This is a genomic window from Chryseobacterium viscerum (assembly GCF_002899945.2).
Taxonomy (GTDB): domain Bacteria; phylum Bacteroidota; class Bacteroidia; order Flavobacteriales; family Weeksellaceae; genus Chryseobacterium; species Chryseobacterium viscerum.
Genome location: NZ_PPEG02000001.1, coordinates 173,015 through 288,357, shown reverse-complemented (window position 1 = coordinate 288,357; position 115,343 = coordinate 173,015). Strand labels below are relative to the sequence as shown.

At 35.7% G+C, this 115,343-nt stretch carries 97 protein-coding genes and 1 riboswitch (2 of these 98 running past the window's edge); of the genes, 31 read left to right on the top strand and 66 right to left on the bottom strand.

The features are described from left to right. From C1634_RS01340 to C1634_RS01325, 4 genes are all read right to left on the bottom strand, one after another. Positions 1-368, bottom strand: the 5' portion of a protein-coding gene (locus C1634_RS01340) for a nucleotidyltransferase family protein (protein WP_109737798.1). Its footprint begins 346 nt before the window's first position; 368 of the gene's 714 nt are visible here — the first part of the coding sequence; it begins with the start codon at positions 366-368; the stop codon falls past the left edge of the window. Between the two features lie 93 nt (positions 369-461). After that, positions 462-869: a RapZ C-terminal domain-containing protein gene (locus tag C1634_RS01335; RefSeq protein WP_109737797.1), complete on the bottom strand. Its 408-nt coding sequence runs from the start codon at positions 867-869 to the stop codon at positions 462-464. A gap of 76 nt (positions 870-945) precedes the next feature. Beyond that, entirely contained in the window at positions 946-1,350 is a 405-nt protein-coding gene (locus tag C1634_RS01330; RefSeq protein WP_103231993.1) for a GxxExxY protein, read from the bottom strand. A gap of 32 nt (positions 1,351-1,382) precedes the next feature. Next, on the bottom strand, positions 1,383-2,408 hold the full coding sequence (locus C1634_RS01325; RefSeq protein ID WP_103231994.1) for an aminoglycoside phosphotransferase family protein: 1,026 nt from the start codon (positions 2,406-2,408) through the stop codon (positions 1,383-1,385). A gap of 240 nt (positions 2,409-2,648) precedes the next feature. On the opposite strand from C1634_RS01325, the gene xrtF reads away from it, so the two are divergent. Together xrtF and C1634_RS01315 are read left to right on the top strand one after the other, a co-directional pair. Further along, positions 2,649-3,179 carry an exosortase family protein XrtF gene (gene xrtF, locus C1634_RS01320; protein WP_103231995.1) on the top strand — a complete coding sequence of 177 codons (531 nt, stop codon included), beginning with the start codon at positions 2,649-2,651 and terminating at the stop codon, positions 3,177-3,179. Further along, positions 3,166-3,603, top strand: coding sequence for an exosortase F system-associated membrane protein (locus C1634_RS01315; RefSeq protein WP_103231996.1), 438 nt, complete (start codon positions 3,166-3,168; stop codon positions 3,601-3,603). The genes xrtF and C1634_RS01315 overlap by 14 nt, the downstream gene beginning before the upstream one ends. An 18-nt stretch (positions 3,604-3,621) precedes the next feature. Here C1634_RS01315 and C1634_RS01310 read toward each other — a convergent pair whose 3' ends face one another. The 20 genes from C1634_RS01310 to C1634_RS01215 form a co-directional block, all read right to left on the bottom strand. Next, positions 3,622-4,620 (bottom strand): cation diffusion facilitator family transporter, encoded by a 999-nt coding sequence (locus C1634_RS01310; RefSeq protein ID WP_103231997.1) that lies wholly within the window; start codon positions 4,618-4,620, stop codon positions 3,622-3,624. 57 nt (positions 4,621-4,677) lie between these two features. Continuing rightward, complete coding sequence (locus tag C1634_RS01305) at positions 4,678-5,670, bottom strand: aspartate-semialdehyde dehydrogenase (RefSeq protein ID WP_103231998.1); 993 nt, start codon at positions 5,668-5,670, stop codon at positions 4,678-4,680. Positions 5,671-5,737: 67 nt separating this feature from the next. After that, positions 5,738-6,178 (bottom strand): hypothetical protein, encoded by a 441-nt coding sequence (locus C1634_RS01300; protein WP_109737796.1) that lies wholly within the window; start codon positions 6,176-6,178, stop codon positions 5,738-5,740. A gap of 86 nt (positions 6,179-6,264) precedes the next feature. Next, on the bottom strand, positions 6,265-8,856 hold the full coding sequence (locus C1634_RS01295; protein ID WP_109737795.1) for a TonB-dependent receptor: 2,592 nt from the start codon (positions 8,854-8,856) through the stop codon (positions 6,265-6,267). A 208-nt stretch (positions 8,857-9,064) separates the two neighbouring features. After that, positions 9,065-9,925: a carboxylating nicotinate-nucleotide diphosphorylase gene (gene nadC / locus C1634_RS01290; protein ID WP_103232022.1), complete on the bottom strand. Its 861-nt coding sequence runs from the start codon at positions 9,923-9,925 to the stop codon at positions 9,065-9,067. A gap of 10 nt (positions 9,926-9,935) precedes the next feature. Then, entirely contained in the window at positions 9,936-10,568 is a 633-nt protein-coding gene (locus C1634_RS01285; protein ID WP_103232001.1) for a hypothetical protein, read from the bottom strand. Positions 10,569-10,582: 14 nt separating this feature from the next. Next, on the bottom strand, positions 10,583-12,154 hold the full coding sequence (nadB, locus tag C1634_RS01280) for an L-aspartate oxidase (RefSeq protein ID WP_103232002.1): 1,572 nt from the start codon (positions 12,152-12,154) through the stop codon (positions 10,583-10,585). Positions 12,155-12,185: 31 nt separating this feature from the next. Then, entirely contained in the window at positions 12,186-12,812 is a 627-nt protein-coding gene (locus tag C1634_RS01275) for an NAD(P)H-dependent oxidoreductase (protein ID WP_103232003.1), read from the bottom strand. Between the two features lie 121 nt (positions 12,813-12,933). Beyond that, entirely contained in the window at positions 12,934-15,192 is a 2,259-nt protein-coding gene (locus C1634_RS01270; RefSeq protein WP_103232004.1) for a T9SS type B sorting domain-containing protein, read from the bottom strand. A gap of 160 nt (positions 15,193-15,352) precedes the next feature. Beyond that, a complete protein-coding gene (locus C1634_RS01265) occupies positions 15,353-17,611 on the bottom strand; it encodes a T9SS type B sorting domain-containing protein (RefSeq protein WP_103232005.1) in 2,259 nt (752 codons plus the stop codon). Positions 17,612-17,775: 164 nt separating this feature from the next. After that, positions 17,776-18,252, bottom strand: a complete 477-nt coding sequence (rnhA, locus tag C1634_RS01260) for a ribonuclease HI (RefSeq protein WP_103232006.1) — start codon at positions 18,250-18,252, stop codon at positions 17,776-17,778. Between the two features lie 66 nt (positions 18,253-18,318). Then, complete coding sequence (gene dnaB / locus C1634_RS01255) at positions 18,319-19,908, bottom strand: replicative DNA helicase (RefSeq protein WP_103232007.1); 1,590 nt, start codon at positions 19,906-19,908, stop codon at positions 18,319-18,321. A 155-nt stretch (positions 19,909-20,063) separates the two neighbouring features. Further along, complete coding sequence (locus C1634_RS01250; RefSeq protein ID WP_103232009.1) at positions 20,064-22,211, bottom strand: T9SS type B sorting domain-containing protein; 2,148 nt, start codon at positions 22,209-22,211, stop codon at positions 20,064-20,066. A gap of 103 nt (positions 22,212-22,314) precedes the next feature. Then, complete coding sequence (locus tag C1634_RS01245; protein ID WP_103232011.1) at positions 22,315-24,384, bottom strand: T9SS type B sorting domain-containing protein; 2,070 nt, start codon at positions 24,382-24,384, stop codon at positions 22,315-22,317. Between the two features lie 103 nt (positions 24,385-24,487). Beyond that, positions 24,488-25,090 carry a hypothetical protein gene (locus tag C1634_RS01240; protein ID WP_123921346.1) on the bottom strand — a complete coding sequence of 201 codons (603 nt, stop codon included), beginning with the start codon at positions 25,088-25,090 and terminating at the stop codon, positions 24,488-24,490. Between the two features lie 301 nt (positions 25,091-25,391). Beyond that, positions 25,392-26,627: an MFS transporter gene (locus C1634_RS01235; RefSeq protein WP_103232015.1), complete on the bottom strand. Its 1,236-nt coding sequence runs from the start codon at positions 26,625-26,627 to the stop codon at positions 25,392-25,394. A gap of 92 nt (positions 26,628-26,719) precedes the next feature. Next, positions 26,720-27,082: a hypothetical protein gene (locus tag C1634_RS01230; RefSeq protein ID WP_103232018.1), complete on the bottom strand. Its 363-nt coding sequence runs from the start codon at positions 27,080-27,082 to the stop codon at positions 26,720-26,722. Between the two features lie 69 nt (positions 27,083-27,151). Next, positions 27,152-28,651 (bottom strand): GH3 auxin-responsive promoter family protein, encoded by a 1,500-nt coding sequence (locus C1634_RS01225; protein ID WP_109737794.1) that lies wholly within the window; start codon positions 28,649-28,651, stop codon positions 27,152-27,154. 137 nt (positions 28,652-28,788) lie between these two features. Next, positions 28,789-29,082: a hypothetical protein gene (locus C1634_RS01220; protein ID WP_103234181.1), complete on the bottom strand. Its 294-nt coding sequence runs from the start codon at positions 29,080-29,082 to the stop codon at positions 28,789-28,791. A 182-nt stretch (positions 29,083-29,264) separates the two neighbouring features. Beyond that, positions 29,265-29,660, bottom strand: coding sequence for a hypothetical protein (locus C1634_RS01215; protein ID WP_109737793.1), 396 nt, complete (start codon positions 29,658-29,660; stop codon positions 29,265-29,267). A 245-nt stretch (positions 29,661-29,905) separates the two neighbouring features. On the opposite strand from C1634_RS01215, the gene mfd reads away from it, so the two are divergent. The 7 genes from mfd to pth all read left to right on the top strand — a co-directional run bounded on the left by mfd (position 29,906) and on the right by pth (position 38,749). After that, positions 29,906-33,274 carry a transcription-repair coupling factor gene (gene mfd / locus C1634_RS01210; RefSeq protein WP_109737792.1) on the top strand — a complete coding sequence of 1,123 codons (3,369 nt, stop codon included), beginning with the start codon at positions 29,906-29,908 and terminating at the stop codon, positions 33,272-33,274. Between the two features lie 375 nt (positions 33,275-33,649). Then, on the top strand, positions 33,650-34,471 hold the full coding sequence (locus C1634_RS01205) for a hypothetical protein (protein WP_103234184.1): 822 nt from the start codon (positions 33,650-33,652) through the stop codon (positions 34,469-34,471). Positions 34,472-34,473: 2 nt separating this feature from the next. Next, positions 34,474-35,292, top strand: coding sequence for a hypothetical protein (locus C1634_RS01200; protein WP_228409906.1), 819 nt, complete (start codon positions 34,474-34,476; stop codon positions 35,290-35,292). An 8-nt stretch (positions 35,293-35,300) separates the two neighbouring features. After that, the gene (locus tag C1634_RS01195; protein ID WP_103234186.1) at positions 35,301-36,038 is read left to right on the top strand and encodes a hypothetical protein; all 738 of its coding nucleotides are present in this window, start codon (positions 35,301-35,303) and stop codon (positions 36,036-36,038) included. A 152-nt stretch (positions 36,039-36,190) separates the two neighbouring features. Continuing rightward, positions 36,191-37,066 (top strand): hypothetical protein, encoded by an 876-nt coding sequence (locus tag C1634_RS01190; protein WP_103234187.1) that lies wholly within the window; start codon positions 36,191-36,193, stop codon positions 37,064-37,066. Between the two features lie 99 nt (positions 37,067-37,165). Further along, complete coding sequence (locus C1634_RS01185; protein ID WP_103234188.1) at positions 37,166-38,098, top strand: hypothetical protein; 933 nt, start codon at positions 37,166-37,168, stop codon at positions 38,096-38,098. An 87-nt stretch (positions 38,099-38,185) separates the two neighbouring features. Then, on the top strand, positions 38,186-38,749 hold the full coding sequence (pth, locus tag C1634_RS01180) for an aminoacyl-tRNA hydrolase (RefSeq protein WP_103234189.1): 564 nt from the start codon (positions 38,186-38,188) through the stop codon (positions 38,747-38,749). Between the two features lie 95 nt (positions 38,750-38,844). Here pth and C1634_RS01175 read toward each other — a convergent pair whose 3' ends face one another. The 5 genes from C1634_RS01175 to C1634_RS01155 all read right to left on the bottom strand — a co-directional run bounded on the left by C1634_RS01175 (position 38,845) and on the right by C1634_RS01155 (position 43,437). Further along, entirely contained in the window at positions 38,845-39,771 is a 927-nt protein-coding gene (locus C1634_RS01175; protein WP_109737791.1) for a hypothetical protein, read from the bottom strand. Between the two features lie 251 nt (positions 39,772-40,022). Further along, positions 40,023-40,658: a carbonic anhydrase gene (locus C1634_RS01170; protein ID WP_103234061.1), complete on the bottom strand. Its 636-nt coding sequence runs from the start codon at positions 40,656-40,658 to the stop codon at positions 40,023-40,025. A 50-nt stretch (positions 40,659-40,708) separates the two neighbouring features. Continuing rightward, positions 40,709-42,301: a SulP family inorganic anion transporter gene (locus C1634_RS01165; protein ID WP_103234060.1), complete on the bottom strand. Its 1,593-nt coding sequence runs from the start codon at positions 42,299-42,301 to the stop codon at positions 40,709-40,711. Positions 42,302-42,447: 146 nt separating this feature from the next. Then, positions 42,448-42,747 carry a hypothetical protein gene (locus C1634_RS01160; RefSeq protein WP_103234059.1) on the bottom strand — a complete coding sequence of 100 codons (300 nt, stop codon included), beginning with the start codon at positions 42,745-42,747 and terminating at the stop codon, positions 42,448-42,450. Between the two features lie 21 nt (positions 42,748-42,768). After that, entirely contained in the window at positions 42,769-43,437 is a 669-nt protein-coding gene (locus C1634_RS01155; RefSeq protein WP_103234058.1) for a carbonic anhydrase, read from the bottom strand. Positions 43,438-43,820: 383 nt separating this feature from the next. Between C1634_RS01155 and C1634_RS01150 the strand changes: the two genes are divergently transcribed. Together C1634_RS01150 and C1634_RS01145 are read left to right on the top strand one after the other, a co-directional pair. After that, positions 43,821-44,954, top strand: coding sequence for an AraC family transcriptional regulator (locus tag C1634_RS01150; protein ID WP_103234057.1), 1,134 nt, complete (start codon positions 43,821-43,823; stop codon positions 44,952-44,954). Between the two features lie 122 nt (positions 44,955-45,076). Beyond that, positions 45,077-45,688: a DUF2306 domain-containing protein gene (locus C1634_RS01145; RefSeq protein WP_103234056.1), complete on the top strand. Its 612-nt coding sequence runs from the start codon at positions 45,077-45,079 to the stop codon at positions 45,686-45,688. A gap of 7 nt (positions 45,689-45,695) precedes the next feature. Here the strand turns inward: C1634_RS01145 and C1634_RS01140 are convergent, their stop codons facing one another. The 4 genes from C1634_RS01140 to C1634_RS01125 all read right to left on the bottom strand — a co-directional run bounded on the left by C1634_RS01140 (position 45,696) and on the right by C1634_RS01125 (position 50,044). Next, positions 45,696-47,189 (bottom strand): phosphoethanolamine transferase, encoded by a 1,494-nt coding sequence (locus C1634_RS01140; RefSeq protein ID WP_103234055.1) that lies wholly within the window; start codon positions 47,187-47,189, stop codon positions 45,696-45,698. Positions 47,190-47,722: 533 nt separating this feature from the next. Continuing rightward, entirely contained in the window at positions 47,723-48,277 is a 555-nt protein-coding gene (locus C1634_RS01135) for a serine O-acetyltransferase (protein WP_103234054.1), read from the bottom strand. Between the two features lie 11 nt (positions 48,278-48,288). Beyond that, positions 48,289-49,437, bottom strand: coding sequence for a glycosyltransferase (locus C1634_RS01130; RefSeq protein WP_109737790.1), 1,149 nt, complete (start codon positions 49,435-49,437; stop codon positions 48,289-48,291). 37 nt (positions 49,438-49,474) lie between these two features. Continuing rightward, positions 49,475-50,044 (bottom strand): acyltransferase, encoded by a 570-nt coding sequence (locus C1634_RS01125; RefSeq protein WP_103235654.1) that lies wholly within the window; start codon positions 50,042-50,044, stop codon positions 49,475-49,477. A 53-nt stretch (positions 50,045-50,097) separates the two neighbouring features. On the opposite strand from C1634_RS01125, the gene C1634_RS01120 reads away from it, so the two are divergent. The 3 genes from C1634_RS01120 to C1634_RS01110 are packed head-to-tail and all read left to right on the top strand — an operon-like array spanning position 50,098 to position 52,088. Further along, entirely contained in the window at positions 50,098-51,069 is a 972-nt protein-coding gene (locus C1634_RS01120; RefSeq protein WP_109737789.1) for a 3-oxoacyl-ACP synthase III family protein, read from the top strand. A 27-nt stretch (positions 51,070-51,096) separates the two neighbouring features. Next, positions 51,097-51,330 carry a phosphopantetheine-binding protein gene (locus C1634_RS01115; RefSeq protein ID WP_047380387.1) on the top strand — a complete coding sequence of 78 codons (234 nt, stop codon included), beginning with the start codon at positions 51,097-51,099 and terminating at the stop codon, positions 51,328-51,330. After that, entirely contained in the window at positions 51,330-52,088 is a 759-nt protein-coding gene (locus C1634_RS01110; protein ID WP_103233968.1) for an SDR family NAD(P)-dependent oxidoreductase, read from the top strand. The genes C1634_RS01115 and C1634_RS01110 overlap by 1 nt, the downstream gene beginning before the upstream one ends. 1 nt (position 52,089) lies before the next feature. Here the strand turns inward: C1634_RS01110 and C1634_RS01105 are convergent, their stop codons facing one another. Genes C1634_RS01105 through C1634_RS01095 form a run of 3 tightly spaced genes read right to left on the bottom strand, consistent with a single transcriptional unit; the run spans position 52,090 to position 54,625 of the window. Beyond that, the gene (locus C1634_RS01105; RefSeq protein ID WP_103233969.1) at positions 52,090-53,244 is read right to left on the bottom strand and encodes a glycosyltransferase; all 1,155 of its coding nucleotides are present in this window, start codon (positions 53,242-53,244) and stop codon (positions 52,090-52,092) included. Next, positions 53,244-54,083 (bottom strand): glycosyltransferase family 2 protein, encoded by an 840-nt coding sequence (locus C1634_RS01100; protein WP_109737788.1) that lies wholly within the window; start codon positions 54,081-54,083, stop codon positions 53,244-53,246. The genes C1634_RS01105 and C1634_RS01100 overlap by 1 nt, the downstream gene beginning before the upstream one ends. Further along, positions 54,080-54,625: an acyltransferase gene (locus C1634_RS01095; RefSeq protein ID WP_103233971.1), complete on the bottom strand. Its 546-nt coding sequence runs from the start codon at positions 54,623-54,625 to the stop codon at positions 54,080-54,082. Before C1634_RS01095 ends, C1634_RS01100 begins: the two co-directional genes overlap by 4 nt. 167 nt (positions 54,626-54,792) lie before the next feature. On the opposite strand from C1634_RS01095, the gene C1634_RS01090 reads away from it, so the two are divergent. Further along, positions 54,793-55,827: an acyltransferase family protein gene (locus tag C1634_RS01090; protein WP_123921344.1), complete on the top strand. Its 1,035-nt coding sequence runs from the start codon at positions 54,793-54,795 to the stop codon at positions 55,825-55,827. A gap of 48 nt (positions 55,828-55,875) precedes the next feature. Here C1634_RS01090 and C1634_RS01085 read toward each other — a convergent pair whose 3' ends face one another. The 23 genes from C1634_RS01085 to C1634_RS00975 all read right to left on the bottom strand — a co-directional run bounded on the left by C1634_RS01085 (position 55,876) and on the right by C1634_RS00975 (position 78,267). Beyond that, positions 55,876-56,814: a glycosyltransferase family 2 protein gene (locus C1634_RS01085; protein ID WP_103233972.1), complete on the bottom strand. Its 939-nt coding sequence runs from the start codon at positions 56,812-56,814 to the stop codon at positions 55,876-55,878. Positions 56,815-56,853: 39 nt separating this feature from the next. Continuing rightward, complete coding sequence (locus tag C1634_RS01080) at positions 56,854-57,531, bottom strand: DUF1796 family putative cysteine peptidase (RefSeq protein WP_165835246.1); 678 nt, start codon at positions 57,529-57,531, stop codon at positions 56,854-56,856. A gap of 309 nt (positions 57,532-57,840) precedes the next feature. Beyond that, positions 57,841-58,839 (bottom strand): acyltransferase family protein, encoded by a 999-nt coding sequence (locus C1634_RS01075; RefSeq protein ID WP_103233974.1) that lies wholly within the window; start codon positions 58,837-58,839, stop codon positions 57,841-57,843. Positions 58,840-58,868: 29 nt separating this feature from the next. Further along, entirely contained in the window at positions 58,869-59,693 is an 825-nt protein-coding gene (locus tag C1634_RS01070) for a glycosyltransferase family 2 protein (protein ID WP_123921342.1), read from the bottom strand. Between the two features lie 88 nt (positions 59,694-59,781). Next, positions 59,782-60,855, bottom strand: a complete 1,074-nt coding sequence (gmd, locus tag C1634_RS01065; RefSeq protein WP_103233978.1) for a GDP-mannose 4,6-dehydratase — start codon at positions 60,853-60,855, stop codon at positions 59,782-59,784. Next, entirely contained in the window at positions 60,855-61,781 is a 927-nt protein-coding gene (locus tag C1634_RS01060; protein ID WP_103233976.1) for a GDP-L-fucose synthase family protein, read from the bottom strand. The genes gmd and C1634_RS01060 overlap by 1 nt, the downstream gene beginning before the upstream one ends. Further along, positions 61,765-62,796 (bottom strand): hypothetical protein, encoded by a 1,032-nt coding sequence (locus tag C1634_RS01055; RefSeq protein ID WP_109737787.1) that lies wholly within the window; start codon positions 62,794-62,796, stop codon positions 61,765-61,767. The genes C1634_RS01060 and C1634_RS01055 overlap by 17 nt, the downstream gene beginning before the upstream one ends. A gap of 238 nt (positions 62,797-63,034) precedes the next feature. After that, on the bottom strand, positions 63,035-63,943 hold the full coding sequence (locus C1634_RS01050) for a glycosyltransferase family 2 protein (protein ID WP_165835245.1): 909 nt from the start codon (positions 63,941-63,943) through the stop codon (positions 63,035-63,037). Positions 63,944-64,118: 175 nt separating this feature from the next. Then, positions 64,119-64,787 carry an NAD-dependent epimerase/dehydratase family protein gene (locus C1634_RS01045; RefSeq protein ID WP_103231857.1) on the bottom strand — a complete coding sequence of 223 codons (669 nt, stop codon included), beginning with the start codon at positions 64,785-64,787 and terminating at the stop codon, positions 64,119-64,121. A gap of 66 nt (positions 64,788-64,853) precedes the next feature. After that, positions 64,854-65,699, bottom strand: a complete 846-nt coding sequence (locus tag C1634_RS01040; RefSeq protein ID WP_103231858.1) for a glycosyltransferase family 2 protein — start codon at positions 65,697-65,699, stop codon at positions 64,854-64,856. Beyond that, on the bottom strand, positions 65,692-66,816 hold the full coding sequence (locus C1634_RS01035; protein WP_109737786.1) for a glycosyltransferase WbsX family protein: 1,125 nt from the start codon (positions 66,814-66,816) through the stop codon (positions 65,692-65,694). Before C1634_RS01035 ends, C1634_RS01040 begins: the two co-directional genes overlap by 8 nt. 19 nt (positions 66,817-66,835) lie before the next feature. Further along, positions 66,836-67,756: a glycosyltransferase gene (locus C1634_RS01030; protein ID WP_103231860.1), complete on the bottom strand. Its 921-nt coding sequence runs from the start codon at positions 67,754-67,756 to the stop codon at positions 66,836-66,838. 49 nt (positions 67,757-67,805) lie between these two features. After that, entirely contained in the window at positions 67,806-68,906 is a 1,101-nt protein-coding gene (locus tag C1634_RS01025; RefSeq protein ID WP_109737785.1) for a DegT/DnrJ/EryC1/StrS family aminotransferase, read from the bottom strand. A 6-nt stretch (positions 68,907-68,912) separates the two neighbouring features. Continuing rightward, positions 68,913-69,620: a class I SAM-dependent methyltransferase gene (locus C1634_RS01020; RefSeq protein WP_103231862.1), complete on the bottom strand. Its 708-nt coding sequence runs from the start codon at positions 69,618-69,620 to the stop codon at positions 68,913-68,915. Between the two features lie 8 nt (positions 69,621-69,628). Beyond that, positions 69,629-70,237, bottom strand: a complete 609-nt coding sequence (locus C1634_RS01015; RefSeq protein ID WP_109737784.1) for an HAD family hydrolase — start codon at positions 70,235-70,237, stop codon at positions 69,629-69,631. Between the two features lies 1 nt (position 70,238). Beyond that, on the bottom strand, positions 70,239-71,126 hold the full coding sequence (locus C1634_RS01010) for an NAD-dependent epimerase/dehydratase family protein (RefSeq protein ID WP_109737783.1): 888 nt from the start codon (positions 71,124-71,126) through the stop codon (positions 70,239-70,241). Continuing rightward, complete coding sequence (locus C1634_RS01005) at positions 71,127-72,194, bottom strand: ATP-grasp domain-containing protein (RefSeq protein ID WP_103231865.1); 1,068 nt, start codon at positions 72,192-72,194, stop codon at positions 71,127-71,129. Next, positions 72,191-72,592 carry a sugar 3,4-ketoisomerase gene (locus C1634_RS01000; protein ID WP_103231866.1) on the bottom strand — a complete coding sequence of 134 codons (402 nt, stop codon included), beginning with the start codon at positions 72,590-72,592 and terminating at the stop codon, positions 72,191-72,193. The genes C1634_RS01005 and C1634_RS01000 overlap by 4 nt, the downstream gene beginning before the upstream one ends. 9 nt (positions 72,593-72,601) lie before the next feature. After that, complete coding sequence (locus C1634_RS00995) at positions 72,602-73,855, bottom strand: ABC transporter ATP-binding protein (RefSeq protein WP_103231867.1); 1,254 nt, start codon at positions 73,853-73,855, stop codon at positions 72,602-72,604. A gap of 33 nt (positions 73,856-73,888) precedes the next feature. Next, positions 73,889-74,737, bottom strand: coding sequence for an ABC transporter permease (locus C1634_RS00990; RefSeq protein ID WP_103231868.1), 849 nt, complete (start codon positions 74,735-74,737; stop codon positions 73,889-73,891). 174 nt (positions 74,738-74,911) lie between these two features. Continuing rightward, positions 74,912-75,775 carry a glucose-1-phosphate thymidylyltransferase RfbA gene (rfbA, locus tag C1634_RS00985; protein WP_103231869.1) on the bottom strand — a complete coding sequence of 288 codons (864 nt, stop codon included), beginning with the start codon at positions 75,773-75,775 and terminating at the stop codon, positions 74,912-74,914. Between the two features lie 94 nt (positions 75,776-75,869). Continuing rightward, on the bottom strand, positions 75,870-76,949 hold the full coding sequence (gene rfbB, locus C1634_RS00980) for a dTDP-glucose 4,6-dehydratase (protein ID WP_109737782.1): 1,080 nt from the start codon (positions 76,947-76,949) through the stop codon (positions 75,870-75,872). A 4-nt stretch (positions 76,950-76,953) separates the two neighbouring features. Further along, positions 76,954-78,267, bottom strand: a complete 1,314-nt coding sequence (locus C1634_RS00975) for a UDP-glucose dehydrogenase family protein (RefSeq protein ID WP_103231871.1) — start codon at positions 78,265-78,267, stop codon at positions 76,954-76,956. Between the two features lie 215 nt (positions 78,268-78,482). Here C1634_RS00975 and rimP point away from each other — a divergent pair, with 215 nt between their 5' ends. The 12 genes from rimP to pckA all read left to right on the top strand — a co-directional run bounded on the left by rimP (position 78,483) and on the right by pckA (position 98,103). Beyond that, positions 78,483-78,950, top strand: coding sequence for a ribosome assembly cofactor RimP (gene rimP / locus C1634_RS00970; protein WP_103231878.1), 468 nt, complete (start codon positions 78,483-78,485; stop codon positions 78,948-78,950). 15 nt (positions 78,951-78,965) lie between these two features. Then, a complete protein-coding gene (nusA, locus tag C1634_RS00965; protein ID WP_103231872.1) occupies positions 78,966-80,201 on the top strand; it encodes a transcription termination factor NusA in 1,236 nt (411 codons plus the stop codon). Positions 80,202-80,277: 76 nt separating this feature from the next. Further along, positions 80,278-83,247 (top strand): translation initiation factor IF-2, encoded by a 2,970-nt coding sequence (gene infB / locus C1634_RS00960; protein ID WP_103231873.1) that lies wholly within the window; start codon positions 80,278-80,280, stop codon positions 83,245-83,247. A 305-nt stretch (positions 83,248-83,552) separates the two neighbouring features. Further along, positions 83,553-86,444 carry a SusC/RagA family TonB-linked outer membrane protein gene (locus C1634_RS00955; protein WP_103231874.1) on the top strand — a complete coding sequence of 964 codons (2,892 nt, stop codon included), beginning with the start codon at positions 83,553-83,555 and terminating at the stop codon, positions 86,442-86,444. Between the two features lie 12 nt (positions 86,445-86,456). Further along, positions 86,457-88,016, top strand: a complete 1,560-nt coding sequence (locus tag C1634_RS00950; RefSeq protein ID WP_103231875.1) for a RagB/SusD family nutrient uptake outer membrane protein — start codon at positions 86,457-86,459, stop codon at positions 88,014-88,016. Positions 88,017-88,058: 42 nt separating this feature from the next. Continuing rightward, entirely contained in the window at positions 88,059-88,862 is an 804-nt protein-coding gene (locus C1634_RS00945) for a DUF4843 domain-containing protein (RefSeq protein WP_161990723.1), read from the top strand. A gap of 93 nt (positions 88,863-88,955) precedes the next feature. Continuing rightward, a complete protein-coding gene (locus C1634_RS00940; protein WP_103231877.1) occupies positions 88,956-90,893 on the top strand; it encodes a putative porin in 1,938 nt (645 codons plus the stop codon). 12 nt (positions 90,894-90,905) lie between these two features. Continuing rightward, positions 90,906-92,492, top strand: coding sequence for a bacillithiol biosynthesis cysteine-adding enzyme BshC (gene bshC, locus C1634_RS00935; RefSeq protein ID WP_109737781.1), 1,587 nt, complete (start codon positions 90,906-90,908; stop codon positions 92,490-92,492). Positions 92,493-92,530: 38 nt separating this feature from the next. Continuing rightward, a complete protein-coding gene (locus tag C1634_RS00930; protein ID WP_228409904.1) occupies positions 92,531-94,498 on the top strand; it encodes a LysM peptidoglycan-binding domain-containing protein in 1,968 nt (655 codons plus the stop codon). Between the two features lie 70 nt (positions 94,499-94,568). After that, on the top strand, positions 94,569-95,444 hold the full coding sequence (fabD, locus tag C1634_RS00925) for an ACP S-malonyltransferase (protein WP_103234814.1): 876 nt from the start codon (positions 94,569-94,571) through the stop codon (positions 95,442-95,444). Positions 95,445-95,453: 9 nt separating this feature from the next. Next, complete coding sequence (locus tag C1634_RS00920) at positions 95,454-96,359, top strand: GYDIA family GHMP kinase (protein ID WP_109737780.1); 906 nt, start codon at positions 95,454-95,456, stop codon at positions 96,357-96,359. A 127-nt stretch (positions 96,360-96,486) separates the two neighbouring features. Further along, on the top strand, positions 96,487-98,103 hold the full coding sequence (pckA, locus tag C1634_RS00915; RefSeq protein ID WP_103234813.1) for a phosphoenolpyruvate carboxykinase (ATP): 1,617 nt from the start codon (positions 96,487-96,489) through the stop codon (positions 98,101-98,103). A 48-nt stretch (positions 98,104-98,151) separates the two neighbouring features. Here the strand turns inward: pckA and C1634_RS00910 are convergent, their stop codons facing one another. Further along, the gene (locus tag C1634_RS00910) at positions 98,152-98,589 is read right to left on the bottom strand and encodes a hypothetical protein (RefSeq protein WP_103234812.1); all 438 of its coding nucleotides are present in this window, start codon (positions 98,587-98,589) and stop codon (positions 98,152-98,154) included. A gap of 72 nt (positions 98,590-98,661) precedes the next feature. Beyond that, the gene (locus C1634_RS00905; protein WP_109737779.1) at positions 98,662-99,069 is read right to left on the bottom strand and encodes a type II 3-dehydroquinate dehydratase; all 408 of its coding nucleotides are present in this window, start codon (positions 99,067-99,069) and stop codon (positions 98,662-98,664) included. Positions 99,070-99,312: 243 nt separating this feature from the next. Next, positions 99,313-99,412: riboswitch (SAM riboswitch) on the top strand. Positions 99,413-99,495: 83 nt separating this feature from the next. Here C1634_RS00905 and C1634_RS00900 point away from each other — a divergent pair. Together C1634_RS00900 and C1634_RS00895 are read left to right on the top strand one after the other, a co-directional pair. Beyond that, positions 99,496-102,429 (top strand): SusC/RagA family TonB-linked outer membrane protein, encoded by a 2,934-nt coding sequence (locus C1634_RS00900; protein WP_103235156.1) that lies wholly within the window; start codon positions 99,496-99,498, stop codon positions 102,427-102,429. An 18-nt stretch (positions 102,430-102,447) separates the two neighbouring features. Next, entirely contained in the window at positions 102,448-103,941 is a 1,494-nt protein-coding gene (locus tag C1634_RS00895; RefSeq protein WP_109737778.1) for a RagB/SusD family nutrient uptake outer membrane protein, read from the top strand. A gap of 122 nt (positions 103,942-104,063) precedes the next feature. Here the strand turns inward: C1634_RS00895 and C1634_RS00890 are convergent, their stop codons facing one another. The 5 genes from C1634_RS00890 to C1634_RS26240 form a co-directional block, all read right to left on the bottom strand. After that, complete coding sequence (locus C1634_RS00890) at positions 104,064-104,531, bottom strand: hypothetical protein (protein ID WP_123921340.1); 468 nt, start codon at positions 104,529-104,531, stop codon at positions 104,064-104,066. 87 nt (positions 104,532-104,618) lie between these two features. Beyond that, positions 104,619-105,044: a hypothetical protein gene (locus tag C1634_RS00885; RefSeq protein WP_109737777.1), complete on the bottom strand. Its 426-nt coding sequence runs from the start codon at positions 105,042-105,044 to the stop codon at positions 104,619-104,621. A 2-nt stretch (positions 105,045-105,046) separates the two neighbouring features. Next, a complete protein-coding gene (locus C1634_RS00880) occupies positions 105,047-111,688 on the bottom strand; it encodes an RHS repeat-associated core domain-containing protein (RefSeq protein WP_109737776.1) in 6,642 nt (2,213 codons plus the stop codon). Between the two features lie 5 nt (positions 111,689-111,693). Then, positions 111,694-112,158, bottom strand: coding sequence for a hypothetical protein (locus tag C1634_RS00875; RefSeq protein ID WP_165835244.1), 465 nt, complete (start codon positions 112,156-112,158; stop codon positions 111,694-111,696). A 6-nt stretch (positions 112,159-112,164) separates the two neighbouring features. Continuing rightward, positions 112,165-113,235: a coiled-coil domain-containing protein gene (locus C1634_RS26240; RefSeq protein WP_185145108.1), complete on the bottom strand. Its 1,071-nt coding sequence runs from the start codon at positions 113,233-113,235 to the stop codon at positions 112,165-112,167. A gap of 364 nt (positions 113,236-113,599) precedes the next feature. Between C1634_RS26240 and C1634_RS00865 the strand changes: the two genes are divergently transcribed. Together C1634_RS00865 and C1634_RS00860 are read left to right on the top strand one after the other, a co-directional pair. Continuing rightward, the gene (locus C1634_RS00865) at positions 113,600-113,923 is read left to right on the top strand and encodes a DUF6660 family protein (protein WP_103233868.1); all 324 of its coding nucleotides are present in this window, start codon (positions 113,600-113,602) and stop codon (positions 113,921-113,923) included. Between the two features lie 147 nt (positions 113,924-114,070). Beyond that, positions 114,071-115,343, top strand: partial view of a CusA/CzcA family heavy metal efflux RND transporter gene (locus tag C1634_RS00860; RefSeq protein WP_109737775.1) — the 5' portion only. 3,089 nt of this gene lie beyond the right edge of the window; only the first 1,273 of its 4,362 coding nucleotides appear in the window; the start codon lies at positions 114,071-114,073; its stop codon lies off the right edge, out of view.

Below are 115,343 nucleotides of genomic sequence, written 5' to 3'. Positions count from 1 at the left end.
TGGTATTCTACCAATGCATTGATGTTCAGCTCGGTTAGAATATCAGAATTCATGATTAAAAAATCTTCTCCATGATCAAGAAATTTTCTTGCAAAAATCAAGCCGCCGCCTGTTTCAAGAAGTTCATTGGTTTCATCAGAAATCTCAATCTTACATCCGAAATTATTGTTTTTATTTAAGAAATCAACAATCTGGTTCCCAAAATGATGAATGTTGATCACAAAATCTGTGATTCCAAAACTTTTCAGGTAATTGATATTTCTTTCAAGAAGTGGAATACCATTCACCTTTGCTAATGCTTTCGGATGATGATCTGTAAACGGTTTAAGCCTGGTACCTTTCCCTGCTGCGAAAATTAGAGCTTTCATTTTTTATAATTGATAAATGGTAATTGATGAATGATAATATTTTGTATCATAAATAAATGATAATTAAATCATTTATCAATGATCACTTATCATTTATTTATTCAGTTGTGGTTGTTCATCATGATGAAGGGTGATCTCAGTTCCTTCAGGATATTTTTCTCTGATAAATTCTGCGATTTTTATTGCTGAATATACCGATCTGTGCTGTCCTCCTGTGCATCCGAAATTGATCTGCAGGTGTTCAAAGCCTCTTTCAAGATAATCGTCAATATTAATAGAAACAAGAGATTTTACCAATTCTAAAAACGTTGGCATTTGCGTTTTTGTTTCCAGATATTCCTGAACTCCTATATCGTTTCCGGTCTGGATTTTATATTCTTCAATTCTTCCGGGATTTAAAATTCCACGGCAGTCAAAAGCGAAGCCTCCGCCGTTTCCTGAATTGTCTTTAGGAATTCCTCCTTTCTTGTATGAAAAACTGTGTATCTCGATGTTTAGCATTTCTATATTTTTTTATTTTAAACCATTAAGGTTCATTTAGTTTTTAAGGTAAGTTAAGATTTTGATAAATCAAAATTTAGTCAGGAAGTTCCTTGAAAAATTCATTGATAAAAGGCTTCATTGACTTTGTAATATTATCCGTGAAAAAGTTAATAAGAAGGCCTTGCGGCTTTTTAAGAACTTTCATGTAAGTGAGTAATTGTGCTTCATGAATTGGTAGTACTTTTTCCACAGCTTTTAACTCTATAATAATTGCATCATTGACAAGGATGTCTACGACAAGCTTTGTTTCAATCTCTATCCCTTCATAATTGATGGGAATATATAATTGTTGTTTAACATCATAACCATTTTTAACAAGTTCGATTTTTAAGCATTCTTCATAAACACTTTCCAGTAGACCAGGACCAAGAGCCTTATGGACTTTAATAGCAAAGCCTGTAATTTCATATGACAGTTGAGTAATTTCTTTTTTGGTCATAACCTTAATATTCTTAATAACTTAAAGCTTTCTTAATGGTTTAAATTTATTATCTCCTCAATTTTTTGTTTAGTCCTCTCTGATGTCAACTGTTGGATTACTTTTTTCAGCTCTGGATAGTTGTTCATCTGCTCCCAGGAGTCGGCAAACTGTGTTATATTTTGAATTCCTTTCTCCAGACTGGTCATGAAGTGTTGTTTCCTCTGAATCAGTCCTCTGAACCCATAAGCTCCTAAAACCTGTAAAAATCTCATCATTTGAATAGGCATAACGGCATTTCTCAACTGGATTCTCGTTTCAGGGTTTTCAAACTGCTGAATATAAAAATCCAGCATTTCCTGTTTAAAATCTTCCGGGAAATTGGCTTTGGCCTGAAAAAGGAAAGAGATGACATCATATAGTAATGGTCCTTTCATTGCAGACTGATAATCGATGAAAGAAACTTCATTTTTTTCATCTACCATGATATTTCTTGCCTGAAAATCACGGATCATAATTCCTTTAGGTTCAATGTTTTCAATGAGTATTACAATCTTTTTGAATTCTTTCAGAAGAGTAGACTTGTTGTATTCGAGCTCAAGGACATCGGCTACAAAGTTTTTAAAATAATAAAGATCATGAATCACGGGAAGTTCATCATAGCTTTCATATTCAAACGTTCTGGAAAAATCAATTTTCCCCTGAGTTTGTATCTGCATCCGGAAAAGCTTTTCTAATGTCTGCTTTACCAAAGATCTTACGATGGGAGATAATTGTTCCTTGGCGATCACCTCTGAAAGGGTATCTTGGCCCAAAAACTCCTGGATATACATTTTTCTGTCTTCAGAAACAGCAAGAATGGTAGGAGTATTAAGGCTCAGTTCTGAGAATATTTTGGAATAGTAAAGAAAGCTTTCATTTTCCGGAATATTTTCATTGTAAGTAATGATATATTTTTCAGAAGTGACAGTGGCGAGGAAGTTTACCCTCGCAGAACCGCTTTGAGCTAATGTGACGAATTCGGAAGATTTTTTACCCAAATGGTTTTCAAAAAATCGTTTTGCGTTTTCAGAAGTCATAATATGGAAACAAATATACTAAATTAACATGAGTTGGAAATTATAGTTTAAAGAAGTGGAATATATGAAGAAAAGAATGTTATCATCATGATATAAAATGAATTGTTGAATATTAGTTTTACTGCCTGTTTTTAAGAAAATTTTCAACTGTATATCCCGTAATAATGGTATATCATCCTTGGTTTTTAACTTTCTTGATTCAAATTCAGGATATTACAGTCTAATTTTTATCTTTGTACTATGCTGAAAGACTTTAAACCTGTTTTAGGTATTTTACTGCGTTTTATTATTATTTATCTGGTGCTGCTTTTTGCTTATCAGTTCTATCTGAATAGTGGTAAAGATTCCGGGCTGGATTCTTTTTCAAGACTCATTGCCAATCAGGTGGTTGTTCTGCAGAATGCCATAGGGTATCCTACGGAACTTTATGATGATGTAAAGAATGAACAGGTTTGGTTTTATGTTAACCAACGCTATGAGACGAGAATGGTAGAGGGCTGCAATGCTGTTTCTGTCATCATTCTATTTGTCTCTTTTGTTTTTGCTTTTTATAAAGGAATGAAGACTTTTGTCTTTGTTGGGGTAGGATTGGTTATTCTGTATATAATGAATCTTCTGAGAATCATCGGATTGAATATCGTAATGTCAGATTATAAAGAGTATGGTAAAATGTTTCATGATTTTATTTTCCCTGCCATCATTTATGGGAGTGTTGTTGTACTTTGGCTGATCTGGATTAAACTTTTTGCTTTAAAACATGAAAATTCTTAACTGGCTTCTGATTATTGCAGGAATCTGCGGATTGATAAGTATAAGAGTTCTGGAGGACCGTCTTTTTTATGATCCTTTCCTTCCTTACTTTCATGAAGCGAATAAAAATATTGAATTCCCTGCATTTGAATGGGGAAAACTGATTCTTGGACATGTCTTCAGGTTTGTTTTAAATCTCCTGTTTTCATGCCTGATTATCTATGGCTTATTTAAAAACAAACAATGGACGGTACAGGGAGCCGTGATGATGCTAATAGTCTTTGCAATTGCTCTGCCGATTTATCTGTATTGTATTCATAATCAATTTGAAATAGGGTATCTTTTTTCTTTTTATATGAGAAGATTTGTGATCCAGCCCTTGATTATCCTATTGATTGTTCCCATGTTTTATTACAGAAAGCAGATGATTGGTAAAAGCAGCTGAGAATGTGAATTGCGTGACCTATTCTACAGTGTGTTTATCGACGCTGGTGATATTTTCCGGTGTCCATTGTACGCGTTTTACAAAATCTTTTTCACGGACAGGACATTCTTTGATCTGGCAGACCGGGCATGAAATCGGTTTACAATCGTCCATATGAAAATTGAACTCAATACTGCGCTTCATGTTTTTAGCCAGAAGGATAATTACTTTTTCCATTTCTCCATGAGCATCACGAAGGTCATAATACCACGGAAGGGTAATATGAGCATCAATATGAAGAGAAGAACCAAACTGCTGGATTTTCATATTGTGGACATCAATCCATTCTACATGTCTGTTTTCTTCAAGAATTCTGATTACCTGGTTTAATATTTCAGGATCCTGTTCATCCATAATACCACTTAGTGATTTTCGGACGATTTTATAGCCTACAAAGATGATATAAAGCCCAAAAGTTAATGCTACTGCAGAGTCGAGCCAATAGATTTTGGTGAAATAAACAATCACTAAGCTGGCTACCACCCCAAGGGTTGTAATGGTATCAGACTGCAGATGCTTTCCCGATGAAATTAAAACCAGAGAATTTTCTCTTTCTCCCTTTTTTATAGAAATATATCCCAGAAGATAATTAATAACGGCAGTGGCAGCAATGATCCATATACCCAGGTCTATTTTGCTGAGCGTTTTTCCTACGATAAGACTGTGAATCCCTTCATAAATAATCATAATGCCGGCAATAGCAATAAGGGCGCCTTCAATCCCGGAGGTGACGAATTCTACTTTTCCGTGGCCGTACGGATGGTCTTCATCTTTGGGTTTGGCAGCAAGATGAAGGGAGTATAGTCCCATGAATGCACTGATGACATTGACGATACTTTCCATAGCATCGGAAAATACAGCATCAGAATTGGTGAGCTTCCAGGCAATAATCTTTCCTACGAAAAGGATGATTCCAAATGCTGCGATCAGCTTTTGAAATCCTATTTTCTCTTTGTGGGTATTTTTCTGGGTATTCATAAAGTGTTTGATAAAAAAAAGAATCTCAATTCTGAGACTCTTTTTTATTTTGTTAGTTTATACTAAGTTATTTGCTACAAGGTATTCTGCGATTTGTACAGCGTTTGTTGCTGCTCCTTTCCTCAGATTGTCTGCTACGATCCAGAGGTTGAGCGTTTTGGGCTGTGACAGGTCTCTTCTTATTCTTCCTACAAAAACTTCATCTTTCCCTTCTGAGTAGAGCGGCATCGGGTAATGGTTGTTTTTCACATCGTCCATTACAATTACACCGGGGGTTTCAGCTAAGATCTTTCTTACTTCATCCAGTTCAAATTCATTTTCGAATTCAATATTCACACTTTCAGAATGTCCTCCCTGTACCGGAACTCTTACAGCAGTTGCTGTTAAGTTGAAGGTATCGTCTCCTAAAATTTTCTTAGGTTCTTTCATCAGTTTGATCTCTTCTTTTGTGTAATCATCATCAGAAAATACATCACAGTGTGGCAATGCATTTTTGAAGATCTGATAAGGATATACTTTTTCGATAGAATCATTTCCGCTGATCTCACCATTTAACTGGTCTACAGCAGCTTTACCTGTTCCTGTTACAGACTGGTAAGTAGAAACAACGACTCTTTTTAAATCATATTTCTTGTTCAAAGGTCCAAGAACCATTACCAACTGAATGGTAGAACAATTCGGATTTGCGATGATTTTATCTTCTTTAGTCAAAACATCAGCATTGATCTCAGGAACGACTAATTTTTTATCAGGGTCCATTCTCCATGCAGAAGAATTATCAATTACTGTTGTTCCTGCTTCTGCAAATAAAGGAGCGAATTCAAGAGAAGTAGAACCACCCGCAGAGAAGATTGCAATATCCGGTTTGGCAGCTATAGCGTCCTTCATGCTTACGATGGTAAATTCCTTCTGTTTATACTTCACCTTCTTGCCTACAGATCTTTCGGATGCTACCGGGATTAATTCTGTTACAGGGAAGTTTCTCTCCTCCAAAACTTTAAGCATAACTTGTCCAACCATTCCTGTTGAACCTACTACAGCTACTTTCATTGATTTAATTAAAAATTTAAGATTAAACTATTTATAAATTATAACACATATAATTTCTTTATCTATTTTAAGCTCCAAAGACTCTTACCCAAGGGAACGCAAATGCAAATAAACCTGCTGCGATCAATCCCATAATAACGATTCCCAGAGAGATCGTGTCGTTGGATTTTACTTTTTTGTTGATAATGGTCATCAACACTGCTGCGATTAACATAGAGAAAGGGTGCTCAACAAATGTTTGTCTGCTGTAAGGGTCTTTCATTAATGTTCCTGCATCTAAAGCAGCTTTGAAACCTGGAGAAAATATGAATAACAAGCATATTCCTAATAAAAACTGAACGTGGAAGAAAATCATTGTGAAGAGCGTTGTCTTCTTTAGAAATTTGTTCACTTTTCCACTGAAGCCAAACATGGTAGCTAAAAGTGCAATGATAAATAATGCAACCAAAAGAAGTTCTAAATATCCAAATCCTTTGTGTGCACTAAGAAAAATCTTGTAAAAATCCATAATCCTATTTTTTTGTACACAAAGATAACAAAAATCCCGGCTCGAAGCCGGGATTGATATTTATAAAATCTAATATTATGATATTATTAGAAGTTGAATGATAGGGTTGCTGCCCAAGTGGTTCCGAAACCGAAATAAGCACGGTTACCAGTTGCAATACCATTGTACATTCTACCAGCCTCTTCATAAGTTTTCCCTTTGTCAGGATCATTGTTTGCTGTAATTTTATCAGTTCCGAAGATACTTGTAGCAGAGTCAGAGATGTAAATTTTATCAAATAGGTTGTAAACGTTAGCTCCAATAGTGAAATACTGAGCTTCGTTTTGTAATCTGATTTTGTAAGAGAAACCTACATCGAACAAGTTGAAATCAGGTAATTTCAATACTCCTTTGTCCTGAGCAGCAACATTGGTGAATGTTCCGGCATCAATAGTAGAATAAAGTTTACCTACATATCTCCATGTTCCGAAGATATTAAGATCTTTTACTGGTTTTACAGTAAGACCTAATGATGCTGTCATCTGCGGAATACTGTTGTTGCTTGATCCTCCTACTTTTACTTTATCTAAGTATAATGTGTTTCCTGAAGAATTCGCTAAAGTAATTGGATTGTTATTATCGTCGAATGAAGCTACGCTAGCATTTCCTTTATAATAGTAATCACCCCAAGAGAACATCCCCTGAACTTCTAAGAAACGGTTCGGTTTGTATACTCCATCAAATTCTACCCCTTGGTGAACTTCTGTAATCCCATTGATTTCAGAATAACCTGTAGTTGTTGTGTTATCAGGTAATGTGAATGTCTGGCTAGTTTTTCTCAACCATCTGTCTTTCCACTGTGTTCTGTACACGTTAACATTAGCAGTGAATTTTGCAGACCTGAACCCATAACCTACTTCTGCTGAAGCAATCTTCTCGTTAGTTAGAGTTGGGTTTACCAGCTGTTGGTTACTTGGATAAACTGTGTTAAGGAATGGTTGCTTGCTATAATAACCTAAGTTAGCAAAAACGTTATGCTGCTCGTTAATATTATAGTTAGCTCCCCCTTTAACATTATACCCGAAAATATTTTTAAATCCTGTTTTCGTGTTGATGGTTTGACCTCTTAATGTGCTTCCGTCTACTACGTAGTTATCAATTCTCTGGTAACCTTGATTAGATACGGAACCTTGTAAGAATGCAGATAATTTATCTTTGGTATATTCTACCTGGGCAAATCCACTGTACCAAATAACTTCACCATCGTTGCTATATCCTACCTGATCTTCAGCTGGTGCTAATTTACCTCCAAAAGGATTCCAAGAAAGTTTTTTGTAATCGTAAAGGGCATTTACGATTCTTGGTGCTGCTATATTTTTGTTAGCATTATCTTTATATCCTTTAGCTCCGTAAAGATCTGTAAGAACCTGATAGTGGTAACCATAGTAATATCTGTCATCTGTACCGATTGAGAAATTCCAGTTATCATTAACTTTATGTTGGAAGTTTGCTAAGATACCATACCAGTTATGTGAATTGATACTTGATCTACGAACAATAGTACTTCCAGCTCCGGCAGTATTTAAATTAACTGCAGCGTTTGCTGCAAAAAGAGCATCATAGTTGATGTGTCCTGCCGCATCAGTAAAACTTGCATCATTGATACTTTTAGTTCCTAGTCGACCTAAGTCACCAGTTCCACCACCTCTACCGTTTGACATATATAAAACTGTACTTAACTTAGACTTTTCGCTCATTGTCCAGTCCCAGTTTACCATCATTACCGGCTTAGAATAGTAGTTGGCTCTGTTGGCTAAAGCTACTTTATTTCCAGAAGCATCAGTGTAGTATCCAAAATCTGAATTATATCTTCTGTAAGGTGATCCATCGCGATCAGGATTATAATTGATGTAATTTTGAATGGTTGGAGCAAAAGTTCTTTGATCGTGCCACTGAGGTGCAGAAGTAATTGAGAACTGTAAGTTATGTTTTTTGTTGATTTCATAACCTAATGCAAAGAAATATGCATAAGATTCATAATCAGTATTTTCAATATAAGTACCTCCCGCTTGTCTGCTCATTAGGAATGATGCAGAAACACCATCCTTAGATTTTCCAGTGTTGTAAGCAAAAGATGTTTTTAAATAGTCATTGTTACCAACTCCTAATCTAATAACCCCTCCTCTTTTCATATCTGCAGACTTGGTGATGAAGTTCATAGTACCTCCTACAGAAGCAATCGCTAATTTAGAAGAACCTAAACCTCTTTGAACCTGTAATGTACTTGTTACGTCAGATAATCCAGTCCAGTTTGAGAAATAAACAGTACCGCCCTCCATATCGTTTACAGGCATACCGTTTACCATTACTGCAATGTTTCTAGACTCAAATCCACGCATAACAATTTGAGAGTCTCCGAAACCACCACCACCTTTTGTAGCATATACGGAAGGTGTTGTGTTTAGTATTTCGACAAGTTCTTGGTTTCCTTGTCTTTCTAAAATCTGTGCAGCTTTAATAGTAGATACTGCAACAGGTGTTTTTCTATCTTTAGCGATATCCGTAACACCTCTTAAGATTACCTCGTCAATATCCTTGGACTTAGTTTGTACCGTGTCCTGAACTTGTTGAGCGTAATAAACACTAGCTGTAGATAAAGTAATAACCGCAGTTAGTATCGATTTGTTGATTAATTTCATAATCGTTAGTAATAGTTAGATTTAATTTTCTGCAAAATTCGCAAAATAAAATTTAACTATTATTAACTTAATGTTAATTTTTACTCAATCTTAATAAGGTTAAGATGTTGATTTACAATGTTATGAATATAAATTGGATTTTAATATGAAAAAAGTCATGTTATTGTATTTTTAATAAAGTGCGTGTGTTTTTGTTAAAAATTCAACGCTATTTCACTGCTTTGAGACTCAAATCTATATTCTCAGCTGAGTGTGTAAGGGCTCCTACAGAGATATATGTTACCCCAGTGGATGCAATTTCTTTAAGCATATCACGGGTAATTCCTCCTGAAGCTTCAGACTCACATGAACCGTTGATCATTTTTACGGCTTGCTCCATTGTTTTCACATCCATATTATCAAGCATGATTCTGTCAACCTTTGCTTTGATAGCTTCCTGAACTTCTTCAAGGTTTCTTGTTTCAACCTCTATTTTTAACTTTTTCTTATTCTTTTTAACATAATCCTTTGCCATTGCCACAGCATTGGTGATGCTTCCATTATAATCAATGTGGTTGTCTTTCAGCATGATCATGTCATAAAGACCATATCTGTGATTGGTTCCACCTCCTATTGCAACTGCCCATTTTTCACACATTCTGAAGTTTGGCGTCGTTTTTCTTGTATCTAAAAGTTTAGTTTTTGTACCTACCAATCTTGAATCCCAGTCATGGGTAAGGGTTGCAATACCGCTCATTCTCTGCATGCAATTAAGAACGAATCTCTCTGTGGAAAGGATCGATCTTGCGCTTCCTGTTACAATAAGTGCGACATCTCCGAATTTACATGGAGTTCCGTCTTTAATAAAAACTTCAACTTTCAGATTTTTATCAAAAGTATTGAAAATGATTTCTGCGAGCTCAACACCTGCAAGAATACAATCCTGTTTTACTAAAAGCTTTGCACTTTGTACAAGATCCTGAGGAATGGTAGAAAGAGTAGAGTGATCGCCATCCTGGATGTCTTCTTCAAGCGCATTTTTTATGAATGTCTTTAATGCTTTATCGGTTACGTAGCTTGGTCTTTTCATATTTTTGATTTTAGTAATAAAAGGAAGATCTTTTTCCGAACAATATATCATGAATGATGAAGAGCAAAAGGACTTCATTTTCCTTCGCATCTATTTTTTCAAAATCTATAATGTCTTTTATTTTTATATTATTTTGATTAATGCCTTGAAACTCTAATACTTGTTTTTCTTTTCGTCCTTGCGGTATCAATTTATAGCTCCATTTAAAATTATCCCAATTATACTCTTGAGTGTAGTAAATGATTTTTTCTTTATTGAATGTTAAAATTGGATATTGAGGATTGTTGACATAATAAAGAGTTAAGCGTAGCTTATTATCTTTAATTATATTATTTAAATCAAATTTTAAACTTCCAGAATAATCTGGTTTTCCTAAACCTTTCATATTGCATAAAAGATTTAAGACTAAAGGATATTTGGATCTGGGAACAATAATTTTTTTTAATAAAGTTACTCCATATAATCCCAAAATCAGTCCTAAAAATAGTATTCCTGCAAGGATGACTATATTTGGAAAATCATCATTTTTTCCATTTTTCACCCAAAAATTCAATAATACAAAACCACAAATCAATGAAAGTATCATTCTTGAATAGAATAAAATATTGACTGTTGTAAGGATATTTAAATTCAGGGTTTTCACTAGTTTAATTAAAATTAAACTAAATCTTTATTATAAAACGCTCCCTTATTTTCTGTCATTTCCATGGACTGGTTAATGATGAGATGGGCAACGGTTGTTAAGTTTCTTAATTCTGACAGTTGAGGAGAAAGAATAGAGTAGTGATAGATCTCATCCACGGCAGCAGCAATTTCCTGATGCTTTTGTAAAGCCATATTCAGACGTCTGTTGCTTCTTACGATACCTACCAGGTCACTCATCATTTCCTGAAGCTGTTTTCTAAGGTAGCTGACGATGACCATTTCATCCATGATTTTCATTCCCTCTTCATTCCATTCCGGAACGGCTTTCAGATCATCAAAGTTGAAGCTGTTTTCATTCAGGAGTGCCACTGTTTTCATGGCAGCATTGTGTCCAAAAACCAAGCCTTCAAGCAATGAGTTGGAAGCAAGTCTGTTGGCACCATGAAGTCCTGAGTTGGTGCATTCTCCTACAGCAAAAAGATTTCTGATGGAAGACTGTCCGTCTCTGTCTACTTCAATACCACCCATTAAGTAATGGCAGGCAGGTACGACAGGAATCAATTGAGTGAACGGATCAATTCCTTCATCTCTGCACTTTTTGTAAATATTTGGAAAATGTTCTAAGAATTTTTCATGATTCATTTCCTTACAATCTAAGCCGACAAATTCGTCTCCGGTAATTTTCATTTCGGCATCGATAGCTCTTGCAACAATATCTCTAGATGCTAATTCTTCACGCTCATCATATTTATGCATGAATTTTTCTCCTCTTTTTGTTCTTAATTTGGCTCCGTCTCCACGTACTGCTTCTGAAATTAAAAACAACATCCCATCCATTTTGCTGTACAAAGCTGTTGGGTGGAACTGATAATACTGCATATTGGAAACCTTTCCTTTGGCACGGGCTACGAAAGCAATTCCGTCTCCTGTAGCAATGGTAGGATTGGTTGTGTTTTTATAAACGTGCCCTGCTCCTCCTGTAGCAACCAGTGTTATTTTAGAAGTGATTTTTTTGATCGTTTTGGATTTTTCATCCAGAATGTAGGCACCGTAGCAGTGAATGTCTCCCTCATTAAGTTCTTTTCCGGGAACATGGTGCTGGGTAATGATATCAATTACATAATGATGGTCGAGAATTTCAATATTCGGGCTGCTTTTGGCTGTTTCCAATAAAGCTCTTTCAATCTCAAAACCTGTAATATCTTTATGGTGGACGATTCTGTTTTCAGTGTGGCCTCCTTCTCTTCCTAAAGCGAATTTGCCGTTCTTCATATCGAACTGAGCACCCCATTCTACAATTTCGTTGAACCTTGCAGGAGCTTCTCTTACCACCATTTCTACAACATCGCGTTTATTTTCTCCGTCACCGGCGCGCATGGTATCATCAATATGTTTTTGAAAATTGTCATTCTGAAAATCTGTAACGACAGCCAGACCACCTTGTGCATACTTGGTGTTGCTTTCGTCTTCGTCAGATTTGGTTACAATAATGATTTTGGCATCAGGGAGCTGTTCAGAAACTTTAATGGCATAGGAAAGTCCGGAAATACCGGAACCGATTACTAATACATCCGCTTTTATCATATGCTTACTTTAGGTACAATCGTTTAAAATATTAAATAAATTTAAACAATTTTTCGTTTGGTTTTCTTACTTTTTTCATGTGCTGGAAGTGGTCTTCTTCAGAACGGTAACCTAAAGCCAGGGTAACAGTTACTTTCTCTGTTTCGGGATCAATATTCAGAATTTCTTCTATAAGATCCTGACGGAAGCCTTCCATAGGACAGGAGTCTATACTTTCAATAGCGGCGGCATACATAAGATTAGCCAATACGATATAAGACTGTTTTTCTGCCCAGTTGAAAATTTCATCCTGTGTTTTTTGGATAATATGCTGATTAATGCTATTTCTGAAAGGATCCAGTTTTTCTACGGGAGTATCCCTTACTTCAGAAATATGATTAAAATAGCCTCGGATATAATTCTCTTCAATGATTTTCTTTGAAATAATGACAACAAGATGAGAACAGGTGGAAATCTGAGATGGATTATAGAAAGCGGGAATCAATTTCTGCTTCATTTCCTCACTCTCAACAATGACAATTTTATAGGGCTGAAGTCCCAGCGAACTGGCAGACAGCTTTCCTGACTCAAGAATGTTGTGAAGAGTTTCCTGAGGAATAATCTGATGATTGAATTTTTTTACAGAATATCTTCTGCTTAAAGCTTCCAAATAATTCATATGACAAATTTAAGAATTGAATATGAATAAAGAGCCGTTAAAATGAAATATCTCCCGCTTGTTAATACAAAAAATCACCCCGACTGGCGGAGTGATTCTTTTGATGTGATGGAAAGTGTAATTATTCTCTGTTTTTTACAATAATCCAGCCTGAGAATTTTATCGGAGTACTGTTCTTATTATTTTCATTCCATGAAACAGAATACCAGTAATTTCCTGTAGGAACTTTTTTACTTCCATTGGTAGTACCTGCCCATTTGTAGCCATTTGTTTTATCTGCCTGGAACATTTTATAACCATATCTGTCGAAGATGGCTATTTCCAGATTCTGTTTATTGGCAAGAGCAGAATAATCCACAAAATCATTCATACCATCGTCATTTGGAGTGATCACATTGATCAGATTAGGTACTGTGATGTTGATTTCAACAGGAATGCAATTATAACCGTCTCTTACATATATTTTTGCTTCTCCTCTTGCAATATTGGTGAAGACATTAGAATCCTGCCAGCTGATATTATCCATAGAATACTGGTAAGGAGGGGTTCCTCCATTGGCATATACAGTAACAGTGCTTCCTGAAATATCAATACTTGTAACCACAGGATTGTCGGAAGGATATACGGTTACTTTTTGTGTAGCAATACAATCTCCTGTTTTAAGTTTTACCCAGTAAGTACCTACTCCCACATTTTTAATTGATTGTGTAGTTGCCCCTGTGCTCCATTCATAGCTTTTGAAACCGGCTCCTGCATCTAATGTGGTTGTATTTTCTATACAAATAGTTTTGTCAAGTAAGGTTCTGGAGTAAACAGGAGCTATTACAGTTAATGTAACTTTAGCGATGGAATAACATCCGTTTGCGCTGAATACTTTAATATATGCAACTCCGTTAGGGGCAATATATGCAGTCGGAGTAGCGATTGCATTAGTTCCACTGATAGCATCGGTCAATGATGGGTAATACTCTTTTGTAAGTCCGCCCTGAGAAACTACAGCTGCTACAAGATTGAAAGAAGCCATAGAGGGGTTGCTTTCAATAAAGCAGGATTTTATTTCGACATCATTGACAACAACAACGGGGTAGATGTTCAGGGTAACTTTAGCTGTGCTTACACAACCTTGAGGAGTCGTTACCTTTACATATATTACCGCTGCTGCAGAAGCATAGGCAGAAGGGTTTGTAATTTTGTTGGTGTCATTATTAAGATCGTATAATGTAGGATAGAATTCCTTGGTTACGCCGGCAACAGTTGTTACAGCGGCTGTATTAAGATCAAAGGTTGCTGTTCCTGCATTGTTATTATTGCATCCGGTAAGGCTGGCATCCGTTGCTGCAAATGGAGTAGGGTTAAGTTGAATAACTCCGTCACCATTATCACAAAGAGTAGAAGTAGGGTCTTTTACAACCACCTTAATCGTTGTATTTCCTGAATACTGAAAACTCGTAGGATTGGCGATAGGAGTAGAACTTCCCAATACATAATACGTGAAAATATAATTTCCTGGATTATTTACAAATTGAGAATTATAAGAAGTAAGGTCTACAGTACCATTTCCGGTAGCCGGATTTGTGCACACGAATGGAGTGAGCGTATTGCTTAAGATAGGGACTTTATCTACGAATACTTTAACATCTTTAATAGAATGTCTCGCGCTGGCCCCTCCGGTTGCTGCAGAGAAACCAAAATATCCTTGTGACATTCCTACTGCACCTCCTGAAGGAGCAAAAGACTGATCGGCGATAAGTACACCGTTTATTCTTACTTTGATGATCCAGTTTGTCGGGTTGGTAAGGTCTGTTTCTCCATTTACTTCAACATGTCTGTAGGTATCTCCTACAAAAGGCTGAGTAGCGATAAGGTCTGGAGAGTGGAATGTACTTCCTGGAGTAGTATTGTATTCGATATTGTTACCTGCTGTATTATTGGTGCCATACAGAATATGAACTTTACTCATCTGGCCTTCGGTGGTGTTGTTGAAGATATCAAAACCTACCATCAGTCCGGAAGCATTGGCAGGAATACCCAGTCCTCCTCCTGAAACGAATCCTGTAGGAGGGTTGGCCAGATACCAGAAGGTAAAACCGTCACCTTTTCCAAATTGTGTAGTTCCATTTCCGTCAATTCTGAAATCAAATTCCACTTTCCATTTATCACAATAGCTTAGGGTGATAGGAGTGGATAGTTTTACGGCCCCGTATCTGCTGGTCTGATCGGTGGTAAGCCTTACAAAATCTCCGCTTACGATAGCATCAGAGACAAGATCCCAGCCCGTTATATTTACAGGATTTCCGGTAAGTTGATATGTTTGAGAGAGTGTTTTTCCCGGCAAGCATAATAAGATAGCCAGCAATAAAATGAGTATATCTTTTTTCATAGTGGATGGATTGTGATGTTATTTGTTCTTAGATATAAAATTGTTTTTTTAATATTTAAAAGGGTCTTAAAAGGCAAAGCAAGGTGTCAATCTCTGACTGAGCATAGCCTTTTTTAATACCGAAACTACCCCAAATGAGGTAGTTTCTGATGGTAAAAGTTTATTCTCTGTTTTTAACCAATACCCAGCCTGAGTATTTGGTTTCAGTATTGTCTTTATTATTTTCGTTCCATGAGATAGAGTACCAGTAAGTCCCTGTAAGAACTTTTTTCCCGGAAGCTGTTCCGTCCCATGTGAAGTTTCTCATTTTTCCAGCCTCATACAATTTATTTCCGTACCTGTCATAAACGATGAATACCAGATTTTTCTTGTAGGCGAGTGCTGAATAGTCAATGAAATCATTTACATTATCCCCGTTTGGAGTGATCGCATTGATCAGATTGGGTACAGTGATCTGAACTTCAACAGGAGTACAGTTATAAAAGTCTTTCACATATACTCTTACTTCTCCTCTTGCAAGTCCGGAGAATATATTGCTGGTCTGCCAGTGCGCTCCATCCAGAGAAAACTGGTACGGAGGAGTTCCTCCTGATACATTGACCGTAATCTTGTTATTATCAATATCAATACTGGAAATCACTGGATTGGCAGATGCTTTTACATTGACAACCTGTGTAGTGATACAGTTTCCGGTTTTAAGTTTTACCCAATAAGTACCTACTCCTACATCTTTAATGGAGGACGTTGTGGCTCCAGTGCTCCATTCATAACCGTTGAATCCGGGACCTGCATCCAGATCTGTTTTCTCACCGATACAAATGATTTTATCTTTCAGTACAGAAGATTTTACAGGAGGCAATACAATAAGATTGATTTTAGCAATATTGAAACATCCGTTGGCATCCGTTACTTTTGCGTATACGGCAGTGCTTGTTGACAAATACTGAAGAGGGTTCATGATCTCATTAGTTCCGTCCAGAGCATTCGCTATCGATGTGTAATACTTTTTGGCAGCACCGGTAGTTAACGTAGTCACATCTGCTGTGGTTAAATTAAAAATAGCACTGGAAATATTGTTTTCAATGAAACATGATCTTAACGTTGCTTCTTTCACGGGAGTGTCCGCGTAGAACGCCAATGTAATTTTTGCTGAACCAGTACATCCCTGCGGCGTTGTCACTTTCACATACACAACTCCAGGAGCAGATAAATAATTGTCAGGGTTTTGAATTTCATTCGTATCTGCATTGAGGTCTGCTAATGTTTTAAAATATTTTTTAGTAACTCCCGGAACACTTGTAACAGGTGCTGTATTCAGATTGAAAGCGGCAGTGCCAGCCTTGTTATTATTACATACCGTAATGGTTTTATCTTCTGCTTTAAAAGGAGCAAGAACCAATAAAATCTTACCATCGGGGTTATCACAAAGCAGTCCCGCATTATCTTTAATAACAACGGTAACGGTTGCGTTCGCATTGAATTGATAATTGGTAGGAGTGGCAATAGGTGTTGAACTTCCGAATGGATAATAAGTAAATGTATAATTAGAAGGATTACTGACAAATTGCGAATTGAAAGAAGTCAGGTTTACAGATCCATATCCAGTAGTAGGATTGGGACAGAAAGACTGAGTTGCTGAATTCTGTAGAATAGGAACTTTATCAGTATAAATCTTTACGTTTTTAATAGAATGTCTTGATCTTGCACCTCCTGTGGAAGCCGAAAATCCGAAATACCCTACAGTCATTGCAGCAGCCGTTCCGGAAGGAGCAAAAGACTGATTACAGATTACGTTACCGTCTATAGTTATTTTTAAGACCCAGCTAGTAGGAGCGGCCGGATCTACCTGTGCCGTTACTTCAACATGCTTGAATGTTGTTCCCTGGAAAGGTTGGGTTGTATTCAGATCCGGAGAATGGAATGAGCTTCCCGGAACATTGAAGAATTCAACGTTATTGGTGTCAGAGGTATTTTGGACCTGCCCATAAGCAACGTGTACTTTACTCATCGTAGCAGTCGTCGTGTTGTTGTAGGTATCAAGTCCTACGACAAGACCCACTGCATTTTGGGATACTCCAAGACCTGATCCCAATACACTTGCAACAGGCGGATTGGCCAGATACCAGAAGGCGATACCATCTCCGTTGGAGGTTTGGTTGGAATCCATTCTGAAATCAAATTCCACTCTCCATTTGTCACAATATTTTAAGTTAATAGGGTCGTTCAGCCTGATAGAACCGGATTGGTTGTTGGTGTCCGGAGTGAGCTGAATAAAATCTGTGTTTACTTGCGTGGGGGAAACCATCGTCCAGCCAGTAGTAGTCACTGGGTTTCCGATAAGCTGATAAGTCTGGGCAAAGGACTTCCCGGCTATACAGAGTAAAAAAACAGATAAATACAATAATAGATTTTTATTCATTTAGATGGGACTTAGATTAATATGTAAAGATATTAAATCCCGATCAAATAATATGTATTTAACGTTAATTCTGTTAAAAGTTTTAATTATATTTTAATAAATATAGTTTCTTATGATGAAATAATAAATATTACGTAGTGGCTTTGTATTTGTTTTAATTAAAATTAAAAGAGTGAATTGGTGTCAAGGCCTTCAAAATAGGCGTCAATTTCTAGATCTGAAGAGGCCGCAGCCGCTACGGCTAATTTGTCGCAAAGCTCATTTTCAAAGTGCCCGGCATGACCTTTTATCCAGTGCATTTTAGGCGTATGTTTATTGTATAGCTCAACGAATTTTTTCCAGAGGTCAGGGTTTTTTACATTTTTCCAGCCTCTTTTGATCCATCCGGCAATCCAGTTTTGGTTGATCGCATCAGAGACGTACTTGCTGTCTGTATACACATGAATATCATTTTCTGTTGATTTCAGTTTTTCCAATGCCGTGATGACAGCCAGAAGTTCCATTCTGTTGTTGGTTGTTTTTCGAAAACCTTTGGAAAATGTTTTCTGGTAATTTTTTTCAGGAACACGCATGAGAATTCCATATCCGCCTTTTCCCGGATTTCCGCTGCAAGCCCCATCGGTATAAATTTCGATTCTCAAATCTGCTTTTTAATTGAATTGCTGGTTGTGAAACTAAACTGAATTGTCTGAAACTTCAGTCTTTATTTAAAATGGAAAATCATCATCATCATCAAAGTCATTCATTGAAGAACCGGAAAGTTTTGAGCTGTCCGGAAGGTCAAATGCTGCCCCTGGCTGAATGGTTGTCTTGATTTTGTCAAAGCCGCTCGGTTCACCAAAGTTGGAAGGGTATCCACCTCCGGAACCTCCATCAAATGCTGCTTCGATATCAGCAAATTTCGCAAAATGTTTTAAGAAAGATAATCTGACATCTGCGGTAGCACCATTTCTGTGTTTTGCAATAATCAGCTCGGCTTGGTTTTCAGTAGAAGTTTCCTGTCCTTCATCATCATTATCCCAAACAGTAATTTTATAATATTCGGGTCTGAAGATGAAAGATACGATATCTGCATCCTGCTCGATCGCTCCGGATTCCCTTAGATCTGAAAGCTGAGGTCTTTTTCCCGGACGCGCTTCCACACTTCTTGAAAGCTGAGAAAGGGCAATTACCGGAACGTTAAGTTCTTTTGCAATCGCTTTTAATGAACGTGAAATCATGGAGATCTCCTGTTCACGGTTTCCGACTCCTTTTCCGCCGCTGCTACCTGCTGTCATCAGCTGAAGGTAGTCGACCATGATAATTCTTACTCCATGCTGCATTACAAGTCTTCGGCATTTTGCACGGAAGTCGAATATAGAAAGGGAAGGAGTCTCGTCAATATATAAAGGAGCATTTTCCAACTCAGATACATTGGAGAATAGTCTCTGCCATTCTTCATCATCCAATGTTCCTTTTCTTAATTTCTCAGAAGAAATCCTTGTTTCGGAAGCGATCATTCTGGTGATCAGCTGTACAGATGCCATCTCGAGAGAAAACAGAGCCATAGGTACTTTGTGTCCTACTGCAATATTTCTTGCCATGGAAAGTAGGAATGCGGTTTTACCCATCGCCGGACGTGCGGCAATAATGATAAGGTCAGAATTCTGCCATCCACCGGTTTCTTTATCTACATCTCGGAATCCTGAAGGAACCCCTGAAAGTCCCTCCTTGTCTTTTAAAGATTTAATCGTATCAATAGCCTGTTTTACCAATGAATTGGCAGTATCGAATCCTTTTTTAATCGTTCCGTTGGTGATTTCGAAGAAAGACTGTTCAGCTTTATCCAAAAGTTCAAAAACATCAGTTGACTCTTTATAGGAAGAATCAATAACGTTGGCAGAAACATTAATAAGGCTTCTTAAAATATATTTTTCAAGAATAACACGTACATGATATTCAATATGGGCAGATGAGCTTACTCCCATCGTCAGATCGATGATATAGTGGTCACCGCCTGCCTGGCTAAGCTTGTCTTCTTTTTTTAATTCCTGAATGATAGTCATTAAGTCTACCGGATGGTTGCCTTCATAAAGCTTTAAGATGGCTGAAAAGATGACCTGATGTCTGGGATCGTAAAATACTTCTGAGGTAAGAAGATCAATGGAATGGTCAAGACCTTTTTTGTCAATCAAAAAAGTTCCGATAACAAGTCTTTCAAATTCCACTGCATTGGGAGGCATTTTTCCATCCGCAATAGACAATTCTTTTGCAAAGTTTCCGTGTGTAAGGGATGATAATGTTTCTTTCTGCGCCATGGTGCAAAGATAGTTTATTTAAAAAATAATAAAAAAATAGTATTCAACAAATTGTTAGCAGTCTTTTGGAAAATACTGTAAACAGGGGGTTCAACCTGTTGATAAAAAAATCACCTCAGTCTGAGGTGATTTTTTCAAAAAATATGTAGTACAACTTATTCTTTATTTTTTACCAATACCCATCCTGAATATTTGGTTTCGGTACTGTTTTTATTGTTTTCATTCCAAGAGATAGAATACCAGTAAGTTCCGGTTGGAATTTTCTTACCAAAGGCTGTTCCGTCCCATGTGAAATTTTTCATTTTGTTGGCTTCATGAAGTTTATTTCCATATCTGTCATACACGATGAAGATAAGGTTTTTCTTATATGCCAGTGCTGAATAGTCGATAACATCATTTACATTATCTCCGTTTGGAGTAATGGCATTGATAAGGTTAGGAACCGTCACAGTCACCTGGATAGGAGTACAGTTGTAAGAGTCTTTTACATATACTGTATTCTCGCCTCTAGGAAGTCCTGTGAATATATTGGAATCCTGCCATTTTACACCGTCTACAGAATATTTGTAAGGAGGAACTCCTCCCGTAGCGGTAACAGTAATGGTGTTATTGGTGATTTCTATTCCTGAGATCACAGGCTGAAGACTTGCATGTACGCGTACTTCCTGAAGAGTGAAACATTTTCCGGTCTGAAGTTTTACCCAATATACACCCACTCCTACGTTGCTGATAGATTGTGTTTTTTCACCAGTGCTCCATTCGTAGCTTACAAATCCAGGTCCTGCATCCAAAGTTGTTTTGCCTTCAGCACAAATCGTTTTATCTTTTAATACAGTTGATTTTACAGGAGGTAATACTTTCAGGTCTATTTTAGAAATTGAATAGCACTGCTTGTCATTGTCTACTCTTGCATATACCGTTTTACTTTCCGAAAGATAATTAAATGGTGTAGCAATTGGGTTGGTTTGAGTTTTAGCATCAGCTACTGATGTATAATATTTAATGATAATTCCTGTAGGTGTAGGAACAGCTATTCCGATATCTGCCTTAGAAAGATCAAATGTTGAACGAGTAATATCTTGATCAATATAACAGTTTTCAATTACTGCATCTTTTAATACAACCGCTGGGAAGAATAATAGTCTGATTGTAGTCGTTGCTATACATCCGAAAGTAGAAACTACTTTTGCATATACTGTTGTTTCCTGAGAAATATAGTTGGTAGGATCGGTAATTTCATTGATCCCTGCATTCATATCAGCAACGGTAGCATAATACTTAATAGTTGCTCCGGTTCCTCCAAATACATTGGCTGTTGTCAAATTATATTTTGCAGTACCAGCTCCGTTATTATTACAAGAGTATAAAGTAGCGGCGTTTGCTGAAATGCCTACATTAACAAATTTGAATTTCCCTGTTATGAAACATCCGTTGATAGGATTGTTCAGGTTATCCGGATCTTTATATACAATTCTGTAATAGTATGTTGTTACTGCATCTACAGTTGCTATTGTAAGAGGATTTTCTCCTGTAAGAGCATCGTTGGTCGTTTTATGATAAGTAACCTTAAAGTTAGAGCTGTTACCATTAATGATAGATGCAGTAAGTGTTGAAAAATCAAACTGCGTAGGTAACGCACAAACCATCACTTGGCTAGGATCATTAGGAGTAGCTCCTGGAATTCCCGGAGTGATGAATGGGTAAGGAGAAAGAACAGGATCGTTAAATGCAGAACTTAAGCTTGCGGTACCTGTCCATTCTAAAGAAAAACCATTCACGGATCTACTGAAGTTGTCAATGACCAAATAATAAGTCTGGCCTACTAGCACATCCATATAAGGGCTCCATTTACCATTGTTCATACTGGCTGTATTACCAGGAGGGTTGGTAGGGAATACTGCTGGTGGAGCAAGAGCAAGATCCAGACCTGTATCTCCTGCAGTTCCGCTATAGTTACATCTTATTGGTTGTATAAAGACATGACTCGCGTTCTGTAAAGATGCACATCCGTTTGCAGTTGGCCCATAGACGGCAAAATCATAATCATCCGTTTGGTCGTTAGGTTTTATTTTAAATGCAAGTGTACCTGGTGTGGATATTGTGAAAGTGTACCAAACGGTATATCTTTCATTGGTACTAAGACACCCTCCGTTTTGGTTAAGAATTTCTATAATATTTCCAGGTCCTGAAGGGGTGTAAGAAATGTCAGAGTTACCACAGATGGGAATTGCTGTGACACAATCCGACTGGGAGTAAGCCATTTGTGTTACCAATAAAATAAAAAGAAGTAGTATTTTTTTCATTGTTAAAACTATTTTTGTTAAACAAAATTGAAGATCAATAAATTTTTATCACAATTTGTAAAAGAAAAAGCCGCCAAAGCGGCTTTTAATATTATTATATGGATTATTCTCTGTTTTTTACAACAATCCAGCCCGAAAACTTGAAAGGAGTATTCTTTTTGTCATTTTCATTCCATGTTACAGAATACCAGTAGGTACCTGTTGGGATTTTCTTACCAGCGATAGTTCCGTCCCATTTGTATCCATTGGATTTATCTCCCTGGTGGATTTTTGTTCCGTATCTGTCGAAAATGCTCAATACAAGACTCTGTTTGTCTGCCATAGCAGAGTAATCTACTACATCATTCACACCGTCTCCGTTTGGCGTAATCATATTGACAAGGTTAGGAACTACTACGGTAACTTCAATAGGTTCGCAGTCGTAAGCATCTTTTACATATACCTTGTAAGTTCCTCTTGCTATATTAGAGAATATATTGGAGTTCTGCCATACGATTTTGTCCATAGAGTACTGGTAATCCGGTGTACCTGCTATCACATTAATTGTTAATGTAGTATTGGATACATCAATGCCTGTTACTACTGGCTGCTCAGAAGGATATACCGTTACCTTTTGAGTAGCAATACATTCTCCAGTCTTTAGTTTTACCCAGTAAATTCCTACGCCAACATTTTTGATGGATTGAGTCGTTGCTCCTGTGCTCCATTCATAGCTGCTGAAGCCAGGTCCTGCATCAAGAGTTGTAGTATCTTCCATACAGATGATCTTATCTTTCAGAACGCTTGATGTCACAGGAGGAATTACCGTTAAGCCGATTTTCACAACCACATAACATCCTCTGGTGTCAGATACTCTCACATATACTACACCGTTTGGTGCAATATAATTTGCATTTAAAATTTCGTTAGTTGAATCTATTGCATCAGTTAATGAAGGGAAGAATTTCTTCGTGATACCAGCTTGTGGCGTAATTACAGCTGCGCTGTTAAGGTTGAATAAAGCTGTAGATGGATTCGTTTCTATAAAACATGATCTTAGCTCAGCATCTTTTGCAATAATTTGAGGATAAAACTTAAGTGTAATTTCTGCAATATCAGTACATCCAAATACAGAAGTTACTTTTACATATATTTTTCCTTCAGCAGAAACAAACTGATAAATGTTTGTAATCTCATTGATTGAGTTATTCAGATCATATAAAGTATGATAATATTTTTTTGTGACAGTAGGGTCTGCAATAACATTTGCTGTTGTAAGATCGTAAGTTGCAGTTCCTGCATTGTTATTATTACAGCTGGTTAAAGTAACATCTGCCGCTGTGATGGTTCCGTCTTTAAATTTAAAGGTGCCCATTTGTCTACACTTATTGATCGGGTTGTTTGCATTCGCCGGATCAGTATAGCTGATACTGTAATAATATACGCCTGTAGTTGTTACTGTTTGAGGTCCTGTGATAGGGTTGTTAGCCGTTAAAGCATCATTTTGGCTTGTGTGGTAAGTAACGGTGAAGTTAGGATTACCGTTAAGAATGCCTGTTGATAATGAAGCGAAATCAAAAGTAGCAGGATTTGTACAGATAACGACTTCTCTTGGATCTGCTGGGTTTGCAGCTGGTATTCCTGGTGGAATAAATGGATAGGGCTGTACATTTGGATCAGAGAATGGAGAAGATAGTGTCGCTGTTCCGCCCCATGACATTTTAAAACCATTGGCAGACTCACTGTGGTTATTTACAATTAGATAGTAGGTTTCTCCGGGTAATACATCGATATATTTTGCCCATCTGTCTCCACCTACTAAATCACATAGGTCGGTAGATGGCATGTTAAGTCCTGTGATACCAGGGGATACCGCATAAGAACCGCGGAGTGGAGTACCTCTGGTGGCACATGTTTTATTAGGACCGAATACTGCGAAGTCATAATCATTGCCCAGATCATTGGGAATAATTTGGAATGTAAGCGTTCCTGCTGTAGCAATGGTAAAAGTATACCATACTGAGTATCTTTCGTTACTAAGGCATCCACCAATGGTTTCCAGAGTGTCACCGTAACCATTCGGGGTGTATGAAATATCTGTGTTACCACAGACAGCCATAGCGGTTGCACAGTCAGACTGCGCATATAGAATACGTGAGAATATTATTAAGAAAATGAGTAGTGTTTTTTTCATAGGATAAGGTTTTAAACAAATATTAAAACGTTGATGATTAAATGAGCTTTATCACTTTAATAGCATTTTTGAGAATAGTATTGTTGTGATGCAGTTCTCTTTTTTATTGGCTAATCACTTGCTTGCCCCAGCTTGGAGAAGTAGATGATGGATTGGCTGCATTCAATTCATTCGCTGCCTTTTGGTGCAGTTTTACAGCTTCCAGTTTATTGTTAGACAATTCGGCTATCTCAGCTTTCAGGAATGTAAGTCTAGGATTATCCTTAAGTTGAGTAGCTGCTTTCGACATATATGCAACAGCCGTTTTCAGAGTCTTCTGAGGTTCTGCAGCAGCCGTTATTCTGATTTTCTGTGTATTGATAAGTCCTAAAAGCGTATTGATCTCTCCGTTGTTCTTTTCTGAAGCAAGAGCCTGTGCCGCAAATTTTCCTGCAGCTTCATTAGATTCAGCCATAGGTCTGTTTGTCGTGTATTTCAACAAATACTGTGTCTTAAGATACATGGAAACAGCAGCGTAGTAATTAGCTTTCCACTTTTCAGAAGTTTTTGCTTCAGAAAATGTTTTGAAAACAGTATCGTAGTCACTGTCTGTCTTTGCATTATCGAGCTGCAAAGCAGTTTGCTGTAAGGTAGGATCTGAAAAAAATTGAGCATTCATTAGTGAACCTGTCACTAAAAAGCTCAAAATTAGTAAAAGTTTATTCATAGGGGATATTTTATGAAGCAAATATAAAAAATTATTAACGTTAAATTAAAGATTTTGAGATATATTTAATGAAACTAATGTATTGGTTTTTAATATTGTATTTTATTTTTTGGTATAATTATATCAAGATCGTAAAGATATTGATGTTTTAGCTGAATATTTAAGATTTAATCTTTGAATAAATTTGAAAAAAACACGTATAAAACAAAAATCAGAATAGAAAACGTTCTATTCTGATTTTAAGTATTTCGAATTATGGATAATTTCAAATAGAATTTGAAACGTATTATCAATCAATATATTAATATTGCATTTTTCTTAGTTTAGGATTGGTACTTCCTACAAGTAAAGCCACCAAAACAGTCATGCATCCTCCAAATACAACGGAGCGTACAACCCCCAGTAATTTGGCCATAACTCCACTTTCGAACTGTCCCATTTCATTGCTGGACATAATGAAAATTGAATTGACACTAAGAACACGTCCTCTTATATGATCAGGTGTTTTTAGCTGTACAATGGTACCGCGTATGACCACAGAAATTCCGTCAAGCATTCCACTCATCACAAGGAACATAAACGATAACCAATATAATTTGGATAAGCCAAATCCAATGATGCAAAACCCAAATCCGGTCACAACGGCAAGAAGAATCTTGCCCTGGTTTTTTCGAAGAGGAACAATAGACAAAATAGTAATGATACACATGGATCCAATATCCGAAGCGGCGTTCAGCAACCCGAAACCTTCAGCCCCCGAACTTAAAATATCCGTAGCAAACACCGGAATCATCGCTACCGCACCACCAAAAAGTACCGCAAACATATCAAGGCATAAAGCCCCTAAGATCTCTTTAGTTTTAAAAATATAGGAAATTCCCTCACGCATACTCTCCACAACATTGACTGTTTCTTTTTTGTACTCGGAATACTGCTTGTGAAGCTGCCAGAAAAATAAGGAAGCAACAAATATTAATGCTAAAATAGCAACTAAGGTCCATTTTACTCCAATATATCCGATAAGGATACCGCCTATGGCATGCCCGCATACAGATGATATCAGGAACGTTGCCTGATTCAGCGTTACAGCATTGGGTAGATTTTCCTTTTTTACAATTTTTGGAATCATAGAAGGAACGATAGGGCCGATGAAAGCTCTTGCTATTCCTGTAAAAAAGATAACTCCATAAATATAGTAAGTGATCTGATGTCCGGTGAAATGCATTTTTACATCCAGAAACGCAGGAATCAACAGGAGTCCGATCAGAAAAATATAAGCATAATTGCAGATAAGAAGCAGCCTCTTTTTTTCATTCATGTCGATAACATGCCCGGCGTACAGCGCACAGCTTACAGCAGGTATTACCTCCGAAAGACCGATAAGGCCTATTGAAAAAGGATCTTTTGTTAATTGATACACCCACCATCCTAGGAGTGTGGCCAGCATTCTGAAAGCTAAAACAATGAAAAATCTCCCGGTGAGAAGATTTCTAAACTCAACATTTTGTAATGTTTGTAACGGGGTAAAGGAAATCATGAACAAAAATAGCCCTAAAAATCTATTTAGGACTATTCATATGTTGATTTTTAAAAGATATATTAAATATATCCTGAAAGATAAAATCTATTTTAGTCAGCTCTTGAAGAACTGATTACAATGGCAGCAACACCTGCAGCTCCGATAATTGTAGCTCCAGCAGCAATTCTTGCTTTTCTTCTGTCTTTTACAGCTGCTACATTAGATTTAGGGATAACCACTTCTGTACTGTCTTTTTTACCAGCTGTACCTACAAGATTATCACCAACGACATTTCTGAATAATATGGTCTGTTTCGGAGAACCGTCTCTCATCGTAACCTTATATACCTTCCCGGCTTCCAGATTAGAATAATTGTTTTTTGAAATATCATCGCTGTATTTTGTAGTAGCACAAGATGTAATAACAAATAAAGACGTTAATAAAGATGATTTTAACAGTACAGATGCTTTCATTATTTTCTTTTAGTTTTTCAAATTTATAATTTTTTTCGAATATACGTTTTTGGAATTGAAAAAATATGATTAAAATTTGTAAATTTCTAAGAGATCTGCAATGTTTCTGTCATTAGCCAATCTTGGAGTCTTGTTTTGACCTCCCAATTTCCCCTGGGATTTGGCATATTCATGAAAAGCATTCTTTTTGAGTCTGGAGATCTGTAGTTTCTGTAAAATATTCCCGGAAATCAAATCATCATAATAAGTGTTCCTTGCTCTCAGCTGCTGATCCAGTTCATCTCTGAATGCTTCTAAATGTTCAGGTTCTTTTTCAAATTCAATCAGCCATTCGTGGTAAGGAAGCCCTTCTCCAGGATTTACCTGTGGGGCAAGATGGAATTCAGTAATCTGTGCCGGATGCTTTTCAAGCGCTGCTTTCATGGCTTCTTCCACCTCAAAAGCAATCACATGTTCTCCAAATGCCGAAGTGAAATGTTTAGTCCTGCCGCTTACCAGAACCCTGTACGGATCTTTACTGATAAATCTCACAACGTCTCCGATAGAATAAGCCCAAAGCCCTGAATTGGTAGTAAGAATCAGTGCGTAATCTTTATGAAGTTCAATTTCTTTTAAAGTTAATCTTCTTGCTCCAGGCTTGCCATATTCTTCCAGAGGAATAAATTCATAAAAAATTCCATGGTTGGTCAATAATAGAAGTCCTTCCTTTGTATAGTCATCCTGAAAAGCAAAAAAACCTTCAGAAGCCGGAAAAGTTTGAACAATATCCACTTTTCCGCCCAATAAATCTTCCATTTTATCACGATAAGGCTCATAATTGACCCCTCCGGTTACAATAAGCTGCAGATTGGGAAACAATTGCTTAATCTTTTTCCCGTGTTTTTCAGTCAATTTCTCAAAATACATAATCAGCCATGGCGGGATTCCGGAAATCAGAGTCATGTTTTCACGCTCTGTTTCTTCAACAATTCTGTCCACTTTAGCTTCCCAATCTTCAATCATGTTGGTTTCCCAGCTTGGAAGACGATTTTTTTGAAGATAATTGGGGATGTGATGAGCTACAATACCAGATAATCTTCCGGTTTTTATCCCAAAGACTTCTTCCAGCTCAGGGCTTCCCTGCAGAAAAATCATTTTCCCATTGACGAAATCAGCGTTGTCCTTTTTACTGATATAATGAAAAAGAGCACTTTGGGCTCCGGCAATCTGAAATGGCATTCCTTCCTTAGAAATTGGAATGTATTTGGATCCGGAAGTCGTTCCCGAAGTTTTGGCAAAATATTCCGGAGTTTCTGTCCATAGAATATTGGACTGTCCTTTTTTTACTCTTTCAATATAAGGTTTCAGATCTTCATAGTCGGCTACAGGAACTCTGTCCTGAAATTCTTTTACAGAATGGATGTTTTCAAAATCATGTTCCCGCCCAAAAAGCGTCTTTTGAGCCTTATTCACTAGAGAAAGTAATAATTCCTCCTGGTTTTTCCCAGCATTTTTTTTGAAGTCCTCCGCTTTCTGAACGTGTTTCTTGGCCCAGATAAGCGCTGCATTTTTCTTGAAGAAGTTTAACATGGGTCAAATTTATAAATAAGTAGAGAATCTGGAATCATTTTTTGCGAAGCTTCCCATAAAAAAAAACCAATGGAACAAGTTCCATCGGCTTTTCGAAATTTGATTATGAAAATAACAACTATATGTTAATGTTATGCTTATTTGTTCTCCTTGTATCTTTTATCTGGTGTACCGTCTTTTTTTACGTGTTTGTTTTCTTTATATCTTTTGTCCGGAGTACCATCTTTTTTCATTTTGGCTGCGGGTTGGGCAGGTTTTGCTGCTTTAGCATCCATCGCTGGTTTTGCAGCTTTTACTTCTGCAGGTTTAGCAGCTTTCACTGTAGTTTTTACAGGAGGCTGAGCTTTGGCGCTTGTAGCGGGAGCAGTCTGCTGAGCAGTTGCAAGTCCTAATCCCAAGATTAATGACATTGCAGATAATAGTTTTTTCATAAGAATACTGTTTGTTTTTTGCTGAATAAAGATATACAAAAAGCAGGCTAAAAAAATGAGATTTTTAACCTTAACTAAAGTTTATTACAGCTTAAAAAAAAATTAAAACGGTTCATTGTCAATAAAAAAGCCCGTCTTCAGAGTGAAAACGGGCTTAGGTAATAATATATAAATAGACAAGGCTAGCGTGTACAGTTTGCTGTCCACGTTTTGCCATCTTTTGCGAATAGGATTTTCAAAGTATTGTTGTCAATTCTGATATAAGAGGTTCCTGTAGAACCTATCATCACAAGAGTATGATCGCCTTCCTGATTAAACTCTATTCCGTTAAGATCCGGAATACTGTTTGAGAAAGCGAAATTATACTTGGTACCGCTGGCAATCTTTGTTACAAATACACTTCCGTTATCTGTACTGATATTGGTAGAGCCACCGTCATTATAGGAAATTTTTCCTTTATAAGTTCCTGCAAAGAATTCGTTATTTACAGGGTCGTCATCTTTGCTGCACGACGAAAAAGATAATGCTGTAAATAGGAACAGCATCATAACTCCCAGGATTTTCATTGCTTTTTTCATAATACTTAAATGTTTGGTTAGGCTTAAATGGCCAAACACTGTGCCATGTGGGGATTATTGATTTTTTTTAACGGGTTATTACATAAATTTGTAAAAAATTAAGATTTATTATGCTAAGTCATTCATTTTAAATCTGAAAGTCTCTCCCTTTTTCACTCAAAAAAAAATTATCCGTACCTTTGTATACCATCAACGGTTTCGGAAAACTCCCGAAATCGCTTTTGTCGTTTATACCATTACTATTTATGCAGTTAAAATCCATCAACGAAAAGTTTCTTCCAGATCTTATGCAGAAAGAGTTCGGGAAAGAAATTTTTACCCAGTTAGAAAACAGTCAGCATATTGCCGTAAAAGGAAGTGCCGGATCTTCAGTTTCTATTTTTGTAGCTGAGCTTTTTTTGGTTCAAAAGAAAAATATTCTTTATCTGGTAGATGATAAAGAGGATGCGTTGTATGCCAATACAGAGATGGAAGACCTTCTTGGAAAGGAAAAAGTGCTGTATTTCCCGGCAACCCATCTTGAGCCTTATCAGGTTGAGAAAACCCAGAACGCCAATCTTGTATTAAGGACTGAAGTTTTAAATAAGATCAATTCCGGGAGATCTCCGAAAGTCATTGTAGCCTATGCAGGAGCTCTGTCTGAAAAAGTATTGAAAAAAGAAGATTTTAAAGCCATTTCTCATCATATAAAAGTAGGCGATCAGCTGGATTTTGATTTTGTAGATGAACTTCTTAATCATTATCATTTTCAGCAGGCTGATTTCGTTTCCGAACCTGGAGAGTTTTCTATAAGAGGAGGGATTGTAGATGTGTTTTCCTATTCATACGAAAAGCCCTATAGAATAACATTCTTTGGGAATGAAGTGGAAAGTATCAAAACCTTTGATATCGAAACTCAGCTTTCTGTAGATAAAGTAAAAGATCTTCAATTGGTTTCCAACATGAACTTTTCTGTAACGGGAAGCAGAGTATCTCTGCTGCAGTTATTGCCCGAAGGAAGTTTTGTGATTTCCAAAAACGGAATGGTAGGAATGCAGAAGATCAGAACATTTTATGAGAAATCTCTGGAGAAATATGATACATTAAATAAAGATATTGCCCACAGAACTCCGCAGGAACTTTTTATTTCTGATCAGGAATTTTTATTTGATTATAAAAAATTTAAGACGGTTGATTTTGGAGGAATGGTGATTGAAGGGTTGAAAGAAATCACAGAAGTTAAAATGGAACAGCTTCCGCAGCCTTCTTTTCATAAAAACTTTGAACTGCTGATTGAAGATATTGAAGAGAAGCAGAACGAAGGGTTTGATACCTGGATTTCCTTTTCAACAGAAAAACAAAAAGAAAGACTGGAATCTATTTTTGAAGAGCTGGAAAATGAACTTCCTTTTAAGAGTTTTAAGTCTGAGCTGCATGAAGGATTTGTAGACAACGGACATAAATTGATGGTGTATACAGATCACCAGATCTTTGACCGTTATCAGAGATATAAGGCTAAAAATACGTTTGCGAAATCAGAGCAGCTTACCCTGAAAGACCTGATGTCTTTGAAAATAGGGGATTATATTGCTCATATCGACCATGGAATTGGGAAATTCATGGGGTTGGTAAAAGTAAATAATGATGGTAAAATTCAGGAATGTTTTAAACTGACCTATAAAAACGGAGACTTATTATATGTAAGTATTCACTCTTTGCACAAGATTTCGAAATTCAACGGACCGGATGGAAAAGAGATTGTTTTGAGCAAACTCGGATCTCCGACCTGGAAATCCTTAAAACAGAAAACAAAAGCTAAGGTAAAGCAGATTGCTTTTGACCTTATTCAATTATATGCCCAGAGAAAAACAGCAAAAGGATTTGCTTATACTCCGGATTCTTATCTACAAAATGAATTGGAGGCCAGCTTTATTTATGAAGATACTCCGGATCAAGAAAAGGCTACCGTAGATGTTAAAAAAGATATGGAGGCGGACACGGTTATGGACAGGCTTGTTTGCGGTGATGTAGGTTTCGGTAAAACAGAGGTTGCGATCCGTGCGGCATTTAAAGCAGCCACAGATGGTAAACAGGTTGCCATATTGGTTCCTACAACAATTCTTGCTTTCCAGCATTACAGAAGTTTTAAAGAAAGGCTTAAAGATTTTCCGGTAAATGTAGCCTATGTCAACAGATTCAGAACGGCTAAACAGAAATCAGAAACCTTAAGTGCTTTGAAAGATGGGAAAGTTGATATCATTATTGGGACTCATCAATTGGTAAGCAGCTCTGTTAAATTTAAGGATCTGGGATTGCTGATTATCGATGAAGAGCATAAATTCGGGGTTTCGGTAAAGGATAAGCTGAAAACACTTAAAAATAATGTTGATACGCTTACGCTTACGGCAACTCCTATTCCAAGGACTTTGCAGTTTTCTTTGATGGCTGCAAGAGATTTATCCGTCATCAAAACACCTCCGCCAAACAGGCAGCCTGTAGATACACAGCTGATTGGATTTAGTGAAGAAATTCTTCGTGATGCCGTTTCTTATGAGCTTCAGAGAGATGGTCAGGTTTACTTTATTAACAACAGGATTGAAAATCTGAAAGATATTGCCGGGCTTATCCAGAGATTGGTTCCTGATGCAAGAGTTATCACAGGACATGGGCAGATGGAAGGGAAACAGCTGGAAAAGAATGTCTTGGATTTTATGGAAGGGAAATATGATGTTCTTGTTTCCACTACCATTGTAGAAAGTGGAGTGGATGTTCCGAATGCGAATACCATTTTCATCAATGATGCCCAACGATTTGGGATGGCAGACCTGCACCAGATGAGAGGAAGAGTAGGACGTAGCAATAGAAAAGCTTTTTGTTACCTGATTACTCCTCCTTATGATATGATGACTTCAGATGCCAGAAAACGTCTGGAAGCAATTGAGCAGTTTTCTGATCTGGGAAGCGGTTTCCAGATTGCGATGAAAGATCTTGAGATCCGTGGTGCCGGTGACCTTCTGGGAGCGGAACAAAGTGGGTTTATCAATGAAATGGGATTTGAAACCTATCAGAAGCTGATGCAGGAAGCGTTGGAAGAATTGAAAGATGATGCTGATTTTGAAAACCTGTTTGATAATGAAGAAGACAGACAGAAGCTCTTCAAATCTGTAAAGGATGTCAATATCGATACTGATTTAGAATTGATGTTACCCGACTTCTATATTTCCAATACGGAAGAAAGATTATTGCTGTATCAGAAAATTGCCGAAATCAATAATGAAGTAGATCTTCATCAATTTGAGCTTGAATTGATTGACCGTTTTGGAGCATTGCCCAAAGAAGCGGTGAACCTTTTGAAAAGTGTTTCTCTGAAATGGCTTGCAGCAGATATTGGTTTTGAGAAGATTGTGATGAAAAACGGAGTGTTTCTGGGATATTTCCCTGGAAACCCGCAGGATAAGTTCTACCAGACGGATAGATTCAGGCATATCATTAATTACTTAACCCAAAATCCTTCAGAGGCTCAGCTTAAGGAAAAGGCCGGAAAAGAAGGTAACCAGCTGATGATGAGGAAAGAAAGGGTGAAGAATGTAGATGAGGTTAATATGTTACTGAAAGCTATTATTGAACATAATTAAATTGTAATTTTTGTTTATTGTAAACAAATTTGTAAAAAAATGTGAAAAGTTTATGGAAATTTAAAATTTTCATAAACTTTTTTTGTGATTGTTATCATGTTTTTATTTGGGAATACTCCTGTAATAGAGAGTTATAGTGCTTTTGAGGGGTGTGAAATCACTTTTTAATGATTAAAAATATCCTGTAAATCACCGTACAGTAAGGGTTTGAGATGTTAAACTGATTTTTTAAAACATGAAAAGTAGAGTTATGTAGAAATAATTCTACTTTTGCGTATTATTTATTCTATCTTCTAATGTGTTTATTTCTATAGGTTTATGAATGTATAACTGGAATTTTTAAGGCATCATTGTGTACCTTTGCAGTCCTTAATTATGAAAAAACTTATATATTGCTGCGTGGCTGGATTTTTTTCTTTCTATGCCAACGCGCAGGTGGGAATTGGTACTGCGAAACCAAAATCTATTCTTGATGTGAATGGAAAAACCACCTTAAGAAAAGAACTTAGAGTAGGCGGGACTTCAGATCAGGCTGGGAGTGCCGGGTTGAACGGCCAGGTTTTGGTTTCTCAGGGTGAAGGTTTACCGCCAGTGTGGAAATCTTTGAACGTTTCCTTTATGGAAGAGGGACAGTATAAGCTGATCAATTCTTATCTGTCATCAGATCAGGTGGGTGTTATATCACTTACCAATGGTGTTGCTGGTGATAACGTCTACACAAATAAAGTTGGAGATAATGTCACTGATGCTACAAAAGGAAATTGGAAAAAAATTAATGGTCTTAAAAATACTTTTACGATCAAAAACGGAAAAAACAGGCTTACTTATCAGTTTCAGACAGGAATTGAAATAAAAGCGCCTACTTCTACCACTATAGAGAATATCAGATTTACTTGTGGTGTTTTCAGAAACGGATTATTAGTGGCTGTACGTCCCGATAGAATCGCTTCTAACAACAATAGCGGAAAAAATGGTCTTCAGGACTATATCTTTACCCTTAATTATACCGAGCAGAATGTTCCCATAGGAGTTCATGATATTGAAATTGCATGCAGAAAGATTGATACATCAAATTTGGCCTCAGAATTTGCAATCGGGCGTAATGTAGAAACTTCAAGTGGAGTCTCCAGTGCATTTACATTGGAATCTACCATGAAAGTGGATGTTATTGAATATGTGAGTTATAAAAACAACTAATGATGAAAAAACTATTATCAACGCTGCTTTTTACCATAGGACTTTTGGCAACAGCTCAGGTAGGAATAAAAACAGACACTCCTAAAGCAAAATTGGACGTAAACGGAGATGTGAATTTCAGAAACAAAATTGCTGTTCTTAATGCTACTGATAATTCGGTGTTTCTGGGAAATAATGATCAGCTTCTTGTTTCTCAGGGAGAAGGGTATGCTCCGATCTGGAAGTCACTTCGTATTCCTGAATATGAACCGAATAAATTTTATCTGATCTACAACAACTCTTTTTCAGATAAATTAGGGATTTCATTTACATCTGCCGACGATTCTACAATAGGTTTTTCATCAAGAGGAGCTACACTTACTAAAGGAAAAGACCTGAACAGCCTTCCAAATTTTAAAAGAATAGCTGGTCTTTCAAAGCAAATAAGTGTATATAGCAGCCAGAGTAAGGCATATTTCCAGTTTGAAACCGTAGTGCAGGCCGATTTTGGAGCAGCAGGTACAACTGATACTTCAATAGACTATGCTTGTGGTATTTTTGTAGACAATAAACTGGTCAACTTAAGACAACGAAATTTAAAGGCTATTACGAGCTCATATCCTTTTCTTACTCATACCCAAATCGGGATTGTAGATAATCTTTCCCAGGGAAATCATACTGTAGATGTTGCCTGTACAAGATTGGGTTCTTACGGAGCTTCGAATAATAAACTTACGATAGGAATTAATGTATTTTCTAATATCAATGACTTTATTGCACAGTCATCTCTTAAAGTAGATGTATATGAAGTTCCTGAGGTGTTTAACACAATTATAAACTAAAGCAGATTATGAAAAAAATACTATTTGTAACCTCTCTTTTATTGGCTGTTTCAGCTACCGCTCAGGTGGGTATTAATACTCCAACTCCGAGCAATATGCTGGATGTGAATGGAGATCTTAGTATTAGAAAAGAATTAAGAACGGGAGGTACTGATGTCTTGAAAGGATCTGCCGGAACAGCAGGTAATATTCTGCATAATAATACAGACTTAAATACCAATGATTGGAAATCGATAAAAATTGCTGACGGGCAGGGAAGTATGTCTGTGTTTTCAATCAATACCGTTGCAGATAAGACCGGAGTCAGTTTCTCAGGTGATAATGGGGCCACTACTCCTTATAATGACGGAGATGCATTGACGGGTAACTGGACTGTACTTACAGGAACTGTGGATACTTTCTCTGTGACCAATGGTACGAATAAAGCCACTTTTTCATTCCAAACAACTGTACAGAAAACAGGAGCCAATTCTGCTAGTTTTGCCTGTGGAGTTTTTGTTGATGATAAACTCAGAGCCGTAAGAACGGATGTATTGCTTGGAGATGCAGGGGCTTATAAAATTTTTAATCTCAATGCTACTCTTACTGACCTTCTCCCTAAAAATAACTACAGCGTAAAAGTAGCCTGTATCAAAAGATCTATTTCACAAGCGACAGTAGGAATAGGAAGGGCGGTTAATACGACCTTCCTCAATAGTGATATGTCACAATCTGTTTTGACAACATCTATACTACAACCTTATTAATTTTCATAATAATACAATAATTAAGAATCTAAAAACGTTATGTTTTTAGATTTTTTTTGTTGATTAACTCTATTTCTTGTGAATTTGTTCGGATAAAGTGAAGTGTATTATCGAAAATTGAATTATATTTGGACAAGCTAAAAAAATTCTATATGGTAAAAAACTATTTTCTTAAAATGTTTGCCGGTATTGCTTTTCTAGGACTGCTGACAGCATGTAATACTACTTCAGATCCTACAGAATCTGTCCCTAATCCGGATAGCGGACCGCCCCCTAAAAAAGTTTTAGCAAAGGTCACTGCAAATAATGTTTCTCAGGAAGAATATGTTACTACTGCCGGAACGGGAGATTTGCAGACCGCAGTATTTAAAGATGAATCTACTTCCAGTAGTGCCTATTATACAGGAACGGTATCGTATACCAATAAAAATATTACTAAAATTAAATTTGTAAGCTCTGCAACATCCAGCCTTGCTTATGAGTTCAATATTGTTCCGGATGATACCGGTAAAAAGATTTATAATGCTACCTCTACAGCAACCGGGGCAACTCCATCAGTTTCTGTTGTAAGTGATTATGCATTTACCTATGATTCGGTAACGAGTAAACTTACCAAAATTCTGGAGAAAAGAAAAGAAGGAGGTATCAGCGCTTATAACAGTTTTATAGACTATAGCTTTGTGTATAACGGAAACAATGTAATCCAGGTAGTTTGTTCCAAAGGCATATTAGATATCAATGGAAACCCGAATATGACTACAGCAACCGTAAGCAAGTACAGCTTTCAAAACTATGATGCTCAGAAAAGCCCATATTCTACCCTTCCATCGGTATATTTCATTGCACGAAGTCTGATCACTCCGATTAATTTCTACAAAATTTCTCCGAACAACCCTACGTCAATGTTCATAGAATTGCCGTCACCAGCTGCACCTGTTAATACAGCTCAGAGTTATTCTTATGATAATCAGGGGTATGTAGTTGTTGAGAAAAACAAGAATGTAACTTTTACCTATAAAAATTTATAGGAGAAATATAGTTATTAATCTTATCAGAATATAAATAATATTACAACTTTTAGGCAAAAAAAAATTATATTTGTCAAAAAAATAATCAATTACAAGGAAATGAAACAAATTTTCTATTTTATTTTACTAATCGCAGGTTTTTCCTCAATACATTCCTGCAAGAGTTTATTGGATGAGGATGGGAATCCATTGTTGGATCTTAATAATACAGGAGGATTAAGCGGTCCCAGAGCATTATACAGAGAAATTACAGATAAAGATACAATCGCAGAATATCGCTACAGCGGGCTTCTTGTGACTAAAGTAATCACAGACAGTGCTTCAATAACTGACATCATGTACAGTGGTGATAAAATCAGCCAGATCAATTTTAACGGTTTCCTGGATCTTGATGGAAACGGAAAACTTGATAAGGACAGTGTATCATATACTCAATTATTCACTTACGCAAACAATAGCAAGCTGCAGATGATTTCTGAAAATCGTGTGACTTTCAGAAGACCTCCGCCTGTACCACCGGCAACTACTCCGGGTCCACAGACATTACTTAAGAAAGAAAAAACGCGTTATGATATAAAATACAGTGTTTCTACAGGAAAGCTGGATTCCATTATCATGAGAAATGGTCCGGATGTTACTGGAGTTCCATTGGCTTTCACAGATTTCTCTAAAACAGCTTATACCTATGTAGGAGATAATGTATCTAAAGTAGTAAGACATTATGGTACTATGTCCGGAGGGGCATTCGGTACTGTTACAAGAAAATATAGCTATGAATATTATGCATATGATGATCAGGTGAGTCCTTTCACATTGTTACCACATGTATATAAGATTTCAAGACTATTATCTACAGTGATCAATGATAAGGAAAGTCTTATCCTATCTCCAAACAATCCTAAGAGATGGTCGGTGACAGATCTTACGCCACCTATTCCAACTCCGATTGTAAAAAGTACGAATTACTCGTATGATCCTCAGACTTACATGACGAAAGGATATGGTGTTAATTACATCTATAAACCACAATAGAATAATTTTTTTAACAATATTCAAACTCAATCTTTAATAAGATTGAGTTTTTTATTTTTTATCTCTTAATTTTGCAAAAAATTTCTGATGAAATATTTAATTGTTGGGCTTGGTAACAAAGGCTCAGAATATGAAAATACACGACACAATATAGGTTTTAAGGTAGCTGAGAAAATTGCGGAAACTCTTGAAGTATCATTTAACACGTCCAACTTTGGCTGGATGGCAGAAGGAAAACACAAAGGGAGAAAAGTTTTTATTCTGAAACCAGACACTTACATGAATCTTTCCGGAAATGCAGTGAAATACTGGATGCAGAAAGAAAATATTCCTTTGGAGAATGTATTGATTGTTACTGATGATCTTGCGCTGCCTTTCGGAACGTTAAGATTGAAAGGGAAAGGCTCTGATGCAGGCCATAACGGGCTCAAAAATATTAATGAAGTATTACAGACTCAGAATTACGCAAGGCTTCGTTTCGGGATCTCTGCCGATTTCTCTGCCGGGCGACAAGTAGACTATGTGTTAGGAACCTGGAGTGAAGAAGAAGCCGGAAAACTTACAGAGAGAATTGAAACCTTTTCAAAGGCCAGTCTTTCTTTTGTATTTGCAGGATTGAATAATACGATGTCCGCATTTAATGGGAAATAATTTCTAATTGGGATAAAGAAGTTCTGAAATTACAATACAATTTATAATATAGAATGACTGCCTCAGAAACGGGCAGTCATTTATTGTATTTATCTCTAAAATTTTTCTGCAGGTTTTATGACTAATTTATCATCTTTTCTGATAAACAATATCCAAATCCAAGGAATAAATGATAATAAAAAAGATATAACGATATTCCGCATAAATATTTCATTGGCTGCAGGGTTTGTTTGAAACTCCAATAATGCCTGATTGATAGGGAGCCCCTCTTTTACCAATATAGCAATAATAGTCAAAACATTTGCAACAAATATACTTGTGATGTTGGTGAAGAAAATAATATATTTTGTCAGTTTCCCTTGAAGCCCTTTGAAATAATCATAGCCTATAAACCCGAGAAAAGCAATAACAAATGCCATCCCCGAGGAAAGTCCCCCTAAATAGACTGCAAGTAAAATCCAGATGATAATTGCAGGAATGGAGAAAATAATGGCTCCTAAAAATCCTGTCAGATAATTTTTCTCTTTCGAAGTTCTTTCTTTTTCAATTCCATAGAACTTATCATCGGTCTTTTTAAAACAATTATCGCAGAGTATTATACCAGTATCGTTAAGATTGTAATAATTAATTCTCTGATTGGTCTCACAGCTATGACATTGGTCTTGCTCTGGGATATTTAACTTTTTAAAAAAGTCAGTCAAGAAGTCAAACAAAGCATAAACCGTACTGAGCTTAGTGGGTATTAGGTTTTCAGTGAATTTGAAGAAAATGCTATTTTCTCTGATTTCAAAGCTGGTAAATTTTAGTCTTTTTTTGCTTTTAGCTAATTCTGTTTTGATTTGTTCTCTTTGTTCGTCTGTTAAATCACCAGTCGTTACAGATACATATTTGTATTGGGGAGTCTGTATGATGTCTGCGTCTGAAACGTTGAAAAAGTAGCCTTTGTAAAGTCCGAATACGCCGTCATTTGTTTTATACCAGCCAAGATCTCTGGCTATTTTTTTTGCTTTTGGAAAAATCATCTTCTTTTCAGTTTCTAATCATGGTTTTTTGAATATACACTCTCAATGATGCCAATATATAATTATTTTTTGATAATTAAAACTGGCTCTCCTTGAAATGAGGCAGGTTGTTAATTTTACCATCTTAATAGATCAATAGGTTTATGATTAACTTATATTGCTTTAGAAAGAAAAAATAACAAAAAATAAATGCCACCGAAATTCGATGGCATTTTCTGTAAATTATAATTGAAAATTAATGAGTTTTATTTTTATAACCAAGATACAGCGCCTGTTTCAACATCATAGTTGGCTCCAACAATTTTAATTTTACCTTCAGTTTCAAGGTTTCTAAGTGTTGAGCTTTGTTTACGGATATCTTCAATTGCGCTTCTTACGTTTTGCTGATTGAGTCTTTCAAGAAGTGAGCTGTTTTTAGATGAACGCTCTTCATTTTCTTCGATAATCTCATTGATGATCGGGTCAAAATGATTGATAAGGTGGTTCAGGTTATCCATTCCCAGACCCTCAATCTGTGCAGCGTCAAGACCTCCTTTTAAGGCTCCGCATTTCGTGTGACCTAAAACTACGATAAGTTTAGAACCGGCAACATTACAGCCAAATTCCATGGATCCAAGAATATCCTGGTTCACAAAATTACCTGCAATTCTGATACTGAAAACATCTCCTAATCCCTGATCAAAGATAAGTTCTGCAGAAGTACGGCTGTCTATACAGCTTAAAACTACAGCAAAAGGCCACTGCCCTTCACGGGTAGCATTCACTTGCTCCAGAAGATCTCTGTTTGCTTTAAGGTTGTTTACAAATCTCTGGTTCCCTTCTTTTAAGAATTCTAACGCTTTCTCAGGTGTAATAGTAGATTGAGTTTCGTATGTATGTGCTTTCATATAATGTATTGTTTTCGAATTTAAAGTTAAAAAAAAATTGATGAATGAGATTACATGGCTCTATTGTGAGTAACTAAAATATGAGAATCCTCACTTCTTTCGTAATCTCGGTATGAAGTTTTAAAGCCTAGAAGTTCAACATTGATATCCTGTTCTTTTGCCCTGATATTGGCAAAATCCTGAATCATTTCCAGTACATCTGTTGCAATGTATGATGTGTTTCGGGCATCAATGATAACCGTAGAATTTGGTTTTATATTTTTAAGTGTTTTTTTGATAGCTGCTTTATTTAAAAATGATACTTCTTCAGCCAGTTTGATGTTTATTCCATCGGCATTATCCAGTCTTTCTCTGCTTAAATAATACGCTCTTTTCATATTTCCCTGAAGAATATAGAAAACAGAAATGGCAAGACCAATTCCTACTCCTTTTAATAAGTCTGTGGCTACAACCGCCACAACTGTTGCTACAAATGGTATAAACTGGAATTTACCCAAATGCCAGAAATGCTTGAACGTAGCTGGTTTTGCCAGCTTATATCCAACTAAAATTAATACCGCAGCCAAAGTAGCGAGAGGAATTAAATTTAAAATAACCGGAATAGAAAGTACACAGATTAATAAGAAGACCCCGTGAATGATGGATGATATTTTAGAAGTTGCTCCCGCATTAGCATTCGCAGAACTTCTTACTACAACAGACGTCATTGGAAGACCACCAATAAATGAACTGATAAGATTTCCTATTCCCTGGGCTTTAAGCTCAAGATTGGTATCCGTAATTCTTCTTTGTCGGTCTAATCGGTCTGATGCTTCAATACAAAGCAGCGTTTCAATAGATGCTACAATAGCAATCGTTGCTCCTACAATCCATACTTTAGGATTGGTAAAACCATTAAAATCCGGAGTTGTAATCAGGTTTTTAAAATCATCAAAAGTCTTTGGAATAGGTAAAGAAACCAAATGCTGGGTTTCAATAGCCAGAGAACTTCCGGACATTTTAAAAAGCTGATTTAAAAGGATACTTATAATGACTGCAACCAACGCTCCTGGAAGCAGTTTCATCCTTTTCAGTACGTGTATTTTATCCCATGCAATAAGAACTGCTACAGAAATTAAAGTGATAACGATGGCTCCCGGATGGATTGCCCCAAATAATTCTGCAAAATATCCGAAATTCAAGCCATTATCAAAGATCGATTCATGACCTTCATAATCTTTATCGAATCCTAAAGCATGCGGAATCTGTTTTAAAATAATAATGATCCCTATGGCAGCAAGCATTCCTTCAATAACGTTGTTGGGGAAATAGTTGGAAATACTTCCAGCCCTTACAAACCCTAAAACCAATTGAATGAGTCCTGCGATGATCCCTGCACAAAGGAAGAGTTCAAATGCGCCAAGATCAGTTATAGCTGTTAAAACAATTGCCGTTAAACCTGCTGCAGGTCCGGAAACTGAAATATTTGAGTTACTCATTGTTCCTACTACCAGGCCGCCTACAATACCGGAAATAATACCGGATAATGGGGGAGCACCTGATGCTAAAGCAATTCCTAAACACAACGGAAGTGCTACTAAAAATACCACGAGTCCTGAAGGAATATTCTCCTTGATTCCTCCTATTAATGATGTCTTTTTCATAATGTGAAGCTGTAAAGTATAACCGGCTTATTTATTTTTAAATAAGTCAATTACAAAGAAGTTGAAAAAAATAATTTTTAAAGTACGTGCGTATCCGATATCAAAAATGATATGGAATAAGTATCAAAAAAATCTAACTATAGGAGTTATGCTTCCGGAGGGGGAGAAAATATACTAAGTAAAGGTGACAGATGAAAAGAATCATCGATCAGTACAAAAGACACACCCTGAACATCAGGTTCAGAAAACTTAAGATAATCGAAAACATCCAAAGGTTTCGGAATGGTCTTTTCGTAAACAATAAATGAGGTTGGGTGAGAATGAGGTTCTTCTTCATTGATTATTATATTCGTTCTTGCAATATCCCAGCCTGCTACCGCAGCAATGCTTGGCAGCGCTGTAAAATTGAGAAAAAACGTTAATACAATAATACTCCAGAATTTCATCTTACCTTCTTTTTAGAAAAACTATTCAGTCTTTCTGCTCATTACCCAATCAGAACCCGTAAGGTTGTAGATCTTTTGGATGTCTTTTAAGATTTTCTCAAAATCAATCTCCAGATCAATGATCTTACCTGTTCTAAGGTCAAATACCCAGCCGTGTACAATAGGTTGTTCTTCTAAAATATACCTTTCCTGTACGCAGGCCATTTTGATCACGTTGATGCACTGCTCCTGAACATTAAGTTCTACAAGTCTGTCATAACGCTTGCTTTCGTCCTGAAGAGAATCCAGTTCCGCCTGATGCAGTCTGTAAACGTCACGAATGTTTCTCAGCCATGGATTTAATAATCCTAAATCCTGAGGAGTCATCGCTGCTTTTACACCGCCACAGTTGTAATGCCCGCAAACAATAATGTGTTTTACTTTCAGATGTTCTACAGCATATTGAATAACCGCTGTGGAACTCATATCTAAAGTGTTAATAACATTAGCAATGTTTCTGTGAACAAATACTTCTCCAGGCTTTGCTCCCATCAATTCTTCTGCAGTGGCTCTACTGTCCGAACATCCGATGTACAGATATTCTGGATGTTGAGTTTTTGCAAGTTCCTGAAAGAAGTTTGGATCTTCTGCTACTTTGGACTCTACCCATTTTCTATTGTTTTCAAAAATAACCTCGTACGATTGTGACATAATTTTAAATTTTTAAAAGTTTATAATTATTTATTTCGTTTAAATTATTTCCAAAATCAATAGACTAAATCAATAATTATGCAAAAATATAATATTTGTTAAAGATTCAATCACTTTTAACAAAGTTTAATATTAAAATATGCTTAAAATCATATTCGTATTTCGATATGATTTGCTATGCTGTTATTGAGATCTATATGGCAATCCAAACGTTTAAAAACTAAGATAAAATTACAAAGTATAAATTAAAATTTGAGATTTGTGAATTAAAATATTCTTAATTATTTACCGGATAACAGATTTACCTCACGAGAATTAATTAAAAAGGGCGTAGATATGTCGAAAAATGAATAATTTAACCGCCTGATTAATCTATCCATCTAATGTCTGATTTTGGTCTGCAATCTTTATCCTCAGTATTTTATCTGTCAGGAATTTTTATTGCCTGTTTCTCTTCATTTCTGATTATGGGGAAACGCAGAAAAATAATGGCTGATTATGTATTGGCAGCATGGTTCCTGATTATAGGACTACATCTTATCTTATTCATCTTATTTTTTTCGGGTAGTTATGTGAAGTTTCCTCATTTCCTGGGCTATGAAGTTATCTTTCCATTTATCCATGGGCCCATGTTGTATGTATATGTTCTGTGCGTTACAGGAAGAAATCCGGGCAAAAAGATCTGGTTGCTGCATTTTATTCCTGTTTTGATTGTCTTTTTCATGCTTTTTAAACTGTTGATTTTATCTCCCTGGGATAGGCTTTCCGTCTATCAAAGCGGAAACAGTGAGTATGTATTCATAAGCAGGGTTCTCAAATACATGATGATCCTATCAGGAATAGTATATGTTGCTTTAAGCCTTTTTGCCGTTAGAAAATACACGAAAAGAATATCCAACCAATATTCCAACACTGAGAAAATTAACCTTAACTGGTTGTACTATCTTATTGCCGGGATAGCGTTAATATGGGTTGCCGTGATTATTAGAAATGATATTCTTATTTTTTCTATCGTGGTTCTGTTTATTGTAGTGGCTGCTTACTTTGGAATAAGTCGTGTTGGGATTCTGGATCTGCCTATTGCAGCTGATACCATAGATGGAAAAATAGCTGATGAAGAGACGGTGAAGTATCAGAAGAATTCTCCCGGTGAGGATGCTATAATGGCTATTTATGAAAAGCTTGTAGATAAGATGGAGAAAGAAAAACTCTATAAGGATCCGGAGCTGAATCTGAATTATACTGCGGCACTATTAGACGTGCACCCTAATGTATTGTCTCAGGCAATTAATTCAATAGAAAATAAAAACTTTTATGATTATATCAATCGTCAGCGGATTGATGAATTCAAAAGGATAGCGGTACTTCCCGAAAATGAAAAGTTTACCATTCTTTCATTGGCATTTGAGAGTGGATTTAATTCAAAAACTTCATTTAACCGAAATTTTAAAAAATATATGAACTGCTCACCAAGAGAGTTTCTAAAAAGTCAAAGCATTACTATTGATATGGAATAATTTGCCTTAAGGTTTTGCAGTGTGTTGTATTTTAGTAGTTTACAAATAGGTTCCACCTTTCATGTTGGAACAGTTGGAGCTTTTAAAATCCTCATTTTTACAAAAAAAATTAATCAGTCACTATGAAAAAATTATTATTTGTAATCATGTGTGTGTTGGCATTGCTCATCGGGGCCTATCCTCTTCTTTATGCCTTCGTCGAACACAAATATACTTTTCTGGGTTCAAAATCTGCTGAAGTACTTCATAATATCATTTGGAAAACAGCATTTTTTGCGCATATTATTTTTGGCGGTCTGGCACTTTTTATAGGCTGGCGCCAGTTTGGAAGCTCATTTAGAAATAAATATATAAGGATACACCGGAAAGTAGGAGCTCTTTATATAATCGCTGTGATCATAAGTTCTATTTCAGCTATTTATATGGGTTTTTATGCCAATGGAGGACTGGTTTCAGTAATAGGGTTTATCTGTTTGGGATGCATCTGGCTCGTGACAACTCTTGCCGCAGTGGTACAGATTAAGCAAAAGAATATTATCCAGCATCAGCAATTGATGACTTATAGCTATGCCTGTACCTTTGCAGCGGTGACCCTTAGGCTGTGGTTTCCTTTACTAAAAAGTATTACCGGAGATCCTGATAACTCTTACATTGCCGTAGCATGGCTGTGCTGGGTTCCTAATCTGCTGTTTGCCTATTTTATCAATAGAAAAACGGCAGCAATACAAACTTAACGGCTATTTACTCAGGCAATTTATCATATTCCATGCTCTTCATTTCTAAGTTTAAATATTTCTTCCCTTCATTTTTATAATGCTGAGGAGGTTCAAGACCCATATATTTCATGATGAGAGGATACGCATAAGTTGTTTGGGTTTGCTTGGTTTCATGTCCGGTAACTCTGTAGGCTGCCGGTACTTTATCACCATACCATATAAAAAATGGAACCTGGGTAGATTCTTTTGAGTCTACGTGTAATAGCTTGTCTCCTTGTATTTTCAGTCCATGATCTGATGCGTAGATGACTACGGAATTGGTGTTTTTCAACGTGCTGAAAATATTTTTGAAGACATAATCTGTATATTTGATAGAGCTGTCATAGCAGTTCAGGCCTTCAGAATTCCAATTAGGAGGGAGCCTGTTGCAAGGATTGGGGTGGCTTCCCATGATATGAAGAACCACAAATTTATCTCCTTGGTTTTGAATGACTTTTTTAAGTTCAGGAACAATTATTTCATCATAACCGTTTACCCATTTTTTATTTTTGGATAGGGAAGCCATAGCGGTTATTCCCCTAGAGCTCGCTTGTGTACTCAGCCAGAAAGAATTGTATCCGGCTTGATTGGCCATGTTGATAACATTGTCGGAGAGTTTATCATAGCGGTATCTGAATTCATCCGGATGGATGCTCGACAGCATTAGAGGAACACTTAGATTGGTAATTCCCGCAGGCGAAACAGCATGATCAAAAATCATCATATTTTCAGCTTGCTGATCCGTAAAAGGAGTTGTTTTTTTAGAATATCCATACAATGACATATTCTGTTTTCTTTCTGATTCTCCAATGATCAGAATTACATTTTCTATCCCCGGCTGTATTTTTTTGAGGTTAAAAACAGGGATATTCTTTTTAATTGCGTTAATATCTCTCTGTATATTCAATGCAGTATTGAAATCGGATAAATGATAGTATACATTTTTAATCATTTTTCCTCCTCCTTTATTACTTATGTATTTGTGTTTTAGATGATATCCAAATGGAAGAATAAGCCATAATAATGCGATAATGATAAATTTAACATCGAATTTGACCACTTCTTTTTTAAGGTAATTCACGGAGTATAGTAGCATTCCCAGAAAAACAAAAAATAAAATACCAGGAAGAATAAACATATAAGACATGCTCATTGCTTCATCGGGATTAGATTCAAGAATACTGATGGCCATTCCTACATTAAATCCGGAATGATAGATGAGGAAACAGGATGCTGATATCAGAAAGTTAATACTCAATAATAAACAGAGAACAACAGCAATGACTGAAGTATATTTATTCTTAAAAAGAAGGGCATTAAATACAAGGAAAGAACAAAACATAATCCCGTATTCAATAATATTTCTTATGCTGTCCAGTTTTTCCGCTCCGAACAGATTATCAAAAATATAAGGGAAAGAAAGAAGAAAACCTGTGAGGTATATTATAATGAGAAGAATAGGAATTATTTTTTTGAACATATTTGTATGTGCTTTCTGTTAAGATAAATTTTTTAAATAATCTTTCCCAAAAGTCCTCCGGATAAGAGTCTGCCGAATATCATAATCATGTATTGCATGAAAAGAATTTATATAAGATACTCATTCTAAGGGTTGCAGTATGATATCAACTCAAAAAGAAAACTTTTAAAGAGGGGTGTTACAGTTTCATGTGGAGAGCTGCTTTTCCGCCAGACTTTAAGTTACTGTAGAAAATCTAATTATAGAGTTGGTAATGCAGATAAAGAATGGGAGGGGTAAAGATGTATTCTTTTCATCAAAAATTATTTTTTTAAATTAATAATAAGACCTGGGTTGTGTTTTTAATATTAAGTGGTTTTTTTCAGAAATAGCAGTATTGAGGGATTGATGTCAGCTGAGTTATAAAATGTTATATTTTTCATAAAATCAGATGATTACGTTGCTATTTCATAGCCAAACAATACTTTTTTTACAAATGTAAATGAAATTACCGATAAATGCAAGTAGAATTTTTACTATAACTGTTGGATTTACTACACTTTACGGTTGATATAATCCATTGTGGCATTCTCTGTAGGGATGATTTTAGCGGGGTTTCCTATGACAACAGAATGGGAAGGAACATCAAAATTGACATAGGAATTTGGAACGATCAATACGTTGTCGCCAATTGTGATACCCCCTACAATTACGGCATTGGTTCCTATCCATACCTCATCGCCAATAACAGGAGAACCTTCATTTTTTCCACGGTTTTGCTGGCCTATTGTGACTCCCTGTGCGATATTACAGTTTTTTCCAATAATGGTTTTGGGGTTGATGACAAGACTTCCCCAGTGGCCCAGATAAAAACCTTCCCCGATTTGGGTCTCAGGATAAATCTGAAAGCCGTATTTGATTTGATAATGTCTTAATACAATTCTCCAAAAAGTATTCAAAACAGGGCTCTTCTGATATTTCTGAGCCATCCTTAAGACATATACAAAATGAAGATTAGGATTAATGCACTTTTTCCAGATTTCAAACTTTGAAAGCCATTTTCCGCTTTCCCGGTAAAAGTCTTTTTGAATAATAGAATAATTGGCCATCGTAATTATTTTTATACTTCATCAATTATTTTCTGAAGATGCTCTACAGATTTCTCTAAAACAAACGGAAGTTCAGTTTCTGAGATCTCTTTTTTGTACTCTTCAGATATATTTTTATCGGTAAGAAACTTTTTCATTCCTTCATAAATTCCTTCTTCGGAATTCGGGGTGATATTTCCCAGTCTTCCATCCTGCAGAAGATCTCTGATCCCGGAAATATCCGTTGCAGAAATAGGTTTATTGAGAATAAGTGCTTCGGCAATGATGGTAGGGAACCCTTCATGGCGCGAAGACATAATATAAAAATCTGCTTTTTTCATGTAAGGATATGGATTGCTGCTGAAACCCAGCATTTTTGCAGTATCCTGAAGCCCCAATTGATTAAGCTGATCCTGAATATTGTTAAAATCATAACCGTCACCAATGATCAAAAGCTGATGTTTCAACCCCTCATCAATCAGTTTTTTATGAACATTTAAAAGCCGGTCATAGCCCTTCTGCGGATATACAGTGCCTACCGTTACAAAAGTGGGAAGATCCGTATTGAACGGGTAATCATTAATTTCAATATCCGCTTTTCTTAAGGTATCATTCTTATCAATCGGATTAAAGATCTTGATGACAGACTCCTTTTCAACTTCGTTTTTGGCCAGGTTGTGCATACCTTCCTGAAGTTTGTTGGAAATCACAAGAATCCTGTCAAATTTGAAAAACTGTCTGATGACTTCCGGAGTGTATCCTTTTAGATTGAAAATATCATTCTGTACCCAGATAATTTTTTTTGAATCTTTTTGAGGGCTGGACAGAATTTCCTGATGCATCGCATGAATGGCTGCAATTTCTACATCGTATTTTTTATTTTTTAAAACAAATTTATAAAGAAGAGAAGGAAACCAAAGAAACATTTTCTGATACAAAACCCTGTACGCCTTCACAGGGATGTCCTGCAGCCTGTTGGTTGTTATCATTTCTCCTTTTGTTAAATAGTATAGAGTCACCCAGGATGGAACTTCTTTAATATATATTCCGGAATAAAGGTTGACAAGAAGATCTACTTCATACTTATCTGAAGGAAGATTCTTCAAAAAGTTGATTAATACCTTCTCAGCACCACCATGACGTAATGAACCTATACGAATGAGGAGTTTTTTCTTTTTCAATTTGTTTTTTGTCTTTTATGATTTTACAAGATTAAATTTATTTAATTTTTCTTGCTTTTTTATACTTGTGAGGAAGATTTTCTTTGATATAGGCATCCAGCTTTTTTCTGTCTTTCTCCAATTCACGGGGGTATTCCGGATTGTTTTTTAAGACAATATCACCATAATCTTCAATAGTACACAGAAATTGTGCAGGGTTTCCAATAAAAACTGTATTGTCCGGCATAGACTGTGACAATACTGAGTTGGCTCCTAAAATACAGTTGTTTCCAATCTGTACATCCTGCATGATCACGCAATTGAGCCCGATGGTACAGTTATTTCCGATTTTTATTCTCCCAAGAATTCTGGCATCTTCATATCCGGGAAGTCTTCTCAATAGAGTAGTGGTTCCACCATGGTTCACAAACCTTACATCTCCGGCAATATTCACATGCTCGCCAATCTCAATAAGGTAGGGTTCAGTTCCGAAATACACTTTATCAGGCATATTGAAGTTTTTACCTACTTTCATCCCTCTATATTTTGCCACTTCAAGGCTTCCTCTATTCAAAAAAGAATGATAGAGAGAATCTAATTTTAATAGGAATCTGAATATAAAAATCATCACAAGTGTAAATTTGTTTTCGTTACTTTTGCAAAGAAAGAGAATTTATTAATATGATGAAAATTTCAAAAATAGAATATTATCTGCCTCAGCAGGTGTTAACTAACCAAGATCTTGAAAAACTGTTCCCCGAGTGGAGTTCCGAACGTATCCATGAGAAAGTAGGCATCGCTCAGCGTCATATCTCTTCTGAGAATGAAACAGCGCTGGATATGGCGGTACAATCTTCAGAAAAAATTTTCGAAAACTATGACCGGAACAAGGTAGATTTCATTTTGTTTTGTACCCAAAGTCCCGAGTATTTTCTGCCGACAACGGCCTGTATTTTGCAGGACAGATTGGGTCTTAGAAAAAACATTGGAGCCATAGACTTTAACTTAGGCTGTTCAGGATTTGTGTATGGACTGGCTTTTGCAAAAGGACTGATCTCGGCAGGAATTGCAAAGAGCATTCTTTTGGTGACTTCAGAAACCTATACCAAACATATTCACCCTGATGATAAAGGAAACCGAAGTATATTCGGGGATGCCTCTGCTTCTGCAATTATTGAAAAAACTGAAGGGAATGATTATCAATTCTGTCTGGGAACAGATGGAAGTGGTGCTGAAAACCTTATTGTGAAGAAAGGAGGCTTCAAAAGAGATTTTGAACTGAATCCTGAGCATGAATTCAGCCCTGAAAATATTTATATGAATGGTCCTGAAATTTTTAATTTCACCATTGAAAATATCCCGGGACTGGTAAAAGAAACTTTGGAAGTAAATGGAATGACGATGGATGATATTGATCATTTTGTTTTTCACCAGGCCAATTCTTTCATGCTTAATTATTTAAGAAAGAAAACAAAAATACCGGCAGAAAAGTTTTATATTGATATGGAAAAAACCGGGAATACTGTTTCTGCAACAATTCCTATTGCCCTTAAGAATATGATGGATAAGGGAATGCTGAAGGAAGGTGATAAAGTTTTAATGGCAGGATTTGGGGTAGGATACTCATGGGGAGCCACCATTATGGAAATTTAAGAGAACAAACATTTAAAATTATAAAATATGAAGACATCCGTTTTTTTAGAAAAACTACAAGAGGAATTGGAAGAAGATGAAACATTAACCACTGAAACGAATTTGAAATCTTTAGAGAGCTATGATTCTATCAGTTTGCTTTCTGTTATTGCGTTTGTAGACGAAAATTTCAGCAAGAAAATTGATACAAAACACTTTAAAGATATAGAGACTGTTTCAGATCTGATGAATGTTATTGGGAAAGAAAATTTTGAAGATTAATGGACGTTTTCTCATTAAAAAATAAAATTATTCTTATTACAGGAGCTTCTTCCGGCATCGGGAGAAGCTGTTCTGTAGAATGCAGCAGAAGTGGTGCCGATCTGATTCTTGTAGGAAGAAACCATGAGGAACTGATGAAAACCGTTTCCATGCTGGATCCTGAAACGAAAGTAGAGACCATTACTGAAGATATTACCCAATCTGAAAACCTTGAAGGAATTATTGCGGATAAAGTTTCGATTTTAGGTAAAATATCAGGATTTATACACTGTGCCGGCATCGAAAAAACATTGCCTTTAAAAAAGCACAATACTCAGCTGTATCAGGATATTTTTGCTGTGAATGTCATTGCCGGACTTGAAATTGCTAAAATTTTATCTCTAAAAAAATATAAAGATGAAACCTCCAGTTTCGTATTTATTTCTTCTGTTGCAGGGATGGTAGGAGAGGCTGGTAAAGCGGCTTATTCTGCCAGTAAAGGAGCTGTTATTTCCGGAGCCCGTTCATTGGCAATGGAACTTTCCAGAAGTAATATCCGGGTCAATAGTATAAGTCCTGCAATGGTAAATACCCCGATTTTAGAAAAAATGTTTGAAGACATCGGTGAAGAAGCTTCATCAGAAATCATAAAAAAGCATCCGCTCGGAATAGGTGACCCTAAAGATGTAGCGAATGCTTGTATTTTTCTGCTGTCAGATGCCTCCAGATGGGTCACAGGGACCAATCTCGTAGTAGACGGAGGATATTCTGCACAGTAACTTATTTTTTATGCAGCGTTTCTATAATATTTTCTACGCTGTCAAATATTTTCTTATTGTCAAACTGACTTTCAATATTTTTAAGATTCTCTCTAATATGGAGAACAAGGCTGGGATCGGTAAGGAATGTTTTCATTGCTGAGTACATTTCATCTACCTCATAGCTGATGAGGTATCCCGTTTCCCGGTCTTTGATCATCAGGCCTACATCTCCTACATTCGTGGCAATAATAGGTTTCTGGAGAATTAACGCTTCGGCAATCACCAAAGGCCATGCTTCAGATTCGGAAGAAAGAACAAAATAGTCGGCCTTTTTGATGTAAGGATAAGGATTCATCTTATTTCCGGCCAAAATAAAGGTCTTTTCAACATTATTTTTTGCTGCCTGAGCCATCAGGTTTTTCATTTCGTCACCATCACCAATAACAATGATGCTGTGATGAAATCCTTCATTGATAAGCCTTGTATGGGCTTCAATAAGTTTATGGTACCCTTTTCTTGAATGAAGTCTTCCAATAGAGGCAAAAACGGGTCCTTCAGGGAACGTTTCAAGCTTTTCTTCTGCCTTATGTTTGATTTCTTCGATAGGAATAGGATTGATAATAACACTTTCCGCCGGATAATTGAGATCAGGATAATACTGATGCATCATATCTTTTATCTTGTGCGAGCAGTACACCATATGATCAAACTGGGGAAAACTCTTTAAAATATCGGGAACCAGAGGTTGAAATTTAGGGACATTGACTTCAGAGTGAAACCAGCCGATTTTTTTTGAATTCTTATGGGTAGAATTAAGAATAGCATCATAATCCCTATAATCCATCCCGATTTCTATATCAAAAGTATCATTGATAAGCCGGTCTGCAATGGCTGGGTTGTTTTTCAGCTTACGAAGCTTTATTCTTCTCTTGGCAAGCTGAATTTTTTGTAAAAGAGAATTGGTGGAAAAATCTTCTTTTCCATCCGTAAGATATACTTTTCTGATATGTTTTGGAAGTTCATCGCGCAATTTACCCTGATTAAGAGTAAGGCATACCGTCATTTCAAATTTGTCAGGATTAAGATTGTTGAGAAGTCCCAACAGTACTTTTTCTACACCTCCCATTTCCATGGAACGGTGCCTGAACAAAATTTTTATTTTTTTTTCTAACATTAACCGAAGATTGATTGTAACGTAATTTTTATTTTTTTCTTGATACGGAAAGGCAGCTGGTGCTGATATTGCAGCAATCCGAATATTTCATCCGCTCCGGTATATTGGTCGGGAACTTTCTGTCCGTTGATGGAGGTAAGTCCTCTGCGCTTCATGGTATTGAAAATCACCTGGGCAAAATACTCGTGGGATTTCTTTTTATTGTCATTCTGGGAAATTCCCCCCTGATGGGTTCTGTAAAGGTAGTTGGTTTCATCAATGAACTGAACTTTTCCTTTTTCATATATTTTAAGATACAAGTCCTGATCTTCCCCGATCTTTAAATCCGGATTCATTTTTTCTGTCAGTTCATAAACTGCTTTTCTGAAGGTTACGAAATGAGCAATCTGAATAGGGAAATTAAAAAAATAAGGATCACTATTCGGAACCTGCATTGCTGATCGGAACGGAGAAATAGGCTTCAGGTTCTGATCACAGGTCATAAACCTTGAATAGGTAAGGACTGTATTTTTTTTAGACTGAAAGATCTCCATGCATTTTTCAATAGCTGTCGGAGTAATGGCATCATCCGGGTCCAGAAAGCCACATATTTCGCCTTCTGCCAGCTCAATCAGTTTACTTTTTGTCACTCCTACACCGGAATTTCTTTCATTTTCAAAAAATTTAAATCTTTTATCTTTTGAAATCATTTCCTGTATCATTTTCTTTTCATCTTCAGAAGAACCGTCATCTAAAATTACAGCTTCCCAGTTTGTGTGCGTCTGTTGAAGGATGCTTTCAAAACAGTCTTTGAAAAAATGAGCGTTATTATAATGGGCTATAAGAATCGAAAACTTCATGAATGTTCCTTAAATATTAATTCTTGATGATTGATTACGGTTGTATTGGGAGGAATATCTTTGTGAATGGTACATCCTGCTCCAATGATGCAGTTATCTCCGATGGTAACCCCTTTTAAGACGGTTACATTGCTCCCGAGCCAGCAATTACTTCCTATTTTGATGGGAGCTGTGGTGAACTCAGCGTGAGACAGTTTAAAATCCGGATGTGTCTGATAGGCATGGTTGTGGTCATACAACTTTACATTTTCTCCGAATAACGTATTGTCACCTATGGAGATACTATCCAGACAGTTGATGGAACAGAAATTATTCATAAAAAAATGATTCCCGATTTCTAAAGTAGCATTCTGCTGCACAAGAACGTGTACATAATTTCGGAAACTGACTGAGTTTCCAATGGTAACCTTCTTTAAGTTTTCGTGCAGAACAAAATGATCACTGATCCCAAGTTTTATTCCCTTAAAAGAAACATGAGGGTGTTTTTTGAGACGAGAAATCTGGCTTTTTCGTTGAATTTTTGCTAAAATTTCATATAGCATACTTAAATTTATTTTCACATTTGTAGTCTACAAATATAATTTGTTTTACATAATTATAAGAATAAATCTTATTTTTGTGCCTTAAAATTAACACTTTATATCAAATAAAAACAGCTTTCAGAGTGAAGATCGCTGTGTTTTGATAAAGTAAATCTTTTTGCGATTCTGTGAAGATAAGTCAGATTACATTTACCAGGTTTATTGCCGCTATGGCAATTGTCATTTCCCACTTCAATAAAGATCTGTTTTTATATAAGATAGATTACATTTCCAATCTTTTTCTGAGAGCCAATGTAGGGGTGAGCTATTTCTTTATTCTTTCAGGGTTTATCATGATCATTGCCTATCATAAAAAAGATAAAATAGACTATCTGGAGTTTTATAAAAACAGGTTTGCAAGGATTTATCCTCTGTATATTGTGGGTCTTTTACTGTTTTTTCTGACGAGATCTGAGATGTTCGACTGGTATAAGCTTATTTTGTACGGTTTGGGCATACAGACATGGATACCCGGAGAAGCGATGATCCTGAATTTTCCGGGATGGTCAATCTCTGTAGAGTTCTTCTTCTATCTTCTTTTTCCATTACTATACAATTATCTTTACACGAAGAAGAATAAAACAATCTGGGTATTTACAATCGGACTCTGGCTGATTACTCAGGTATTTTCAAACCTATATCCGATATATGGAGCGTATGAAGGACCCCATACAAAAAGTCACGAATTTCTGTATTATTTTCCTCTCTGGCATCTTAATGAATTTCTGATTGGAAATCTGGCAGGAATCTTTTTTGTGAGAAACTATAAACAGAAAAACTACGATCGTCAGGTCATTGTAGTCTTTTTACTCATTCTTGTGTCTCTGATGTTTGTACCGCTTTTCTATCACAACGGTCTGATGGCATTACTTTTTGTACCGGCAATATTTCTGATATCAGCTAATAACGGATGGATTACCAGACTTTTTTCAATGAAGCCATTGGAATATCTTGGAGAAATAAGTTATGGTATTTACATCACTCATATTCCCGTTCTTTATCTGGTTAGAGAACTTTTAAAATGGCAGGAATGTACTTTTGGTATCGATGTGGTATTTGTGATCTATATGATCATTATGCTGCTTAGTTCCGCTCTTTTTTATCAGTGTATAGAAAAGCCTATGAGGGATCTTTTAAGAAAGATTCATTTTTCGAAACAATAAAAATTAAAGGAATGTCTATTCAACTAGGTATTTAGTTTAATTCTGTCATCAGAACAAATCTTTTCTGAAATTGATGTTGTACAGTCCTGAGCGTATGCTTTTATAATCTGTAAGCATATATTTTGTAATCATTCCCCATTTTTTCAGAAGAGGAGCATTGGCAATCTGGAAACTCCTGTATACTCTTTTGATGTGAAGTTTGATATCCTCAGGAATCGTATTTTCATGCATTGCCCAATTGTTGACTTCTTTCCACAATACAACTCTTGTTGAAGCTGGTTTCACTTCTCTTGAATCTACTTTGGTGATTCTGTTGTTCTCATGAACACCTCTCACGGCTACTGCTTGGTCTAGAATTCCAGGATACAAATTCAGGTAGTAGGAGAGCCTGAATAAAAATTCAGTGTCCTGGTGAAGCTTTAAATGTGTTTTGAAGAAATATTCCATGTTTTTCAAAGAACTTTTTCGAATGGTTAAAGCATCAATGCTAAAAAGCCCGAAAGTTCCTATCATATTAAGCTGTCCCGGAAATACATCTTTAGGAGGATGTTTTTTGTAAACGGTAGTCAGGCGGTCTCCAAAGACTTTGTAATATTGTTCTTTTGCCTTTTCAGAATAATAATGAACACCAATGGCTCCATACACTCCGTCAACATCTTTATTGATGAACAATTCTTTTTCTGCATCAAAACGGTTCGGAAGATAGTAATCATCGGCATCCAGGAAAGCCATAAAATCACCTTCTGCCTTTTCCAGTCCTAAATTTCTGCTTGCACCAGCTCCGTGATTTCCTTTGTCAGGATGCTGAAAAAGTTTTACCCTATTGTGTTTCTCAACAAGTTCCTGACATACCTGTAATGCATTGTCCGGAGATTTATCTTCTACCAGCACTACTTCATATACTTCTTCGAACTGAAGAGCAGATTCTACGGCCTGAGAAACATATTTTTCAGCGTTATAGACGGGAATGATTACTGAAATTTTCATTTGTATCGTATTATGTTTTGCGGGCATAAAACTAAGCTTTTATTTGATAGCAATAGTTGGAAATGCCCTTTTGATTTTTAAATTAAGCCTTTTATAGAGCTTCGGATATTCTTTTTCGTTTCCCCAGATTCCGAATTTCGCTCTTTCCCGGATATAAGTTGTGATATATACCTGAGGGGTTTTTTGAACTTCATTCAGGAGCAGATTACATACTTCTTCATTTTCTATCTCTTCATCAAAACGTATGTAAATATGCAGTGAATCTTCTATTTTTAAAATTTTTGTAAAATCTTTCACAGTATGACAGAAAAAGTCTGCATCTTCTCTGGTCTTAAAATTTTTAATTTCCAAAATATAAAGATAAGCTATAGGCCGCTGGCTGATAATCTCCAGTAATCTCTGACATCTTTTTTCATAGGTGCTTCTAAGCTTTGGGTCATCAATAATAGCCTTACTATGAGTGAATTCTGCTTCAGGGTATTTTGCAGCATAGGTGTTTCCCTTTTCATTTCTTTTGAGATCGGATAAAAAGAAATGAAAACGTTCCTTAATATTCTGGCTTACTGTTCTAAGGCCGGAAATAGATTGTAAGCGTATCCAGTCATAAGGCAGACTCTGGTTTCTGATGTTGAGAATATCTAAAGAGTGAGCAGCGTGGCAGTCTTTGCCGATAGGAATGATATATTTTTCAGATTTGTATTTTTTTTTAATTTCCAAAAAGTATTTGCACCCAGTTTTTGGGAGGTAAAATAAAGGAATTTTCATCTTGAAGAAAGTCAGTTTGTGTTGTTGATACAAAGATATTATTTTTTTACATCCTTAAAAGTGAAATAAATAGTAATTCTGACTTTTTAGTTTTTGATAAACCCTTTTTAATAATAAGTAAAATACTTGTGTGTTTTTGTTTTATGGGAAATAATTCACTAAAAATATTGTCAATTTTATTAAGAGCTATGATCTGTATTTTGTTGATGAAGTTTATTTAAAGCAAGAATTTTTTAATTTTAACAGAAGTTGATTACGGAATTATGCTTTTAATTTAATTTTTAAATAATTGGTTACTCTTTTCTCAACAAAATAATACAGAAGTGATGCGACTATAATGACCATGACAATCTTAAAAAGAAAAAAAGGATAGCTGAGGTAACCTTCAACTTTAAATCTTTTTAAAACAATTTCTACAAAAGGATGGGACAGGTATAGAGAGTAGGAAATATCTCCCAGAAAAATAAGTGCTTTGTTTCCTTTAAACTGAAATACATAATCAAAAGTTAAGAAAGAAAATACAAACAGAGATATAATGGTCAGCTTGATCATATCATTATCAATAGGAATAATGCTAAGCAGGACCAATGCAAATAATATAATTCCTGTTACAGAAAATAAGGTTGCCCAACTCTTGGGAACTGTATATCTGTTCAGGAAAAGTGAAAAAAGAATTCCCACAACAAAATAGAGATTCAGGGAGCTGCTTACCATCCGTAGATAGGGGCTTTCAAAATGGATACAATATCCCAAGATTGAAGTAAGGATGAAGAAACCTGCAATGAAATAATATCTTTTTTCTTTAAAAAATAAGGAGATGCCGAATATTAGATAAAAGAACATCTCAAAATTTAAAGACCAGCCTAAGAAAAGTACTGGAAATTCTTTCTTTGTGGGAAGGAATAATAAGGAATGGATAAGCTCATAAAGTCCTGCACCATGAAAATAAAGGAAAAAACTGCCTCCGGGTATCATTGCAGCAAAGGTCAAAAGATAATATAGGGGGACAATTCTGATGATTCTCCTTTTGTAAAATAAAGTAATCTGCTGAAAAGAATCTTTATTAAAATTTATTTTTTGAGTGGTGAAAGCCATGATAAATCCACTAATAATAAAAAAGACGGGAACGCCAATACTTCCTTTGCTGAAAAGAATATTGCCAAGTTGTAACCCTGGCAAATTGATGGTTTCCCGGAAATGAAAACAGCATACCAATAATGCTGAAATTCCCCTTAAAATCTGGATATTATTAAGCTTCATAACAGATGAAAAATCCTGTCTTTAAAAAATTAAAGATATTTATAGTTTTTAAAGACACCTATTCGATATAAAAATTTTAATAATCTTGAATTTTTCAATTTATTTATTTTGTCTAAAGAATTTGTTGCACTAAAATATAAATTAATTTTATCGATTAATTCTTCCGTCTGGAATTCAGAAAAATGAAAGTTTTCTACCAGTGTTTTTCTCCTTTCCTCTTTTCTTAAAGATTGTGATTTGGGATCGGAACTGATACCATCTTTATAAAAGCGGGATATGGATTGTTCAATAGGTCTATAAGTACAATTATATTTGAAAATAGAAATCAAAAACCATTTCCAATCCGAACAGATTTTCAGATTTTCATCATAGAGACCTACTTTTTCAAAAGCACTTTTTTTTATAAATGTACTGGGATGCCAAATAGTTTCTTCAATTAAATCTAAAAATGAAATGCTTTTTTTAGTAGGTCTAAGAACATCTTTACTATCTTCATCTACGATTAAATTACCAGAGATAATATCATCTGTGTGGAGTAGTGGCGTTACTTTTTCTACAACCAATTCATTGAGCAGTTCGTCTCCACTATTGAGAAAAAGAAGATATTCTCCAGTAGCTTTTTCAATTCCTTTGTTCATCGCATGATAAATTCCATTATCACGTTCACTTACCCAATCGTTTATTTGGGATTGATTTCTTTCTATAAGTTCTTTGCTCCCATCAGAACTTCCACCATCAATTACTATATATTGAAAATCTTTATTGGTTTGCCGAAATACACTATCCATGGTTTTTTGTAAACCATTTTTGTTATTGAAGTTGATCGTTATGATTGTAATGGAATTATTGAGCATATTTTTGAATATTTTTTTGGGGGTAAATATCTGTTTGTTTTTTGCGAAGTACAATGATATGGTATCATGGAATATGATTGTACAAAAATCACATTATTTTTAAATCATTTTCAATCATTTCTTTACAAAGAGATTTTACGGTGTATTGTGGTTGCCAGCCGAGAATAGTTTTTGCTTTTGTGGGGTCACCAATTAGTAGATCAACTTCTGTTGGACGATAATAATTGGGATCAACTTTTACAACTGTTTTACCTAATGGCAGTTGGTAATTTGGATTATTACAACGTGCTACTTTAGCAATTTCATTTTCTTGATTTCCTTCAAAAACCAATTCTATTCCTGCTTCTTCAAAAGCCATAATAAGAAAATCCCTTACCATAGTAGTTTCTCCTGTCGCTAAAACAAAATCGTCTGGTTTATCTTGCTGCAGCATTCTCCACATTCCTTCTACATAATCTTTAGCATGTCCCCAATCTCTTTTGGCATTTAAATTCCCTAGATATAAACAATCTTGTTTGTTTTTTGCTATACTGGCTACTGCCATAGTTATTTTTCGGGTAACAAAAGTTTCACCTCTTCTAGGAGATTCATGATTGAATAAAATACCATTACAGGCAAACATTCCATATGCTTCCCTGTAGTTTTTTGTTATCCAAAAACCATAAATTTTTGCAGCACCATAAGGAGAACGAGGATAGAAAGGACAGTTTTCATCATAAAATCCTTTTTCATTTTTATTGGATGGTAGTCCGCCATATAATTCTGAGGTAGAAGCCTGGTAAATTTTCGTCTTATGAGTGAGTCCTAAAATTCTAATGGCTTCTAATAAACGCAGGGTACCTAGACCATCTACATTGGCAACATATTCGGGCATGTCAAAACTTACTTTCACATGGCTCATTGCACCAAGATTATAGATTTCGTCTGGTTGTACCTCTTGTATAATTCTGATGATATTGGTAGAGTCTGTAAGGTCTCCGTAGTGTAATTTGAAATTCACATTATGTTCATGTTGATCCAGGTATAAATGATCAATTCTTTGAGTATTGAAAGAGGAGGCTCTTCGTTTTACACCATGAACTTCATAGCCTTTTTCTAAAAGCAGTTCGGCAAGATAAGAGCCATCTTGTCCCGTAATTCCTGTAATAAGTGCTTTTTTCATCATTTGTTTAAAAATTTTTCTTCGTAAACTTGTTTTATTCCATCTTCTAAAGATATATCAGGAGACCAGCCCATAGAATTAATCTTAGAGGAGTCCATTAATTTTCTAGGAGTGCCATTTGGTTTTTCTGTATCCCAAACGATATTTCCTTCATATTGGGTAATATCTTTAATCTGTGTGGCCAGTTCTGATATAGAGATTTCCTTGAATGACCCTATATTGATATGACCACTTTCATTGTAATTATTCATTAAAAATACACATGCCTTTGCAAGATCATCTACATGTAAAAATTCTCTAAAAGGACTTCCATCTCCCCATAAGACCACTTCCTCTACCTTGTTTTGTTTAGCTTCAAAAAACTTTCTGAGCATAGCAGGTAAAACATGAGAGTTATTTAGATCATAGTTATCATTAGGGCCATAGAGATTAGTGGGCATTGCGGAAATGAAATTGCAATCATACTGGCTTCTGTATGCATCACACATTTTTATTCCTGCAATTTTTGCTATGGCATAAGGCTCATTGGTTTCTTCTAAAAATCCACTCAATAAGTATTCTTCTTTTAAAGGCTGAGGTGCGAGCTTGGGATATATACAACTGGAGCCCAGAAAAAGTAATTTTTTTACTCCCTGTAAATAACTTTGATGGATTATATTAGCCTCAATCATAAGATTTTTGTAAAGAAAATCTGCACGATATGTATTATTAGCATGAATACCCCCTACTTTGGCTGCCGCAAGAAAGACATACTCTGGTTTTTCAGTTTCAAAAAATGTTTGTACATTTTTTTGATCTGTAAGGTCTAATTCGTCTGAGGTTTTAGTAATAATATTATGAAAGCCATTTGAAGTTAAGTTTCTTAAAATGGCGCTTCCTACCATACCTCGATGTCCGGCAATATATATTTTAGAGTTTTGGTTCATAATTGTAGTTGTAACGGATTTTATAATAAATTATTTTTAATAAATTATTGAAGTTTGATTTCAAAATTTCATAAAATGATTTATTTTTTTTAGGTAAATCATTTTTCAAAATTACATATTTGCAATCTATTTTAGAGATTCGCTCAATTTCATTTTCAATGGTTTTCTGATGATAATTTTGATATAGTTTTTTCAATGAATTTGAATTTTCCAAAGAATATCTATCATAGTATTTTGCTAAAGTTTCAGGATTTTTATATTTAAAATTTGAAAAATGATAAAACACTAGAGGAGAATTGTCCGGCATAAGATATTTATTGTTTTCAGTAGCTACTAATCCTATTCTTTCATGCAAATTCCATGGAGCGGCATTGTATCCCATTTTATGGAGAACTTTTACTTTTTTGAAAAAAATAGGGGAAAAGTTCATCCAGATTTGATCTACAAATAGCCCTTTTTCCGGCTGATTATAGCAAAGAGATAACAATCTTTCTTCCCACCAATCTAGAAGGTTTCTGGCATTTTCAGAATGACCTCTTAATCCGATAAACCCCAGGTTATATATACCAAAATTAAGAAAAGTGTTTTCTACTGGTTTGAAGCCGTCTAGTGGAATAGAGCTCAGAATGTGAGGCGTGAGCAAAATATCTGCATTATTTTCAAATTCTGCATTGAGGATCGATAGCTGATCAAGTATTTCAATATCCGGATCGAAGTAATAGATAAATTCTGTATTAGGATTTTTTGCTAATAAGTACTTGAAAAAAGAGGCTTTCACAGAAGTATTAAATTCTATGATGTCATATTTCATCCATAGTTCATCAAAATTTTTTATTCCAATATCTTTCATTTCTACAATTTCACATTGGAAAGAATTGTAATCTATTTCGTCAGATTTTTCATCGCATAATCCTATTACAAATTTGACGTTTTCGCCATATTTATTAATAGAATTCCTTAAGACTTTAGCTTGTGCTAAATAGTTGTTGGAGCAGATTGTGAAAGCTATATTCATATGATTTTGGAAGTAAAAGTTGTTGAAGTGTCTTAGTGTATTGTAAAAAATAATTTACTTTCTGGAGATTGATATTTTTTCTGTTTTTTTAGTCTTGTATTACTTTGTAAGACTTCCGAAAATTCTTCAGAATTACCTACAACAATAATTTCAAAACTAAAATCCTAACACAATTCTAAATAAAGTCAAATTGTGCTCAATGCTCGTTTGACTGTGTTGTATTTTTTATAAATGAAATTTATTTCCTAAACTTCAATGTTAAATTTAATAATGTTTTAGACAAATTTAATAACCCCATATTCTTAATCATTTTTTTTAAAAATAAAAAGAGTTTAAAAGTATTTGATTCTTTTAGATTTCTTATTTCAATGGTTAGTTCGTTGACTTTGTTGTAATTAACATCTAAGTGCTTTAAAAGTAATTTATTGAAGTCAGAATTTGAAATCACTTTTTCAGCTTCATTATAGAACAGCATTTGATATAAAATCATATGTTTTCTATCTCGGGACATACTCGTTGCATGTTTTCTATACAAAGCAAGATGAGCATTTAAATAAATAAAATTAATGTTTTTTTGTGCAATTTGAATCCAAAAAAGCCAATCTTCTTTTGCTTTTAACTTTTCATTGAAACCAATAGTTTCAAAAAGAGATTTTGGAAAAATTCCACAATGAATAGGAATTGTGAATGTAAAATCCCATTGATATAAAATAGATTCGAAATTCAGCAAATCTTGAGACAGCTTGCAAAAAGGAGGCAATAATTTGTGCTTATCGGAATCATCAAATAAACAAAAGTTGGACACTACTATTGCTTCTTTGTCATGTATCAAATTTAATGAATCTGAAAACTTGGTTTCAACTAAGATATCATCAGAATCTAAAAACTGGATATAATCTCCGGTAACGATTTTCAGAGCTGCATTTCTTGCAGAAGATAATCCACCATTTTCTTTATAAAGGTATTTGAAACGGCTGTCTTTTTTCACCCATTTATCAGCTACTTCATCGGTATTATCAGGCGATCCGTCATTAACAATAATGCATTCCCAATTTTCATAAGTCTGGTCCAGTATAGACTGCAGAGATTCATCTAAAAAATGAGCCTGTTTATAGCAGGGAACAATTACGGATATTTTGGGATTCATTTTCATTTTTATTCAGTAGGTTTAATGTGTTTTTTATACTTCAGTCGATCATAAATTGGCAGTCTATATACACTGCTTTTTTAGGCTGATGACCGCTGAAATTTTCTGGCCCAAGGTACAACATTATTTTTTTCGGGTACAGAACGGGATACATCATATTTTACGGCATTATCCCTTACAAATAGGATGTATAAAGCTTTTTTAAATATTCATCAGGTGACAAACCCGCGAAAAAATCTTCTGTAAGGCTGTTGAATTCTATATTATAAAAAGAACCTTCATCTACACTTTCATAAGCTGCATTTTTGGCAAGATGATCTTCAAGCTGAGTTAAGATCTCAGGTAGTGCATATTGGTAGGGATAGGCGAGATTAACAATCTCATTGTTGAAGTTTTTCATGTATTTTCCGACAAATGAGGCGATGTCATCTGTCCCAATCAGAATCCTTCTTGCATTACTGTGGATTGTCAGCTTATTTTCAGACAAAATTGAATTTTTGAGAAAATTGATCAGCGTATTGGGATTTCCTCCCCGTCCTACAGCATTTCCTACCCTGAAAATAATATAGCTAGAGCAGTTCTCAGCGATTACTTTTTCAATAGCAAGTTTATGCATCACATAAGGGCTGTCAGTTTTACTGGGATCGTAAATACTGCAGGTGGAAAAATAGATCATCTTTTTATCTGGATACTGGCTGATCACCAATTTCATGAGAGATATTTCTCTTTCAAATTCAGCTGGATTTTTTTCCAACGAATTGGAAACTCCTGATGCAAAAAAAATAACATCTTCTTTATCATAAAGTCTTACGGCGTTTGCCAGAATTCCATTACCAATAATCATATGTTTCTTGTCTACTTAAGATGTTAGTTGTATATCTTTTAAATCTTTCAAGGGGATCAATAGATTTTAGAGTTTTTTAAAGATTTTAAATAGCCCAATTTTATTTCCCAGTTTTGCCCATCTCGAATTTTTTACATGATTCAGCTGATTGAGCGCCTGTTCATATTTATTTTTTGGAACATAACTTTGAAGAAAAAGATCTTCAATGCTGATGTTTCTTCTTTCTGCCATTTTTATCAGCGCTACCCAGTGCCAGAACAGTGCTTTCTCAGCATTTTTGGTAGTAGAAATACCACTATCGTGGATTCTGTATAAATATAAATCTTCATCGATATATTTAACAGGGGCTATTTCGCACATTTTCATGTACCAGTCTTTATCTTCAGCAATTTTCAAAAAAGGATCAATCCCTGATGTCTTCTCGTATATCTTCTTTTTAAAGGTCACAAAATGTGAAATTTCAGCATTGAAATTATAGTAGGACTGATCCAGTTCTGTAATTTGTTTTGCTTTGTGAACAGATTGAGGGTTGAGGTACTGATCACAAAGGACAAAGTTTGAATATACCAAGCCCACTTCGGGATATTCTGAATGGGTCTTTAAAACAAATTCCAGGGCATGAGGTGTTAACCCATCATCAGGGTCTAAAAAACCACATATTTCTGCTTCAGCAAGCTCTATTAATCTTCTTTTTGTATATCCGATTCCTCTGTTTTGATCATTCTGATTGATTCTAAACCGGGAATCATCACCTATGATCTTTTTTATGACTTCAAGAGAATCATCAGTAGAGCCATCATCCACAATTACCGCTTCCCAGTCTGTTTCAGTCTGAGCAACTAAACTTTGGTAGCATTTTTCAAAAAAATGACCATTATTATAGTTAGCGATAAGTACACTGAATTTACTCATTTCGACTGTGTTTGTTTAAGATTTTTTTTAATGCATTCAAATACCCGAAACCATGTTTTCTATCTGGCTCCAGGATGTTTCCTTCTGCCCACTCGTTCCAGGATTTTATAATTAAAAACTGTTCCGGATACTCCTTTTTATCTTCAAGATATTCTACAGCCTTTTCTACTTGCTTTTCGAACAGCTCCGGGGAATTGTTAGCCAGAATAATTCCTCTGTAGCCGCTTCTTGGAGTATTATCCCAATTGGGCAGGATACATGGATAGGTAGGAATATTGCTTTCCTCAAACTTTAAATCGTTTACTACTGCCTGGGCATCCTGAATCCCGACCTTAGGCTGTTCTTTTTTCTTAATTCCTATTAATCCTTTTATCCTGTTTTTATAATATTGAGAGTGAGAAATATATTCTTTCTTCGCAATATGAGGTATCCAGGCCTTTTGAAATGCATTGGAGATCTTACTGTCATATCCCATAGATTTAAAATCTAGGTCATCACGGAGCTTGTTGGATGCCATGATGTATAGATCATCAAATCCGTTTTTCCTGGCGAGCTCTCTGAATTTTGTAATATAATAGGGATCTCCTTCATTTAAATGATTGGAATCATAGATAATGAAAAGAGGTTTGTTTTCTATTTTGATATACCTCTCATCTTTGAAGAAAGGCAGAAGATACTCGAAATGAGCAATTAAGTCCTGTTCATTAGGGTAAACCTGCTTTGCCAGTATTTTTTCTGATAACCCGTGCCATATTCCGGACCAGGTTTCATTGGCCCAGCAGAAGCAAAAAGGGAAATCTGGTTTTCCTGATTGTAATACATCATTGGCCACACGTTCCAGCAATTGTTTTCCGTTGCCAAACCAGTAGTGATAATAGATAAATCCATGTACCCCGTAGTCTTTTGCCATCTGAGCCTGCTGTTCTCTTACTTCAGGAACACGCAGGTCATAATAGCCCAGATCTCCAGGGTATATAGGCTGTTCGTGTCCTTCAAACAGGGGTTGGGCTTTTCCTACATTCGTCCATTCTGTAAACCCTTTTCCCCACCATTCATCATTTTCGGGAACAGGGTGGTATTGAGGGAGATAAAATGCAAGGGGCTTTATTTTTTTCATAATTGATTTAAGAATAATGTTACCAAGTTTTATAATAAACTTTTTGAAGATAATGAATCGTGTTGTAAGTAAACTTTCCTACATTCTTCAGGATTAATTTATCGGTAAGTGTTTTATTATCAAGTTCTCTAAGGTATTTTTTGTGTTTTTCAGTCAGTCTGTTTTCTTTATATGCCTCATGAATAAGTTTCAGAATTTTCTTTTTCATTTCAGGCTGTTCTTTATGTTTCAGAAAAATATCAAAAAAAGACAACTCTAAAAAGTTTTTCTTTTTATGAGAATTTGTAGCGTGCATTCTATAGCTGCATGATTTGGTGTCATCATAGATAAAGTCATATTTTTGACTTAATCTCAACCACATATCATAATCTTCAAAAGTTAACGTTTCATCCCAGCCTCCAATCTCTTTTATCAAAGAAGATTTGGTGACACATGTCATTCCAGGTAGAAAATTATCCCCAAGTAATGTTTTGTAAAAGTTTCCTGATTCAATATTCAGATATCTGTGAAAATAAGGAATAAAGGTATTTTGAAAACGTACAGAATTGTCATCTATTATATGAGCATTTGAAAATACCAGAGCTTCGTTAGGAGATGATTTTTCAAGAATAGCCACATGTCTTTCTATTTTGTCAGGCTCCATAAGATCATCAAGGGCTATGGTAATAACATATTTGCCTTTTGATATATTCAGGAGTTCATTCAAGGACTTACAGATCCCTTGATTCTGAGAATGAGGAATGAACTGGATATCCAGCTGAGGATTATTTTTGATCCAGTTATTGATAACTTCTACAGAATTGTCCTTAGAACAGTCGTCACAAATCAGGAGTTCAATATTACTATAACTCTGAGATTTGAAGCTTTCTAAAGATTCTATTACAAATCGTTCTTGGTTGAAGCTAAGGCATAAAATTGAAACCAGAGGCAATTCTGTCATGATATTTTACTTTATTGAATTCAAGCTTTTTGATAAGGGTAAAAAAGCTTTAAAATTCGTTTACAATTTCTATTACTTTTACAATTTCTTCCTCCGTCATTACCGAAGAAATAGGTAAACTTAATACCTCTTCATGGATTTTTTCACTGATCGGGAAAGACTCTTCATTCCATTCTTTATAAGCTTGTTGTTTATGAGGAGGAATAGGGTAGTGAATGATTGTCTGAATACCTTTTTCTGTTAAATAAGCTTGAAGGGCATCACGGTTTTCTGTTCTTATCACAAAAACATGCCATACATGCTCTTTCTCATCTGATGGATTTTCAGGAAGAATGATTTTCGGGTTTTTTATTCCTTCGATAAATAGTCTGGCAACTTTTCTTCTTGCTTCATTTTCATCTTCAATATATTTCAGTTTAATATCTAAAATAGCTGCTTGAAGTTCATCTAACCTTGAATTTAATCCTTTATAAATATTAACATATTTTTGGTTGGAACCATAATTTGCTAGTGCTCGAATCGTATCAGATAATTCTTTATCATTTGTTGTGACTGCTCCTGCATCTCCAAGAGCTCCCAGATTTTTTCCGGGATAAAAACTAAAACCGGCAGCATCCCCAAGATTTCCTGATTTTATATTATTCCATTCAGCTCCAATGGCCTGTGCATTGTCTTCTACAATTTTTAATTTGTATTTTTCAGCTATACTTTTCAGTTGTTCTGAGAACACAATTCTGCCTTGAAGATGAACGATTAAAATGGCTTTTGTTTTATGCGTAATCTTTTCTTCAATTTTTGAAATATCAATATTGTAAGTATTGAGCTCGGGTTCTACTAAAACAGGAACTAATCCATTATCTGATAGGGCAAGAATAGAGGCAATATAGGTATTGGCGGGAACAATTACTTCATCACCGGGTTTCATGTAGCCCAGCTCAATATAAGCCCTGAAAATAAGGCGCAGTGCATCCAGGCCGTTCGCAACACCTATTGCATGTTCTGAACCAATGTAACTGGCCAAATTTGCTTCAAAATTTTTAATTTCATTTCCCAATAAATACCATCCACTTCTGAAGACTTCCAGAAGTTTGTTTTCTATTTCTTGTTGGTATTGCAAGTTTACTTTTTGAAGATCTAAAAATTTAATCATTTCTTTTTATTTTGAACATGCCACATATATTTCAGCACAATGGTGAGGAAACTTTTTTCCTAACTTATAAAATCCCTCTATCATAGCTTCATTCCAATTGTTTTCAATTTGCCCATTTGAAACCGGTTTAAAGAAAATACCCCCTTCATCAATTATGGTATAGCCCGCTTTTGTAATATCATCTTTTAAAGTATCCAAATCATACACTCGGTAGTGTCCTAATTCATGATCTCTTTGATTCAATTCATATTCGCTGTTTAATAATCCCATTTCTACCGCGGCTAATCTGTGGATAGATTTAGCATTGGGTACTGAAATTAAAAATACACCATTATCAGATAACCAGGAATAAGCAAGCTTTAAAACGTCAACAGGATTTTCAATATGTTCCAGTACATGGCTCATTATGATGGTGTCAAACTTTTTATCTGTTTTAAACTCCTCAAAATAAGAGTTGTGTTTTGTAATGTTTGGATAATCAGGTATTTGGTTTATCAGGTCTTTAGAGCCTTCAACCAAATCCAGAGAAGAAAAATCATTGACCAGATATTTGGTCATATGTCCCAGGGCTGGTCCTAGTTCAAGGGCAGATTCTCCCTTAAAATAAGGTTTTAAACTTAAATAATTCAATTCTGTTAACTTAAAATCAAAGTCAAGAAAAGAGCTGTTATAGAATTGTGCCGAATCCTGCACTTTATTTTTATAATTTTCCATTTGTAATTTTATCTATTTTTAAAATCGAGAACAGTATCTATGATAATGTCTGGCTGATAGGGGAGTAAGCTTTCTTTGCTTAAAAAACCAGAAAGAACCGCCGCTGTTTTGATTCCTAATAATTTGCCTGTTTGAATATCTTTTCCTGTATCACCAATGAACCAGTCTTCAGGAGTTACCCGGACTGCATTTTTTATTAAATCATGCTTTTCCTGTTGTTGTTGAGTCACTAAAATTTTCGTGAAAATATTTTCCCAACCGAATGATTTTATTTGTTCCAGAGCGATGCTTTCCGATTGGCGGGCTGTAACCACAAATAGATCATGATTTTTAGATAAGGATATAAGCACGTCTACTATTCCTTCAAAAGGAGTGTCTAACTGCAGCCATTTTTCTAATTCAATTTCCGACATCCATTTTTTCTCAAAATCGCTGTACTGCTCGTTGGAATAATTAAATTTAGAAAGGAGAATTTCTTTATGACTTATTTTATTGCGCTTTAACGCCCAATATTCATCAAATGACAATTCAGAAGTGGGAACCAATGACTGGAACAACTGATATAGTCTTTCTCGGGAATCTATTAAAGTGCCATCAAGGTCAAAAAAAATATTCATATTATTTTTTATTTTTTTTCATGTACTCAAACTCTTCCTTTAGCCCTTCTTCTAAAGAAGTTTCTTTTGACAGCAAAAACGTATTCATTTTTGAACTGTCAAATACAAAATCTCTTCCTTTTTTTTCAGCAGGTATTTTTTCTATTGTTACGTCTTCGTTAGAAATTTGTTTTATTGTATTCACCAAATCATTGATAGAAATAGAACGGCTTCCGACTAAGTTGATGACCCCTACATCTTTTAGTTGAATAGCGTTTACAATAGCTGTAACAATATCTTTAATATAAATAAAAGAGCGCAATTCTTCTCCTGTACCCCAAATCTGAACAGGCTTTTCTGCTAGAATATTATGAATCGTTGCGGGAATTATTTTTAGATAAGCCTCTTCTCCAGGACCATACACATGACCTATCCTTAAAATTTGAACGGATTTATTATATTCTTTTCCCCAACTTTCTACCATCTTTTCTGAATATAGCTTAGAATGTCCGTACAATGAAGCTGGTTTTTCTAAAGTGCTCTCAGAAATAATGTTATCATTATCATAAACGTCAAGTGTACTAAGGTAAATGAATTTTTTTAGATGGGGTAAAGTCGCTTTTAATAATTGATCTGTGTTGAATATATTTGAATTAGATAATTGAATATTATTTGCCTCACTTCCTTTTTTGGGTGTGAAAGCTCCTGCATGAATTATTGTTTCAATATCCTGAAATCCGTTTTTTATGAAAAAATCGCTTTCAAACTGATAATTGTTGTGCAATAAATAGCTGCATTCTGTTATAGGTTGAGAGGTTAAGCACACGATATTATCCTTACCGTATTTTTCAATCAGTAGCGAAAGTAAGTGCTTACCTATAAATCCCGAAGCTCCAGTTAAAAGTAACATTTACAAATTTTTTATTCGTTGCTGTATCTGAATATCTGTCATTAATTTGGGTTGAGTATCCATACCTCTTAACCACAATAGCCCATCTTGTAATGGATTTATCTTTTTATCTAATTGGGGGAACTCATTATATAAAGCAATGTCTTTAAATATTTCAGGCATGTTTAATCCTGCTTCGGTAAAAAATAATACCGTTGTAAAGAATCTTGAAATATTTATTTCTGTAGGATTAGGAATTCCATTTTTGTCATAAGCCATATCTACCCCAAAAATTCCGTGAGGTTTATCCGAAACAGCCTTTATCGTAGCTATAGATATTCTGTCTACTTCAGGATCTGAATAGGTTTGACCTACTTTGGTGACTCCTGTAACCCCTGAAACAGTTCTGTTTCCATGAGTCCATCCTTTTCTCAATCTTGTTTGAGCGACTACCAATTCGCCTTCATGCCAAATAGAGAGCCATGTTACCGTATCCGGAGTCAGCATTTCTGCAGCCACAAAGTCTCCCCATCCATTATATCGGTCAATCCATCCCTTTGCAAAAGAAAAATCATTGGTAGGCAGAGCACCTTTGCCTCCTCCTCCAATGGATGAAGCTCTTAACCATATGTTCCCATTTTGGTCTCCTAAATCTGAAAAAGCTTTTTTTAGATCTTCTTCATTGTTGATCATGATATTTTCTGGGACCGTTACACCAGCTTCCCTACATTTTAAATAGGTTTTATATTTATGAACACAGGTATCTATCACTTCATGCGATGGCATAAAGGTTTTGGTGCCGGTAGAATGAATATCTTCTCTGATCATAGAGGCATGATAAATCTCCAGATCATTTTGGAAATGTATTAAATCAGGTTTTTCCTGATTCAGTATTTGTAATAGCGATGCTTTATAATCCGTTTGATTGGCATATGGTATATAGGATACTTCATGAGCATTGGAGAGTATCAGGTCTGTAGGCTCACTGCCCATACCGATTATTCTCTCCTTTTTTGAGCTTTTAAGAAGTGAGTTGATTACACCTTCAGAGGGAGCGCCGCCTGCACCGGCAATTAATATTTTAATCATTCTATGAGTTTTTGAAATTCTTGATAATCCCTTATATAATCGTCTTCACTATAGGGTAGAGATGCTAAACATAAAAGCACAGCATTGTGTGAAAACTTGATGTCTCTCCATACCAATTTGGGGAAGTATATCCCTTTAGATGGACTGTTCAGAACAAAAGTTTCTTTGTGACCATCTTTATTTTCGGTATTAAATTCTATGATCCCTGAAACAGCGAATATTAATTGTTCAAGATTTTTATGTGCATGCCCTCCTCTTATTACATCCTGGGGAGTATAATAAGTCCAGTATACACGTTTAATTTCAAAAGGTATATTTTCTAAATTTTCAGCAACAGTAATGAAACCTAATGAAGAATCACCTATTTTTTCTAAATCAAAATATTGAACTTTTTCCATTAAATAAATTTATTTTACAGTATAATTAAAGTCGGGTCTAATAATTCCGGGTAATACATTGATATTTTTACCCAATTTTACATTTTCAATTTCAAAACCTATGATTTCATTCGCTACAAAAAGAGGAATTCTCTGATCCTCTCCAAACATAAGTTTGAAATAATAATTACCAGTATTGAGTAAATGTGGCGGGATTTCAAATTCTACAGTATATTCTTTTCTTTGAGAATTATTTTGGGTAGTAATGAGAACTCCAGTATGGAAAACTACGGCCTCTTCATATGTTCTCAGTTCAAAAGTTGTATCAATATTGATATTCTCTTTGAAATTATAAAACCTAAGCAGGACTTTAACCCCTGATTCTATATCTAAAAACTGACCTTTTGTAGGCTTAACAGAAAATTCTAATATCCTGATATTCTCATTTCCTAAAGCTGTTTCCAATGAACCTTCATGAATATAGCTTGATTGTTTTTCAGAGCTTTTCTGATATTCTGCAATGGTATCCAAAATACCTCCGCTATATGCCAATTGTCCCTGATTAAGCAGGATTCCAGATGTACAAAGTTCTTTTATTGCGGTCATATTATGACTTACAAATAAGATGGTTCTTCCTTCTCCTTTGGTCACATCATTCATTTTTCCAAGACATTTTTTCTGAAAGTCAGCATCACCAACAGCCAGAACTTCGTCAACAATTAAAATCTCAGATTCTAAGTGAGCGGCTACGGCAAACGCAAGGCGGACATACATTCCGGAAGAATATCTTTTTACGGGAGTATCTATATATCTTTCAACGCCTGAGAAATCTACGATTTCATCAAACTTTCTCTTGATTTCTTTTCTTGTCATTCCCAGGATTGCTCCATTAAGAAAAACATTTTCTCGCCCTGTCATTTCAGGGTGGAATCCTGTTCCTACTTCCAATAGAGAGGCTATTCTTCCATCGGTGAAAATCTTACCTGTCGTAGGTTTTGTAACTTTACTTAAAACCTTTAATAGTGTTGATTTTCCGGCACCGTTTCTTCCAATAATTCCAACAGCATCTCCCTTTTCGATTTCAAAATCGATATCACGAAGAGACCATACATATTCAGAATCTCCCTTGGTCGTTCTGTCATTGGTTTCTCCAATTTTCAGATAAGGATCTTCCTTTCCTCTTATTTTATACCAGAACCTGTTGAGATCATGAGACAGTGTTCCTGTACCGACTTGTCCCAGACGGTATTGTTTAGATATATTTTCTGCTTTTAAAGCCAGCATGTTTTTTAATTTAAATTTTTAAAAGAAAAATAATTACACCGTATCCATAAAAGTTTTTTCAACTTTATTGAATACAACAATTCCTATCATTAAAAGAATAACAATAATACCAGTACTGATCCCAAGCATAGCAGGGGAGAAGTCTCCCACGCCGATCCATGCATATTTGAAACATTCAAAAATACCTGTCAACGGATTGTAATAAGCTAATTTTTTAAAGAATCCTGGTAATGAAGATACCGGATAAATTACTGGGGTAGCATACATATATAGACTGACCCCAAAACCCAGAAGCATACTCAGATCTTTATATTTTGTGGTAAGTGAAGAAAATATCATTCCAACGCCTAATGCAAAAAGTGCCATCAGGAATATAAGAAAAGGGGTTGCAAGAATCCAGATATTAGGATGTGCCTCTCCATTATAGTAATAATAAGCCCATACAGCGATGAATAAAACAAACTGTACTCCAAACCTCATAAGGTTAGAGATGACGATGGATAACGGAGTAACCAGCCTTGGGAAATAAACTTTTCCAAAAATTCCGGCATTTCCAGTGAAAGTAGAGGATGTTGCCATTAAAGAGGATGAGAAATAATTCCAAAGAGTAACACCAGCCAGATAAAAAAGAAGAGGTGGAGCTCCATCTGTAGGGAGTTTGGCAATTCTTCCAAAAATCACCAGATATACGATGGTTGTTAGAATGGGATTGATAAAAAACCATATTGGTCCTAAAATAGTCTGCTTAAAACTGGATATAAAATCTCTCTTTACAAACATATAAACAAGATCTTTGTATCTCCAGACTTCTTTTAGTTTCAAGTCAAATAACGAATGATCTGCATCAATCGTTTCAGTCCACTTCTGTTGTGGTTCATTCATCTGTGTAAGTTTTTGCAAATTTATAATAATTAATTCTTACCTTATCTCTTAGTTTATGAATTTTCATTGTCAATAAAACTAAAAATCAACAACTAATATATTGATATTTGGCGGTATGAACAAAAACTATTGGCCATAAAGCCAATAGTCTATGATTTTTATAAATTATATTTGTTATTTACCAATAAGTTTTTTCAGGTACTCGCCGTAACCACTTTTGCCATATTTAGCAGCAGTTTCAAGAAGTTTTTCTTCGTTAATGAATTTGTTCCTGAATGCAATTTCTTCTATACAGCCGATTTTAAATCCTTGTCTTTTTTCAATAACGCTTACAAATTCTGAAGCATCATGAAGAGAGTCGAAAGTTCCTGTATCCAGCCAGGCAGTACCTCTGTCAAGAACAGCTACTTCCAGCTTTCCTTTGCTGAGATACACATTGTTGATGTCGGTAATTTCCAGCTCACCTCTTGCGGAAGGTTTGATGTTTTTAGCGATTTCCACTACGCTGTTATCATAAAAATAAAGGCCTGGTACAGCATAGTTTGATTTCGGATTTTCAGGCTTTTCTTCAATAGAGACTGCTTTCAGATCTTTATCAAATTCTACAACACCATATCTTTCAGGGTCTGCAACGTGATAGGCAAAAACAACTCCCCCATCAGGATTGGTTTTATTTTTCAGTAAAGTTCCCATCTCGGAACCATAGAAAATATTATCACCTAATACGAGTGCTGCAGAATCATCACCAATAAACTGGTCTCCTAAAATAAAAGCTTGTGCTAAGCCATCAGGACTTGGTTGTACAACGTATTCTATATTACAGCCGATTTGTGAGCCATCGCCCAACAGTTTGATGAAGCCAGCCTGATCGTGTGGCGTGGTAATGATCAGAATATCCTTGATTCCTGCCAAAAGAAGCGTGGAAAGCGGATAATAGATCATAGGTTTATCATAAACAGGCATTAGCTGTTTACTTACGGCTATGGTTAGAGGGTAAAGTCTTGTTCCGGAACCTCCGGCTAATATTATTCCTTTCATGTGTTGGTGCGTATTACGCAAATTTCTTTTGTGTTACTAAGTTGATTTTTCTTTTGCTATTTTACGGATTGTCTTTTCCTCAATAGCTGGATGTTTAGCTGTATTGTTTGCTATAGTAATCCTTATAATTTCCGGAAGTCACATTCTCTAGCCATTCTTTATTTTCAAGATACCAGTCTATGGTTTTTCCTAAACCTTCTTCAAAAGTTACTGACGGTTTCCAGCCCAGATCTTTATTCAATTTTGTTGCATCAATGGCATAACGCTTGTCATGACCAGGTCTGTCTTTTACAAAAGTGATCAGTTTTTCAGAATACCCTTCAGGTTTTTCCAGTTTAGCATCCATTTGCTTGATTAGTTCTTTGACCAGATCAATATTCTGCCACTCGTTGAAGCCACCGATGTTGTACGTTTCTCCGGTTTTTGCATCCTTAAAAATCTGATGAATTGCTTTCGCATGATCAATAACAAATAACCAGTCTCTGGTATATTTTCCGTCTCCATAAATAGGAAGAGGCCTTTCATTGATGATATTTGAAATACAAAGTGGGATCAGTTTTTCAGGAAAATGATTGGGGCCGTAGTTGTTGGAACAGTTCGATACGATGAACGGCATTCCGTATGTATTTCCGTAAGCTCTTACCAAATGGTCAGAAGCTGCTTTTGAAGCAGAATACGGAGATTGAGGGTCATATGATGTTGTTTCTAAAAAGAATCCTGTTTCTCCCAGACTTCCATATACTTCATCTGTGGAAATATGATAGAAAAGGTTTGTTCTTTTTTCATCAGGGAATCTGCCGTGAGTATGTTCAGGATTTAACGTCCAGAATTCCTTACAAAGATTCAAAAGATTAGCCGTTCCGTTCACATTGGTGTTGATAAACGCCATAGGATCGGTAATGCTTCTGTCTACATGACTTTCTGCGGCTAAATGCACTACAGCATCCGGATTGTATTTTTCAAAAACTTTTCTGAGTTCTTCAGGTTGGGTAATGTTTGCCTTTTCGAAAACATAATTGGGCTCATTTTCGATGTCCTTTAAGTTTTCCAGATTTCCGGCATAAGTAAGGGCGTCAAGATTGATAATTGTAATATCCGGATTGTTTTTTACAAATTCTCTTACAACGTGGGAGCCGATAAATCCAGCACCTCCTGTAATGATAATATTTTTCATTTATTTATTTTGAGATGGTCTTTCTTCCTATACTTTTATAATGAAATCCGTTTTGTTCCGGGATTTCCAATGGATACATATTTCTGCCGTCAAAAATAACTTTGTTCTTCATTTTTTTTGCCATAAGCTCAAAGTTTGGGTTTTTGAATTCCGGCCATTCTGTAGCAATAAATAGTGCGTCCACCTCTTCCAATGCATCATACATTCCTTTGGCATACTGTATTTTGTCGCCTAGAAGTTTCTGGACATTATTTTCTGCAACAGCATCATATGCTACGATTTCCGCGCCTTTTTCCAGTAAAAGAGCAATGTTGTCCAAAGATGAAGCTTCTCTGATATCGTCAGTATTCGCTTTGAAAGCAAGCCCCCACATCGCAATTTTCTTTCCTTTAATGTCTCCGCCGAAATATTTTTCAATTTCCGAAACTAAAATTACTTTCTGGGTAGTATTTACATTTTCTGTAGCTTCAAGAATCTGAAAGTTGAAATCTTCCTGCTTTCCGGATTTTATAAGAGCTTTTACATCTTTTGGAAAACAGCTTCCTCCGTATCCGATTCCTGGGAAAAGGAATCTGTGGCCTATTCTGTCATCACTACCCATTCCTAGTCTTACTTTATCTACATCTGCCCCTACTTTTTCACAATAGTTGGCAATTTCGTTCATAAAGGTAATTTTTACCGCTAAAAAAGAATTCGCCGCATACTTTGTAAGCTCCGATGATTTCTCATCCATAAAGATGATTGGGATTCCGATATTGGTAAAAGGTTGGTAAATTTTAGACATGATGTTTTTTGCTCTTTCCGAGCTGGCGCCTACGACTACTCTTGAGGGATTCATAGAGTCTTCAACGGCAAAACCTTCTCTTAAAAATTCAGGGTTTGAAACCACATCGAAAGGGAGGTTTGTCTTGGAAGAGATCGCTTCTCTTACCCTATCTGCAGTTCCTACAGGAACGGTGCTTTTATTGACAATGACTTTATATTCTGTCATCAGCTCACCAATATTATTGGCAACCTGAAGTACATAAGATAAATCTGCAGAACCATCTTCACCAGGAGGTGTAGGCAATGCCAGATAGATCACTTCGCTTTTGTCTAAGGCTTCTTTAAGGTTCGTAGTGAAAAATAATCTTTCAGATTGAATGTTTCTCAGAAACATTTCTTCAAGGTTCGGCTCATAGATGGGAACAATGCCGTTTTTTAAACCTTCTACTTTTTTTTCATCAATATCAACACAGTATACTGAATTGCCAAGTTCTGCGAGGGTAGTGCCTGTAACTAGCCCTACATAACCTGTTCCTACAATCGTTATATTCAAAATGTTTGTTTTTAAATTCTAAAGACAAAAGTAATAAAAATCCTGTGACATATTCCTTTAATTTATTGTAAATGAATCTGGCGCTATTTGCTTGATACTTAAGATAATTTTGCATTTTTAGAAAAAAAGCGTATATTTGCATTGGATTTACGGAAAAAATGGGAAGGCTTCGCAAGAAAGCCTTTTTTCGTACTGTAAATCAAGATAAAAAATATATGGAGTTTAGACAAAGAATTGAAGAATTGTTAAATGAATTCCTTGAGACCAGAAAAGATATGTTTCTTATTGATCTTAAATTTTCTGCAGGGGATGATATTACAGTGATTTTAGATGGTGATAACGGAGTTTCTCTGCAGGATTGTCTTGATGCAAGCCGTGCGATAGAATTTAATATGGATCGTGAAGAGCATGACTTTAGCCTTCAGGTGATGTCTGCCGGATTGAGCGAACCATTATCCACACCCAGACAGTTCGGTAAAAATATCGGGAGAGAGATTGAAGTGATGCTGGAGGATTCTTCCAAGATTGAAGGAGAATTGTCAAAAGTAGACGATGAGAAGATTACACTTATTTTACGTTACCGTAAACCGAAAGACATCGGGAAAGGGAAAGTAGATGTGGAAGAGGAGAAAGAGATTGCTTACTCTGAGATCAAAAAAGCATTAGTAATAATTAAATTTTAAAAGAAAAAAGAATAGATGGATAATATAGCGTTGATTGAATCCTTTGGTGATTTTAAAGACGAAAAGGGGATCAGTAAGATTGATCTTATGGCAATTATTGAAGATTCACTGAAAACTCTTTTGAGAAAAAGATTTGACTCAGATGATCATTTTGATGTGATTGTAAACCCGGATAAAGGAGATTTTCAGATATTTTTAAATAAAACAATTGTAGAGGACGAAATGTCTGAAGATGATGATTTGGAAATTGAAATTTCTGAAGCAAAGAAGATTGACCCTACTTTCGAAGTAGGTGAGGACTTTACAATGGAAATTCCTGTTGCGCAATTGGGAAGAAGAAATATTCTTACCCTTAAGCAGATTCTGGCTACAAAACTACAGGAGCACAATAATGCAATGCTGTACGAGCAGTTTAGAGATAAAATTGGGGAAATAGTTGTAGGGGAAATCCACCACATCCGTCATAAGCACGTGATTTTGTTGGATGATGAAGGAAATGAATTTATTTTACCAAAAGAAAACCAGATCCAATCCGATTTCTTTAAAAAGGGTGAGAATATCAGAGCTATTGTCGAGACAGTGGATTTTAAAGGTTCTAAACCACAGATTATTATTTCCAGAACTGCACCTAAATTCCTTGAGAAGTTATTGGAGCTGGAAATTCCTGAGATCCAGGATGGAACAATCATGCTGAAAAAAGTAGTGAGAATTCCTGGTGAGAAGGCGAAGATTGCAGTAGATGCTTATGATGATAGAATTGATCCTGTAGGAGCTTGTGTTGGGGTAAAAGGATCCAGAATTCATGGAGTTGTAAGAGAATTGAGAAATGAAAACATCGATGTTATTCAGTGGTCTAAAAACCCTGAGATTTTGGTGAAGAGAGCTTTAGGAAATGTTACCATCAATAAAATTGACATCAACGAGGAACAAAACTATGCATTAGTATATACTCCTGTTGAAGAGATTTCTAAAGTAATTGGAAAACAAGGACAAAATATCAGACTGGCTTCTTGGTTGTCAGGATATGAGATTGATGTATACAGAGAGTCCAGCGAGGATGATGATGTTGAATTGAGAGAATTTAACGATGATATCGAGCAGTGGATTTTGGATGAGTTTAAGAAAGTAGGACTTACAACTGCAAAATCAGTATTGGATAAAGAAACTGAAAGTCTTCTTAATATGGTTGACCTTGAAGAAGAAACAATCGAAGATGTTAAGCGTATTCTAAGAGAAGAATTTGAAGATTAAAATTTTAAATAAATTTTAATAAACAGTAAAAAGGAAATACTTTAATTTTAAAAATTAAAAACAGTAAATAATATAGATGCCAAAAATTAGATTAAATAAAGCGGTTAAGGAATTCAATATTTCGATGTCCAGATTAGTAGAATTTTTACAATCAAGGGGGTTCGTGGTTGAAGGCAATCCTAACGCTCAATTGGAAGAATCGGCATATTCTGCATTGGAAGCTGAGTTTGCTAAGGATGGCGAACAACGAAAGGCTTCCCATGAGGTGGTGATCACTAAAGTTCCGGAAGAAAAACTGGAAATTGAAGAAAAGAAAACCTCTGAAGTGATAAGAGCTAAAGCAAATAAACCAGAAACTAGAATTTTAGGTAAAATAGATTTAGAACCTAAGAAGCCTGAAGTTGAAGAAGCTCCTGCAGCTCCTGTAACTCCTGTTGCGGCACCGGTTGAAGAAAAGAAAGACGAAATCGTGAAAGAAGAACAACCGGAAGTAAAAGCAGTTCCTGAAAAGCAGGAATTCAAGGTTTTGGATAAAATTGATTTGTCTCAAATAGAATCTAGAAACAGACCTGTAAAAAAAGACAAGCCAAAAATGGAGGAGAAAAAAGAAGAAGTTAAACCTGTGGAACCAATAAAAGAAACTCCAAAACCAGCTGTTGTAGTGGAGAAGAAAGTGGAAGCTCCAAAAGTAGAAGCTGAACCTGAATCTCAGGAACCGCAAAAAATTGAGACAGTATATCAAAAACTAGACGGTCCTAAGATCGTTGGGGAAAAGATCGACTTAACTCAGTTTGCGCCAAAACCAGGTGCTGGAGCAAAAAAGAAAAGAAAGAGAATTGAAAAACCTGGCGGCCAGAATAACCAACAAGGTCAAGGGAATAATCAAAACTCAGGAAATAACAATAATAATAACCAAGGTGGACAAGGCCAAGGAAACCGACCTCCGGGTCAAGGTGGACAAGGTGGAAATCGCCAGGGTCAAGGAGGGCAAGGAAACAGACCTCCAGGTCAAGGTGGACAAGGTGGTGGAAACCGTTTTGGAAACAACAATAACCAAAACCGCCCAGGTGGTCAAGGTGGAGGATTCAAAAAAGGACCTCAGAACAACAGACCTGGACAAAGAGTTATGCCGGTTGAACTGACTGACGAACAAGTTAAGAATCAGATCAAGGAAACATTAGAGAAACTGACTAATAAAGGAGGTAAATCTAAATCTGCAAAACACAGAAAAGACAAAAGAACTTACCGTAGAGAACAGGATGAGCGTCAGCAAGAGCTTGAAGCACAAGACAGAACTCTAAAAGTTACAGAATTTATTACTGTAGGTGAGTTAGCGAGCTTAATGAATGTTTCGCCAACAGAAGTAATTTCTGCATGTTTCTCACTTGGGGTAATGGTTACCATGAACCAAAGATTGGAAGCAGATACCTTATTATTGGTAGCAGACGAATTTGGTTATAAAATTGAATTCTCAGATGCTGATCTTGAAGAAAATGACAGCGAAGATATTATTGATTCTGAAGAAGATCTTGCATCAAGAGCTCCAATTGTAACAGTAATGGGTCACGTTGACCACGGTAAAACCTCATTGCTTGACTACATTAGAAAAACGAATGTAATTGCAGGTGAATCTGGAGGGATTACACAGCATATTGGTGCTTACAATGTGAAACTTGAAAACGGACAAAGAATTACATTCTTAGATACACCGGGTCACGAAGCATTTACAGCGATGAGAGCCAGAGGTGCTCAAATTACAGATATTGCAATTATTGTGATTGCTGCCGATGATGATGTAATGCCTCAAACGAGAGAAGCAATTTCTCACGCACAGGCAGCTGGTGTACCAATGATTATTGCATTGAACAAAGTAGATAGACCAAGTGCAAACCCTGATAATATCCGTCAGCAACTTTCTGGGATGAATATCCTTGTAGAAGAATGGGGAGGAAATGTTCAGGCGCAGGAAATTTCTGCAAAATTTGGTAACAATATGGATGTTCTATTGGAGAAAGTATTACTTCAGGCAGAGATGCTTGATTTAAAAGCTAATCCTGATAGAAATGCTCAGGGAGTTGTTATTGAAGCTTCACTAGATAAAGGTAGAGGATATGTTGCCACAATGTTGGTACAAACTGGGACTCTAAAAGTGGGAGATTATGTAGTTGCAGGTAAAAACCATGGTAAGGTGAAAGCTATGCTTGACGAAAGAGGTAGAAACCTTACAGAAGCAGGCCCATCTATTCCAGTAACTATTTTAGGGTTGGATGGAGCTCCTACAGCTGGTGATAAGTTTAAAGTATATGAAGATGAAAGTGAGGCTAAAACTATCGCTAATAAGAGAGAGCAGCTTCAGAGAGAACTTTCCATCAGAACTAAGAAGCATACTACACTTGAAGAATTAGGTAGAAGAATCGCTTTAGGTGATTTCAAAGAATTGAACATTATCCTGAAAGGAGACGTGGATGGTTCAGTGGAAGCATTATCAGATCAGTTACAGAGATTGTCTACTGCTGAGATTAACGTTAATATCCTTCACAAAGGAGTAGGGCAGATTACTGAATCTGACGTTAACTTAGCTGCGGCTTCAGATGCAATTATTATTGGATTTAATGTAAGAGCTGGTGCTAATGCTAAAGACCTTGCAGATAGAGAGGAAATCGAGATCAGAAACTATTCTGTAATCTATGCCGCTATTGAAGAAGTGAAGGAAGCTATGGAAGGTATGCTTTCACCTGAAATTAAAGAACAAGTAATTGGTAATGTTGAGATCAGAGAAGTATTTAAAATTTCTAAGGTTGGAACAATTGCAGGATGTATGGTTCTTTCAGGAAAAGTAGCTAGAAATTCAAAAGTAAGAGTTCTGAGAGATGGTATTGTTAAATTTGACGGTGAATTGGAAAGCTTGAAGCGTTTCAAAGACGATGTTAAAGAAGTAACAAAAGGCTACGAATGTGGTCTGAACCTAAAAGGTTATAATGATATTGAAATTGGTGATATTCTTGAAGTTTACGAAGAAGTAGCAGTTAAGAAGAAACTGAAATAAATATATCCTAAATATGTGAAAACCACTTTTTTATAAAGTGGTTTTTTTATTTTTTATATCCTAATAATTTATAATGATTCTAAATAATATTTTTTGAATTATTAATAATTTGTTAAATCGAATTTGTATAGCGGAAAAATTATTTTTTATTGAATAAAAACAGTCTATCATTAATGAATCTTATTTGATTTACGGAATTTTTAAATGAAACATTAAAAAAAACGGTAGATTAAACAGTGGTTTAATTTGCGGATGTTAATATTTATTAACATATTTGCCCATTAAATATATTAAAATTTGTTAATATGAATGTTAAATTACGTGTACTGAGTGCTGGGGCGCTGTTTTTCTTTGGAGGAATGGTTATTGCGCAGCAGCAGACAACAACTAAGAAAAAAGACACGGTAAAAAAAGAAACATCAATTGATGAAGTAGTTTTGCTAGGTTACTCAAAAAGTATCACAAAACCTAAGTCAACTGTTGCTTCTAATACTGTTGGAGAGGTATTCTTCGAGAACAGACCAAATGTCAATATGTTAACTTCTTTACAAGGGTCAGCTCCAGGGGTGATCATGAACGGTGGTTCTGGTAGCCCGGGTTCTGCTAAGTTTAGCTTATTGATTCGTGGTACGAGTTCTATTAATGGTAATACAGATGCCTTAATTGTTATCGATGATATTCCATCGAATGCTTCAGAATATAGAAACTTGAACCCTAATGATATAGAGTCAACTACTATTTTGAAGGATGCTGCAGCAACTGCTATCTATGGTAACCGTGGTGCTAACGGGGTTGTAGTTATCAGAACAAAAAGAGGTAAATATAACAGTGGATTTAAGCTTTCCTATACAGGAATGACAGGGATGTCATTAAGACCACTTGATAAGTATAATCTTGCCAATACTGAACAGTATATGGGGATTATGAAATTATATGGTTTCTCTGATACTAACTCGGAATATATTAAAGCTAAAGATGCTTTAGCTCAAGGAATTAATACGGATTGGAAAAATTATTTCTTTAAGCCGGAAATGTTCCAGTCTCATGACGTAGCACTTTCTACAGGTGGGGCTAATATATCTTCTTATAACTCATTTGGTTATATGGAGCAAGGTGGAGCAGTTCCAACTACAGATTTCAAGAGATTTACGGTTAGATCAAACGTTCAGGCTAAATCTAAAGACAATAAGCTAAATGTTAACTCACAGATCTCTCTTGCCTTTTCAAGAAGAAACGAGTTATTAGAAGAAACTTCTTCAGGAATTAGAAACAACTCTGTACAGAATCCACTTCTAGGGGTTCTTCAAGGATTACCATATTTGTCTCCAACTAAATTCTCAAACGGACAAGATTTATTTAATTCTATTGGTACCAACTTCAATAATGGTAATAACATTTATGTATTACAAAATCTATTGACAAGAGGTAACCTTCCAAACATGGTAGATCAGGTGTCTATCGGTGCAAACTTAGGGGCTACTTATGCAATTAATAAAAACTTTACCGTAGGTAATAAACTAGGGATTGATTACAGACAAAGTGACAGAATCTCTGGTAGAGCTCCTTGGGCATACCTTGCATTAGCAACTAAAGGGGCTAATAAATATACTGGTTTTGAAGATCAGACAACAACAAGAGATTTAAGTATTAACAATGTAGTTTCTGCTATGTATAGCGGAAAAACAGGTGAACACTCTGTAGATGCTTCCGTGAATATGGAATACAATAAAGTGTATTACAGAGCTACATCTAGAAGACAAAATGGTCTAGATCCAAGAACTTATGTACCAGGATCTGGTACTGGTTACGTTCCGTTTGATAATACTGCGGCATCTCCTTATGTACCTTCCGTAAGTGGTTCAAGAATTACAGCAGGAACTTTAGGTGTTTTTGGAACCGTAAGTTATGATTACGCAGGAAGATTTGGTTTCCAGGGAACTTTAAGAAGAGATGCTACTTATCGATTTAAAGGAGATAATAAATGGGCTACATATTGGTCTGTAGCAGGTAGATGGAATATTGACAAGGAGAGCTTCATGGAAGGATCTACCTTTAATAGTCTTAAGCTAAGAGCATCATATGGTACTAACGGTAACCAGAATATCGTTGCAGCAGCAGCTGGTTCAAACCCATTATTGACAGCTAGTCAAATCATCAGAGACTTGTATACGACTCCTACAGGATACGGAAATACTCTGGGAATAGGTTTTAATTATGCAAATCCATTTGTACAGTGGGAAGATGTTGCTCAGGCAAACATTGGATTAGACTTTACATTACTTAATAATAAGTTAGAGGGTACTTTTGATGTTTATCATAAGAAAACTACAAATCTATTTGGTGTTATTCCAATTTCTGGTTTCTCAGGAGCTTATTCTGTATCGGGTAATAATGGAGCTATGACGAATAAAGGTGTTGAACTTGGATTACGTTATAATATTATTAAAACTCAGGATCTGAACTTCAGCATATTTGCTAACGGATCATATAACAATAATAAGATTAATGAATATATCATCAATGGTGATCCTGAACCAGGTACGACAGTTAATATGGCCGGTCATACATATAGCGAATGGTATGTGTATAAATATGCGGGAGTTAACAAGAGTAATGGTAACTTATTATTCTATAGTAAAGATGGAGGGGTAACTGAAGCTCCAAAAGTGGAAGATGCTCAGTTCCTTGATGTAAGCCCTATTCCTAAATATGCAGGAAGTTTTGGCTTCGAAAGTGGATATAAAGGATTCTTCTTTGATGCTTTATTTACATTCCAGAAAGGTGTTAAGAAATTTGATAATGCACTTTACTGGCTAGCAAACCCTGAAGGATTAGGATCTAGCGCTGTTGGATCTTCAAACATGTCAACAGATTTATTAAATGCATGGACTCCTCAGAATCAAAATTCTGATGTTCCAAGCTTAAGAGCTACCAACTGGGGATATACAGCAGACTCTGATTATTTTATCAAGGATGCTTCATTCTTAAAAGTTAGATCTGTTACTATAGGATATCAGCTTAGAAAAGAGCAATTGCAGAACCTGCCAATTACTGGACTTAGGATATATGTACAGGGTGAAAACCTTTACACATGGACAAAATGGAGAGGTTTCGATCCTGAACCAATTACTGGATCTAATTTAAGTGTATACCCTAACCCGAGAATGTATACAGTAGGGGTGAAAATTGATTTCTAAAAAATTATTAAAATGAAAAAAGTATTTTATATATTATCGTTTTTCTTAGTGCTGACATCATGTAACGATGCACTAGATATTGTCCAGGATGGAGAGATTAATGATCCGAACGTTGCTTTTCAGACAGTGGAAGACATGCAGAAGTTTCTTAACGGAAGTGTTTACCCAGCTGTAAATCCAACAAATGAGATCTTTTTTACTTCACTTTTCACAGACGAAATTGGATTTGGTCCAAGCAGTGTAAGTACATCAGACATTCTAACACATAGATTTGTGCTTAACTCTACTACAAGCCAGGCTTCTGGTATTTGGGTAAGTAACTATAGCATTATTAACAAAGTAAATATCCTTTTAAAAGGAAGTTCTTTAGTTCAGTATAATTCATTGTCAGCTTCAGATAAATTATTATATGTTAATGTTTTATCTCATGCAAGAGCGATCAGAGCATATGCTTATATTACTCTGGAATCATATTTCTCACCAAATATGAAAGATCCTAATGCGCTAGGAGTAATGCTTACGACTGAGCCATCTGATATTTTTACAACTAAATTACCAAGAGTTAAGAACTCTGAAATCTATGCTTTAATCGAGTCTGATTTACAGTATGCTCTTACTAACTGGAATACAAGTAATATTACTGCAGGTAGTATTGCTACTGTATCTCCACAGAATTATTTAGATAAAAAAGCAGGAATCAATGCAATTGCAGCGAGATATTATAACTACAAAGGTGATGATATTAATGCTAAAGCTAATGCTACAGCAGCTATCACTAGTAGTGGTTTAACTTTATCAAGTGGTAATGGAACTGCATATACTAATATGTGGAAAGATGCTACTGCAGCGAATGGTGGTAGAGGAGAGATCTTATGGTCACTATACAGACCTAATAGTTCTACTGGTTCTTGGTCAAATATTGCTGGATTATGGACTACAAACTCAACTGATATTAACGGATCTGTGAATTTCGATATGAGTAGAAAGTTATTTTCACTCCTTAATCAATTGCCAGGTGGAGATATTAGATTTGATGTATTTGTTGATCCTTCAAGCCAATTTGATCAACTTTATCCTACTGGACCAAACTCTAGAGAAGACGATGTAATCGTTATTGATAAATATCCTGGTAAACTTGCTCCACTTGCAAGTGCTACAATGCAGCTAAGAAATGATATCAAAATGTTCAGATTATCAGAAATGTATCTGATTTTAGCTGAAGTTGCTGTACATGAAGCGGATTTAGTAACTGCTGCATCTCGTGTTAGATCAATTAGAGGAACAAGATCTAAGCAGTCGTTAGCTGCTGCAATTACTTATACGTCTGCTCAACAGGCATATGCAGATATTCTTTTAGAAAGAAGAAGAGAGCTATGTTTTGAGGGGCACCGTTATGTAGACTTAAAAAGAATGGGGGTAGCTGCTGGTGTTGGAATAGACAGAGATGTTTATGATGATGATAATAAGACTATGCCTCTTACATTGCCTGCTAGTGATTATAGATTTACATTACCTATTCCATTGGATGAAATTAATGCAAACCCTAATATTCAACAAAACTCAGGTTATTAATATAATAATATAAAATCTATGAAAAAAATTGCATTCTTAATATTGGCATTCGTTGTTTTCTTCTTCAATAGTTGTAAAGACGAAGCTCAGACTTATGATGGTGATTCATATCTACATTTCAACAAGGGAGTAAGAGGAGAAGCTGTTGTGAAAATGGGAACAGGTTCTACTATAGTTGATATTGACTTTGGAACTGTTCAGACATTGTCTTCTTCAGCACAGGTAAAACTTGTTGTAGATAAAACTCTTTCAACAGCTGTGGAAGGGACAAATTTCCAAATTGTAAATCCTACTGTAACAGTTGATGCAGGTAAAGTTGAAGGAAAATTTCAGGTAAAACTTCTTGAAACTGGAGCTACTGTTGAGCCTAAAGTAATTGTATTTAAGTTACAGTCTTCATCAATTGCTAATGCATCATTTGATCAGACTTATACTCTAACATATACTAAAGCTTGTCCTGCTTCTGCATTTGTTGGAAATGGACAGTTCAAAAACACAGTATCTTCGTGGAAAGAAGATCCTACCGCTGTTTATACTATTCAAGATTTAGGAGTTACAGCTGGTGTTGGAACACTTAAAGTTATTGGATTTATGGATAATGGTGCAGATATGACTTTGAAATATAATCCTGATACTTATGCTGTTACTACCCCTGAGCAGAGCCTTGGTTCTAACTCTAATGGTGGTGTGAACTATATAAAAGATGCTGCTGATGGAACTAAATCATCATTCAATGCATGTACAAGAATATTGAAACTTCGTGTTAACTTTTTTGTTAAAAATACTACTACTGGTGCTTCACTAGGAAGTTTTGGAGATTATGACGAAGTATTTACTGGTCAATAAGTAAAATATTATATACTTATATAAATTAACCCCACATCTTGTGGGGTTTTTTATGTCCTTTTATTTCTTATTTTTGCTGTACAATAATGAATAATGAAGTACATCCTTTTCATACTCTTCTCTTTAAGTTTTGTAGCCAACGCTCAGGTTGTTAATAAGGCTGGTAACAAGCCTCAACCCAAAAAAGAAGATACTCTTGTTATAGATTCAGGGAAAAAAGATTCCCTGAAAATTTTCAAACCTACTATTAACGATTACCTGTATCAGACTCAGTTTTCTGAAAAGAAAGTTTTTGATACTGTAATGACTTTTGATAAAACGTATATATTTTCACAGCAGAATAATGAAGATAACTTTGGGAGAGTACAGCCTGCTAATATTGGCTCAGGATTCAATCCTCTTGTGTTTGAAGTCAATGATGAGCAGAATCTTTCTTTACTGCCCTCTAACAAATCCTATATGATCATTGGAGCGAATGATGTGAAATATTATGATGTAAAAACACCTACCGCTACATTTGTTTATCATAACGCATTGCGAAACGGGGCCGCTTTAAGATCTACTTATACCCAAAATATTGGGAAAAGATTCAATTTTGCTCTTGAATATATGGGACTTCGTTCTCAGGGACTTTACAGAAACTCATTGTCCGCGAATAACAATACTTTATTCTCTGGACACTATGTTTCAAAAAGCGGAAACTATGAACTCTTTGCTCATTATCTTCACCAAAATATAAACAATCAGGAAAGTGGTGGGATTACGGAGGATAATCTGTTTCAGAGCGGTGACAGCAATTATAGTAACAGACAAAACGCACAGGTAAATCTAGCCTCTTCAAGCTCTCAGTTTGCTTACAGGAGATATTATCTGAGCCATCAGTTTACACCATTCAACTCAGGGAAATTCCCTTTCAGTATCAGACATATTATTTCTCATCAAGGGAATAAATATTATTACAATCAAACAGCGCTGGAACCTTATTGGTATGCTGCTCCTACAGAATTGGTTAATGGTTTCCCGCTGACAACAAAAAAATATTCCGAAAATTTAAGCAATACAGTAAGTTTGATTTTTAATAATGAGAAATTTAAACTGGATGCTGGAGTACGTTATCAGATGATTAAATTAGGAATCAGAGATGTTGTTGCCCTTAATGGTGTTCCTTTTCCTGGTGAGCTTAAAGAAAGCAGAATCGGAGCCGTAGGAAATCTACAGGTAAAACTTTGGGATAAAATCCAATTGAACTCATTCCTGGAATTTTCAAACGGAAGCCAGTTCAAAAGCTATCTTAAAACAACCAATAATCTGAAATTTGAACCTATCAAGGATTATTTTGTTAATGCTAAAGTGAATTTCCAAAGTGCATATCCTTCATTTAATTACTTATTGAATACTTCGGTTTACAATAATTTTAATTATTATCTTGAAAATGCAAAGAACCAGTCTGTAATGGAAATAGGAGGAAGTATCAATCTGAAATGGTTTAAAACAGAAATTTTTGCCAACTATTTCAGAATCGATAACTATACATATTTTGACAGCAATAGAGCTCCAAAGCAAAGTGATAATTCTGTGAATATCTCTCAGATCGGGGGTGATGCTACATTCAGCTTCAATAAGTTTCATTTGAATACAAGGCTGCACTTTCAGAATACTTTAACCAATAAAGAATTACTTCCTATGCCGAGTTTCATCGGTAGAGCTAATTTCTTCTACCAGACACAAGCATTCAAAAAAGCAGCTGAAATTCAGGCGGGAGTTAAAATATATTACTTCTCTAAATTTGCATCAAGAGATTATTTCCCTGTTCTGAACGAATATATTCTTCCCAGAGCAGACTCATTTTCAATTGGAGGACAGCCCATCGCCGATGTTTATATCAATATGAAAGTGAAAAAGATGTTCTTTTTCATAGAAGGTCAGCAGATAGGAACGGTTATTTCCAATAACAAAGCATATGCATTTCCACATTATCCGGTATATGATTTCAGATTGAACATCGGGATCGTGTGGTATTTGTTCAACTAAAAACGATACAGGTTGAAAACAATTAATAAAATATCATTTAACGATATAGAAAGCATTCCTCAGCTGGTAAAAGATTTTTTACATCAGAAAATTGAGGGTTTTGAAAATAATACATTTTCCTTAGATCATTTCAAACAACAGATTCATCTGAAAAAAGATTCATTCTCATCAGAGCAGAGAAATATTTTATCAGATGTATTCGAAGGGCAGCTTTCAGAACTTTCCCTTTCTTCAAAACAAAGAGAAAATCTGGAGAATCTTAAACTTCCGAATACATTTACCATTACAACCGGACATCAGCTAAACCTTTTTTCGGGACCTGTTTTCTTTGTGTATAAAATTCTTCAGACCATAAAGACATGTACCTATCTGAAAGAAAATTTTCCTGATTTTAACTTCGTTCCGGTCTATTGGATGGCTTCAGAAGATCATGATTTTGCTGAAATCAACCATTTTAAAACCGAAAATAATTATTACGAAACCAATGAAAAATCCGGAGGTCCGGTAGGGAGAATTGAGATCAGTGATACCTATTTTATCTCTGAATTTGAAAAAGAATTCAAAGACTCTATTTTCGGAACCGAGCTGATCTTAATGATGAAGGAGGCTTATAAAGTAGGAAATACTTTAACTGAAGCGATAAAGATTCTTGTCAACCGTCTTTTCTCGGAATTTGGACTTCTGATTCTGGATGGAGATTCTAAGGAACTTAAGAATCAAATGAAGGAGGTTTTTAAAGATGAACTTCTTCATTTCAGTTTACAGAAAACGTCTAAAAATAAAGTAGACTTTCTCACCGAAAAATATGGAAAAGTACAGGTAAATCCTCGTGAGATTAACCTTTTCTATCTTTCAGAAACCAGAGACAGAATTGAATTCAACGGTGAGAAATATGTTATTGTAGATAAAACGCTTCAGTTTACAGAAGAACAGATACTGGCTGAATTGGAAAACCACCCTGAAAGATTCAGCCCAAATGCTTTAATGCGTCCGGTGTATCAGGAAAATGTGCTGCCAAACCTGGCCTATATCGGCGGAAATGCCGAAATCATGTACTGGCTGGAGCTTAAAGACTATTTTTCGAAAATTGCGATTCCGTTTCCTATCCTGATTCCGAGAAACTCTATGCTTTTCCTGAAAGAAAAAACCTTAGGAAAGATTGAGAAATTGGATCTTAAAATAGAGGATTTCTTCCAGAATTTCACAGTATTGACCAATCAGAAAATTTTAAAAGATAATCCGATTTTACATTTACTGGAAGAGAAAGAAGAGGTATTGGTAAGCAGCTTCTCAGCGCTGAAAGCTTCAGCGGAAACTACTGAGAAATCTTTTGGGAATATGGTGAAGGCAGAAGAAGTACGACAGCTGAAATCGTTCAAAAGAATGAAGAAACGTCTGCTTCATGCCGAGAAAATAAAGCAGAATGAATTACTGGAAAGGCTTGAAAAATTGTTTTTAGATGTTCACCCGGGCAAAACCTGGCAGGAGAGAGTGTACAACTTTAGTGTATTCTTTTCAGATTATGGCTATTCGTGGCTTGAAAATTGTTTGGAAGAAATGGTGGTTCAAGATTCCAAATTAATAATTGTTGCCATTTAATTTTAAAGAAGTATTTTTGTAAATTATAAGTATCGAATATGATAAAGAGGTTTTTTATTCTATCCAGTTTATGTATGGTTTTGGGAGTTTCAGCCCAGAAATCACATACGGTTGTGCAAGGTGATAATCCTTACAACATTGCCAAAAAGTATGGAATGACTGTAGATGAATTGCTGAAGCTAAACCCTAAACATAAAGACGGCAAGCTGGCTATTGGAGATATTTTAACAATAAAGTCAGAGAAAGCAGCCACTCCGGTGGTGACCAAAACGACGCCTACCGAAAAAGTAACTTCAAACACAAGTGCTTCTTCTTTGGGTAAAATTGTTTTACAGCCAAAACAAACAGTGTATGGCATCACAAAACAATACAGAATTTCTGAAACCGATTTGAGAAAATTGAATCCTGAATTGGATTCTCACATGAAAATAGGAGACGAGATAACATTACCTCTTGCCAGCATTAAAAAATATGGTGGTGACCAACAAGCCGTAGCAGTAGAAAAGCATGCTGAACCTGTTGTTGAAAAAACAATAACAACGACTACACCTACTGGTGCTACCAATGCTGTAGAAGGAGAATCTTACGTGATCCAGTCTAAAGATAATTATTACAGAATTACCAAACAGTTTGGCATCAGCCAGCAAGATCTTTTTGCTTTAAATCCAGGATTGGAAGATAAAGGACTTAAACCTGGTGATTCTATCAAAATAAAAAAATCCAGTACTCATACAAATACCGATGCTGTTGCTGAACCGGTGAATCCAAAAGCAAAAATGGATTCTGGGAACGAAAAATCAACCTCCTCTTCCAATGTTGCTGTAGGAGATGATTATGTGACCTATACTGTTCAACAGGGAGATACCGTTTTCTCCATTGTTAATAAATTCGGAGTTTCAATAGATGAGCTTATTGCTCTGAACCCGGACCTTTCGCACGGATTAAAAACCGGAATGGTTTTAAAGATTAAAAAGCAAGACGCAGCATATATAAAGAAAAACGGTGATGCTCTTAGTGTGATTTTAATGCTTCCATTTGGGTACAGCACAAACGAAACCCAATATAGAACAATGGCACTTGACTTTTTGACAGGAGCTAAACTTGCTATTGAAAGAAATGCAAGAGGAGGGCAGAAATTGGATGTTAAAGTCGTAGATTCAGGAAATGAAGCGTCATTTAAAAACTCTTTGACGCAGATCAACCCTGATAATACAGACCTTATTATCGGGCCATTCTTTAAATCCAATGTAATTGATGTCCTCGATTTTACAAAGAATCAGAAAATTCCGGTTGTAGCACCATTTGCCAACACTCCGGAATTATATAACTATAGCAATCTTATTATTGTTGAAACCAACAATCAGACCTATGCTGATAAGATTGTAGAAGAAGTAAAAGGAATTTATTCCGACCAGAAAATATATGTAGTGGCAGACGCTAAAAAAGAAAATGCCAATTATATCAAAGCTGGACTTGAAAAAGCAGTAAAAAATCCTAATATCATTATTGTCAATTCTCCGGCAGATATTCAGTTAGATCAGAATATGATGACAGGTCAGTCTGCACCGGTTATTGCTGTTTTGGCCAATGATGACAATGCGGCAGGAGATGCTTTTGCCAACAGAATTATTGCTATTTCTAAAGAGGTACAGGGAGTGAAAGCGTTCAGTATGTTCTATTCTCCAACTTTTGAGAAGAGAGTGGATGAGCTGAGCCAGGCAAGCTTAGTATACCTGATGGATAGAAAGATCAATTCTGATGGTAATTTTGAAAAAGAGATTTTGGCTGCTTATAAAAGCAAATACTGTAAAACTCCACCAAAATATGCTATTGTAGGTTTTGATGTAGTAAACGACATGTTAACCAGGGAAAATAAAAAAGGAGAGATCTTTAAGCAGATGAATAAGGTTCAGACTCAGCTTGCTACGAAATTTGAGTTTGTGAAATCTAAAGCGAACGGTGCTTATGTAAATACGGGCTACCGAGTAATTAGATTAGTCCCTTAAATGATTTATGATTCTTTAAAAGAATATTGTTAACATTATAGTTATATTTGCATAATATTTAATTCAATACATGAAAGCACTTGTATTTCCAGGGCAGGGTTCTCAGTTCGTAGGAATGGGAAAAGAGTTGTATGATTCTAGAAAAGATATTAAAGATCTGATGGAATCTGCCAATGAAATTTTAGGTTTCGATATTCTTTCCATTATGTTTAACGGAGAGGACGCGGATCTTAAAAAAACAGAGGTTACCCAGCCTTCAATATTTATACATTCAGTAGCAGCTTTAAAGGCAGTAAATGGCCTTGGCGCTGAAATGGTGGCAGGACACTCTTTAGGAGAGTTTTCAGCCCTAGTTGCCAACGGTGTTTTATCCTTTGATGACGGTTTAAAATTAGTTTCCGAAAGAGCAAAAGCGATGCAGGAAGCTTGTGATGCCAACCCAAGTTCTATGGCTGCAATCTTAGGACTAGATGATGCTAAGGTTGAAGAAATCTGTGCACAGATCAGTGGAATTGTTGTTCCGGCAAACTATAACTGCCCAGGACAATTGGTGATTTCAGGTGAGACCGCTTCAGTAGAAGAAGCTTGTGCAAAACTAAAAGAAGCAGGAGCAAAAAGAGCATTGTTGTTACCGGTAAACGGAGCTTTCCATTCACCATTGATGCAGCCTGCACAGGAGAGACTGGCGGCAGCTATCGAAAAAACAAAGTTCAGAAAAGCAACCATTCCTGTATATCAGAATATTACTACAACAGCAGTAACAAATCCTGAGGAGATCAAACAAAACCTGATCGCTCAGCTTACAGGTCCTGTAAAGTGGACACAATCTGTTCAGAATATGATTAAAGATGGGGCATCGAACTTCGTAGAAGTAGGACCAGGAAAAACCCTTCAGGGATTGATCAAGAAAATTGACGGATCTGTAGATGCAGTTTCTGCTATCTAATAAAAAAATATGAACGCGATATTTTCACCGGGCAAGCTTATGCTTACTTCAGAATATTTCGCAATCGACGGAGCTCTTGTCTTAGCGGTACCTACCAAGCTGGGACAAGAGTTTTTCTTTGAAGAAAAAGACGATGAGAAATCCCTGATTATTTGGGAAGCTTATCATCAGAATATTTTATGGTTAAAGGCTGTCATTGATTATAAAAACTGGCAGATCTTAGAAACCAACATTCCATCAAGCGCTGAATTTATTACAAAAACCTTAAAGAACGTTCAGCAGCTTTCCGAAACTACATTCAAAAGTAATTCTACTTACTATTTAAAAACAAACCTTCAATTTCCTGCAGATTACGGACTGGGAAGCAGTTCTACCTTAATGAACAATCTTGCAGAATGGGCAGGAATTGATCCTTTTCATCTTAATACAATCAGTCTGGGAGGAAGCGGATATGATATCGCGGTAGCAAAAGAAAAATCTGCGATTCTTTTTCAGAGTAAACCTGAGATCAACTATGAAAAGGTAGATTTTAATCCTTCCTTTAAAAATGAACTGATCTTTATTCACTTAAATCAAAAGCAGGATAGTAGAGAAGGAATCAATTTTTATAAATCAAAAAAGAAGTCTCCAGAACTGGTGAACGAATTTTCAGAAATCACAAAGAAAATATTGTTATGCAGTGAATTGGAAAATTTTTCCGAATTAATGATGATTCATGAGCGGAAAATTGCCGATTTTCTTGAAATTCTCACAGTTAAGGAAAAAATATTCTCAGATTGCCCTTCATTTGTCAAAAGTTTGGGTGCATGGGGTGGAGATTTCGTTATGAGTGCCAAATTTGGGGGCTTTAAAGACTATTTTTGGGAGAAAGGTTTTACAACTATTTTCGAATGGGAAAATATAATTGATTTATAATCAATATTTTACAATCCTGTTTTTTTATTTGTCATTCTGACTTATATCAGTATATTTAAACCACTTTTAACAAATAATTAATATTATTTTTGTTGCAGTCAATAAAGAAATAGAAAATATAAGTAAAATGAAAAACACTAAAATCATCCAGGATTTAGAGAAATTAGGGATTAAAGGAAACTATGAGGTAGTGTATAACCCTTCTTATGAAGAATTATATCAGGCTGAAGTTTCTCCTGAAAATCAAGGATTTGAGGAGGCTGAGCTTACGGAGTCTGGCGCAGTATCAGTAAAAACAGGAATTTTCACAGGTCGTTCACCTAAAGACAGATATATTGTTCAGGATGATGTTACAAGAGATACAATTTTCTGGGATGGTAAAGTAAATTTACCTACAACAGCGGAAATTTTCGGTTCTTGTAAGGAACTAGTGATGAACCAGCTTTCTGAAGCTAAGAAGATTTATGTAGTAGATGCTTTTTGTGGTACAAATGCAGATACAAGACTTAAAGTAAGATTTATCGTTGAAGTAGCATGGCAGGCACATTTCGTGACAAACATGTTTATTCGTCCTTCTCATTATGAGCTTGAAAACTTCGGTGAGCCGGATTTCACAGTAATCAACGGATCTAAAACAACAAACCCTAACTGGGAAGCTCAGGGATTAAACTCTGAGAACTTCATTATGTTCAACCTTACTGAAAAATTGCAAATCATCGGAGGTACTTGGTACGGAGGTGAAATGAAGAAAGGGATGTTCGCAATGATGAACTATTATCTTCCATTAAAAGGTATGGCTTCCATGCACTGTTCTGCAAACGTAGGAGAAAAAGGTGATGTAGCTTTATTCTTTGGTCTTTCAGGAACAGGTAAAACAACTTTATCAGCAGATCCTAAGAGATACCTTATCGGTGACGATGAGCATGGTTGGGATAATAACGGAGTATTCAACTACGAAGGTGGATGCTACGCAAAAGTAATTGACTTATCAGAAGAAAAAGAACCAGATATTTTTAGAGCGATCAAGAGAGATGCACTTCTTGAAAACGTTGTTGTGAACAATGGAGTAGCAGATTATACAGACGGATCTATCACAGAAAATACAAGAGTTTCTTATCCTATCTATCATATTAACAAAATTGTATTGCCTTCTAAAGCAGGTCATGCTAAGAAGATTGTTTATCTTTCTGCAGATGCATTCGGGGTACTTCCTCCGGTTTCCATCTTGAATGAAGATCAGGCTCAATACCACTTCCTTTGCGGTTATACATCTAAATTAGCCGGAACTGAAAGAGGAATTACAGAACCTCAGCCATCTTTCTCACCTGCATTTGGAGAAGCTTTCCTTACATTACACCCAACAATGTACTCTAAAACATTGATCGGTAAAATGCAGGAGCACGGTGCTAAAGCATATTTGGTAAATACAGGTTGGAACGGTACTGGAAACAGAATTTCGTTGAAAGATACAAGAGCAATCATTGATGCGATCATTGACGGTTCTATCGATAATGCTCCTAAAACTCAGGTTCCAATCATGAACCTTGAGATTCCTACTGAATTGCCTAACGTTTCTAAAGGAATTTTAGATCCTAGAGATACCTATGGAAATGTTTCAGAATGGGAAGAAAAAGCAAAAGATCTTGCTTCAAGATATATCAAAAACTTTGAGCAGTATTGTGATACTGAAGAAGGTAAGAAATTAATTGCTTCAGGACCTCAATTGCAGGGACAAACTATCTAATAGTTATATAACATACAGAAAAGCCTCATCATTGATGAGGCTTTTTTATTAGTATTTTTTACAACTTTCAATCAACTCATTGTGCTCATCAAGTTTTATGACTGTTGATTTGATTGATTCTTCAGTTAGATGTTTTATGATCATAAAATGTTTTGAAGAAAAATAAGACTCTTCGTCCAATATTTTATCTAAATACTTTGGAGTAGTGAAAGTCATCCAATATTTTGCTTTGTTGGAAAACATAATAGTTACTTCTATGGTATCAGATTCAATATTTTCTATTTTATCATCTATGTTAATAGAAATTATTTCTGGTTGATTGTTTAAACTAAAATAAAATTTCGAATACCATCTCAGTCTCCCTTCATTATTCTGGATCCTTACATTTTCAGTGTTTATTTCTTCGATAATATAAGATTTTCTTTTCGTTAATTGCCCGGAATATATCCCAATGTCTTTACAGTAAATCTTATCCTTTATCTTCATAAATTATTCTCTTACTATCTATAATGACCTTTGAAAATCTGTGTAATCCGTGGGCAAAATAATTCCTGAAAATTAGTTCAAGCTTAATAAAGCCAATCTATATCCATCCATTCCGAAGCCAGATAAAACGGCATCCGTATTGGCAGCTGTGACAGATTTCTGCCTGAACTCTTCCCGTTTATAGATATTGCTGATATGAACCTCTACTTTTGGCTTTCGGATATTTTTTAAACAATCCGCAATGGCATAAGAATAATGAGTAAAAGCTCCGGGATTAATTACTACCGCATCAAAATCATCTTCCTGAAGCCTGTTGATGAGCTCTCCTTCAATATTCGACTGGTAATATTTTAATTCATGAGACTGAAACTCGGATCTTAAAATCTCCAAATAGCTTTCCATAGAAACACTTCCATAGATTTCCGGTTCTCTGGTACCTAAAAGGTTGAGATTAGGACCGTTTATAATCAAAACTTTCATCCTATAAAATTAAAAACTTTTTTCAATTAATGGTCAAAAATTTCATTAAAGCATACCGTATGCTCAATTGAATTATTGATAATGATATTTATCATGTTTGTGAAAGTGATAACGAATGTAACTCCCTATTTTAATGACTTTTATTAAAATATTATGTTAATTTTTAAAAATTTATCATGAAAATTAATAAGTCTACTTGTTTTGTAGACTAAAACTTTATAGCTTTGCAATCATATTTCGATCGGCTTATAAAGAAAGATGGAGGGAACTGACCCTGTGAAATCTTAACAACCTACCTCTAGAGGCAAGGTGTTACGTTCAGCCTTTAAAGGAAAAATAAGCATTTGGTTTATCGTATTTATCGATGCCCTTTGCTGTCTTTTCTGCAAAGGGTAAATTTTTGATATATGATAAACAAAATTGATTATGATTAGTAAATATTTATTTAATTCTAAAGCTTGGATACCTCCGGTTGCTGCATTTTTTCTGGGAATTACCAATATAAATGCACAAAACTCCAAGCCGAAAAAAGATAGCCTCCATGAAAAAGAAATTGATGAAGTAGTGGTAGTAGCCTATGGAAAGGCAAAAAGAAACAGTTATACAGGTTCGGTAGCAACCATTTCCGGCGATAAGATCAATAACAGACCTGTTAACAATATTACCAAAGCATTGGAAGGACAGGTTGCAGGGATTCAAACGACAAGTGCGTCAGGACAGCCAGGGGCCGTTTCTACGATCCGAATCAGGGGAATTGGTTCCATAAGTGCTTCCAGCGATCCTTTATATGTAGTGGACGGGATTCCATTTGACGGAAATCTGAACTCTATCAGTCCAAGTGATATTGAATCTATAAGTGTTCTGAAAGATGCTACAGCAAGTGCATTGTATGGTTCAAGAGGAGCTAATGGTATTATAATCATTACGACAAAATCAGGTAAAAAAGGAGAGGCGAAAGTTAATTTTAATATCAGCCAGGGATTCTCAGGAAGAGCCGTAAAAGATTACGAACAGGTCAATACAGACCAGTATTTTCAATTATATTGGGAAGCATTGAGAAACGGATATCAATCTGGCAAAGTGTCTTCTCAACAGGCAGCTCAGATGGCGACAGACAATCTTGTTTCCACACTTGGAATCAACCCTTACGGAACAAGTTATGCAAAACCTGTAGGAACAGATGGGAAACTCTTGCCAGGTGCATCACCCTTATGGAATGACGACTGGAGAGATATCCTACAAAGAGTGGCTTCAAGAAATCAGGTAGATCTGGATATCAGTGGGGGAAGTGAGAAAAGTAATTATTTCTTTTCCCTGGGCTATCTGGATGATAAAGGAATGGCTATTGAATCAGGATTTAAAAGATACAATACCCGATTAAAGATCAATTCTGAAGTGAAAAAATGGCTGAATGTTGGGGTGAACTTAAGCTATACAAACAGTGTGCAGCAGGCACCTACTTCTTCAGATTCCAAAGCAAGTAATATCATCAATGCGGCAAGATTTATTCCTTCATTCTATCCTTATTATGAAAGAAATCCTGATGGATCATTTGTGCTGGATGCTGCGGGAGACAGAATTTATGATTTTGGGAAGTACAGACCTACGAATGCACTTCAGAACCAGAATGCAGCAGCAACGCTGCCGCTGGATAAAAATGAAAATAAAGAAGATAACTTCTCAGGGAAAGGATTCCTGGAATTTACCTTTTTACCGGAGTTGAAATTCAAGACAAGTTTTTCTGTGGATTTAGTCAATTATTATGGACATTATTATTCAAATCCATTGCTGGGACAAGGTGCTGAAATTGGGGGTTCGGTGACGAAAAGCAGTGCCAGAACACTTTCTTATACCACCAGTAATATTCTTACCTATGATAAGAAATTTGGAAAGCACCACGTAAATGTTTTGGCAGGACACGAATTCTATAAATACGATTATCAGACGATTTCTGGAACGAGAAGCCAGTTTTCACTGCCTTATTATTATGAGCCGGATGCCGCTTCTTTATTGGGAAGTTTCAGTGGAAACAGCAATAAACTAAGCTTATTAAGTTTCCTTGGAAAAGTAGAGTATGATTATAACAATACTTATTTCTTATCCGCTTCAGGAAGAGCAGACAGTTCTTCAAGATTTGAGAAAGATAACAGATGGGGGAGGTTCTGGTCAGTAGGAGGTTCATGGAAGATTTCAAATGAGGAATTTATTAAAAGCCTGAATGTCTTCAATCAGTTGACATTGCGTGCCAGTTATGGAGGACAGGGGAATGATAAATTACTTCGACCAAATGGGCAGCCACTTTATTACGCTTATCAGGAGCTGTACAGGTTTATTAGCCTTGGTGGAGAACCGGGAACAACACTGGAAAAAACGTCTACGAATAATGTGAAGTGGGAAACCAACCTTAACTTAAATGTAGGATTGGAATTTGCGATTCTGAATAACAGAATTAAAGGAAATATCGAATATTTCAAAAGAAAAAGTCAGGATCTTCTGTTTAATATGCCGGTTGCACCATCATTGGGAATCAGTGATTATCCAGCGAATATAGGAACGATCCAGAATACCGGATTTGAATTTTCACTATTCACAACACCTATTAAAACTGATGATTTCCAGTGGAATGTGGATGTTAATCTGAGTACTTTAAACAATAAAGTGACCAAATTGCCTGGAGGTTCTCTTGTTGTAGGAACAAAATTGTTGACAGTAGGAGGTTCTGTATATGATTTCTTTATTCCGGAATGGGCTGGGGTAGACCCAAGCAATGGAAAACCATTGTGGAAAACGGTTACTACAGATGCCAGCGGAAAATCAGTGGAAGGAACTACGTCAGAATATTCAAAAGCCACAAAATTGCTGCAGGGTTCCGCATTACCTAAACTGACTGGAGGAATCAGCACAAGCATCAATTATAAGAATTTTGATTTTTCAGGATTGCTGACATTTAAAATCGGTGGAAAAATTTTGGATAACGATTATACTTCCATCATGCATAACGGAAGTGCCGGAGGACGTGCATGGAGTGCCGAAATGATGAACAGATGGACTCCGGAGAATCCTAATACAGATGTTCCCGGATTGAGTACGACAACGAATAACTGGACGTCTACATCTTCAAGATTCCTGTATTCCGGTACGTATGCAAGGCTTAAAAACGTGAGCTTAGGATATACACTTCCTGATGATTATTTTGAGAAAATAGGACTTAAAAAGTTCAGAATTTATATCCAGGCAGAAAACCTTCTGACCTTCTATAAACATAAAGGGATGGATCCGGAACAGGCTTTGGACGGGACAACCTATTACAGATATCCTGCCATGAGAACGATCACTTTTGGTCTTCAGGCCACTCTTTAACCTTTTAAAATTGAAACAATGAAAAAATTAATATATCTCTCGTTTGCGCTCATCGGATTTTTGTCGCTGACAAGCTGTGAAAATGACTTGGATACCGCTCCAACCGATCAGGCTAGCAGTGTGGAAGTTTTCAAAACAGCGGAAAGTGCTGAAACTGTAGTAAATGGTACCTGGGCAAAATTTAATAATGACGGAACTACCTTTGCCAATATCGGCTACTCCACGGTTTTAAGAGCCAGTGATGCGATGGGAAGCGATGTGGCAGTATTGACCAATAAATATGGTTTTAGTTCTACTTATGCTTTCACAGAAATGGTGAACAGTACAGCAAGCCGTCCTTTGTTTATCTGGACAATGCTGTATTCTACCATCAATAATATGAACAATGTTATTACAAGAATAGATGGGACTGAAGGCAGCCAGGAGAAAAAGAATCAGGTGAAAGGGCAGGCAAAGGCGTTACGTGCTTTCTGTTATCTGAACCTGGCGAGTTTTTATCAGTTCGGTTATCTTAAAGACAAAACAGCTTTAACGGCTCCTATTTATACTGAACCTTCTACAACGAGTACAGTAGGGAAGAAAAGAGCAAGCCTTGAGGAAATTTATACTTTAATAAAAAGTGACCTTACAGATGCTGATAACCTGTTGAAAAGTTATACAAGAAATAATAAGGATAAGATCAACCGTGCTGTAGTGAACGGGCTTTTAGCAAGAACCTATCTGAATACCGGCGAATGGAGCAAAGCATCAGCTTCTGCAAAAATTGCCAGAGAAGGTTTTCCTCTGATGGCGCCGGAAAAATATAAAGATGGTTTTAATGATATCAACAATGCAGAATGGATCTGGGGGCATGGGCAGACTCAGGAACAATCTGATGCAAGTTATGCATTCCATTATCTGGATGTGTCTTCGTCAGGAAGTTATTATTACAGCTTTATGGCAGACCCTTATTTTAAAGATCTTTTTGATACGAATGACATCAGATCCCAGCTGTTTTCATGGGATGGACAGAAAGGAAGAGAAGGGTTGCTGAGGTATGCTAAGTTTAAATTTAAACCAACCCTTATTGCCGATATCGTGTACATGAGAGCTGCAGAAATGTATCTGATCGAAGCTGAAGCCGAAGCCAGAAACGGAAATGTCTCTCAGGCAGTAGCTGTTCTGAATCAGTTGAAATCAGCAAGAAATGCCAATATTTATAATGGTTCATTAGCGCAAAATAATGTGATCGCTGCCGTTTTAATCGAAAGAAGAAAAGAATTGTTCGGAGAAGGATTCTCCCTTTCAGATATTATCAGAACGCAGGGGACAGTGGTAAGAAAACCATTTGTAGATGCAGATGGTAAACCGATAAAAGTTCAGATAACGACGCCGGACGGTACCGTGAAAACTGTAGACGGTAAAGGACATTCTGTTCTTGATTTTCCTGATAAATCTGCTTTTGTACCGAACAGCAACTATTATTTATTCAGTATCCCACAGAGAGAATCTGAAAACAACCCGAATTTATAAGATACAGTCCATAGTTTATAATTAGATTGATTTTTAGCCACTGCTTTTGCGGTGGCTTTTTATTAAAAAAACCGTTGCTAAAAAAGCAACGGTTTTTGTTTTTAAAATTATTTTTTTGCAGATTAAGAGTCACCTATATTCTGTGCTTTTGTAATAATCATACTTTTTCCTAGAAATCTTAGAAGAGATGCGATTTTATATAAATCATAATCTATTATCTCTCGCTTTCCATCTAAAACTTTTTGCAAAAATTCCCAATCCTCAATTAAGCTTCCCATTGTCAATTCTTTAGGATCCTTATATGGGTCGTATAATTCTTCATTAGTAATATTCCAATATAAATCATTATCAAAAGCAAAAGAGGTTGAATCATTTAATTTTTCCAGCTCACTAAGTAAAGCTTCAATAAGTTTTTGAATATCTGCTTTTTTTAATTCTAGTTTTTTATTTTCCATTGGATGATTAAATAATTGATTAATCCCCTTATTTAATGTTGCAACAGCTCGCCCAATGACAGCTCCTTGAAAGCAACTGGCTGAAATTTTTCCAGTTAATTCTTCTGCACCAGCGGCTGTGATGGCTCCTGTCAATAAGCTTCTGGTAAAATCACCCCATGACCATGTGCCGCTTACCAAAGATTTCAAGATATACATTCCTGCGGCTACTGCCTACCTCCATTAATTAAAGAGTTTACTGTCAAATTTATTTTCAGTAATCCAAATGTTTTTATTGTTTTTAAAAAGATATATGGTATTTGAATAACCTGTCTTTTGTGTAAAACTAATAATTTGCAGCAGACAAAACTTGTTATCCTTTGAATAAATAGGTAATGAAATTTTTGTAAATTCCCTTTTGTCATTAGATACTGTAGAAATTATCTTGGAAATTTTCAGTAATGTATCCTTATTCTTTTCTTTTTCTGAAAAATTATATTTTTTGAGAAATGTATTATCAAATTCTGATAATACTTCCGTTTGTGATATAGGTTTTTGTTCTACGTTAATAATTGAAATTTTATTTTTATCAATAACTTTATTAATAAAATCTTCATTATTATTACATGATAACACAAGTAATAGGAAGAAAATTGAAAATATACGCATGATTATTTAAAATTAATATTTATAGTTTTATCTGTACCTTGTAGTAATTTCCATATCTGTTCATTTGCCATTTGAAAATTAGCAGTATTAAAAACTTCACTAGGTACAGAACTTTTAATAGTATGCCACCCATTATTTTCTAAGAAACTGGCTCCAGATTCTTGAATATGATAATGCCCTACATTTTCAAGTAAGTCACTATATTTTTGAGCAATTTTACTTGTTAATTTTATAGATTGTTCAGAAATATTATAGAGTCCTGCATTTGCTATTCTCACATGATTAAGTTCGTGTTGCATAACAAAAGATAATTGCTCTCTACTCGCAAATGCTTTATTAGAAAGATACATTCTTATTTTTCCAACACGTTTTCCGTGTTGATCTATTCTTGCATCTGTAACTCCCAATGCTTTAATTATTTTGCCCTTGTATGTATATTCTATAGCTCCATCAGAAGTCATTTTACCACCAAGACGCGAAGCATCATTATATATTGAATTTTTATTTAATGCGTCTTGAACACCAAATTTTTCATATAAATCTCTTGCATAACTTCTGTTACCTACTGGAGTGCCTGACTCTAATGTATTTACTTCATTATCTTCCAAATAAAATCTTACTGTTCTGGTATTCAGTTGATTTACTACCCAGCTAATCCCACTTATTATTCCCGCAGTGGCAGCCCCGAAAATAGCTCCTCTGTACATTCCTGTAAAGAAATTCTCTCCATTAAACAGAGCATCTATACCTCCACTAATAGCACCATTCATACTACCCACAATAACAGCTCCCTGGAAGCCACTGGCTGACAGTCCTCCGGTCAGTCCTCCTGTTGCAGCACCTGTTACAGCTCCTAAAAGTAAGCTTCTGGCAAAACCTCCCCAAGACCATGTGCCACTTACCAAAGATTTCAAGATATACATTCCTGCGGCTACCATTGTTCCTACAACAGCTCCTGCTACCCATGATGCTACCAGTACACCAAATAAAGGTACAAAACATTCTCCATTAGGATCATTAAACATCAGCGGATTATTCATTACATACCCATATTTATTGTAATTCTGTGTATTCGTAGGATCTTGTATATTTTCATCAGCATTTAAGAATCTTCTCAGTAACGGATCATACAATCTTCCATTCATGTGAATGATGCCTACTTCTGCAAAATGCTCATGGCTTGTGTATCCTCTTTCTATTAATAACGAAGCATTATCAATTGTATTTTTATCGGCAATAATGGCTCCGTTTCCTATTTGTAGATGAGTGAAATTACCCCATGCATCAAAGTGTCTCTGCTCTAATTTGTTTCCTGCTTCATCACTGATCGCTAAAATACTTCCTATATAATCTTTATGTAAGAACTTATAAGAACCATCAGTTTCATTATAATTTTTAAGATAAATAATACTGCTCTCATATGGGCTTCCCCCAATATAGAGAACGTGTTTTTCTTTTCCAGTTGTGTTATCTTTTACAACTTCAAAGCTTCCGTCTTCACTGTAGAATTTGGTAAATTTTCCTTCTCCATCAATACTGAAATTGCCCCCATAGGTTACTCTTTGCCTCATGCTTGTGAGTCCATACTGGAAGGAAATATCTCCTTTCATTCCATCAATGAATACCGGATCGTTGTTTTCATTGTAAGCAATACTCTGGATTAAATCATTATTATAATTTTGAGCCCCTGTTGCATTCAGGGTCATTCCTGTTGTCTGATAAATCTTAGCAGAGTTTTCATACTTCATCGTTCCCACCTGATCGTTTTCCATGATTCTGCCTTTAATGTCATAGACATTTCTATTGGTGGATGGTTTAATTCCTGTTACCGGATTTGTCCAGTTTACTAATCGGTTATTATCATCATAATCGAAGGATTCCACGATATTAAAATCTCCGCCTGTTGTTCTGCTCTTTAATTCATTTTTAATGGCATCAAAAGAGTAAGAAAGTTGTAGAATACTTGGTTTTACCTGTGAAGAATGATTAACATTCGTTAAGAAGCCATTGGCATCATAGGTATTATTAACATTTGCCGCTCCCAATTTTGCACTTAGCACCTGACCTTTTGAATTGGTTTCCTGAAGTTCCCATAATATTTTCCCTGAAGTTTTGTCTTTTACCTGATAAGGCTCTCCATTCCATGAACTATATGCATTTTCTACGGTAACTTTGGTCAAAACACCGGAAGAATATAATTGTTTTTCGTAAGAAATTACCCTTGCTTTATCATCATAAGTAATACCTTTTTGTATATAATACTTACCATTGTTGCTTTCAGACGAAGATAGTAATCTTCCCTGTAGATCATACGAAACATTTGAGTTATAAGATTTTCCTTTAGATGTTCCACTTTTTGAAATCACTCTACCTTTATTATCATAAGAATATGAAATTGTTTTATTAGTAGCTTGTCCTCCGTCTGTGGTTGAAATTTCCGTGTGAGAAATCATTTGCCCTAAAGAATTATATGTATATTCTTTGGTTCCTTTCGGGCTGATAATTTTTTTAGCTTGTCCGAAAGGATCATATTCATATTTATATAATCCGTTAGAAGGATCATTGAACTCAGATTTTCTTCCCCACGCATCATATTTGGTTGTAACAATATTTTCCGCATACTGTGCTTTTATCTGTTCTCCGGCAGCATTGTAGGTGAATTGAATCGTTCCTCCTTTATCTGTGCTGGAAATTACATTATTAAGCGCATCTATTGTTTTTGAAGTGGTTCTTCCATAACCGTTCAACTCTTTTACCATTGTTGTTAAGCCGGAAACAGAGGTCTCCACTTTCTTACCATTAAACGCAGCAGCTGTTCCTTTGGCAGGATATACAGTATCATCGTAGGTAATAGTATTCCATTGGGAGGCACTTTGTCCTTCAAAATAAGGCTCGGATTCTTTAAGTTTTCTGCCCAATATATCATATTGAATTTCCTGAGATACATATTGTCCTTGTCCAAATGCTTTGGTAGAAGTTTTATAATTCTGACCTAGTTTATTGGTGAACTTTTTCGCTATATCTCCATCCGGATCATACTGGGTAACAATAATATTGGAATTATTATCTCTATCATATGTATAAGTGGTTGTACCTCCTAAATTAGTTTTGGAAGTTAAAAGTTTACCCCAACCATCATAGGTGTTGGTAAGCTTATTGCCCAACGGATCAGTCTGGTTAAGGATTTGCCCCCTATCATTATAGGTATAATTGGTTATTAATCCTAAATTATCAGTATTCTTTTCAACAAACCTTCCTGTAGATTCATATTTAGAGGTACTAGTCTGTGTTTGAGAATCTACACTGTTACTGATAATTTTTTGAGTAATATTTCCATATCCGTCATAAGTATAAATTTCTTGTAAATATTCAGTGTTATCTCTGTTCCATGTTTTAAGAGTCTTTAAAAGATTATTTTCATATACATATTCTTCTTTAGCAGATTTAGTATCACCATAAGCTTGATTTACCGTAGTTTTAGATTTTGGGCGACCAATGTAATAATTAGAACCTGTGCCTGCCGGATTATGAATGTATTCAAAAGTGGTATTTATTATTGAAAAATTATCATTTACATTAAGCTGAGTTGAGGCTGGTAAATAGTAATTGTCATAAGTTGCTGATTTTGTTAAAGTAATATTTTTTAGGAAATCTTTTTCAATAATGGTTTCAGGAAGAATTACATCAACTTTGTTAGACAATTGTTGAATAGTATAATTACTTTGCTTAAATGATAATAATTGAGTATTATTGACTGATAACTCTGTTGGGAAGACCAGGTTTTCGTCATTAGTTCTGATTGACCATTCTTTTACAGGCTGACCAAATTTTTGGGCATCCATTTCAACACCGCTCCATATTTTCGTGTTTTCAAAACCATCTGCATACCATGAAGAGCGTGCCATCTGGTGATACCCGATACTTCCTCTCCCTTGCAGATGTCCCGTCATTCCCTTGTATCTGAAATCTTGTTTTCTACCTGCCTGTTGAAGCTGTGAAACGAGGAATGTCTGATCTATTCTTTCTAATGAAAAATAAGGATATAGCTCTTTCTTAACTTTCTTATAAATATTAGTTCCATTAGAAACTGCTTCTGCGTAACTAATTCCCGTTATAATACTCCCATTTCCCTGATTAATGGATTTAATCCTTGCCAGCTCTGAAAGTGGAGATGGTGCTTTTATCCTATGCAGATGCTGTTTCCAATATAAGAATACATTATAATAGTTATTATTTGCTTTTATTGGATTAGTCAAAGGAGTAAACAATGTCAGATCTTGAATATCCTGTATTTGATACGTTGGGCTTAGAAAGGTGGGTATGGGTTGGAAATTTAGTGTCCCGTCAGAGGCAGAGCCATTGGCTAGCCTTGTACTTATAGCATATCCAAAATCCCTGTAATTTTGGTTATAATTATTGATCTGGTTATAAGAGAAAACCTGAATAACATCAGATTTTCCATCTTTATTCATATCAGCAATGGCAAAAAAGTATTGTTTGGCAAATTTATTATAATTGCCCGTAGTCTCTGTCTGACGTTTTCTGTATGAAAAGAACTCTACTTTAAGGAAATTATTGAATCCTGTTCCTGTTCCTATATAGAATCTCCAGTTATCTGGTTTACCAATAGCTGTATCTGTAACAGGAATGGTAAAGTCCAATTTTCCATCTCCATTAAAGTCACCAAATAATACTGGAAATTCGGGGTCTTTGGTTTCGACTAAACTGCTTGTAAACCTGATCTTCTTCAGATATTGATTCGGAGCTGTTTTTACAAATTCAAATACCTTGTAATCATTATTGGAAACATTAATAATCTCCACTTTTCCGTCACCGTCTATATCCATATATTGCTGGTCATAAAGAGTACTCTCATTAATTCCTGAATCAATCGTATAGGTAGATACCGGATTGTTTTGATTTTTTAAATCAACAATGAAATTTCCTACTTGATAAGTATTGCATTCAAGTATGCTGCATGGAGGAGGACGATTAGTAGTGTCATCGGGTGTTTTATTGACGCAGTTAGGATCATAAGTCCACTGACAAACTTCCTTTTCTAATGTGAAAAATAGATCTGAAATACCATCTCCATTAAGATCCCCTTCATTTAATCTGGGAGATAGCATTTTACAGCCAGCAGGTGGAGGATAATTACTTTTTTCACAGGTTGATTCATCATACACAAACTTTTCAAATACTTTGACAAAAGTATTATTCCTAAAAATATATCCTATAATTTTTCCTCCTACATACTGGACAATTCCATTTCCGTTATATACTTGACCCTCCTCATCCAGTAAAGTGTTTACTACCTTTGCATTGTTTTCAAAATACTTATTTGTTGTAATTGTCGTAAATGTATCGTTATTGAATGCTCCTAATTTCACAGTGCCATTCGACATAACAAAATCTATATAAGAATCTCCATTGAAGTCTCCTGTTAATTTTACTCCACTAAACGGATCATCATTTTGCAAGTAATCAAGATCCACAGAAGATGGTATAGGCTGAGGGTATTCAAATGCTATCGGATTGGCAGCAGCTCCTTCGGAATTATATTCTGTAATTTTATTGACAAACTGGTAGCTTGTACCATTGCTGCCGTATTCAATAGTGTATTTTTTATAGAGATTGTTGTTCGTTTTTACAACAACATTATCCAATATCCTGTCTTGAATCAATGCAATTCCGCTGACATAATACTGCTCAGATAAATTTCTTGTAAGATAATTAAATATAATTTCATTAATAGCGGGGGTATTTAAATTTTCGTTACCTCCCCATTTGATATTGGAAACAGAAGCGACATTTTTGGTTTGTACATAATTGTACAATATATAATTACCCTGTGCATCCTTCCATTTTACAATATTATATTCTATAGGAGTTTTCGAAGAACTATTTCCTGAAATTGTTCCTCCATACCAAGCCTGAGAACCGTCCTCAAAAGTCACTTCCCAGTATTCAGGACCTTGCCATGCCTGTCCTGTAACTGATCCAATGGACTTAATTTTAATATTGGAATATTTCTCAGTAACATATTCCGCTCCATCCTTACCATATTCTCCGGACTTTAAGATTAACCTTTGCCCATTGAAGCTGTAATAATCTGAATAGTCTAGTTTTACATTGGTTAGCTCCCCATCTTTTTCTATATTCTTCCCACTTCTAGAAATAGTTGTGATTCCCGAGATTGTCCAGCCATATCCTAAAATTCCGTTTCCTGAATTACTCAAATAGATTAAGCTCATGTTGGGGGAAACATTTTTAATTCCTGGCGGCAGAGCAATTGGTAGGGTGAATTGTAGTTGCCCAGCTCCTGTTACTTCAATATTTCCTTTACTGTCATGAAAACTCTTTCCATCTGGGGCTATCGTTCCCGATGGATTAGTTGCCCCTGCATTTGAATCAGTTGGCCCTCCGCCTGGGTTTTCCGTAGCAGGGCCTATTTTGGCAACGAAAGGATTTGAAATAGATGCCTTAGCATGAAATCCTTGTGTCATGACCACTGTCTGCGGATCCTGAACAGTACGGGCACTAGTTTCTGCCTGATACAGTATGGTCTGTGAAAAACCAAATACCGAAAATAAGGACAGAATGAATGATGAAAATAGTTGTATTTTCTTATCGTAAAGTTTCATGATTCTTATCGTTTGGTGATGTTTTTACTAAAAATTCTGCCATCTTTTAACGTAAATCGCACAACATATATACCCCAATCATAACCTGTCATATTGATTTTAATCTGACGGTTTAAGTCTGGGATATTTTGTTGTTGAAATTTCCAGTGAACTGTACTGTGCTGATACAATGAAACGGATTCTATGAGTCCATCTACTTCCTCAGTCCAGTCTATAGTAAGGTAATCATTAACAGGAACAGGATACAGACGTATTTGTTTCCAAAATGCTTTTTCATCAATAACAGGAGTCTGTTTGGTAATAGCTGCTACTTTTGAATCTTTCTTAATTTCTTCAGTCTTTTTACCAGCAGCGTCGATTCCTCTGTATCTTTGATTTCCAGCTTCGTCGTATTTGAAATAGACTTCGGTTTGGGAGAAACCAAAGAATCCTATCATCAGAGATGATAGCGATAATAATTTTCTTTTCATTTGTGGTTATTTTTGTGTTGATAAGAACTGTTGAACCTGTTGCTCCAGCTTTTCAATTTTTGCAGACTGGGCTTTTAAAACTTCATTTTCATCTTGAAGTTGTTTTAGCTGGTCAGACTGTTGTTTTATTTGTTTATTCTGGTCAATTGAATACAGTGTAAGCTCTTCTATTTTTTGCAATAATTTAATCTGAAATTCACCCACATTTACCCCTTCTTTTTCCATGATTCTTGCAGAAGCAATTTCAGGAAGGTGTTTCTTTTCTCTGATGTGCTTTTCCACTTCTTCTAATTTTGGGAGATCATAGTTTTCATCAAATACAAAATCAGCAGTAGGAGTTAGGGTTACTTTTAATTCTTTAGCTTCAAGTTTACCTTGTAACGAAGCATTTCCATTGGGCATAATGGCCATTTGTATTTTCTTGTTTGTAATAAAATTAATAGCTCCAAATTCTGGGGCTGAAATTTCATTTTCAATATTAAAGTCACCGTAAGTTCCATATCTGAAGCCATTGCCTGAGTATGTAGAATTTACTTCCAGATTAGCAGTAGTACTATTATATGTTAAGCTTACTATGGCACTACCCCCGGTTGACCCAAAAGATGTAAACTTTCCTAAAACTAAATTTTGGTTATTGATATTATCCTGAGCTACATGCAATTTAGCGTCAGGGTTCGTTGTTCCTATTCCTGCTTTTCCATTCACGTACATCTGTCCATCATGTCTTAAAGAAAAAGTAACATCTTCTACACCTGTTCCAAAAATGATGTTTTTCATGAAATATCTGTCAGGATTTCTTAAATGATTGGTTCTTAATTCAAAATGGTTGGATCCCGCAGCCCCACCTTCGTAGATGGTCAATCTTGATTGTGGAGAGTCGAAATTTATACCGATGTTCCCATTAGGTTTGATCCGAATACCCTCGGTATTATTGGCCTTGAAAACCAATGGTTGGTTATCTGTAGTTCCAATAAAGTTGGTTGAAGAATTTGTTCCTGTGTTACCGGTAATGTTCCAGCTTTGTGCAAACGTAAGTGCTGATACCAATAAAGTAAGTGGTAGTAATTTTGATTTCATATATTAATTAAAATTTATCTTTTGTAAAACTATAATCAGGAGGCGACAAATTGCGTCGTGTTTAATAATAGTTTTATTGTTTTCAAAAAAGTTATTTTGTATTTGTAAATTTATAAAAAAAGTGGTTTTATTTTGGTGATGTTTTTCAATATTAATATTTTTTAATAAAAAGTGTTTGATTTTGTGTTTTATTTAATGGGAATTTTGTTTTAATGATTTTTTGTTGTGATAATTACTTATATGATGAATATTTTTAGCTGAAATTCCTTATCGAAAATGAAATTAAAGCTAAAAATTATGCTTTTATGGACAAGTTATATGAAGACGGATATCAATTTTAGAAAAAATCTCTACCTTTGTAACAATGAACCTCTTAAGATGGATATTGGCAATTTACTTCATGGCGCTATCATTGATGCCATGTGAAGACACGTCTCATCCGCTGAATTCAGGAGATAATAAGGTCTCGTTGAGTATTCACGGAGTTCATTCTACAGAAAAAGGAGATATCTGTTCTCCGCTGTGTGCATGCAGCTGTTGCCAGATGACAGTTTCAGCGTTTAAAATGGATCCTTTGTTGGAAATTCCTGAGCAGATACCAGCTTATTTTTCGAAGAAGATCTTATTCCACAAAAACGACTTTGCTTACCAGATTTACGATCCTATCTGGCAGCCTCCTAAAATTTAATTTTTATTGATTTTTAGAAAGTTAAACTTTCTAATGCTTAACTGTGCTTGAAACTTTGCAATACCATTGCAGAGGTTTTCAGGATATTTTTGCATCAGCATTGTAATGCTGTGTGCATTCATTTTCAATAAAAATTAAATATCAATCGTGTTAGATAAAATAATAAAATTCAGTATCAAAAATAAGGTGATCATTGGTTTGATGACTCTGGTGCTGATCATCTGGGGAACGTGGAGTGCTACCAGATTACCTATAGATGCTGTACCGGATATTACCAATAACCAGGTACAGATCATTACCGTATGTCCTACTTTGGCGGGACAGGAAGTGGAACAGCTGGTTACCTTTCCCATTGAGCAGAGTATTGCCAATGTTCCAGACATTCAGGAAACAAGAAGTATTTCAAGATTCGGACTTTCTGTGATTACAGTCGTGTTCAAGGAAAATGTTGATGTCTACTTTGCGAGACAGCTCATTAATGAACAGCTGAAAAATGCTGTGGAAGAAATTCCAAAAGGAGTAGGAACTCCGGAGCTGGCTCCTGTCAGTACAGGACTTGGAGAAGTGTATCAGTATATTCTTCACCCTAAAAAAGGAAGCGAAAAGAAATACGATGCTAAAGAACTGCGCACCATGCAGGACTGGATCGTTCGAAGACAGTTGAACGGAACTCCGGGAGTAGCGGAGATCAACAGTTTTGGAGGAGAATTAAAACAGTATGAAGTTGCCATCGATCCCAATCGGCTAAAAGCAATGGGAACGAGCATTACCGAAATATTTACAGCTCTTGAAAAAAACAATCAGAATACAGGAGGAGCCTATATCGATAAAAAGCCCAACGCTTATTTCATCAGAGGAATAGGACTGGTGACTTCTTTGGAAGACATTAAAAATATTGCTGTTAAAAATGAAACAGGCAGCGTTCCCATCTTTATAAAGGATGTTGCCAATGTTCGTCTGGGAAGTGCTGTTCGTTATGGAGCATTGACATATGATGGTAAAGTGGATGCTGTAGGTGGAGTAGTCATGATGTTAAAAGGAGCAAACAGTAATGAAGTTGTAAACAACATCAAAGCGAAAATCCCTACCATTCAGAAATCTCTTCCCAATGATGTTATTATAGAACCATTTCTGGACAGAACAGATCTTGTAGACAGAGCCATCAATACTGTACAGAAAAACCTCATCGAAGGAGCATTGATCGTTATTTTTGTTCTTGTTGTTTTTCTGGGAAACCTGAGAGCCGGGCTTATTGTAGCTTCAGCCATTCCGCTTTCCTTACTGTTTGCTCTGGGAATGATGAATGTTTTTGGGGTAAGTGCAAACCTGATGAGTCTTGGAGCCATAGATTTTGGGTTAATTGTGGATGGTGCGGTGATCATTGTAGAAGCGACATTACATCATTTAGGCGTAAGGAAAT

Bases quoted from the DNA above. Each gene is read 5' to 3' on its own strand.
- nadB (WP_103232002.1), bottom strand. From the start codon at position 12,154: ATGATAAAAGCGGATGTATTAGTAATCGGTTCCGGTATTTCCGGACTT.
- C1634_RS00940 (WP_103231877.1), top strand. From the start codon at position 88,956: ATGAAGTACATCCTTTTCATACTCTTCTCTTTAAGTTTTGTAGCCAAC.
- C1634_RS01245 (WP_103232011.1), bottom strand. From the start codon at position 24,384: ATGAAAAAAACACTACTCATTTTCTTAATAATATTCTCACGTATTCTA.
- C1634_RS01335 (WP_109737797.1), bottom strand. From the start codon at position 869: ATGCTAAACATCGAGATACACAGTTTTTCATACAAGAAAGGAGGAATT.
- C1634_RS00895 (WP_109737778.1), top strand. From the start codon at position 102,448: ATGAAAAAATTAATATATCTCTCGTTTGCGCTCATCGGATTTTTGTCG.
- C1634_RS01165 (WP_103234060.1), bottom strand. From the start codon at position 42,301: ATGAAAAAGACATCATTAATAGGAGGAATCAAGGAGAATATTCCTTCA.
- C1634_RS01030 (WP_103231860.1), bottom strand. From the start codon at position 67,756: ATGACAGAATTGCCTCTGGTTTCAATTTTATGCCTTAGCTTCAACCAA.
- C1634_RS01055 (WP_109737787.1), bottom strand. From the start codon at position 62,796: ATGAATATAGCTTTCACAATCTGCTCCAACAACTATTTAGCACAAGCT.
- C1634_RS00865 (WP_103233868.1), top strand. From the start codon at position 113,600: ATGAACCTCTTAAGATGGATATTGGCAATTTACTTCATGGCGCTATCA.
- C1634_RS01295 (WP_109737795.1), bottom strand. From the start codon at position 8,856: ATGAAATTAATCAACAAATCGATACTAACTGCGGTTATTACTTTATCT.
- nusA (WP_103231872.1), top strand. From the start codon at position 78,966: ATGGATAATATAGCGTTGATTGAATCCTTTGGTGATTTTAAAGACGAA.
- C1634_RS01270 (WP_103232004.1), bottom strand. From the start codon at position 15,192: ATGAAAAAAGATATACTCATTTTATTGCTGGCTATCTTATTATGCTTG.
- rimP (WP_103231878.1), top strand. From the start codon at position 78,483: ATGGAGTTTAGACAAAGAATTGAAGAATTGTTAAATGAATTCCTTGAG.
- C1634_RS01025 (WP_109737785.1), bottom strand. From the start codon at position 68,906: ATGATTAAATTTTTAGATCTTCAAAAAGTAAACTTGCAATACCAACAA.
- C1634_RS01175 (WP_109737791.1), bottom strand. From the start codon at position 39,771: ATGATTTTTCCAAAAGCAAAAAAAATAGCCAGAGATCTTGGCTGGTAT.
- C1634_RS01110 (WP_103233968.1), top strand. From the start codon at position 51,330: ATGGACGTTTTCTCATTAAAAAATAAAATTATTCTTATTACAGGAGCT.
- C1634_RS01120 (WP_109737789.1), top strand. From the start codon at position 50,098: ATGATGAAAATTTCAAAAATAGAATATTATCTGCCTCAGCAGGTGTTA.
- C1634_RS01265 (WP_103232005.1), bottom strand. From the start codon at position 17,611: ATGAATAAAAATCTATTATTGTATTTATCTGTTTTTTTACTCTGTATA.
- rfbB (WP_109737782.1), bottom strand. From the start codon at position 76,949: ATGAAAAATATTATCATTACAGGAGGTGCTGGATTTATCGGCTCCCAC.
- mfd (WP_109737792.1), top strand. From the start codon at position 29,906: ATGCAGTTAAAATCCATCAACGAAAAGTTTCTTCCAGATCTTATGCAG.
- C1634_RS26240 (WP_185145108.1), bottom strand. From the start codon at position 113,235: ATGAAATCAAAATTACTACCACTTACTTTATTGGTATCAGCACTTACG.
- C1634_RS01095 (WP_103233971.1), bottom strand. From the start codon at position 54,625: ATGCTATATGAAATTTTAGCAAAAATTCAACGAAAAAGCCAGATTTCT.
- C1634_RS00905 (WP_109737779.1), bottom strand. From the start codon at position 99,069: ATGAAAGTTTTGATTATAAACGGTCCTAATCTCAACCTTTTAGGTACC.
- C1634_RS01010 (WP_109737783.1), bottom strand. From the start codon at position 71,126: ATGTTACTTTTAACTGGAGCTTCGGGATTTATAGGTAAGCACTTACTT.
- C1634_RS01315 (WP_103231996.1), top strand. From the start codon at position 3,166: ATGAAAATTCTTAACTGGCTTCTGATTATTGCAGGAATCTGCGGATTG.
- C1634_RS01225 (WP_109737794.1), bottom strand. From the start codon at position 28,651: ATGTTAAACTTCTTCAAGAAAAATGCAGCGCTTATCTGGGCCAAGAAA.
- C1634_RS00900 (WP_103235156.1), top strand. From the start codon at position 99,496: ATGATTAGTAAATATTTATTTAATTCTAAAGCTTGGATACCTCCGGTT.
- infB (WP_103231873.1), top strand. From the start codon at position 80,278: ATGCCAAAAATTAGATTAAATAAAGCGGTTAAGGAATTCAATATTTCG.
- C1634_RS01230 (WP_103232018.1), bottom strand. From the start codon at position 27,082: ATGAAAGCATCTGTACTGTTAAAATCATCTTTATTAACGTCTTTATTT.
- C1634_RS01115 (WP_047380387.1), top strand. From the start codon at position 51,097: ATGAAGACATCCGTTTTTTTAGAAAAACTACAAGAGGAATTGGAAGAA.
- pckA (WP_103234813.1), top strand. From the start codon at position 96,487: ATGAAAAACACTAAAATCATCCAGGATTTAGAGAAATTAGGGATTAAA.
- C1634_RS01310 (WP_103231997.1), bottom strand. From the start codon at position 4,620: ATGAATACCCAGAAAAATACCCACAAAGAGAAAATAGGATTTCAAAAG.
- C1634_RS01190 (WP_103234187.1), top strand. From the start codon at position 36,191: ATGGTAAAAAACTATTTTCTTAAAATGTTTGCCGGTATTGCTTTTCTA.
- C1634_RS00880 (WP_109737776.1), bottom strand. From the start codon at position 111,688: ATGAAACTTTACGATAAGAAAATACAACTATTTTCATCATTCATTCTG.
- C1634_RS01015 (WP_109737784.1), bottom strand. From the start codon at position 70,237: ATGAATATTTTTTTTGACCTTGATGGCACTTTAATAGATTCCCGAGAA.
- C1634_RS01200 (WP_228409906.1), top strand. From the start codon at position 34,474: ATGAAAAAACTATTATCAACGCTGCTTTTTACCATAGGACTTTTGGCA.
- C1634_RS01300 (WP_109737796.1), bottom strand. From the start codon at position 6,178: ATGGATTTTTACAAGATTTTTCTTAGTGCACACAAAGGATTTGGATAT.
- C1634_RS01240 (WP_123921346.1), bottom strand. From the start codon at position 25,090: ATGAATAAACTTTTACTAATTTTGAGCTTTTTAGTGACAGGTTCACTA.
- fabD (WP_103234814.1), top strand. From the start codon at position 94,569: ATGAAAGCACTTGTATTTCCAGGGCAGGGTTCTCAGTTCGTAGGAATG.
- C1634_RS01040 (WP_103231858.1), bottom strand. From the start codon at position 65,699: ATGAGTAAATTCAGTGTACTTATCGCTAACTATAATAATGGTCATTTT.
- C1634_RS00995 (WP_103231867.1), bottom strand. From the start codon at position 73,855: ATGCTGGCTTTAAAAGCAGAAAATATATCTAAACAATACCGTCTGGGA.
- C1634_RS01070 (WP_123921342.1), bottom strand. From the start codon at position 59,693: ATGCTCAATAATTCCATTACAATCATAACGATCAACTTCAATAACAAA.
- C1634_RS01100 (WP_109737788.1), bottom strand. From the start codon at position 54,083: ATGAAGTTTTCGATTCTTATAGCCCATTATAATAACGCTCATTTTTTC.
- dnaB (WP_103232007.1), bottom strand. From the start codon at position 19,908: ATGGCGCAGAAAGAAACATTATCATCCCTTACACACGGAAACTTTGCA.
- C1634_RS01185 (WP_103234188.1), top strand. From the start codon at position 37,166: ATGAAACAAATTTTCTATTTTATTTTACTAATCGCAGGTTTTTCCTCA.
- C1634_RS01215 (WP_109737793.1), bottom strand. From the start codon at position 29,660: ATGAAAAAAGCAATGAAAATCCTGGGAGTTATGATGCTGTTCCTATTT.
- C1634_RS00990 (WP_103231868.1), bottom strand. From the start codon at position 74,737: ATGAATGAACCACAACAGAAGTGGACTGAAACGATTGATGCAGATCAT.
- C1634_RS01220 (WP_103234181.1), bottom strand. From the start codon at position 29,082: ATGAAAAAACTATTATCTGCAATGTCATTAATCTTGGGATTAGGACTT.
- C1634_RS01250 (WP_103232009.1), bottom strand. From the start codon at position 22,211: ATGAAAAAAATACTACTTCTTTTTATTTTATTGGTAACACAAATGGCT.
- C1634_RS01135 (WP_103234054.1), bottom strand. From the start codon at position 48,277: ATGGCCAATTATTCTATTATTCAAAAAGACTTTTACCGGGAAAGCGGA.
- C1634_RS01060 (WP_103233976.1), bottom strand. From the start codon at position 61,781: ATGAACCAAAACTCTAAAATATATATTGCCGGACATCGAGGTATGGTA.
- C1634_RS01160 (WP_103234059.1), bottom strand. From the start codon at position 42,747: ATGAAATTCTGGAGTATTATTGTATTAACGTTTTTTCTCAATTTTACA.
- C1634_RS01000 (WP_103231866.1), bottom strand. From the start codon at position 72,592: ATGGAAAAAGTTCAATATTTTGATTTAGAAAAAATAGGTGATTCTTCA.
- C1634_RS01085 (WP_103233972.1), bottom strand. From the start codon at position 56,814: ATGAAAATTTCAGTAATCATTCCCGTCTATAACGCTGAAAAATATGTT.
- C1634_RS01020 (WP_103231862.1), bottom strand. From the start codon at position 69,620: ATGGAAAATTATAAAAATAAAGTGCAGGATTCGGCACAATTCTATAAC.
- C1634_RS00950 (WP_103231875.1), top strand. From the start codon at position 86,457: ATGAAAAAAGTATTTTATATATTATCGTTTTTCTTAGTGCTGACATCA.
- C1634_RS01145 (WP_103234056.1), top strand. From the start codon at position 45,077: ATGAAAAAATTATTATTTGTAATCATGTGTGTGTTGGCATTGCTCATC.
- C1634_RS01325 (WP_103231994.1), bottom strand. From the start codon at position 2,408: ATGACTTCTGAAAACGCAAAACGATTTTTTGAAAACCATTTGGGTAAA.
- C1634_RS01235 (WP_103232015.1), bottom strand. From the start codon at position 26,627: ATGATTTCCTTTACCCCGTTACAAACATTACAAAATGTTGAGTTTAGA.
- nadC (WP_103232022.1), bottom strand. From the start codon at position 9,925: ATGAAAAGACCAAGCTACGTAACCGATAAAGCATTAAAGACATTCATA.
- gmd (WP_103233978.1), bottom strand. From the start codon at position 60,855: ATGAAAAAAGCACTTATTACAGGAATTACGGGACAAGATGGCTCTTAT.
- C1634_RS01105 (WP_103233969.1), bottom strand. From the start codon at position 53,244: ATGTTAGAAAAAAAAATAAAAATTTTGTTCAGGCACCGTTCCATGGAA.
- rfbA (WP_103231869.1), bottom strand. From the start codon at position 75,775: ATGAAAGGAATAATATTAGCCGGAGGTTCCGGAACAAGACTTTACCCT.
- C1634_RS00885 (WP_109737777.1), bottom strand. From the start codon at position 105,044: ATGCGTATATTTTCAATTTTCTTCCTATTACTTGTGTTATCATGTAAT.
- C1634_RS01150 (WP_103234057.1), top strand. From the start codon at position 43,821: ATGTCTGATTTTGGTCTGCAATCTTTATCCTCAGTATTTTATCTGTCA.
- C1634_RS00930 (WP_228409904.1), top strand. From the start codon at position 92,531: ATGATAAAGAGGTTTTTTATTCTATCCAGTTTATGTATGGTTTTGGGA.
- C1634_RS01170 (WP_103234061.1), bottom strand. From the start codon at position 40,658: ATGAAAGCACATACATACGAAACTCAATCTACTATTACACCTGAGAAA.
- C1634_RS01125 (WP_103235654.1), bottom strand. From the start codon at position 50,044: ATGATTTTTATATTCAGATTCCTATTAAAATTAGATTCTCTCTATCAT.
- C1634_RS00920 (WP_109737780.1), top strand. From the start codon at position 95,454: ATGAACGCGATATTTTCACCGGGCAAGCTTATGCTTACTTCAGAATAT.
- C1634_RS00955 (WP_103231874.1), top strand. From the start codon at position 83,553: ATGAATGTTAAATTACGTGTACTGAGTGCTGGGGCGCTGTTTTTCTTT.
- C1634_RS01035 (WP_109737786.1), bottom strand. From the start codon at position 66,816: ATGAAAAAAATAAAGCCCCTTGCATTTTATCTCCCTCAATACCACCCT.
- xrtF (WP_103231995.1), top strand. From the start codon at position 2,649: ATGCTGAAAGACTTTAAACCTGTTTTAGGTATTTTACTGCGTTTTATT.
- pth (WP_103234189.1), top strand. From the start codon at position 38,186: ATGAAATATTTAATTGTTGGGCTTGGTAACAAAGGCTCAGAATATGAA.
- C1634_RS01205 (WP_103234184.1), top strand. From the start codon at position 33,650: ATGAAAAAACTTATATATTGCTGCGTGGCTGGATTTTTTTCTTTCTAT.
- C1634_RS01195 (WP_103234186.1), top strand. From the start codon at position 35,301: ATGAAAAAAATACTATTTGTAACCTCTCTTTTATTGGCTGTTTCAGCT.
- C1634_RS01075 (WP_103233974.1), bottom strand. From the start codon at position 58,839: ATGAAGCTTAATAATATCCAGATTTTAAGGGGAATTTCAGCATTATTG.
- C1634_RS01005 (WP_103231865.1), bottom strand. From the start codon at position 72,194: ATGATTAAAATATTAATTGCCGGTGCAGGCGGCGCTCCCTCTGAAGGT.
- C1634_RS01275 (WP_103232003.1), bottom strand. From the start codon at position 12,812: ATGAATTATTTGGAAGCTTTAAGCAGAAGATATTCTGTAAAAAAATTC.
- C1634_RS01155 (WP_103234058.1), bottom strand. From the start codon at position 43,437: ATGTCACAATCGTACGAGGTTATTTTTGAAAACAATAGAAAATGGGTA.
- C1634_RS00910 (WP_103234812.1), bottom strand. From the start codon at position 98,589: ATGAAGATAAAGGATAAGATTTACTGTAAAGACATTGGGATATATTCC.
- C1634_RS01305 (WP_103231998.1), bottom strand. From the start codon at position 5,670: ATGAAAGTAGCTGTAGTAGGTTCAACAGGAATGGTTGGACAAGTTATG.
- C1634_RS01330 (WP_103231993.1), bottom strand. From the start codon at position 1,350: ATGACCAAAAAAGAAATTACTCAACTGTCATATGAAATTACAGGCTTT.
- C1634_RS01140 (WP_103234055.1), bottom strand. From the start codon at position 47,189: ATGTTCAAAAAAATAATTCCTATTCTTCTCATTATAATATACCTCACA.
- C1634_RS00875 (WP_165835244.1), bottom strand. From the start codon at position 112,158: ATGAAAAGAAAATTATTATCGCTATCATCTCTGATGATAGGATTCTTT.
- C1634_RS01045 (WP_103231857.1), bottom strand. From the start codon at position 64,787: ATGATTATTGGTAATGGAATTCTGGCAAACGCCGTAAGACTTTATGAT.
- C1634_RS01050 (WP_165835245.1), bottom strand. From the start codon at position 63,943: ATGAATCCCAAAATATCCGTAATTGTTCCCTGCTATAAACAGGCTCAT.